Annotated in this window: 104 protein-coding genes, 4 tRNA genes and 2 pseudogenes (2 of these 110 cut by a window edge); 50 read left to right on the forward strand and 60 right to left on the reverse strand. The window is 45.0% G+C overall.

Annotated features, from left to right (window positions below; genetic code table 11):
* A protein-coding gene (locus RTN07_RS04945; protein WP_309592823.1) for a nicotinate phosphoribosyltransferase crosses the window boundary here: on the forward strand, positions 1-239 show its 3' portion. 1168 nt of this gene lie to the left of the window's left edge; only the last 239 of its 1407 coding nucleotides appear in the window; its start codon lies off the left edge, out of view; its stop codon occupies positions 237-239.
* A 57-nt stretch (positions 240-296) separates the two neighbouring features.
* Here the strand turns inward: RTN07_RS04945 and coaE are convergent, their stop codons facing one another.
* The 4 genes from coaE to pilB are packed head-to-tail and all read right to left on the reverse strand — an operon-like array spanning position 297 to position 4817.
* On the reverse strand, positions 297-953 hold the full coding sequence (gene coaE, locus RTN07_RS04950) for a dephospho-CoA kinase (protein WP_312176276.1): 657 nt from the start codon (positions 951-953) through the stop codon (positions 297-299).
* Positions 950-1825 (reverse strand): prepilin peptidase, encoded by an 876-nt coding sequence (locus RTN07_RS04955; protein ID WP_312176278.1) that lies wholly within the window; start codon positions 1823-1825, stop codon positions 950-952. The genes coaE and RTN07_RS04955 overlap by 4 nt, the downstream gene beginning before the upstream one ends.
* Before the next feature lie 5 nt (positions 1826-1830).
* Positions 1831-3054, reverse strand: coding sequence for a type II secretion system F family protein (locus tag RTN07_RS04960; protein ID WP_050324877.1), 1224 nt, complete (start codon positions 3052-3054; stop codon positions 1831-1833).
* A gap of 56 nt (positions 3055-3110) precedes the next feature.
* Entirely contained in the window at positions 3111-4817 is a 1707-nt protein-coding gene (pilB, locus tag RTN07_RS04965; RefSeq protein WP_312176280.1) for a type IV-A pilus assembly ATPase PilB, read from the reverse strand.
* A gap of 392 nt (positions 4818-5209) precedes the next feature.
* On the opposite strand from pilB, the gene tpiA reads away from it, so the two are divergent.
* The 14 genes from tpiA to pnp all read left to right on the forward strand — a co-directional run bounded on the left by tpiA (position 5210) and on the right by pnp (position 18530).
* Complete coding sequence (tpiA, locus tag RTN07_RS04970; protein ID WP_312176283.1) at positions 5210-6034, forward strand: triose-phosphate isomerase; 825 nt, start codon at positions 5210-5212, stop codon at positions 6032-6034.
* A 90-nt stretch (positions 6035-6124) separates the two neighbouring features.
* Positions 6125-6430, forward strand: coding sequence for a preprotein translocase subunit SecG (secG, locus tag RTN07_RS04975; RefSeq protein WP_203172423.1), 306 nt, complete (start codon positions 6125-6127; stop codon positions 6428-6430).
* Positions 6431-6539: 109 nt separating this feature from the next.
* Positions 6540-6624, forward strand: a tRNA-Leu gene (locus RTN07_RS04980).
* A 69-nt stretch (positions 6625-6693) separates the two neighbouring features.
* Positions 6694-6770: transfer RNA gene (locus RTN07_RS04985), tRNA-Met, on the forward strand.
* A 225-nt stretch (positions 6771-6995) separates the two neighbouring features.
* Complete coding sequence (rimP, locus tag RTN07_RS04990; RefSeq protein ID WP_282841714.1) at positions 6996-7505, forward strand: ribosome maturation factor RimP; 510 nt, start codon at positions 6996-6998, stop codon at positions 7503-7505.
* 117 nt (positions 7506-7622) lie between these two features.
* Complete coding sequence (nusA, locus tag RTN07_RS04995; protein ID WP_007115082.1) at positions 7623-9104, forward strand: transcription termination factor NusA; 1482 nt, start codon at positions 7623-7625, stop codon at positions 9102-9104.
* Between the two features lie 13 nt (positions 9105-9117).
* Positions 9118-11847, forward strand: a complete 2730-nt coding sequence (gene infB / locus RTN07_RS05000; RefSeq protein ID WP_076775868.1) for a translation initiation factor IF-2 — start codon at positions 9118-9120, stop codon at positions 11845-11847.
* 105 nt (positions 11848-11952) lie between these two features.
* Positions 11953-12342 (forward strand): ribosome-binding factor A, encoded by a 390-nt coding sequence (locus tag RTN07_RS05005; RefSeq protein WP_007115084.1) that lies wholly within the window; start codon positions 11953-11955, stop codon positions 12340-12342.
* Positions 12343-12400: 58 nt separating this feature from the next.
* On the forward strand, positions 12401-13417 hold the full coding sequence (locus RTN07_RS05010; protein ID WP_312176287.1) for an Lnb N-terminal periplasmic domain-containing protein: 1017 nt from the start codon (positions 12401-12403) through the stop codon (positions 13415-13417).
* Between the two features lie 20 nt (positions 13418-13437).
* A complete protein-coding gene (gene truB, locus RTN07_RS05015; RefSeq protein ID WP_312176289.1) occupies positions 13438-14397 on the forward strand; it encodes a tRNA pseudouridine(55) synthase TruB in 960 nt (319 codons plus the stop codon).
* 370 nt (positions 14398-14767) lie between these two features.
* Positions 14768-15292 (forward strand): type 1 glutamine amidotransferase domain-containing protein, encoded by a 525-nt coding sequence (locus RTN07_RS05020; protein WP_312176291.1) that lies wholly within the window; start codon positions 14768-14770, stop codon positions 15290-15292.
* 47 nt (positions 15293-15339) lie between these two features.
* Positions 15340-15525, forward strand: coding sequence for a hypothetical protein (locus RTN07_RS05025; protein WP_076775876.1), 186 nt, complete (start codon positions 15340-15342; stop codon positions 15523-15525).
* A 208-nt stretch (positions 15526-15733) separates the two neighbouring features.
* A complete protein-coding gene (gene rpsO / locus RTN07_RS05030) occupies positions 15734-16003 on the forward strand; it encodes a 30S ribosomal protein S15 (RefSeq protein ID WP_095356547.1) in 270 nt (89 codons plus the stop codon).
* Positions 16004-16400: 397 nt separating this feature from the next.
* Positions 16401-18530, forward strand: a complete 2130-nt coding sequence (gene pnp / locus RTN07_RS05035) for a polyribonucleotide nucleotidyltransferase (RefSeq protein WP_201665460.1) — start codon at positions 16401-16403, stop codon at positions 18528-18530.
* Between the two features lie 253 nt (positions 18531-18783).
* Here pnp and RTN07_RS05040 read toward each other — a convergent pair whose 3' ends face one another.
* The 4 genes from RTN07_RS05040 to RTN07_RS05055 form a co-directional block, all read right to left on the reverse strand.
* Complete coding sequence (locus RTN07_RS05040; RefSeq protein ID WP_312176295.1) at positions 18784-19284, reverse strand: hypothetical protein; 501 nt, start codon at positions 19282-19284, stop codon at positions 18784-18786.
* Between the two features lie 43 nt (positions 19285-19327).
* Complete coding sequence (locus tag RTN07_RS05045; RefSeq protein WP_312176297.1) at positions 19328-20572, reverse strand: hypothetical protein; 1245 nt, start codon at positions 20570-20572, stop codon at positions 19328-19330.
* A 255-nt stretch (positions 20573-20827) separates the two neighbouring features.
* Positions 20828-21079, reverse strand: a complete 252-nt coding sequence (locus RTN07_RS05050; RefSeq protein WP_065253813.1) for a YheV family putative metal-binding protein — start codon at positions 21077-21079, stop codon at positions 20828-20830.
* Between the two features lie 39 nt (positions 21080-21118).
* Entirely contained in the window at positions 21119-23338 is a 2220-nt protein-coding gene (locus RTN07_RS05055) for a M3 family metallopeptidase (protein ID WP_312176301.1), read from the reverse strand.
* Between the two features lie 240 nt (positions 23339-23578).
* Between RTN07_RS05055 and RTN07_RS05060 the strand changes: the two genes are divergently transcribed.
* Together RTN07_RS05060 and RTN07_RS05065 are read left to right on the forward strand one after the other, a co-directional pair.
* Complete coding sequence (locus RTN07_RS05060; RefSeq protein ID WP_312176303.1) at positions 23579-24409, forward strand: endonuclease/exonuclease/phosphatase family protein; 831 nt, start codon at positions 23579-23581, stop codon at positions 24407-24409.
* A 174-nt stretch (positions 24410-24583) separates the two neighbouring features.
* Positions 24584-24856, forward strand: a complete 273-nt coding sequence (locus RTN07_RS05065; protein ID WP_138018393.1) for a hypothetical protein — start codon at positions 24584-24586, stop codon at positions 24854-24856.
* A 181-nt stretch (positions 24857-25037) separates the two neighbouring features.
* On the opposite strand, the gene rnr is transcribed toward RTN07_RS05065, so the two are convergent.
* On the reverse strand, positions 25038-27413 hold the full coding sequence (gene rnr / locus RTN07_RS05070) for a ribonuclease R (RefSeq protein WP_312176306.1): 2376 nt from the start codon (positions 27411-27413) through the stop codon (positions 25038-25040).
* A 395-nt stretch (positions 27414-27808) separates the two neighbouring features.
* Here rnr and rlmH point away from each other — a divergent pair, with 395 nt between their 5' ends.
* Complete coding sequence (rlmH, locus tag RTN07_RS05075; protein WP_312176308.1) at positions 27809-28315, forward strand: 23S rRNA (pseudouridine(1915)-N(3))-methyltransferase RlmH; 507 nt, start codon at positions 27809-27811, stop codon at positions 28313-28315.
* A gap of 157 nt (positions 28316-28472) precedes the next feature.
* Entirely contained in the window at positions 28473-29297 is an 825-nt protein-coding gene (locus tag RTN07_RS05080) for a DODA-type extradiol aromatic ring-opening family dioxygenase (RefSeq protein ID WP_312176309.1), read from the forward strand.
* Positions 29298-29300: 3 nt separating this feature from the next.
* Here the strand turns inward: RTN07_RS05080 and RTN07_RS05085 are convergent, their stop codons facing one another.
* Complete coding sequence (locus RTN07_RS05085) at positions 29301-30542, reverse strand: multidrug effflux MFS transporter (protein WP_128680778.1); 1242 nt, start codon at positions 30540-30542, stop codon at positions 29301-29303.
* 198 nt (positions 30543-30740) lie between these two features.
* On the reverse strand, positions 30741-31574 hold the full coding sequence (asd, locus tag RTN07_RS05090; protein WP_144918469.1) for an archaetidylserine decarboxylase: 834 nt from the start codon (positions 31572-31574) through the stop codon (positions 30741-30743).
* Between the two features lie 151 nt (positions 31575-31725).
* On the opposite strand from asd, the gene dtd reads away from it, so the two are divergent.
* The 3 genes from dtd (at position 31726) to phoR (ending at position 34465) form a co-directional block, all read left to right on the forward strand.
* Complete coding sequence (gene dtd / locus RTN07_RS05095; RefSeq protein WP_312176314.1) at positions 31726-32178, forward strand: D-aminoacyl-tRNA deacylase; 453 nt, start codon at positions 31726-31728, stop codon at positions 32176-32178.
* Positions 32179-32368: 190 nt separating this feature from the next.
* The gene (gene phoB / locus RTN07_RS05100; protein ID WP_007115106.1) at positions 32369-33067 is read left to right on the forward strand and encodes a phosphate regulon transcriptional regulator PhoB; all 699 of its coding nucleotides are present in this window, start codon (positions 32369-32371) and stop codon (positions 33065-33067) included.
* Between the two features lie 90 nt (positions 33068-33157).
* The gene (phoR, locus tag RTN07_RS05105; RefSeq protein ID WP_186303420.1) at positions 33158-34465 is read left to right on the forward strand and encodes a phosphate regulon sensor histidine kinase PhoR; all 1308 of its coding nucleotides are present in this window, start codon (positions 33158-33160) and stop codon (positions 34463-34465) included.
* On the opposite strand, the gene RTN07_RS05110 is transcribed toward phoR, so the two are convergent.
* From RTN07_RS05110 to RTN07_RS05125, 4 genes are all read right to left on the reverse strand, one after another.
* The gene (locus RTN07_RS05110) at positions 34440-35789 is read right to left on the reverse strand and encodes a D-amino acid dehydrogenase (protein ID WP_312176319.1); all 1350 of its coding nucleotides are present in this window, start codon (positions 35787-35789) and stop codon (positions 34440-34442) included. The two genes, phoR and RTN07_RS05110, sit on opposite strands and share 26 nt — an antisense overlap.
* Before the next feature lie 155 nt (positions 35790-35944).
* Positions 35945-36376 carry a large conductance mechanosensitive channel protein MscL gene (gene mscL, locus RTN07_RS05115; protein WP_036595296.1) on the reverse strand — a complete coding sequence of 144 codons (432 nt, stop codon included), beginning with the start codon at positions 36374-36376 and terminating at the stop codon, positions 35945-35947.
* Between the two features lie 194 nt (positions 36377-36570).
* Complete coding sequence (typA, locus tag RTN07_RS05120) at positions 36571-38409, reverse strand: translational GTPase TypA (protein WP_007115110.1); 1839 nt, start codon at positions 38407-38409, stop codon at positions 36571-36573.
* A 166-nt stretch (positions 38410-38575) separates the two neighbouring features.
* On the reverse strand, positions 38576-39733 hold the full coding sequence (locus RTN07_RS05125) for an OmpA family protein (protein ID WP_312176322.1): 1158 nt from the start codon (positions 39731-39733) through the stop codon (positions 38576-38578).
* Between the two features lie 678 nt (positions 39734-40411).
* Between RTN07_RS05125 and RTN07_RS05130 the strand changes: the two genes are divergently transcribed.
* On the forward strand, positions 40412-40975 hold the full coding sequence (locus tag RTN07_RS05130; protein WP_050324852.1) for a GspH/FimT family pseudopilin: 564 nt from the start codon (positions 40412-40414) through the stop codon (positions 40973-40975).
* Positions 40976-40978: 3 nt separating this feature from the next.
* Here RTN07_RS05130 and pdxJ read toward each other — a convergent pair whose 3' ends face one another.
* The 8 genes from pdxJ to RTN07_RS05170 all read right to left on the reverse strand — a co-directional run bounded on the left by pdxJ (position 40979) and on the right by RTN07_RS05170 (position 48356).
* A complete protein-coding gene (gene pdxJ, locus RTN07_RS05135) occupies positions 40979-41728 on the reverse strand; it encodes a pyridoxine 5'-phosphate synthase (RefSeq protein WP_312176325.1) in 750 nt (249 codons plus the stop codon).
* 39 nt (positions 41729-41767) lie between these two features.
* On the reverse strand, positions 41768-42523 hold the full coding sequence (recO, locus tag RTN07_RS05140; RefSeq protein ID WP_282841696.1) for a DNA repair protein RecO: 756 nt from the start codon (positions 42521-42523) through the stop codon (positions 41768-41770).
* 22 nt (positions 42524-42545) lie between these two features.
* Positions 42546-43595 carry a GTPase Era gene (era, locus tag RTN07_RS05145; RefSeq protein WP_312176329.1) on the reverse strand — a complete coding sequence of 350 codons (1050 nt, stop codon included), beginning with the start codon at positions 43593-43595 and terminating at the stop codon, positions 42546-42548.
* Between the two features lie 115 nt (positions 43596-43710).
* Positions 43711-44496 carry a ribonuclease III gene (gene rnc, locus RTN07_RS05150; RefSeq protein ID WP_065253827.1) on the reverse strand — a complete coding sequence of 262 codons (786 nt, stop codon included), beginning with the start codon at positions 44494-44496 and terminating at the stop codon, positions 43711-43713.
* Between the two features lie 86 nt (positions 44497-44582).
* Positions 44583-44975, reverse strand: coding sequence for a DUF4845 domain-containing protein (locus tag RTN07_RS05155; protein ID WP_312115318.1), 393 nt, complete (start codon positions 44973-44975; stop codon positions 44583-44585).
* 107 nt (positions 44976-45082) lie between these two features.
* Positions 45083-45988, reverse strand: a complete 906-nt coding sequence (lepB, locus tag RTN07_RS05160; RefSeq protein ID WP_312176331.1) for a signal peptidase I — start codon at positions 45986-45988, stop codon at positions 45083-45085.
* 8 nt (positions 45989-45996) lie between these two features.
* On the reverse strand, positions 45997-47802 hold the full coding sequence (gene lepA / locus RTN07_RS05165; protein ID WP_076774812.1) for a translation elongation factor 4: 1806 nt from the start codon (positions 47800-47802) through the stop codon (positions 45997-45999).
* Between the two features lie 188 nt (positions 47803-47990).
* Positions 47991-48356, reverse strand: a complete 366-nt coding sequence (locus RTN07_RS05170) for a zinc ribbon domain-containing protein YjdM (RefSeq protein WP_138018381.1) — start codon at positions 48354-48356, stop codon at positions 47991-47993.
* A 255-nt stretch (positions 48357-48611) separates the two neighbouring features.
* Between RTN07_RS05170 and ygfZ the strand changes: the two genes are divergently transcribed.
* Positions 48612-49340, forward strand: coding sequence for a CAF17-like 4Fe-4S cluster assembly/insertion protein YgfZ (gene ygfZ / locus RTN07_RS05175; protein ID WP_076774809.1), 729 nt, complete (start codon positions 48612-48614; stop codon positions 49338-49340).
* Between the two features lie 167 nt (positions 49341-49507).
* Here the strand turns inward: ygfZ and RTN07_RS05180 are convergent, their stop codons facing one another.
* Entirely contained in the window at positions 49508-50860 is a 1353-nt protein-coding gene (locus tag RTN07_RS05180; protein WP_312176334.1) for a BaiN/RdsA family NAD(P)/FAD-dependent oxidoreductase, read from the reverse strand.
* A 380-nt stretch (positions 50861-51240) separates the two neighbouring features.
* On the opposite strand from RTN07_RS05180, the gene acs reads away from it, so the two are divergent.
* The gene (gene acs, locus RTN07_RS05185) at positions 51241-53190 is read left to right on the forward strand and encodes an acetate--CoA ligase (RefSeq protein ID WP_076774805.1); all 1950 of its coding nucleotides are present in this window, start codon (positions 51241-51243) and stop codon (positions 53188-53190) included.
* A gap of 238 nt (positions 53191-53428) precedes the next feature.
* Here the strand turns inward: acs and RTN07_RS05190 are convergent.
* A pseudogene (locus tag RTN07_RS05190) lies at positions 53429-54416 on the reverse strand (IS5 family transposase).
* A gap of 119 nt (positions 54417-54535) precedes the next feature.
* On the opposite strand from RTN07_RS05190, the gene RTN07_RS05195 reads away from it, so the two are divergent.
* Complete coding sequence (locus RTN07_RS05195; protein ID WP_309595134.1) at positions 54536-56911, forward strand: FdhF/YdeP family oxidoreductase; 2376 nt, start codon at positions 54536-54538, stop codon at positions 56909-56911.
* Positions 56912-57211: 300 nt separating this feature from the next.
* Here the strand turns inward: RTN07_RS05195 and RTN07_RS05200 are convergent, their stop codons facing one another.
* Positions 57212-57460, reverse strand: a complete 249-nt coding sequence (locus RTN07_RS05200; protein WP_268162266.1) for a hypothetical protein — start codon at positions 57458-57460, stop codon at positions 57212-57214.
* A gap of 267 nt (positions 57461-57727) precedes the next feature.
* Between RTN07_RS05200 and RTN07_RS05205 the strand changes: the two genes are divergently transcribed.
* The 3 genes from RTN07_RS05205 (at position 57728) to RTN07_RS05215 (ending at position 61692) form a co-directional block, all read left to right on the forward strand.
* A complete protein-coding gene (locus tag RTN07_RS05205; protein WP_076774839.1) occupies positions 57728-58837 on the forward strand; it encodes an S-(hydroxymethyl)glutathione dehydrogenase/class III alcohol dehydrogenase in 1110 nt (369 codons plus the stop codon).
* A gap of 42 nt (positions 58838-58879) precedes the next feature.
* Positions 58880-59764, forward strand: coding sequence for an S-formylglutathione hydrolase (gene fghA, locus RTN07_RS05210; RefSeq protein ID WP_312176340.1), 885 nt, complete (start codon positions 58880-58882; stop codon positions 59762-59764).
* Between the two features lie 140 nt (positions 59765-59904).
* Complete coding sequence (locus RTN07_RS05215; protein WP_312176342.1) at positions 59905-61692, forward strand: FMN-binding glutamate synthase family protein; 1788 nt, start codon at positions 59905-59907, stop codon at positions 61690-61692.
* A gap of 56 nt (positions 61693-61748) precedes the next feature.
* Here RTN07_RS05215 and glmS read toward each other — a convergent pair whose 3' ends face one another.
* The 8 genes from glmS to RTN07_RS05255 form a co-directional block, all read right to left on the reverse strand.
* Entirely contained in the window at positions 61749-63587 is a 1839-nt protein-coding gene (gene glmS, locus RTN07_RS05220) for a glutamine--fructose-6-phosphate transaminase (isomerizing) (protein ID WP_312176345.1), read from the reverse strand.
* Positions 63588-63769: 182 nt separating this feature from the next.
* Positions 63770-65128, reverse strand: a complete 1359-nt coding sequence (glmU, locus tag RTN07_RS05225) for a bifunctional UDP-N-acetylglucosamine diphosphorylase/glucosamine-1-phosphate N-acetyltransferase GlmU (protein ID WP_312176348.1) — start codon at positions 65126-65128, stop codon at positions 63770-63772.
* A 46-nt stretch (positions 65129-65174) separates the two neighbouring features.
* Complete coding sequence (locus tag RTN07_RS05230) at positions 65175-65753, reverse strand: phosphatidylglycerophosphatase A family protein (protein WP_007115132.1); 579 nt, start codon at positions 65751-65753, stop codon at positions 65175-65177.
* 14 nt (positions 65754-65767) lie between these two features.
* The gene (thiL, locus tag RTN07_RS05235) at positions 65768-66733 is read right to left on the reverse strand and encodes a thiamine-phosphate kinase (RefSeq protein ID WP_312176351.1); all 966 of its coding nucleotides are present in this window, start codon (positions 66731-66733) and stop codon (positions 65768-65770) included.
* A gap of 54 nt (positions 66734-66787) precedes the next feature.
* Positions 66788-67348 (reverse strand): transcription antitermination factor NusB, encoded by a 561-nt coding sequence (nusB, locus tag RTN07_RS05240; RefSeq protein ID WP_312176353.1) that lies wholly within the window; start codon positions 67346-67348, stop codon positions 66788-66790.
* A 9-nt stretch (positions 67349-67357) separates the two neighbouring features.
* The gene (gene ribH / locus RTN07_RS05245; protein ID WP_007115135.1) at positions 67358-67873 is read right to left on the reverse strand and encodes a 6,7-dimethyl-8-ribityllumazine synthase; all 516 of its coding nucleotides are present in this window, start codon (positions 67871-67873) and stop codon (positions 67358-67360) included.
* Between the two features lie 159 nt (positions 67874-68032).
* A complete protein-coding gene (gltX, locus tag RTN07_RS05250; protein WP_312176356.1) occupies positions 68033-69529 on the reverse strand; it encodes a glutamate--tRNA ligase in 1497 nt (498 codons plus the stop codon).
* Positions 69530-69706: 177 nt separating this feature from the next.
* Positions 69707-70333, reverse strand: coding sequence for a DedA family protein (locus tag RTN07_RS05255; protein WP_060994646.1), 627 nt, complete (start codon positions 70331-70333; stop codon positions 69707-69709).
* Positions 70334-70537: 204 nt separating this feature from the next.
* On the opposite strand from RTN07_RS05255, the gene RTN07_RS05260 reads away from it, so the two are divergent.
* The 5 genes from RTN07_RS05260 to RTN07_RS05280 all read left to right on the forward strand — a co-directional run bounded on the left by RTN07_RS05260 (position 70538) and on the right by RTN07_RS05280 (position 73635).
* Positions 70538-70613: transfer RNA gene (locus tag RTN07_RS05260), tRNA-Ala, on the forward strand.
* A gap of 35 nt (positions 70614-70648) precedes the next feature.
* Positions 70649-70724 (forward strand) — tRNA-Glu (locus tag RTN07_RS05265).
* A gap of 367 nt (positions 70725-71091) precedes the next feature.
* Positions 71092-71811, forward strand: a complete 720-nt coding sequence (locus RTN07_RS05270) for a metal-dependent hydrolase (RefSeq protein WP_309594988.1) — start codon at positions 71092-71094, stop codon at positions 71809-71811.
* Between the two features lies 1 nt (position 71812).
* Entirely contained in the window at positions 71813-72361 is a 549-nt protein-coding gene (locus RTN07_RS05275) for a YchJ family protein (RefSeq protein ID WP_309596955.1), read from the forward strand.
* A gap of 131 nt (positions 72362-72492) precedes the next feature.
* Positions 72493-73635, forward strand: coding sequence for an aminotransferase class V-fold PLP-dependent enzyme (locus RTN07_RS05280; RefSeq protein WP_312176363.1), 1143 nt, complete (start codon positions 72493-72495; stop codon positions 73633-73635).
* 106 nt (positions 73636-73741) lie between these two features.
* Here the strand turns inward: RTN07_RS05280 and RTN07_RS05285 are convergent, their stop codons facing one another.
* The 5 genes from RTN07_RS05285 to RTN07_RS05305 all read right to left on the reverse strand — a co-directional run bounded on the left by RTN07_RS05285 (position 73742) and on the right by RTN07_RS05305 (position 77734).
* Complete coding sequence (locus RTN07_RS05285; RefSeq protein WP_312176366.1) at positions 73742-74644, reverse strand: histone deacetylase family protein; 903 nt, start codon at positions 74642-74644, stop codon at positions 73742-73744.
* Between the two features lies 1 nt (position 74645).
* Positions 74646-75530, reverse strand: a complete 885-nt coding sequence (locus RTN07_RS05290) for a class II glutamine amidotransferase (protein WP_312176369.1) — start codon at positions 75528-75530, stop codon at positions 74646-74648.
* Between the two features lie 18 nt (positions 75531-75548).
* On the reverse strand, positions 75549-75812 hold the full coding sequence (locus RTN07_RS05295; protein WP_076774774.1) for a hypothetical protein: 264 nt from the start codon (positions 75810-75812) through the stop codon (positions 75549-75551).
* Positions 75813-75958: 146 nt separating this feature from the next.
* On the reverse strand, positions 75959-76726 hold the full coding sequence (locus RTN07_RS05300; RefSeq protein ID WP_062333511.1) for a DUF3800 domain-containing protein: 768 nt from the start codon (positions 76724-76726) through the stop codon (positions 75959-75961).
* 9 nt (positions 76727-76735) lie between these two features.
* On the reverse strand, positions 76736-77734 hold the full coding sequence (locus tag RTN07_RS05305; RefSeq protein ID WP_309596951.1) for a homoserine kinase: 999 nt from the start codon (positions 77732-77734) through the stop codon (positions 76736-76738).
* A 92-nt stretch (positions 77735-77826) separates the two neighbouring features.
* Between RTN07_RS05305 and hisF the strand changes: the two genes are divergently transcribed.
* From hisF to RTN07_RS05325, 4 genes are all read left to right on the forward strand, one after another.
* The gene (hisF, locus tag RTN07_RS05310; RefSeq protein ID WP_007115145.1) at positions 77827-78585 is read left to right on the forward strand and encodes an imidazole glycerol phosphate synthase subunit HisF; all 759 of its coding nucleotides are present in this window, start codon (positions 77827-77829) and stop codon (positions 78583-78585) included.
* A gap of 129 nt (positions 78586-78714) precedes the next feature.
* Positions 78715-79614: a prolipoprotein diacylglyceryl transferase gene (lgt, locus tag RTN07_RS05315; RefSeq protein ID WP_312176443.1), complete on the forward strand. Its 900-nt coding sequence runs from the start codon at positions 78715-78717 to the stop codon at positions 79612-79614.
* Positions 79615-79645: 31 nt separating this feature from the next.
* A complete protein-coding gene (locus RTN07_RS05320; RefSeq protein ID WP_076774771.1) occupies positions 79646-80506 on the forward strand; it encodes a thymidylate synthase in 861 nt (286 codons plus the stop codon).
* A 43-nt stretch (positions 80507-80549) separates the two neighbouring features.
* The gene (locus RTN07_RS05325; protein WP_312176374.1) at positions 80550-81077 is read left to right on the forward strand and encodes a dihydrofolate reductase; all 528 of its coding nucleotides are present in this window, start codon (positions 80550-80552) and stop codon (positions 81075-81077) included.
* A 93-nt stretch (positions 81078-81170) separates the two neighbouring features.
* Here RTN07_RS05325 and RTN07_RS05330 read toward each other — a convergent pair whose 3' ends face one another.
* The 4 genes from RTN07_RS05330 to RTN07_RS05345 form a co-directional block, all read right to left on the reverse strand.
* A complete protein-coding gene (locus RTN07_RS05330; RefSeq protein ID WP_312176376.1) occupies positions 81171-81659 on the reverse strand; it encodes a hypothetical protein in 489 nt (162 codons plus the stop codon).
* Between the two features lie 146 nt (positions 81660-81805).
* Positions 81806-83380 carry an apolipoprotein N-acyltransferase gene (gene lnt, locus RTN07_RS05335; protein ID WP_312176378.1) on the reverse strand — a complete coding sequence of 525 codons (1575 nt, stop codon included), beginning with the start codon at positions 83378-83380 and terminating at the stop codon, positions 81806-81808.
* 52 nt (positions 83381-83432) lie between these two features.
* Positions 83433-84332, reverse strand: a complete 900-nt coding sequence (locus RTN07_RS05340; RefSeq protein ID WP_312176380.1) for a CBS domain-containing protein — start codon at positions 84330-84332, stop codon at positions 83433-83435.
* Positions 84333-84488: 156 nt separating this feature from the next.
* Positions 84489-84962 carry a YcgN family cysteine cluster protein gene (locus RTN07_RS05345; RefSeq protein WP_159676779.1) on the reverse strand — a complete coding sequence of 158 codons (474 nt, stop codon included), beginning with the start codon at positions 84960-84962 and terminating at the stop codon, positions 84489-84491.
* A 205-nt stretch (positions 84963-85167) separates the two neighbouring features.
* Here RTN07_RS05345 and RTN07_RS05350 point away from each other — a divergent pair, with 205 nt between their 5' ends.
* Positions 85168-85908 (forward strand): dienelactone hydrolase family protein, encoded by a 741-nt coding sequence (locus RTN07_RS05350; RefSeq protein ID WP_312176383.1) that lies wholly within the window; start codon positions 85168-85170, stop codon positions 85906-85908.
* A 170-nt stretch (positions 85909-86078) separates the two neighbouring features.
* Positions 86079-87365, forward strand: a complete 1287-nt coding sequence (mutY, locus tag RTN07_RS05355) for an A/G-specific adenine glycosylase (protein WP_312176384.1) — start codon at positions 86079-86081, stop codon at positions 87363-87365.
* Here the strand turns inward: mutY and RTN07_RS05360 are convergent.
* The 4 genes from RTN07_RS05360 to RTN07_RS05375 all read right to left on the reverse strand — a co-directional run bounded on the left by RTN07_RS05360 (position 87348) and on the right by RTN07_RS05375 (position 91468).
* Positions 87348-88136, reverse strand: a complete 789-nt coding sequence (locus RTN07_RS05360) for a uroporphyrinogen-III synthase (protein ID WP_312176387.1) — start codon at positions 88134-88136, stop codon at positions 87348-87350. The two genes, mutY and RTN07_RS05360, sit on opposite strands and share 18 nt — an antisense overlap.
* Before the next feature lie 21 nt (positions 88137-88157).
* Complete coding sequence (gene hemC, locus RTN07_RS05365) at positions 88158-89117, reverse strand: hydroxymethylbilane synthase (protein ID WP_312176389.1); 960 nt, start codon at positions 89115-89117, stop codon at positions 88158-88160.
* A 168-nt stretch (positions 89118-89285) separates the two neighbouring features.
* Positions 89286-90023: a LytR/AlgR family response regulator transcription factor gene (locus tag RTN07_RS05370; RefSeq protein ID WP_007115157.1), complete on the reverse strand. Its 738-nt coding sequence runs from the start codon at positions 90021-90023 to the stop codon at positions 89286-89288.
* A 266-nt stretch (positions 90024-90289) separates the two neighbouring features.
* A complete protein-coding gene (locus RTN07_RS05375) occupies positions 90290-91468 on the reverse strand; it encodes a histidine kinase (protein WP_312176392.1) in 1179 nt (392 codons plus the stop codon).
* Between the two features lie 81 nt (positions 91469-91549).
* On the opposite strand from RTN07_RS05375, the gene argH reads away from it, so the two are divergent.
* The 3 genes from argH to RTN07_RS05390 are packed head-to-tail and all read left to right on the forward strand — an operon-like array spanning position 91550 to position 93581.
* Positions 91550-92926 (forward strand): argininosuccinate lyase, encoded by a 1377-nt coding sequence (gene argH, locus RTN07_RS05380; protein ID WP_177343765.1) that lies wholly within the window; start codon positions 91550-91552, stop codon positions 92924-92926.
* A 1-nt stretch (position 92927) separates the two neighbouring features.
* The gene (locus tag RTN07_RS05385) at positions 92928-93272 is read left to right on the forward strand and encodes a gamma-glutamylcyclotransferase family protein (RefSeq protein WP_076774745.1); all 345 of its coding nucleotides are present in this window, start codon (positions 92928-92930) and stop codon (positions 93270-93272) included.
* Between the two features lie 21 nt (positions 93273-93293).
* On the forward strand, positions 93294-93581 hold the full coding sequence (locus RTN07_RS05390) for an oxidative damage protection protein (RefSeq protein WP_007115982.1): 288 nt from the start codon (positions 93294-93296) through the stop codon (positions 93579-93581).
* Between the two features lie 126 nt (positions 93582-93707).
* On the opposite strand, the gene rplS is transcribed toward RTN07_RS05390, so the two are convergent.
* The 5 genes from rplS to nhaD all read right to left on the reverse strand — a co-directional run bounded on the left by rplS (position 93708) and on the right by nhaD (position 97667).
* Positions 93708-94088 (reverse strand): 50S ribosomal protein L19, encoded by a 381-nt coding sequence (gene rplS, locus RTN07_RS05395; RefSeq protein ID WP_007115984.1) that lies wholly within the window; start codon positions 94086-94088, stop codon positions 93708-93710.
* 124 nt (positions 94089-94212) lie between these two features.
* Complete coding sequence (trmD, locus tag RTN07_RS05400; RefSeq protein ID WP_312176395.1) at positions 94213-94983, reverse strand: tRNA (guanosine(37)-N1)-methyltransferase TrmD; 771 nt, start codon at positions 94981-94983, stop codon at positions 94213-94215.
* Between the two features lie 49 nt (positions 94984-95032).
* Positions 95033-95590, reverse strand: coding sequence for a ribosome maturation factor RimM (rimM, locus tag RTN07_RS05405; RefSeq protein WP_007115986.1), 558 nt, complete (start codon positions 95588-95590; stop codon positions 95033-95035).
* 34 nt (positions 95591-95624) lie between these two features.
* Positions 95625-95882: a 30S ribosomal protein S16 gene (gene rpsP / locus RTN07_RS05410; RefSeq protein WP_007115987.1), complete on the reverse strand. Its 258-nt coding sequence runs from the start codon at positions 95880-95882 to the stop codon at positions 95625-95627.
* 321 nt (positions 95883-96203) lie between these two features.
* Positions 96204-97667 (reverse strand): sodium:proton antiporter NhaD, encoded by a 1464-nt coding sequence (gene nhaD, locus RTN07_RS05415; protein WP_312176399.1) that lies wholly within the window; start codon positions 97665-97667, stop codon positions 96204-96206.
* A gap of 146 nt (positions 97668-97813) precedes the next feature.
* Here nhaD and hisA point away from each other — a divergent pair, with 146 nt between their 5' ends.
* Positions 97814-98563 carry a 1-(5-phosphoribosyl)-5-[(5-phosphoribosylamino)methylideneamino]imidazole-4-carboxamide isomerase gene (gene hisA / locus RTN07_RS05420; RefSeq protein ID WP_095356674.1) on the forward strand — a complete coding sequence of 250 codons (750 nt, stop codon included), beginning with the start codon at positions 97814-97816 and terminating at the stop codon, positions 98561-98563.
* A 28-nt stretch (positions 98564-98591) separates the two neighbouring features.
* Here hisA and RTN07_RS05425 read toward each other — a convergent pair whose 3' ends face one another.
* From RTN07_RS05425 to RTN07_RS05445, 5 genes are all read right to left on the reverse strand, one after another.
* Entirely contained in the window at positions 98592-99209 is a 618-nt protein-coding gene (locus tag RTN07_RS05425) for an alpha-ketoglutarate-dependent dioxygenase AlkB family protein (protein ID WP_065253860.1), read from the reverse strand.
* A 1-nt stretch (position 99210) separates the two neighbouring features.
* Complete coding sequence (locus RTN07_RS05430; protein ID WP_065253861.1) at positions 99211-100095, reverse strand: alpha/beta fold hydrolase; 885 nt, start codon at positions 100093-100095, stop codon at positions 99211-99213.
* 171 nt (positions 100096-100266) lie between these two features.
* Entirely contained in the window at positions 100267-102132 is a 1866-nt protein-coding gene (locus RTN07_RS05435) for an ABC transporter ATP-binding protein (RefSeq protein WP_312176405.1), read from the reverse strand.
* A 394-nt stretch (positions 102133-102526) separates the two neighbouring features.
* Positions 102527-103333 carry a DODA-type extradiol aromatic ring-opening family dioxygenase gene (locus tag RTN07_RS05440; RefSeq protein WP_312176406.1) on the reverse strand — a complete coding sequence of 269 codons (807 nt, stop codon included), beginning with the start codon at positions 103331-103333 and terminating at the stop codon, positions 102527-102529.
* 119 nt (positions 103334-103452) lie between these two features.
* The gene (locus RTN07_RS05445; RefSeq protein ID WP_312176408.1) at positions 103453-104559 is read right to left on the reverse strand and encodes an RNA-guided endonuclease InsQ/TnpB family protein; all 1107 of its coding nucleotides are present in this window, start codon (positions 104557-104559) and stop codon (positions 103453-103455) included.
* Between the two features lie 95 nt (positions 104560-104654).
* On the opposite strand from RTN07_RS05445, the pseudogene RTN07_RS05450 reads away from it, so the two are divergent.
* The 5 genes and pseudogenes from RTN07_RS05450 to RTN07_RS05470 form a co-directional block, all read left to right on the forward strand.
* Positions 104655-104879, forward strand: a pseudogene (locus RTN07_RS05450) (LysR substrate-binding domain-containing protein); the annotation flags it as partial.
* 521 nt (positions 104880-105400) lie between these two features.
* Positions 105401-107551 (forward strand): circularly permuted type 2 ATP-grasp protein, encoded by a 2151-nt coding sequence (locus RTN07_RS05455; protein ID WP_312176410.1) that lies wholly within the window; start codon positions 105401-105403, stop codon positions 107549-107551.
* A 60-nt stretch (positions 107552-107611) separates the two neighbouring features.
* Positions 107612-108463: a transglutaminase family protein gene (locus RTN07_RS05460; protein ID WP_100274208.1), complete on the forward strand. Its 852-nt coding sequence runs from the start codon at positions 107612-107614 to the stop codon at positions 108461-108463.
* Positions 108464-108538: 75 nt separating this feature from the next.
* Positions 108539-109276 (forward strand): proteasome-type protease, encoded by a 738-nt coding sequence (locus RTN07_RS05465; protein WP_282841646.1) that lies wholly within the window; start codon positions 108539-108541, stop codon positions 109274-109276.
* A gap of 302 nt (positions 109277-109578) precedes the next feature.
* Complete coding sequence (locus RTN07_RS05470) at positions 109579-110235, forward strand: trimeric intracellular cation channel family protein (protein ID WP_159676789.1); 657 nt, start codon at positions 109579-109581, stop codon at positions 110233-110235.
* Between the two features lie 376 nt (positions 110236-110611).
* Here RTN07_RS05470 and RTN07_RS05475 read toward each other — a convergent pair whose 3' ends face one another.
* Positions 110612-111988 (reverse strand): MATE family efflux transporter, encoded by a 1377-nt coding sequence (locus RTN07_RS05475; protein ID WP_095356664.1) that lies wholly within the window; start codon positions 111986-111988, stop codon positions 110612-110614.
* Between the two features lie 431 nt (positions 111989-112419).
* Between RTN07_RS05475 and fumC the strand changes: the two genes are divergently transcribed.
* Positions 112420-113847: a class II fumarate hydratase gene (gene fumC / locus RTN07_RS05480; protein ID WP_284035029.1), complete on the forward strand. Its 1428-nt coding sequence runs from the start codon at positions 112420-112422 to the stop codon at positions 113845-113847.
* Positions 113848-113962: 115 nt separating this feature from the next.
* Here the strand turns inward: fumC and urtE are convergent, their stop codons facing one another.
* On the reverse strand, positions 113963-114661 hold the full coding sequence (urtE, locus tag RTN07_RS05485) for an urea ABC transporter ATP-binding subunit UrtE (RefSeq protein ID WP_312176415.1): 699 nt from the start codon (positions 114659-114661) through the stop codon (positions 113963-113965).
* Between the two features lie 9 nt (positions 114662-114670).
* Positions 114671-115343 carry the 3' portion of an urea ABC transporter ATP-binding protein UrtD gene (gene urtD / locus RTN07_RS05490; protein ID WP_100274212.1) on the reverse strand. It continues 146 nt past the right edge of the window, so 673 of the gene's 819 nt are visible here — the last part of the coding sequence; its start codon lies off the right edge, out of view; it ends in the stop codon at positions 114671-114673.

The following is a 115343-nucleotide window of genomic DNA, read 5'->3' on the forward strand; positions in this document are numbered from 1 at the left end:
GCAGCGCACGGGTGGACGGTTTTTGGCGAGACGTGTATAAAGACCCAATTACCAGTGTGAGCAAACGCAGCAAACGCGGGCGTTTAGCCTTGGTCAAACGTCAGGGTAGTTATATGACGCTGCGTGAAGATGAGCTTGCTGAGCAAAATAATTTGTTGCAGGATGTATTTTTGAACGGTGATTTACTAGTTGATGATACGCTAACCGCGATTCGTCAACGCTCATCGGTAAAATCATAATTTAACTTGTCGCAATCTTAACAGCCGTCTTAATCAGACGGCTTTTTATCGTTAAAGCTAATTAACCCCTGCCATTGCCAAATATTTTTGGTGCAACTGTTCAAGTTTTAAATACAAATCGTCTAAGCTACCATTGTTGTCGACAATGTCATCAGCTTGCCTGAGCCTGTCATGACGCGACAGTTGATTTGCCATGATATTTTGAATACGTTCAGGTGTTTGACCATCGCGTTGACTGGCGCGCTCAATCTGCAAGGATTCATGACTATCAACCACCAAGACTCGCTCACACAGATTGGCTAATCCCGCTTCGGAGGCTTCTAACAGTAAGGGTGCTACCAAAATTACATAGGGCGACTGGGCAGTTGCTAGTAATTCTTTGGCACGGCTGCGAATGGCAGGATGGGTGATTTGTTCCAAATCCATTAACGCTTGCGCGCTACCAAATACATGCTCTCGCATGGCACGGCGATTAAGTTCACCTGCCTCATCAATCACCCAATCACCAAATTTGGCGACAATTTTTTTTAGCGTTGGCGTACCTTTGGCAACGACTTCACGTGCCAATACATCTGCATCAATAGTGACAATTCCATGCTCAGCAAACCAACGGCTCACTTGTGATTTACCACTACCGATGCCACCTGTAAGCCCCACTACCAACATAGCAATCCCTCCCTGATTCACGGATAATTGACCCATAAATGACGTCATGACATTTTACCTAGATACCACGACATTATTGATTGCCCATACAAAAGTGCTATCATGCCGGCAATCGCGATATAAGGTCCAAAAGCAAAAGGTTTGCTTTCACCTGAGCGCTTCATCAATATCACACCCACAACCGAGCCGACAAACGCCGATAAAAGCACAACTAAGGGTAGCATCAAAGGCCCTAGCCAAGCCCCCAAAGCCGCTAATAATTTAAAATCGCCATGCCCCATCCCGTGCTTGCCCGTAATCAGCAAAAACAGTTGGTAGACAATCCACAGGCATAAAAACCCAAACACATAGCCAAAAATAGCCGCTGTGGGGCTAACAAATAAGCCAAAGGCATTGACAAATAAGCCCAGTCCCGCTAACGGCAATGTCAATCGGTCAGGTAACAATTGGGTATCAAAATCAATGCCTGTTAAAGCAACTAATGTCCATGTGAGTGCTAATCCTGCCAGCGCTTGCCAAGTAACACCAAATTTCATCACCACCAACACAGACAAAATAGCGGTGATGATTTCCACAAGCGGATAGCGATAACTAATGGCGTGATGACACTGACTACATTTTCCTTTTAACAGTAGCCAACTAACAACAGGCATATTTTCAAACCAACGTATTGAATGCCCACAATGCGGGCAACGAGAAGCAGGACGGCTTAAGGTCATCGATTCATGATTGTCAATAACGCTTTCTGGATGAAGCAATAGCTGGCATTCGTTCTTCCACTGCTGCTCCATCATCAAAGGCGTGCGATAAATCACCACATTTAAAAAACTACCCACACACAAGCCCAAGATTGATACCATAATCAACGTCAGCCATTGCGACTGTTGTAGTAACAAAATAAAATCTGAAAAAATCCCCATCGTATCTAGCCCACCACCGAGCCCATTTGGAAGATTGGTAGATACATGGCAATCACCAGACCCCCTACCAGTACCCCCAAAACCGCCATAATCATCGGTTCCATCAGGCTTGTTAACCCATCTACGGCGTTATCTACTTCGTTTTCATAATAAGTCGCCACTTTATCAAGCATCTCCTCTAGACTACCTGATTCCTCACCAATACCGACCATTTGGATAGCCATACTCGGAAAAAGATTGGTAGAACGCATCGAAAACTGCAGCTGTTGACCCGTCGCAACATCGCCTTTAATTTTTTGCGTGGCATTATAAAATACCACATTATTGGTTGCTCCAGCGGTTGAATCTAACGCATCAATCAGCGGCACACCTGCGGCAAAAGTGGTAGATAAAGTGCGGGAAAAACGGGCAACCACCGCTTGATAAGCAATATTGCCAAAGATTGGCAATTTTAAGGTAAGTCGGTCTAAAAAATCATTAAAGGGCTTGCTACGTTTTTTAGCTTCAGAAAAGCCAACAACAGCGCCTGCAATGCTAAATAGCAATAACCACCACCATTTTTGCATCCACTCGGACATACTGACTACCATCCGGGTAAACGCGGGTAACTCTGCACCAAATGAATTGAATAAATCAGCAAACACCGGTACCACTTTGACCAGCAAAATAATGGTAACGATAATCGCAACCACGATAACCGCAATCGGGTATTTCAAGGCTTTTTTAATTTTTGCTTTTAGTAGCTCACTTTTTTCCTTATACGTCGCGACACGCTCAAGCATGGTTTCCAGCGCACCTGATTGCTCACCTGCCTCTACTAATGAACAAAACAGGTCATCAAAATATCTGGGATGTTTGCGCAGCGCTGCAGCAAAGGTGCTTCCTGATTCCACTTCTGACTTGACACTAAGCACCAACTCTTTCATTGAGGGGTTATCGAGCGCATCTGCAACGATCTCAAACGACTGAGTAAGGGGGACGCCCGCTTTCATCATCGTAGCCAACTGCCGCACAAAGATAGCAATATCGATTGCCTTGATGCTTTTTTTCATTTGAAAAATAGGCTTAGGTTTTTTCTTAATCGTCTTGACTTGGATGCCCTGCTTACGTAGTTGCGCCTTTGCCAGCTCAATATTGCGGCTAGTGGTTTCGCCTTTAACTTTCTCGCCACGGCGATTCACCCCATCATAGACAAAGTCTAATAACATTTCTGTTTGGACTTTTGCCATACCCTTAACCCCTTACTATCTCAACTAATCTTCAATAAAGACGGATAAAAAACGCACTATTCGCTAGTAACACGATACATCTCTTGGATACTGGTCGTGCCTTTTAGAACCTTTAAAATACCTGAGCGCCTTAAATCCCTAAACCCTTGCTTTAAAGCAGCGCCTTTAATCTCAATAGCGTTGCCGTCTTCCATAATAATTCGGGCAATCTCTGGTGTTACCTTCATCACTTCATAAATACCAACACGTCCTTTATAGCCATCACGGCATTCAGCGCAGCCAACGGGCTCATAAATGACATTGCTGGGATCTGCCAAATCTTCTTCAGTAAAGCCCATTTCAAGCAAGCTATTTTTTGGTACATCTGTCGGTTTTTTGCAGGATTTACATAGGCGACGTGCTAAGCGCTGTGCGATTACCAAATTGACTGAGGTGGCAATGTTGAAAGATGCCACACCCATATTCCGCAGACGCGTTAAGGTTTCTGGCGCTGAGTTGGTATGCAAGGTTGACAGTACCATATGCCCTGTTTGGGCAGCTTTGACAGCAATTTCCGCCGTTTCCAAGTCACGAATCTCACCGACCATCACAATATCAGGGTCTTGACGCAAGAATGATTTGAGCGCACTGGCAAAGGTCAAGCCAACTTTATTGTTCACATTGACCTGATTAATGCCTTCAAGGTTAATTTCAACGGGATCTTCTGCGGTGGAGATATTGGTCTCAACTGTGTTTAAGATATTAAGCCCCGTATACAAGGAGACGGTTTTACCCGAACCAGTAGGGCCGGTAATCAATAACATCCCTTGCGGTTTTGCCAGCGCATCCATAAATAGCTGCTTTTGGTCCGGCTCATAGCCAAGTGCATCAATACCTAGCATCGCTGATGATGGATCTAAAATACGCAATACGATTTTTTCACCAAATAAGGTTGGCAGTGAGTTGACACGAAAATCAATCGCCTTATCCTTGGAAATTTTTAATTTGATACGACCATCTTGCGGCACGCGGCGTTCAGAGATGTCCATTTGTGACATGACTTTCAGGCGGGCAGCAATTTTACCCGCTAGCTGCGTCGGTGGATTTGCCATTTTTTGTAACACCCCATCAATACGAAAACGCACGCGATAAGATTTTTCATAGGGTTCAAAGTGTAAGTCTGAGGCGCCCATGGTAATGGCTTTGATGAGCATCCCATTAACGAACTTGACGACAGGCGCTTCATCATTGACATCTAAATGACTGGTGGCACTACTGTCGTCATCGGCGCGGGTTTCATCAAACTCCACCGCTTCCATATCATCAAAATCAGCTAAATTAGTGGTAGTAAAGATTTTTTCGATGAGTGATTTGATTTTGTGGTGCTCGGCGACCACTGTTTCTACAGTAAACCTTGTACCGAAACGCAGCGCGTCTAAAGCATCTACCCGCGTCGGGTCGCTCATGGCAACAAATAAGCGGCTACCTCGTTGGAAAATCGGCAGAATATTAAATTCGCGGATAATTTTTTCATCAACCGCTTCTTTTGGAATATAGTTGACATTGATGGCATCCAAATCAATGAGGGGATCGCCAAATTCTCGCGAAATCACCCATGCTACCGCGTCAGGTTGCGCAAGCTTATTGTCAACCACATAGGCGATTAAATTTGTTTTTTGTTGCTGCGATTCTGCCAATACTTTTTGCATTGACGCTTCGTTAATTAGTCCTTCATGCACTAATCGCGATGCAATGCCACCAAAACTAGGAAGTGATGCCGCCATCGTTTTTCTCGTTTACTCAATATTGATTCAAATGGGCTAATGTTTGCTAGTGTAAACTATTCATTTATATATTAACAAATCATTCTCGACAAATCCGTGAATTCAACGATAAATAATTTGTTATCGAATTTTATCTCTATCCATCAACCTTCATAAAACTGTTTTATACTTTATGCCTTCTTTAAACCCCTCACTTGCGTGACCCAATAATTTATTCGGCAAATCGCGGCAATTGCTTATATAATACCTACCATTTTACGCCTAATATTTTTAAATCGTGATAGTTTTAAATCGCGATATGTTAAATAGCGTTACTTATATTTTAATGTTATCTTGACATTTATACTTTGCAAATTCATAGATAACCATTTACCTCAATTGACAGGGACATTATGAAAGCATCTGATTATGTAGCAAATTGGCAGAATTCTTGGGTGATTGCTAATTGGAAAATGAATCCTAGCACACAGCTGACTGTCACAGCCCTCATGACCGATTTACAGCAGCAGCTACCCGCAGATGCACTGCAAAGCTGTAACGTGGTTATTGCGCCAAGTTTTATTCATTTAGCGACTACACAACAAGCCATCCAACATGGGTCATTGAACATTGGGTTAGCTGCGCAAAACTTATGTGCACAACACGCCGATACAGGCGCGTTTACTGGGGAGGTTTCGGGTGCTCAGCTCAAAGACGCTCAAGTAAATTACGTTTTAGTCGGACATTCAGAACGCCGTCAATATTTTAATGAAGATGACACTTGTTTAATCCAAAAAATTCGCCATGCCTTTGCACATGATTTAACCGTTGTTTTTTGTATCGGTGAAACACAAGACCAGTACGAGCAAAATCAGACCCAAGATGTGCTATCAGCACAACTAACGGTAGTTAAACAACTAGCCGCCGAATTTGCTAATACCCAATTGGGTAACTTAGCATCGCGATTGATTATTGCTTATGAACCCGTTTGGGCGATTGGTACAGGTAAAATCCCAACCATACAAGAAGTACAAAACATTCATGCCTTTATCAACACCACCTTAACGGACATCGATGCCTCTTTAGCGACCACACCGATATTGTATGGCGGCAGCGTGAAAGCGGATAATGCTGCAGAAATCGCCCAATGCCCAAATGTAAATGGGGTGTTGGTAGGCGGGGCGTCACTTGACGCGACTGGCTTTACACAAATTATTCAAGCATTTGCCCAAATTTAAGGTAAAATATCACCCATTTAAAATTTTTACTTTTGCCGCTGACAGCGTTCTTGTTGGGCATCAGTGCTATCAAGTTTTGTAGAGATAAGTATGTATAATGCAATTTTAGTGGTTCATATCATTGTCGCGATTTCAATGATTGGTCTGATTTTGGTTCAACATGGCAAAGGTGCCGATGCGGGCGCTTCATTTGGTGCAGGGGGTTCGGCAACCGTATTTGGTGCGTCTGGCTCTGCCAATTTTTTGACGCGCTTGACGGCGGTTTTAACAGCAATTTTCTTTATCACCAGTATGACACTGGCAGTATTTGCTAAACAGCAATCGGTATCTAGTCGTACCCTTGATACCAGTCTAACGACTAATACTGCGCCTGCAAGCCCTACACCTGCCAAATAAGTTATTAAAAAAAATGTTGCGTTATTGGTAGTTTTGACCTAGAATACAGCGTCTATTTTAGAGTGTTGTTATTTAAAAAAACAGCTTGGTTAAAGTAGTTTGGTTTTTTGCGATTGTGGTGGAATTGGTAGACACGCTACCTTGAGGTGGTAGTGCCGCAAGGTGTGAGGGTTCGAGTCCCTCCATTCGCACCAACTAAAATTAATTTTAAATAACTATTGACAAGATTAATATCTCACTCTATAATACGCTCTCTAAATTGTTGCGGGGTGGAGCAGTCTGGTAGCTCGTCGGGCTCATAACCCGAAGGTCGTTGGTTCAAATCCAGCCCCCGCTACCACTTTTCTAGTAGCATTGCTTTGGTATCATTACTAGAAAAATCAATTTAGACACACTTTTATTGATTTAAAAGCCCACCAATTAGTTTGTGGGTTTTTTTGTATCTGTTGGTTTCGAAAAAACTTAAGTTTTGCTAAATTAGCGGTTGCGTTTTAGTAATGTGCCAATTTTTAAAATCAGCTTTTAAAATCAACAAAGATGTTAATAATCAACTCTAAAGGATATCATGAAACTATCAACGAAAGTTGCTGAACTGACCCAAATCATTGAGCCAGCAGTAACTGCCTGTGATGTGAGCTTGTGGGGTATTGAGTTTGTACCACAAGGTCGACGCTCTCTTCTTCGTATTTATATTGAAGCCCTACCTGAAGACCGTGCCGAAGGCAAACAAGTCACCATTGAAGACTGTGCTGCGGTCACCCACCAAGTCGGTGGTGTGTTAGACTTACACGACCCGATTGCAGGCGAGTATCTACTTGAGGTGTCTTCACCCGGTTTGGACCGCGCGTTTTTTTCTGCTGAGCAGCTGCATGACTATGTGGGGCAAACCCTCAGCTTACGATTGATTCATGCGATTGGACAAGGTAGTGATAAGCGCCGTAAAGTAACAGGCGAATTGGTCAATATTGACGAGCGCCAGTTGACGGTCAAAACCGAACAGAATCAAGCCAATGACCAACTTTTAACCATCGAGCTTGATAATATTGATAAAGCCAATTTGGTCTACCAATTTTAGCTTTTAAATTTGGGGTTAACGCCTTTTTTACGCTATGTCTTCTAGCTAACTTTTTTCTAGCTAAAAGCAAGATTTTAAAGAATAAAGTCTAGAATGACTTAAATTATAGGTGATTACATGAATCGAGAAATTTTAACGGTCGTTGAAACCGTCAGTAATGAAAAAGGCTTAAATCCTGAAGATATTTTTGAAGCGATTGAGCAAGCCTTGGTGGTATCGACCAAAAAGAAAGTTTATAGTGAGCAGCCTGAAGTTGCCGTGCGCGTGCATATCAATCGCAAAACAGGTGACTATGACACTTACCGTTATTGGACAGTAGTGGCAGATGAAGATCATGAAATGCCTGCCTGTCAGCTAGCGATTAGTGATTTGGATGAAAACGAGTGGAAAATCGGCGACGTCAAAGAAGAACAAATCGAGTCCATTGAATTTGGTCGTATTGCTGCTACCCAAGCCAAACAAGTCATCATTCAAAAAATCCGTGAAGCTGAACGTTCACTGGTGGCAGATGCGTTTGAACATCGTATCGGCGAGATGATTACGGGTGAAGTCAAAAAACCGGCGCGCGATGGTTATATCATTGATTTGGGCGATAATGTCGAAGGCTATCTACCCCGCGATAAAATGTTGCCGCGTGAGCAGTTACGCATTAAAGGTCGTATCAATGCGATTTTAGAGCAAGTCAATCGTGATAACCGTGGTGCTCAGCTCGTATTGTCTCGTACCTCACCACAAATGCTGACAGCACTGATGCAAAAAGAAGTACCAGAGATTGCTGAGCAAATCATTGAAATTCGTGATGTTGCGCGTCAGCCTGGCTTACGTGCTAAGATTTCAGTCAAAACCAATGACCATCGTATCGACCCTGTCGGTGCTTGTATTGGTATGCGCGGCACCCGTATTCAAGCCGTTCAACAAGAGCTTGAGGGCGAGCGTATCGACGTAGTGGTATGGTCGGATGATGCAGTGCAATACATTATCAGCGCATTGGAACCTGCGGATGTTGATCGTATTATTCTTGATGAAGATACCAAAACTGCAGATATCATCTTTGCCACTAACGATCAGTTAGCCCGTGCGATTGGCTCACAAGGTCAAAACGTGCGCCTTGCATCAGAATTAACAGGCTATCGTCTTAACATGATGCTCGAAGACGAGTACAATGCTCAACAAGAATCAGAAACCAAAGTGTATCGCGACCTATTCTACACACGTCTTGAAGTCGATGAAGATTTGGCACAAGCCTTGGTGGATATAGGATTTACCTCACTTGAAGAAGTTGCGTATGTCCCTGCTGAGACTTTCTATGACATCGATGGGCTAGATGATGACGCTATCGACGCAATCCAAGAACGTGCCAAAGAGGCGGTGATCGCCGATGAATTGGTCAAACAACAAAATATTAAAGAGCCAAGCCAAGAGCTTCTAAACCTTGAAGGCATGACTCAAGCATGGGCCTACAAGCTTGCCGAACGTGATGTCATCACCGTCGACGACCTTGCCGAACAAGCCATCTTTGATATCCAAGATATCGAAGGTCTTGATGAAAAGACCGCTGGTGAGCTCATTATGAAAGCCCGTGAATCATGGTTTAATTAAAAAAGGTGTATGAATGGCAGATAAAACCGTAAAAGAACTTGCAGCAATGACCAAAAAGACCGTTGAAGCAATTAATAATCAACTGGTCAAGGCAGGGCTGTCTGCGCGCGGTGACAATGACATCGTCACCGATAGCGAACAACAAAAACTGGTCAGCTTTTTACAACAAAGTCATGGTCAAAATGACAAACCTCGCATTAGCTTAAAAAGCAAAACCACTTCTACTGCGCGGGTGACAGGCACTTCTGGTAAAGCCAAAAGTGTCAATGTTGAAGTACGCAAAAAAATGGTATTTGATAAACCAAATCCCAATAAAATCGCTGAAGAACTAGCGTTGCGTGAAGCAGCGGCCAAAGAAGCTGAAGAAAAAGCGCGTTTGGCAAAAGAAAAAGCCGCCCAAGAACAAGCTGAAAAAGACAAAGCCAAACAAGCCGCTGAAGCGCGTCAACAAGCCACCCTTGCAGCAATGCGTGCTAACCTAGGTGGCGGTAGTCAAGCTGCCAAAGAGCACACAACCACCAGTGTGGTAGTGAAAAAAGGCAACAAAACCGCGGCAATCGAAGTCAAAAAAGCTGACAAAAAACCTGCGCCGAAAAAAGAATCGGATAGTGAACGCAAAGCGCGTGAAGCAGAAGAAGAACGCTTACGTCAAATCGAATCAGAAAATCGCCGTAAAGCCGCTGAAGAAGCTCAGCAGCGTACCCTTGAGCAAATGCGCCAAATGGCGAGTAAATATAGCGAAACCGATACTGAAACTACGATGGTTGTCAAAAAAGATGAACCATTGGCAGAAGGTTTGGTGGGCGCAGCGCTTGAAGACTCATTTGAACAAGAACGCCGTGAAATTAAACGCGGCACCGCAAGCACTGCCAACAAAAACCGTCGTCGTCGCCGTGACGATGAAGGTGAGCAAGAGATTAAGAACCGTAGTCGCGGCTTAAAATCATCGCAAGCCAATAGACACAAATTTGAAAAACCGGTTGAGAAAATCGTGCATAACGTTGAAATCGGTGAGACCATCGTGGTGTCTGAACTTGCCCAAAAAATGGCAATCAAAGTACGCGAAGTCGTCAAAATGTTAATGAAAATGGGCGAGTTGGTCCGTGAAAACGAATCCATCGACCAAGAAACCGCTGCCCTACTTGTTGAAGAAATGGGTCATAACCCAGTGCTTGTCAGCTCAACGCAAGTTGAAGATTCACTACGTGAAGCGGTTGGCGAGAAAAGTAGCAACGTCCAAGCGCGTCCGCCTGTGGTTACCATCATGGGTCACGTTGACCATGGTAAAACGTCCCTGCTGGATAAAATCCGTTCAAGTAAAGTGGCATCGGGCGAAGCAGGTGGTATTACTCAGCATATCGGTGCTTATCATGTGCAGACTGACCAAGGCGTTATTACTTTCTTAGACACCCCAGGTCACGCCGCATTTACCGCGATGCGTTCTCGTGGTGCCAAAGCGACGGATATCGTGGTGTTAGTGGTCGCAGCCGATGATGGTATGATGCCACAGACCGCTGAGGCGATTGACCATGCGCGTGCCGCAGGTACCCCGATTATCGTGGCTATCAACAAGATGGATAAAGACAGTGCCGATCCAGACCGCGTGCTCAACGAACTGACCACCAAAGAAGTCGTTCCTGAAGAATGGGGCGGTGACACACCGGTAGTCAAAGTCTCTGCGTTAACAGGTCAAGGTATTGATGAACTGCTTGAAGTGATTAACCTACAAGCAGAAGTGATGGAACTTGAAGTCGCTACTGACGGTGCAGCCCAAGGTGTGGTGATTGAATCACGTCTTGAAAAAGGTCGCGGTGCCGTGGTCAGTTTGCTGGTTAAACAAGGTACTTTAAATCAAGGTGACTTGGTACTTGCTGGCGAATATTATGGTCGTGTCCGTGCTATGACCAATGAAAACGGTCAAAAAATTACCTCAGCGGGTCCTTCTATCCCTGTTGAAATCCTAGGTCTGCCTGATACGCCAGCGGCTGGTAGCGAGTTTATGGTGGTCTCAGATGAGAAACGTGCGCGCGAAGTTGCAGAATATCGCGCAGATCGTGAGCGTGAAAAAGTGCTTGAACGTCAAGCCAAATCACGCTTAGAAAACTTGTTTGACCAAATGAGCGATGCCAAACTACCTTCCGTTAATTTGATTCTTAAAACTGACGTTCGAGGTTCACTAGAAGCCTTGTTAACCGCGCTTGATGAATTATCTACCGATGAAGTTAAAGTTAAAGTCATCTCATCGGGTGTCGGTCCAATCACCGAATCGGATGTGGTACTCGCCGAATCAAGTGAAGCGGTATTATTAGGCTTCAACGTTCGTGCTGATAGCGCCGCCAAACGCAAAGCGGATGAAGCAGGCCTAGATATTCGCTACTATAGTGTTATCTATGGGTTGATTGATGATGTGAAAGCAGCAATGAGCGGTTTACTTGCGCCAGAACATCGTGAGCAAATCTTGGGTATCGCTGAAGTACGTGAAGTCTTCCACTCTAGTCGCTTTGGTTATGCAGCCGGTTGTATGGTGACAGAAGGTAATATCATCCGTAACAAGCCAATTCGGGTATTGCGTGATGACCAAGTTATTTTCACGGGTCAATTACAATCATTACGTCGCTTCAAAGAGGATGTTAATGAGGTGCGCGCTGGTATGGAGTGTGGTCTAGCGGTGAAAGGTTATGAAGTAAAAGAAGGCGATAAGATTGAAGTCTTCGAAATTCATGAAGTCAAACGTACCTTATAAGTTAAGCTGACAACCTAATACTGCCAGCTTGCTATTAGCAACCTTTCCAGGGGTCTAATTAATCTAGGTTAATTAGACCTTTTTTTACTATAAAAAGGATTACCAATGAATCAACGTTTACAACGTCTTGCCGATCAAATTCAGCGCGACCTAGCGGTTTTGATTCGTGACGAGATTAACGACCCACGCTTGACTGGGTTTGTGACCATTTCTAGTGTCAAAATCAGCCCGGACTTGGGTTATGCTGATATTTATGTCACCATCATGGAAAAGTCGATGGATGATGCCATGGCAAAAGATTATCATACCGAGAGCTTAGAAGTGCTCAACAAAGCATCAGGTTTTTTGCGTACTGAGCTCAGTCATTTGCTAAAAACCCGCACTACCCCACGTCTGCGCTTTCACTATGATGAAGTGACAGCTAACGCTAACTATATGATGAACCTCATTTCTAAAGCGGTACAAAGCAGCGAAGGTCAGCCATCAGACGACTGATGCGTTGCAGGCTATAATAAGCTTATTTGTCACTTTGAGTCATTAACAGGGATGTTGAATGCAGTTACTTTGGGGTACCATTAAGTTTATCGTCATTATTCTCTCAAGCCTGTGGGTCGGGTTTTTTGTATGGACGCATCAGCCCTTAGGCAGATATGTCAGTCTGGCACTGATTAGCATATGGGTATTTTTCACCCTTACTGTTTTGGTCAGTATCATCAAACCGACCCTGTTTTCATCCTCACTTTCTCATCAGTCTTTATTATTGATTTTTTTTGCGGTGGTGGCGCTTGCCATTGCCAGTTTTTTTTCGATGTCAGCTAGCAATGAGCGGGATTGGAACCCTGAAGTTGCCCAAATGTTAGACTATCGGCTTGACAGTGATGGCAACACACTCACCATTAGCAACGTTAGAAATTTTGATTGGCAAGATAAAACCCATTTTCAGCCGCGCTGGGAAACTAGACAATACGACTTGGCAAAGCTGCAAACTGTCGATTTTATTGCCTCCTATTGGATGGGCGATGCCATTGCCCATACGCTAGTGAGTTTTGGGTTTAGTGATGGAAAGCAGCTTGCGTTATCTATCGAGATTCGCAAAGAAGTCAATGAACAATTTAGTACGCTGGGTGGATTTTTTCGCAAGTTTGAATTGGTGATTATCGCTGCGGATGAAAAAGATATTATTTACACCCGTAGTAATATCCGTCATGAAGATGTTTATATTTATCCCATCAATATGCCAAAAGACCATATTCAAGCGTTGCTGCTTGCGTATCTAGCGAAAGCCAAGTCCTTAAAAACGCAGCCGGCATGGTATAATTCATTGGTAAATAACTGTACCACGGCAATTTATGAGCTGATTGATGATATCCAACCTTTGCCATTTGATTATCGTATCCTGTTATCAGGCTATATTCCCAGTTATCTGTATGACCAGCAATTGATTGATAACCGCTATAGCTTGCAACAGTGGCAACAACGCGCACACATTAACCCTAAGTCAAAGCCATATTCTGTCAACCATCCTATTAGCGCAGCAGATTACTCGCAGCTGATTCGAACCGACTTTTAATGAATTGATAAATCCACAACATGATGACCCAACCAAAAACAGCCAAATCCATCGTCTCTGGTGTCTTACTGATTGATAAACCGCAAGGGATGACTTCCCAGCAAGTGGTATCAAAAGTCAAATACTTGCTCAAATCTGATGTGCACGACAGTAAAAAAGCGGGTCATACCGGTACCCTTGACCCAATGGCAACAGGGTTGCTGCCGATTTGTTTGGGAGAAGCGACCAAGTTTAGCCATTATCAACTCGATGCGGTCAAATCTTATCAAGCCATTATCAAACTCGGCGAGCAAACTGATACCGGGGATGCTGAGGGTGAGATAATTGCCACTAGCCCTGTACCGCATGTGACACAAGCAATGTTACAAAGCGTCATTAAGCAATTTTTGGGTGAGATAATGCAGGTGCCGCCCATGTACTCCGCGCTCAAAAAAGACGGCAAAAAACTGTATGAACTAGCTCGTGAAGGTATTGAAGTGGAGCGAGCAGCACGTCCTCTCACTATTTATGAGCTGTCACTTACTCCCCTATCCGATCAACAATTGCAATTAACCGTTACTTGCTCCAAAGGAACCTATGTGCGCGTGCTGGCTGAAGATATTGCCAAAGCGCTGGGCACGCTAGGCCATCTAACAGCACTTAGACGGATACGCACGGGTGATTTTGAAATTGCCGATGCCATCCCATTAGCCGATTTTGCAGCGCTCGATGTTGCAGCGCGGTTTGATAAGCTATTAGCGGTGGATGCCTGCGTTCACTCACTACCAAGCTTAGTATTAGACGATAGACAATCAAAGCGCATTCAACAGGGTCAACGCTTAAATGTCAAGACGACCATGTTAACTCAGCAGATGAACTTAACCGCCAATCAAACGTTTCGCTTGTTTGACGACCAGCAGCAATTTTTGGGTACAGGACTACTTGAACCCAATGGTCGTTTACAACCAATGAAGCTGGTTAATTTAACCCCGCCACAGTAAGTCAAAAAATCTATCCATCTTGCTAATTTTTTGCTGTATTCACATAATTTACTCAATGAGCGCTGTGATGTCACAAAGCGAGTACGTTTTTTATGCATTGATACAAAACGTGACGCTTTGCTAGCAGTTTTTAACCTGCGATTTCTTTATTCTTAGTGGTATTGATTCACTTGTTTTTTTGCTTAGCAAGCTTTGCTAATAAAGGACCATACAGCGGTTTATTTAGAGAACTTTATATAATTAATAAATTAAAAATCAAATAGAAAAATCGAATAATAATCTCAAAATAAAGCGCTAACCTTACAGATGAATCGATAACAACAACAATTTTTTTCTTTAACTCAAATAATGAAATAATAGGATAATTACCATGGCTAAGATTGCTATTTTACTTGATACCGACTTTGAACAAGTTGAATATACCCAAACCAATGACCTCCTTAAAGCTAAAGGTCACCAAACCACTTTAATCACCACACAACCACAAAAACAAGTACGCGCGCTTAATCATACTGACCCTGCTGACACCTTTACCGCTGATTTATTAATTAGTGAAGCCAACGCAGCCGATTATGATGCCATTGTATTACCAGGGGGTGGTGCCAATGCCGATGTGTTGCGGGCGAATACCGATGCCCAAGCGATGGTAAAAGCATTTATGAGTGCGGGTAAACCTGTCGCAGCGATTTGTCATGCACCGTGGATTTTTGCAGATACCGAAATTGCCCGTGGTAAAAAATTAACTGCTTATAAAACCATTGCCACTGACCTAAAAAATGCCGGTGCGCAATTTGAAGACAAATCGGTGGTGATAGATGGTAATTTGATTACCAGTCGTCAACCTGAAGATATTCCAGATTTTGCTGAAGCGATTGACCAAGCATTGACTAAATAAGCTTTGATTTTGATATAACAATAACGTAAGAAAAAAAGGAGATTGCCATGCAACCAACCACCATGACAGATTTTGAAAAAATGGAAAAGAAAGCGCCCGAAGCGACGTTTGTTGCTGACACAACGCCTAATGATGCGGACGAAGTGACTTCTGATAAGCTCACCACCGCGCCACAAGAGCAGCTTGACCGTCTGCATAGCGAAACACCCAAACAGCCTACGGGCAATCAGTAAGTTGAAAGCTTAAATCTATTAAAAGCCTTAATAAAGTCAACACCCTAATGCAAATTAGGGTTTTTTTATTGGTCAATATTTGGTAAAATAATGCTCCTTTTTGAAGGTTAACTACTGAGAAGCGTGGTTATCCTGATTTTTTTACACTAGTCGACTCGACTGATAGCCGATTAGGCTTCTCATTTTATGCTAAAAAAGCTAGGAAAACATTATGTTGACTAACCAAGACCGCGCAGATGTAATCGCAAAATTCAAACGCTCTGAAAATGACACAGGTTCTCCAGAAGTTCAAGTGGCGTTATTAACGGCGCGTATTAATGACTTACAAGCACACTTTAAAGCACACAAAGCTGACCATCACAGCCGTCGTGGTTTGATTCGTATGGTTAACTCACGCCGTACGTTACTTGATTACTTAAAACGTAAAGATGCAGACCGTTATACTGCATTGATCAACGAATTAGGCTTACGTCGCTAATTTATCAGCACGTTATTCGCTTTATTCAATCAGCGGCTGCTTTTGGGTAGCCGCTTTTTTATGGGTTCAATATTTTTAGCGAATTTTGTTTTCACTTTTACCCTCGCTGTTAGCTTAGTCATTCCCCATCGTTTGCTATTAGGGGTTAAAGCGCAGTTAAAAGGTGGTGATTCGCCACAAAACTAGGTAAAATAGACAACGCATTGTGCCTGCACAATCGCAGTTTACACTTACTTTTTTTAAAGTATTTTTTAATTTAGGCTGATTTAAGGCTGCTATCAAGCGAATTGGTAGATTGCTTCTAACGTTTGTATTTTTTGAAAAGAACACAAACGTTAGGGGCTATTACTAAAACTTAAATCGCCCTATTTCATCACACAAAGGATAAAACCGCATTATGTTTAATATCATTACTAAAGAATTCCAATATGGTAATCAACAAGTTACGTTAGAAACAGGTCGCATTGCACGCCAAGCTAATTCAGTGGTCGTCCACATGGGCGGCGTCTCTGTGCTAGTGGCTGTTGTGGTAAAAGACGAGGCGCAAGCGGGTCAAAACTTTTTCCCATTGACCGTCAACTACCAAGAAAAAATGTACGCTGCTGGTAAAATCCCAGGTGGCTATGGCAAACGCGAAGGTCGCCCATCTGAGATGGAAACCTTGACTTCACGCCTCATTGATCGCCCGATTCGTCCATTATTCCCAGAAGGTTACTTCAACGAAATCCAAGTGACCGCCACGGTGATTTCGTCAGACAAAAAACAAGATGCTGATATCGCAGCGATGATTGGTACTTCAGCGGCATTGGCAATTTCATCAGCGCCATTTAATGGTCCGATTGGTGCGGCACGTGTCGGTTTTATCAACGATGAATATGTGCTAAACCCAAATCACGAAGCACTAAAACAAAGCTCGCTCGATTTGGTGGTCGCAGGCACGTCGTCTGCGGTATTGATGGTAGAATCTGAAGCCAAAGAATTATCAGAAGACCAAATGCTTGGCGCGGTACTATACGGTCACGCCCAGCAACAAGTCGTGATTGATGCCATCAATGAATTTGCCAAAGAAGTTGGCGTACAAAAAACCCAATTCGTTGCCCCTGCCGTCAACGAAGCCTTAGAAACTGCCCTACAAAATCAATTTGCTGCAGCGATTTCAGAAGCGTATACCATCAGCGAAAAAGCCAGCCGTTATACTCGCCTTGATGAAATCAAAAATCAAGCGATTGAAGCGTTAGCCGGTGACGCAGAAGCCGAAGGCTACGCCGACAACGTGGCACAAATCAAAGAGCTATTTGAAACCCTAAAATACCGTACGGTCCGTGACAATATTTTGTCTGGCAAACCCCGTATCGATGGTCGTGACTTACAAACTGTCCGTGCTTTAGACATCCAAGTTGGCGTACTGCCTTACACGCATGGTTCAGCGCTATTTACGCGCGGTGAGACACAAGCGCTCGTTACCACCACGCTTGGCAACAGCCGTGATGTGAACATGATTGACACCCTTGCGGGCACCAAACAAGACCACTTCATGCTGCATTATAACTTCCCAAGTTACTCAGTGGGCGAAACGGGTCGTGACAGCGGTCCAAAACGCCGTGAAATCGGTCATGGTCGCCTAGCACGCCGCGGTGTACAAGCCATGCTGCCAGATAGTGACCGTTTCCCATACGTGATTCGTATCGTATCTGACATCACCGAATCCAATGGTTCATCATCAATGGCATCTGTCTGTGGCGCATCACTGGCATTAATGGATGCCGGCGTACCACTAAAAGCGCCGGTTGCTGGTATCGCAATGGGTCTGGTTAAAGAAGGCGAGCGTTTTGCCGTGCTGTCTGACATCTTGGGTGATGAAGACCACCTAGGCGATATGGACTTTAAAGTCGCGGGTTCTGCCAATGGCGTGACTGCCCTACAAATGGATATCAAAATCGAAGGTATTACACCAGAGATTATGGAAAAAGCCCTGCATCAAGCGCATGCGGGTCGTATCCATATTTTAAATGCGATGAATGAAGTGATTTCAACCAGCCGTAAAGAAATCAACGCCCATGCACCAAACTTTGCGGTGATTGATATCGACCCTGAAAAAATCCGTGACGTGATTGGTAAAGGTGGTGCAACCATTCGCCAATTGACTGAAGAAACAGGCGCGGTGATTGATATTGATGACAATGGTACTATTCGTATCTTTGGTGAAAACAAAGCCGCGACCAAAGCCGCGATTGCTAAAATCGAGGCGATTACGGCAGAGGTAGAAGTCGGCAAGACTTATACAGGTAAAGTGGCTCGTATTGTTGAGTTTGGTGCGTTTGTCAATGTATTACCTAACACTGACGGTCTTGTGCATATCTCACAAATCTCTGATGCGCGTATCGAGAATGTGAATGATGTGCTAAAAGAAGGGCAAACGGTGAATGTACTGGTTCAAGACATCGACAACCGTGGACGTATTAAACTCACCATGAAAGGTGTGGATCAAACCATCGCACCGACAGAAGAAGCACCAGCGGCTGAATAATTTTATTAAAGTTTAGTTGCTAAAAATTAAAAACCGCTTTATTCTAAGGTAAAGCGGTTTTTTTTGGGATAAATTTTGGCAAACGCTATGAAAACACCATTACAGTAATTAGAAAAAATGCCCGATAATAAGAAATAAGAAGGTTTTGACCGCGTTGGCAATTTACTACTTGCAATACGCCGATGGCGACAATGAATCGCTGAGTAGCCCTCGATAAAACCTCAACCATTGAAAACTATTTAAACTAATAGCGTTAGCGATAAACCACCAAATTCAAATTACTCACGGGCTGAAGGTATTTTTCCATTAATGGCAAAATATCTTCATCAAAAATTTTGTCTTTTGGCAAAATGAGTTCATCACTTGCCAATATTGCCACACGGCGAATACCTTGATACCGTCCCCAATCAAACACAACTTTCTCTAACTTTTGTAACGCTGACACGATATACTCAACATGCGGCGGATTTTCGGCAAATTCTGTGATTGCCATATCCACGATGAACTGTGGCTTTGACAACGCCCCACCGACTGCCATACCCGCCAAATCACGCTGCGGCGTAAACTGTAACACATCACCGAGTAACAGCTGCGAACGCTCACAGGCTTGCTTGTAAACGGTATAATGCTCAGGATATAGCGATTGGTATTTAAGTAAGGCGCGATGACGAAAAATACCTGACACCGGGACGGGCATGATGAGCGCTTGATAGCGGTCTTGAAACAAGGTTTTTTTATCGACTTGGGTCAGCACTACTTAACCTGCCAGTTATTTGTTGGTTGTTATTTGTGGGTGGTTATTTGTTGGCGGCTTTTTGCTGCTCAAGCTGTGCAACTTGCTGTTCTAGCAGCTGGATACGCTCTTCTTTTTTACTACTCAGCTCATTCATCATACGCAGCTGATCTTGCATCATGGTTTCTTGCTCTTTTAGCTGCGCGCTCTGCTCTGACAATCGACTCAGCTCTTCTTTGGCAATCGCCGGATCTTCAGGCAGTGTCGGCGTAAGAATTTCTTCTGGCGTGATTGCAGGTAGCGCTGTGGTCGCATGGGCTGAGCTAGTGGTTGCCTCCGCTGCGACGGTTGACGCGGCAGGTAAGCTAGCGCTAGCTTGTGGTTTTACTATAGGCGCTGTAGTTTTGGGTATTGCGTGTGCTTGGGTCTGCGTCTGTGTCTGTTTCTGTGATTGCGCGGTGGATTTGTTGGGCTCGCTTGACTGCCCCATAAAAAACCATGCCAAAGCAGCCAGTGCCAACCCTGCACCCACTAGCAACCCAAGTTGATTGCGTTTTTTTAACGTCCGTTTAGCTAGTGGTTGACTTGGCGGTCTTAAAAATGGGTTTGCTGTCTGGGCGATAATCGGTTTAATTTCGGGTTTTGTTTTGGTTAATAGAACGGGTGGCGTCGTCTCGATAGTTTCGATAGTTTCGATAGTCTCAATAGCCTCGATAATTTTTTTATCACTACTTTCATCACTAATTTGTGGTGCGATGGGCTGTGCTTGCGCGCTATGGGGGTCTGATTCTAGGCTTAGTTTTAGGTCTGGGTCTGGCTTAGCTGCTAGCGGTAGGTTATCAATATCAAATATCGGCGTGTTATCGGTTGTCTGTGACGGTACCGGCTGTGATACTGTCGCTGTATTGGCAGTGTCTTCGATAGTCACAGTGGTGTTGGGTTCAACATCACTGGGTAGCTCATCCAAATCAAAATCATCAAAACTCAGCTTTTTGGGCGCGAGGGTATCAGCCGCTTTTGTGTTATCTGCCGTATAGTCCGTTTTACCATGAAGTAATTCATCTTCTAACTGGTTCAAATCAATGCTATCTAGCGAAAACGCATTTTTGATTGCTGTCGTTTCTGGGGATGTGTTTGGAGATGTGTCTGGGGATTTAGTCGCTTGCATCGGCGCCTGAATTGTATCAAGCTGCAACGGATTATCTGACACGCCTATCATTGGATTTTCAGCCAGCTGTGATGATGGATTGGCATCTTTGCTAGTCGGGGCTGTAGAGTCATTGTCTTTTTTTAGGCTAAATAATTTCATGTTGGATCACTATCCCTATCCATGTCGGGCGGGTCAGATGTCTGTACGATTTCATGCTAGCGATGTATATGCCAAGCTGGCATGAAAATGATGGTGTACATTCGTTTGCTTGTTACTATAACAAACCGCAATCAAAAATAACAACTTTTGAGATAAAAACCTACTTTGAACGCCATACGTTGACCACCCTAATTGTATGACGGGCACTTAAATAGTTAACCTTGTCAAAATTTACCCAAACCGCTTAAACTTGGCTTATTTAAACCTGACAATACCCGCGCCATCGTCGCCATAATGAGCAGTTTCCTGATGATTGGATTGCTGAATGTCAACAATCTCATCGGGTGTTGGGCGACGCTCGGTATAGCCACATGCCGTACACTCGATATACTCATCATACTCGGGCTGATATAGCTGAATTTGAACAACTTTATCCAGTGCTTTACAGCTTGGACAAGCCACCCCTGCCAAAAATTGACGTTTGGGGCGATTGGATTGATATCTCATAGTTTCTTCTTTTTACTAGCCTGTATTTTGACAACCGTGTTACCAAGCTTGGGTATTGGCGTTATCGGTGTCATCGCTCAGCAGTTCATCATAGCTGCTGGTTAAAAATCCCGAGTGGCGTAACAGCGCATCAATACGGGCTTCACGACCGCGAAATGCCTCAAAGTTGGCTTTTGCAGATTGGCTACCGCCTTTGGCTAAAATGTTATCGCGGAAAGATTTGCCAGCGTTTTTATCAAAAATACTGGTCTCTTCAAACTTGCTAAATGCATCGGCTGACAACAGTTCTGCCCATTTGTAAGAATAATACCCTGCCGCATAGCCACCTGCGAAAATATGGCTAAAACCATTGGCAAAACGGTTATAACTGGCGGTCGGCATAATCGACACATCGGCACGCACGCTATCGAGTAACGCCAATAACTGGGGATAGTCGGGTGCTGGGGTTTTGGCATGCAATAACAAATCAAATAGCGCAAACTCTAGCTGGCGCAGGGTTTGCATGCCGCTTTGGAAATTTTTGGCAGCGAGCATACTTTGTAGCATGCTCTCTGGCAACGTTTCACCGGTATCGACATGACGGCTGATTAATGCAATCCCTTCAGGGTGCCATGCCCAGTTTTCCATAAACTGACTGGGTAGCTCAACTGCATCCCACTCGACGCCATTCACGCCTGCCACATCGCCCACATTCACTTCAGTAAGCAGATGATGCAGCCCATGTCCAAACTCATGAAAGAGCGTTAATACTTCATCATGGGTTAATAAGCTAGGTTTGCCGCGCTGTGCACCCGTTGGCGCAGGGCTAAAGTTTGCCACCATAAAACAAACGGGTAACTGCTGATAACCGCTATCATCGTGTTGATAACGCGCTTGAAAGCCACTCATCCATGCGCCACCGCGTTTGCCAGGACGGGCATATAAATCAAAATAAAAACCACCAATAAGCTGCTGGTGTTCATTAAAAACTTGATAAAAACGCACGTCATCATGCCAGCGCTGCGTGTTTGCAGTTTTATCTTCAATCTGAATGCCATACAGTTTTTGCACAATCTCAAATAAGCCTGCGATGACTGTCGGCACTGGGAAGTACGGACGCACTTGTTCTTGCGATAGATTAAATTGACGTTGTTTGACTTTTTCTGCCAGATACGCCGTATCCCAAGGTCGCACCTCATCGCCCTCATCACCGATGCCAAACGCCATACCTTCAACCTGCAGTTGTTTTAAATCCTGCATGGCAAAGGGTCGAGCCTTGTCTGCCAAATCCCGTAAAAACTGCTCTACAGTGTCCACATTGTCCGCCATTTTGGTGGCAAGCGATAACTCAGCAAAATTGTCATAGCCCAATAATTGGGCTTTTTGTGCGCGTTTTGCCAAGATATCCGCCATGATATCGGCATTGTTAAATTCTGGCTGCGCTGACAATTCAGAGGCGCGAGTGACATACGCACGATATAAGATTTCGCGTAACTCGCGGTCATCGGCATAGGTCATTACCGCAAGATAGACTGGGATATCAAGTGTCGCCACATAAGGCGTTGCCAATACTTGCTCCGGGAATTTTTCTGTGTATCGCCTGCCCGCATCTGCAAGCATGGCAAGCGCAGATTCAGGCAATCCTGCCAGTTGCGATTCGCTTAACGGTAAAAAATAGCTTTGGGTGGCATCGAGCACATTATCGGAGAATTTAGCCGATAGCGTAGATAACTCACTGGCAAGCGTGGCAAATTGCTGTTTTTGCGCCTCACCCAAACCCACACCGGATAACTCAAAACTTTGTAGCGCCAAGGTCAATGAGCGTTGTCTTGCAGGCTCTAACCGCGCAAAAAATGACTGATCGCTCACCACACGCTGATAGCGTTGATATAGCGGGAGATGTTGACCAACCGCCGTGCCGTAGGCAGAAAGCGCGGGTAATAAGGCATGATGCAGTTCACGGATTGGCTCATCACTGACCACGCTATTTAAGTGCGATAGCAAGCCCCAACTGCGGTCTAATGCCAAATTCACATGGTCAAAGGCGATAATATCATTGAGCGCTTGCTGGCTGCTAAGTTGTGCATCGTTAACTTGGCTATTAGCTTGCCCAGCTTTGTTATCGAGGTCATCGAGCCCAGCTTCATCATCGAGCATAGTTAAAAACGCATGTCCATTCGCCAACGCCTCATCGATTGCCGTTTTGAGTCGCTCAAGCGCTAATTGATTAAATTCAACAAGGTGTAAATTTTTTGTCGGATTTTCTACATCGTTGGTCATACTGTTTTCCAATTTTTTATCGCTCGTTGATGATTGAAAGTAAAAGTCGTCATTGCCCAAAATTTTAGCATAAAAACCGCAACGCTTGGCAAAGCTACCCCTTTTTGCTACACAGCTTTGCAAAATACATTTGCGACATAAATGTCGACAACCATTATATTGTGACAATTTTTTGTCAAAACAAGCCAGCGGTACAATTTCACGTTAAAATAATGCCATGTTTATCACTGTGATTTTATTATGCGCTCACTAACACCTAAAAAAATAACACCTAACCCAGTAGCATCAAACGAAGTAGCAGGCGCCCAACCACCAAAAAACAGCCTAATCATCACCAGTTATAACATCCATAAAGGCATGTCACCCCTCAATCGTTTTGTCAAAATGGAAGGCATCGCCGCTGCCCTTAACCAAGTGCAATCTGATATTATCTGTTTACAGGAAGTCCAAGGTCAAAATCTCAAACGGGTGGTGAAATACAATGAATTTCCCGACCAGTCCCAACATGAATGGTTTGGCGAGTATCTACAGCTTGAAAACAGCTATGGCAAAAACGTCGAATATAACCACGGTCATCATGGCAATGCGGTGCTAAGTCGCCATCCGCTCGACCCCAAACACAATGTCAATATCACAGTGAGCCGCCTTGAGCAGCGTGGTGTATTGCACTGCGAAATCCAGCCCAAAGGCTGGCATACGCCCATTATCGTGCTTTGCGCGCATCTAAACTTAAGGGAAAATGACCGTGAAAAACAATATGAGGTGATAAGCCAGTATATCAATAACGAAATCGACCAATCCACGCCGCTGATATTGGCAGGCGATTTCAATGACTGGAAAAAGTTATCCTGTCAAAAGCTTGGCTGTGACCTTAATTTACAAGAAGCCGTGCTGACCCACCATGGCAAATTACTGCCCACCTTCCCTGCCAAGCTTCCGGTATTAAGCCTTGACCGTATCTATGTCCGTAACCTACAAGTACACCGTGCTTGGGTGCATAAGGGACAACCTTGGTCAAATCTCTCTGACCATTTGCCGGTTAGTGCCGAAGTCAGTCTGCTGCCAAACTAAAGATTAACAGATTAAATTTGCATGATTTTTGCAGCAAGGTAGCCTAGCAATTTTTATAGACATGACTGTCAATTTTTGTCCTAGCGAAACCCGATTTGACGTTTTAAGCCACAGACTTTAGACGTCAGGCTTTACACGTCGGTTAGCCAAATTGACGCTACACTGGAAATCCTCATGCAACCAAAATTACTCATTATTTTTGCAATATTAGGCATCACCGCACTCGCCATTTTCAACCTAATATCATCACATCGTACCCAGCAAGTCATTGCATCCAATCAAGCCAATAGTAGTGCCGCCTCTGCGCCTTTAGCCATAGCATCAAACGATACGTCAACGATTGGCGAGCAGCCTAAACAAGTGCTTGATAAGGCAACAACAGATTTGAATCAAACCGTTCAGACCTCATCCAACAACTTGGCAAGCACAGAGAAAACCACGCAATAATAACTTGGCGTAATTGATTGTAGCACCGCCAAGCAAGACTGGTTAAAAGGGCATCAAGTGGCTAAGATTAAGTGGCTATTATTAAATAGCCACTATTAAGTAGGCAAAGACGTTTTTTGTTCTAGCAGGTATATGTATGAACGATAAAAAAAGGGCAAATTATATTGCCCTTTTTTTTTCATTAGCGAGATTTGTTGCGCGCGTTACTTTTATTGTTAGCGCTTTTTGCTTTCCTAGCACTCTCATTTGGCTTAGATTGAGATTTAGGATTAGATAGCGCGTTGGGATTGGATTGAGCGTTAGGATTGGATGCCGCTTGCGATTGACCGCGATTTTTGCCTTTACCGCGATTATTAAATGACGATTTTTCCAGCTGTGCCACCAAATCAAAATCAATCTGCTGGGTCTCCATATTGACGGCAGCGACTTTGACACGGATTTTATCACCGAGTCCAAACACCAGTCCTGATTTTTCACCGAATAACTGCTGCGCCTTGTCATCATAAACAAAGTAATCTTCGCCCAAATGCGAGATATGAATCAAGCCATCAATGAATAAATCGGTGAGAGTCACGAACAAGCCAAAATTGGTCACTGTGGTAACCACCGCATCAAACGCTTCACCGATATGGTCTTTCATATAATGGGCTTTGAGCCACTGCTCAACAAAACGGCTGGCTTCATCGGCACGGCGCTCTGTCATTGAGGTCTGTTCACCTGCATCTTCTAGAGACCAATCTGGCAGCGGCGCTTTTTTGCCTGTCACTTTCGCTTTGATGGCACGGTGTAGCATCAAGTCGGGATAACGGCGAATCGGTGAGGTAAAGTGGCTGTATTCCTCATACGCAAGCCCAAAGTGTCCAATATTAGTCGGTGCATAGTTAGCTTGCTGCATGGAGCGCAGTAGTACACTATGGATACTAATCGCATCAGGGCGCTCGCGTGTCGCTTCAATGATACGCTGATAATCTGCCTGTGTCGGGTTTTCTTCAGGAAATGACAAACCAAAATGCTTCACAAAGTCACTGACGCGAGCGGCTTTTTCCGCCTCTGGGGTATCATGATTGCGATACAAGACCGGCAATTCATGCTTGAGCGAAAACTCAGCCGCGCAGGTATTGGCAAGTAGCATCATCTCTTCGATGAGCTTATGCGAGTCACCACGCGTCCGTGCCACAATGGCGCTGATTTTGCCTGCTTCATCAAACTTGATATAAGTCTCTTGGGTTTCAAATTCCATCGCATGGCGCTGTTCGCGTTTGACCAATAGCACTTTGTACAAATCATAAAGCACATCAATCGATTTTTTGACCGCTTTATTACCGGTGATAGTGACAGGCACTTCGGCTTTGGGCGTTTCCCCTTGCGCTTGGGCAAAATAATCATTGACTTGGTTATAAGTCAATCGCGCTTGAGAGTGCATCACGCTTGGATAAAACTCATAGCTGGTCACGTTGCCGCTACGCGATAGTATGATGTCGGCTACCATACACAAGCGGTCAACACTTGGGTTTAACGAGCAAAGCCCGTTGGAGAGTTTTTCAGGGAGCATCGGCACCACAAAATGCGGAAAATACACCGATGTACCACGTTCATAGGCTTCTTGGTCAAGTACTGAGTTGGCAGTCACATAATGACTGACATCGGCAATCGCGACCACCAAGCGATAGCCACCGCCGCGACGTTTTTCGGCATAGACGGCATCATCAAAGTCGCGCGAGTCTTCGCCATCAATGGTGACTAGCGGCAACGCACGTAAGTCGATACGGTCTTGATAGTCTTTTTCTGTCGGCTCTTTGTAGGCATCGACTTGCTGCATGACTTTTGGGCTAAACTCATGGGGAATATCGTAATTTAGCAGCGTGGTTTTGATAATCAATTCACGCTCGTTATCATCGACCAAGCTTTCAGTAATTTTCCCCGTCGCGTATTCATGCTGGGTGGGATAGTCGATGATATCGACTTTGACGGGATCACCCATTTTGAGTTGTAACGCTTCGACGTTTTCTTCCGTCACCGTAATCGGTTGATGATTGTTTGGGCTAATGAGTTCTACAAAGTAACCATCGTCATCTTTTGCAAGTTTACCGATATATTGTAGCTGTGCATGGGACACCACCGACAGCACACGACCCATCATACGACCACGGTTGTCGGTGCTAGTAGCGATGGCTTTTACTTTATCGCCATGAAATACCCAGCGCATTTCAGTTTCATTCAAAAACAAATCAGGCATATCCTCAAGCACGACAAAGCCAAAGCCTTTGGCATGGGCAGCGACCACGCCAGCCACAGCATCGTTCTCAGTCAATGGGCGATAAATGTAAGGATTGCCACCGTCGGCATCACGGCTTAATTGTCCATCACGCAGCATGGCTTTTAAGCGGTTGCCCAGTGCGTCGTACTCGTCGTCATCTAAATCAAAAATCGTCGCAAGCTCATGTTGGGTAGCTTGTCCGCGCTCAAGTAGGGTTTGCAAAATCAGTACACGGCTTGGAATCGGGTTGTCATAGTTGGCTGCTTCAACAGCGGCATTGGGATCTTGCCAATTTTTCATATTGTTGTCGTCTTTTCTTATCATTTAAAATTTGTCATTTAAACTTTGTCATGCAAATTATTTTATCACCTTCGTTAAATGCTAGGGGAAGTATTATCCATCACAGCGATAAAATCATGTTAAAATTTTGTTGCTTAGCTTAGCTTTAGTTCAGGCTTTAGCTCAGCTTAGGTTGATTTAGGATTTATCGCATTGTATATGGGTGCGTTGCAAGCGTTTTCAAATGGTTGGTTTTTAAATGGTTTATTTTAAGTTTTAAGTAAGCTTTAATATAGATGACTTCGATAGCGAAAATATAGTTGGCTTCGATAATGAGTGTTTAATGGCTAACGGTGAATCACCACAGTGACATAGACAGCGACATAGATTGGTCAAAAGATAACAAAGGGGAACCCATGAAAGCAAGAATTTTAGCCGTTGGACAAAAAATGCCAGCTTGGGTGCAGACGGGATTTGACGACTATTATAAACGTATTCAGCCCATGCTCAGCACCGAAATCGTTGAAATCCCCGCCTGCAAACGTACCAAAAACCCCTCGTCTGCCGAACTTGAAAAATATGCCATCACCGAAGGCGGGTTAATTCTGCAAGCGCACCAAGCCAAAAATTCAGCAGGCAAACGCGAACAGCTGATTTGCCTAGACGTCCGCGGTAAGAATCTATCAACCGAAGAGTTAGCGGGTAAAGTTGGCGAAGCCATGCAGCTGGGTGATGACATGGCGTTTGTGATTGGGGGTGCTGATGGCATTTCAAAAGAGGTATTAGCCCATGCGACATTCAAATGGTCGCTGTCCAATCTTACCCTGCCGCATCCGCTCGTGCGTGTGCTACTGATGGAGCAGCTGTACCGCGCTATGACCATTATCCATCATCATCCGTATCACCGCGGTGATTATTTTTAAGTTTTTCCAGCTAACCTGTTATGTATGATTATGTATGAAATCGCTGACATGGCTTGTTTTTGCGAATTTTTCCCTTATTTAACCTATTAATCCTTTTTAGTTAATCCTTATTAATTCATTAGCATTTCTATTTATCACTGCAACTTTAAGAAAATTGATGGAAAAAACCGAAAAACAACCAATCAGCCTGCAGCCATTTTTACCCAAAACACCGTACCCACTTTATACCTTGCCCAGTTTGTTTATCTCACATGGGGCGCCGACGATTGCTATCGAAAATAACCGTACTACCCAAGCGCTGAATAAATTTGGGCAAAATCTGCCAAAACCACGCTTAATTATCATCATCTCTGCGCATTGGCAAAGCCAGCATCTAGAAATCAATGGCAATGCAGCGCCCGCTACTTGGCATGATTTTAGCGGCTTTCAAAAAGCGCTGTATACAATCGATTATCCTGTCAAGGGCGATAGCGTGATTGCTGAGCAGCTGGCACAGCAGTTGCAGGCTTTAGGCGTTAGCACGTCGGTCAATCGACTGCGTCCGTTTGATCATGGGGTATGGTCGCCACTGGTGCATTTATATCCGCAGGCAGATGTGCCGATTGTGCAGCTTTCGCTGCCGCAGCATTTTGATAGTTATGCGTGTTTTCAGCTGGGGGCTTTATTGGCGCCACTACGGGCAGAGCAAGTATTAATCATCGGCTCGGGCAGTGTCACCCATAATTTGGCGCAGGTACAGTTTGATAGTAGTGAGGTGGATGCTGAGGCACGTGAATTTAAATATTGGTTGATTCATCAACTCAAACAACATATGCCAACGGCTTTAGATTGGCGGGCGCATCCATTTGCCCATCACAATCACCCCACCCCTGAACATTTATTGCCGTTATTTTTTGCGGCAGGCGCAGGCTCAAAGATGAGTATCGTGCATGAAAGTTTTGCCCATTTTAGTTTGGGTATGGATGTGTATCGGTTTGACTAACCCTTAGTCCACATCCGCCACATCGAGATTTTTGTCGATTTGAAATACCAAAAATGCGCCGATAGTCATGAGCATAAACATGGTAATACCTAGCTTGGCAACGGGATTAAAGGGCAGGATATTTAATACTAAGCCGCCAAAAATACCGACGACAAAGTTGAGTGAGCCTTGCAAGGCACTCGCCATGCCCGCGCGGCGTTTTTGAAATGCCAAAGCAATGGCACCTGAATTGGGCTGGGTGAGCCCTAACCCTGCAATACAACAAAAAATGCTGGCGAGCACCAACGGCAGCCAAGCTTGCGTGCCAAAGACTAAACCTAGCAGCATCAAACATGCCGCCGCGATTACTTGCATCACCGCCCCAAATCTCAGCAAGCTGACTAGACGATAACGGTTCACCAGCCATTGGTTGACCTGTGTCAACCCAATAAAACCTGCCGCATTCATGCCAAAAATCCAGCTAAAATGCTGCGGCGTCACCCCATATCCTTCCATAATTAGCTCAGGTGCCGCGCTGATATACACAAACATCGAACCCATCAGCAGCCCTGCGCCAATCGCAGGATAATTAAACTGGGTATCTTTGAGCAAATCCCAGTATTGACTGAGCACGTCATTCATCGGACGGTTGTTGCGAAACTCATCGGTCAAGGTTTCATGCAAAAACAGCCGGGTCAGCACGATATTTAAAATACCAAACCCCGCCAAAAACCAAAAAATCACCCGCCAACTAGCGACTTTTAACAACAACGACCCTAGGCTTGGTGCCAAAATCGGTGCAATCCCCATCACTAAGACCATCAGCGAAAATGCCTTTGCCATTTGCTTGGGATGCAAGCGGTCACGAATCATCGCCCGCGACACCACCGTTCCCACACACGCGCCCAACGCCTGTAGCGTTCGTGAGACAAACAACACGTATTCATTGGTGGTGGTGGCGCACATCACCGAAGCAATCACATACAGTACCATGCCCACATACAAGGGCTTAATGCGCCCAATCCGATCCGAAATCGGACCATAAAACAACTGCCCGACCACCAATCCCACAAAATAGGCAGGCACCGAATTAGACATAAAAGCCGTTGCCACGCCAAAATCTTGTGCCATACTGGGCAAAGCCGGCAAATACATATCAATCGACAGCGGACCGATGGCAATAATCAACCCCAAAATCATAATCCAAACGGTTGGATAGTCTAAGTCGTGCGATGGTTGGGGGTGCGGTGTTGGCGGTAGGTTCATAGTGATCAATTTAAATAAAAAAGCGTGTCTAAATAAAAAAGCAGGCAAAAATCATAAGTCGGCTATTATAAACAAATTTTCCTAAAATATTTTTCGTTATCGTTTAGTTTATGTGAGCAATCAACCATGCAGATTGGCTAAAACACAGCATAAAAAAGGCAGCCTTTGCTACCTTTTTTTAGCGAATACCTTGACAGCTTACTGCAAAAAAGTACCGAGACGTTGCCCCATTGTCACTGGCACTGAATTATAAAGACCTGCGCCCCAAGCCATGCCCGCTGATTTTGGTAATATCACAATCGCCGTTGAGCCCAAATAAAACCGCCCAAGTTCATCGCCTTTTTTCAACGTCATGTGATGGGTTTGACGCTGCACGCGATCGCTACGTTTGATTTTACCTGTGGCCACTGTTTCAATCCCTGCTACAATCATCGCCCCGACTAGCACAACGCAAGCTTTACCAAATTCGGTATTAAACACACACACGCAGCGCTCGTTACGGGCAAACAAATCGGTAATGTTTTCAGCGGTCTCGTTATTCACCGAGAATAACTGTCCTGGCACATAGATGGTTTCTACCAAGGTACCGTCAAACGGCATGTGCACGCGGTGATAATTGGTCGGTGCCAAATACACGGTGACAAAACTTCCCTCTTGCATGGCTTTGCCAAGTTCATAATCGGCGAGCAATTGCCCGACTTCATATGATTTGCCTTTGGCTTGCAGGATTTGGTCTTTATCGATTTGCCCCAATTGCGATATCATGCCATCTGCAGGACAGATCAGCGCATCTGGGTCATCATCAATCTTGCGCGCGCCGTCTTTGAGTTCACGGGTAAAAAAATCATTAAAACTGTCATACTGAGAAAAACTACCGCGCGCATATTCCTCTAGCTTGATGCCATACACCGAAGCGAAGGTACGAATAAAGGTTTTTTTCACCATCGGATGACGGCTTTGGGCAAGACGACCTGCGATTTCACTGATTTTTTGTTGTGGGACAAGCGATTGTAACGTCGTAAACAAGGTCATAAGTTACTCGAGATTGGCATTTTAAAGTTGGCTTATTATAATCAAAATCCCCCTTAGAATCACGGTATATTAAACACTGGGCTACGAATTAAGCGACAAGCTAGCTGTTAAGTTAAGCCGCTTACGCTCAAACCAACGGATAGGAAAAATCATGAAAGCAGTACTACAACGGGTGAAATTTGCCAAAGTAGCAGTTAACCAAGCGCCTCATTCACAACAAATCGTCGGCGAGATTGCACACGGCGTACTTGTCTACCTTGGACTTGGGCATGATGATACGCTCGCGATGGGGCAAAAAATGATTGATAAAATCCTCACCTATCGCGTATTTGAAAATGAGCTAGGCAAAATGGATAAAAACGTGCAACAGGTTAATGGCGGTTTACTGTTAGTGTCGCAGTTTACCCTCCTTGCCAATACCCAATCGGGTAGACGCCCTGATTTTAAGCCCGCGATGGCGCCCGACACTGCCAAAGCTTTGTTTGCGCAAATAGTAGCGTATGCCAAGACGCAATATGCAGCCGTGCAAACAGGCGAATTTGGCGCAGATATGCAAGTCAGCAGTTGCAATGATGGTCCGATAAATTTTATTTTTGAACTATGATGCGACCTGTATTAAGTACCAAAAATTGAGTCAAACGCCGAATTTTTTACAACACCACAAATAAAAGCCATAAAAGCTTATCATTGTCATTTTTTTGTCATATTCTGAAGTTGTAATATGGGCATTGTAATATTGTTGTCATAAAATTATTTTGACAAACAGTTGCCTATTTTTATCGCTTGAGAAATTTATGAAAAATGAAACTATTTTGGTAGTGGAAGATGAGCCTGCCATTCGAGAAATGATCGTGACCACACTAGAGATGGCAGGATTTGATTGTTTGCAAGCCTCAGAAGTCTCTCAAGCCCATCATTTGGTGGTCGATCATCGCCCTAACCTCATCTTATTAGATTGGATGCTACCCAATGGGCTATCAGGCATTGATTTATGCCGCCGCCTAAAGAAAGATGAAATGCTCTCTGAAATTCCTATCATCATGCTCACCGCCAAAGGTGAAGAAGACAACAAAGTTCAAGGACTTGACGCTGGGGCAGATGACTATATCACTAAGCCGTTTTCCACCCGTGAATTGGTTTCCCGTATCAAAGCGGTATTGCGCCGTAGTAGCGCATTGTCAGGCGAAAAACCCATTGATGTGGGCGGCTTGTCGCTAGACCCTGCCAGTCAGCGCGTGAGTGCCAATAACAAAGCGGTAGATATCGGACCGACAGAGTATCGGCTACTTGCCTTCTTTATGAGTCATCCCGAGCGGGCTTATACCCGTACCCAGCTACTCGATCAAGTTTGGGGTGGCAATGTGTATGTCGAAGATCGTACCATTGACGTGCATATCCGCCGCCTGCGTAAAGTGCTTGAGCCATTTGGGTTTGCGGACTATATCCAAACTGTACGTGGCACAGGCTATCGCTTTTCTAATAAAATCGACTAACAATAGTCTGATTAATCGCATTGAAATTTTTGCCAACTTATCCCAACTTCGCTATAGTAAGCTTTCTCAATGGACGCTAGAAAAATTAATATGTGGTCGAGCATTTTACCCGTGGTGACAGTTGGGGTTGCGGGGCTGTTGATTGGCGGGCTATTAGGGTTTTGGGGTTGGGGACTGGCGATAGGGCTTTGCCTGTATCAGCTATATTTTTTATGGTCGATACAACGCTTTAAAGCATGGTACAACAAAAACCCCGATGAGCCGCCGCCTGCATTTGAGTCCAACCTTAGTGTCGTTGCCAGCAATATCTACCAAGTCAATCGCCAAGAGAAATTGGCGCATCAGCAAACCGTTTCGCTGGTGCAAAAAGTGCGTGACTCGCTGAGCGCATTGCAAGACTCGATTATTCTGATTGATAAAAACGACTGTATCGAATGGTGGAACAACTCTGCCGAGCGGCTTTTTCAATTTAAAGCGCCCGACCAAGGTCGCAATGTGTTGACCATTATTCGCAACCCGCTTTTTCATCAATATTATCACCACATTGAAGACTATCCAGATGGTGTGCGTATCCATAACCCGTCTAATATCGAGCGCTATGTGCAGTGCAAGATTACCAAATTTGGGCAAGAAAAATTACTGCTGATTTATGATGTCACCCGTTTTCAGCACTTAGAACAGATGCGAAAAGACTTTGTGGCAAATGTTTCGCATGAACTTCGCACGCCGCTTACCGTCATCATGGGGTATGTGGAGACTTTGAGTGAACAGCCTGAGTTAGATCCGCGTATTGCTCGCGCGTTTACTCAGATGATGCAGCAAAGTCAGCGCATGAATAACATCATCAATGACTTACTATTATTATCTAGGTTGGAAAATGATGAAAAGCCCGCTGAGCCCAAAGACATTGATATTCCCAAAATGCTGATGCAATTATTTGACGATGCGCAGATGTACAACAAGTCATACGACCATATGATTCATTTGCATATCGACAGCACGTTACATATTTTGGGTTATGAAGATTATCTGCGAAGTGCGCTCAGTAACTTGATTACCAATGCCATGAAATATACCCCCAAAGGTGGTGAGATTAGTATTAGCTGGCATGAGTATGACGCGGGGGTATGTTTTAGCGTGACCGACAATGGCATTGGTATCGAGCAGCGCCATATTCAGCGCTTAACCGAGCGTTTTTATCGCGTGGACACGGGTCGAAGCCGTGAGACAGGGGGTACCGGTTTGGGGTTAGCAATTGTCAAACATGTCTTGTATCAGCACCATGCCACTCTTGATATCACCTCCACAGTTGGCAAAGGCTCGACCTTTACTGTGACCTTTCCAAAATCTGCCAGCATCCCAACCCAATCCCTTAATCCTGCAAGCCCACAAAGTTAAAATTTACTTGTGGCTGACGTCCTTGCATGATATCAGCAATCGCTTTTGCTGAGCCGTTCGAGTGCGTCCAGCCCAAAGTGCCATGTCCGGTGTTGAGATACAAATTATCAATACGTCCTTGGCGATTGACCGCGCGACCGATAATTGGCACATTTGACGGTGTCATCGGTCGCAGCCCTGTCCAATAATTTGGCTGAGTCAAATCTACCGCATCCCCAAACACTTCTGTCACTCGCCGCGTAATCGCTTGGCAACGAACGGGATTTAGTTCAAGGTTAAACCCGTTAAATTCAGCCGTTCCTGCTACTCGCAAGCGATCGCCTAAGCGCGAGTACACCAGCTTAAACTCATCATCAATCAAGCTCACATAAGGTGTCTCATCGGGTCGCAACACAGCATAAGTGGCTGAATAGCCTTTGGCAGGATAGATGGGTAGATTGATACCCAAATCTTTGACTAAGGCAGGACTATAACTTCCTAACGCCAGTACATAAGCATCGGCGGACAGTATCTGTGACTGCGCTGGCAAAGCGGTATTGTCTCTACTATCAACGGAGATTACTTCCACACCATCAATGTGTTGGTTATGATAAATAAGTCGTTTGATAGCAGTATTAAATAAAAATGTTACCCCTTGCTGTTGACAAAGTGCTGCCAAGCGATGAGTGAATTTTTGGGCATCCCCTGATTCATCAAGTGCGGTATAAGTCGCCCCAACCAATTCTTTGCCAATACCAGTTAACGCAGGCTCTAATTGTATCGCTTTATCCACACTAATCACTTGCCGATCACAACCCAATTGCTGCATCCGCTTAGTGGGTGCTATCGCTGCTTGAAACTCAGCATGATCGGTATAAAAATGCATAATACCGCGTGTCAGACAGTCATAATCAATGCCCGTTTGCGCCCTGACTTCGCCGAGTACTTGCCGAGAGTATAATCCTAAATTGACCATCTGCACCAGATTAGCATCGGCACTTTTCGCATTGCACTGCTGCAAAAATTGCCAACCCCATCGCCACAGCGCCATATCAGGGGCTGTATCTTGCGCGGTACTGCCCGGCAAACCCAACAACCGACGCCAGCGAAACAACAGTGGCGCATCTTCTCGAAATAACCATTTTAGCGCTTTATAGGGTGTATCAGGGTTTGCCCAAGGCATAGCATGTGACACAGATATTTGCCCACCATTGGCAAACGATGTTGACAATGCAGCGCTACTTTCACGCTCGATTACCGTTACCTCAAACCCTGCTTGTCGAAGCTGCCAAGCAGTAGTGACACCCACCACCCCTGCACCAAGCACGATTACCTGCTTTGTCATAACTTGCCTTACTGTCATTAGCTGATGAATATGTATAGATAAAAAAGGTAGATTGACTAGCAATCAATAAAAAGCCCCCAGTTATCATGGAGGCTTTTTTTCATTTATAAATAACATGGGCTGAAATTTTAATCTATCAGCGTGAGTACAAACCGTTATTTGCTTAATTTACTGCTGATTTCACGGAGCAATAGTACTTCTTCTGAAGGTTCTGGTGCAGCCGCTTCTTGTGCTTCGCTTTGACGGCGTAGGCGGTTCATGGCTTTCACCAACATAAAAATGATAAATGCCAAAATAATAAAGTTGATTAAGATGGTGACAAAATTACCATATGCAAATACAGGCACACCCGCTTTTTTGAGCGCATCATACGTCATAGCGGTGCCTGCAGGTACATCACCTAACACCACAAACATATTGGTAAAGTCGATTCTGCCGCCCATAATCGCAGAGATAATCGGCATAATAATATCTTCTACCAACGACGTGGTGATTTTACCAAATGCGCCGCCGATGATGACACCCACTGCCAAATCCATCACGTTGCCTTTGAGGGCAAACTCTTTAAATTCTGACATCATACTCATATAACTTCTCCTACTTTCAAACTAATTGCTACAATCGTTGACTAAAAAACCCTTATTATCATAAGGAATTGTGTAAAATTTTAAACCTTTGCTTTGCCAGTGTGTAGATTAAATTAAAAAAGCTTGTAACAGGTACAAGCTTTTTGTAAATAAGTGTTAGGATTTTTCGCAAGTCTTATATCGTAGACTCGCTATTATTTACGACCGTTACGTTTACGCTCATTTTCAGTCAAGTATTTTTTGCGTAGACGAATTGATTTTGGTGTCACTTCAACCAGCTCATCATCTTCAATAAATTCAAGCGCTTGTTCAAGGGTGAAAATGATTGGCGGCGTTAAAATAATCGCATCATCGGTACCACTGGCGCGCACGTTCGTCAACTGTTTTGCTTTAGTTGGATTGACTACCATGTCATCGCTACGTGAGTTTTGACCGACAATCATACCTTCATAGACTTCAGTTTGCGGTGATACAAACATACGACCACGTTCTTGAAGGTTAAATAGCGCATAGCCCAATACAGTACCATTCACCATAGAAATCAATACCCCATTTTGGCGTTTTGCCACATCACCTGTTTTGACAGGACCATAATGTGAGAAACTTGAAGTCATGATACCGGTACCTGAGGTAATGGTTAAGAACTCAGAGCGAAAACCAATCAAACCACGTGATGGTACTACCGCTTCAATACGGATACGACCTTTGCCGTCAACTTCCATATTGGTCAATTCGCCTTTACGGTAGCCCATTTGCTCCATTACCGCGCCTTGATGCTGTTCTTCAACATCAAAAATCACATTTTCAAATGGCTCTTGTTTCTCACCCTCGATTTCACGAACAATTACTTCTGGACGTGACACACCCAGTTCAAAACCTTCACGGCGCATATTCTCAATTAATACAGACAAGTGAAGTTCCCCACGGCCTGATACTTTAAATTTATCAGGACTGTCGGTATCTTCCACGCGAAGTGCCACGTTATGAATTAACTCACGTTCTAGGCGTTCACGAATATTGCGCGACGTCACGAATTTACCTTCTTTACCCGCAAATGGTGAGTTGTTGACTTGGAAAGTCATCGATACTGTTGGTTCATCGACACTTAGCGCTGGTAAGGCTTCTACGTTTTGTGGATCACAAATAGTATCAGAAATATTCAACGCATCGATACCCGTAATACATACGATATCACCGGCCTGCGCCATAGGTACTTCGATACGGTCAAGACCATGGTAACCCATGATTTGTAGGATACGGCCGTTACGTTTATTACCTTCTTTATCAACAATTGTTACAGGCGTATTGGTTTTAACTGACCCACGCTGAATACGACCGATACCAATCAAACCTTTGAAGTTATCATAATCAAGGCTTGAAATCTGCATACGGAATGGACCGTCCGTATCCACCTGTGGTGGCTCAACAACATTAACGATGGTTTCAAACAATGGCTGCATATCTTCTGCAAGCTCGTCAGGCGCTAACCCTGCAATACCATTCATGGCAGAGGTATAAACGATGGGAAAATCTAGCTGCTCATCTGTCGCACCCAAATTATCAAACAAATCAAACACCTGATCCATGACCCAGTCTGGACGTGCGCTTGGTTTGTCAATTTTATTAATCACCACGATTGGCTTTAAGCCCCGGGCAAATGCTTTTGAGGTCACAAAACGGGTTTGTGGCATAGGACCATCAACGGCATCAACTAATAACAACACACAGTCAACCATCGACATCACACGTTCAACTTCACCACCGAAGTCGGCGTGACCGGGGGTGTCGACGATGTTAATACGGTATTCAACGCCGTCTTTAGGATTGGTCCATTTGATCGCCGTATTTTTGGCTAAAATGGTAATACCACGCTCTTGCTCTAATGCGTTAGAGTCCATGACGCGTTCAACTTCTGCGGCACGCTCACCAAAAGTACCTGATTGTTGTAACAGTTTATCGACTAGAGTAGTTTTACCATGGTCAACGTGGGCAATAATCGCAATATTGCGAAGATTTTTGATTGAATCTGACATAAAAAAATAGCTCTTGAAAATTCGGCTAGGAAGGGAAATTAAAACACGCGGTAGTATAACATCTTATCGTTAAAAATAGATTAAATTTATCTAAGTTGAGTTTATAGCTGATAATAAAAATAAAAAAAGCTACCAACGAGGGTAGCTTTTTTTATTTAATAACTAATTATTGTACGTTCATGTCTTTAGTTTGAACGGTTGTGCTAGATTTGTTACCAGTGATGATAGCATATACACGGCGGTTCATTGCACGGCCTTCAGCAGTGTTGTTGTCTGCGATTGGGCGGTCATAACCGTAACCCACTGTGCTAATACGTTGTGGAGCAACACCAAATTGGTTAACTAACATGGATTTAACCGCATTTGCACGTGCTTCAGACAAACGTTGGTTGTAACGCGCAGATGGACCAGTTTTTGAAGCATGACCTTCAATTGAAGCTGTTGAATTTGGATATTCATTCATTTTTTCAGCAACTTTTTGGATTTCTGGTTTGTACTGATCTTTGATGACAGTTTTGTCATTGTCAAAGAATACACGTAATTCCATACGTAATGCGTCATCCATTGATATTTCACGTGGGCAACCATCAGCATCTACAACAACGTTTAATGGGGTGCCTGGGCATTTGTCAACGCTATTTGGTACGCCATCTTGGTCGTCGTCACCATCAGTCACAATGATTGGTTCAACAGGGATAGGCTCAACTACTGGCGCTGCTGGTGCCAAGTGACCACCTAGAACCACGTTAAGACCTGCTAACGCTAGACCTTCCCACCAATCATTATCGAAGTTATAGATCGCACGACCTTCACCACGTAAGCTTAATGCGTCATTGATTCGGTAGTAAGCACCAAGACCTAAGTTACCGATAGTGTCTTTAGAAGTTGCTTTGCTGCCATCATCAAATGCCATTGAGGTTTTTGATTGACCTGCACCGATTAACACATATGGCTTGAATGGGCTGTTAGTATAGCCACTAAAGGTTTCAGTACCGATAGTAAAGTTACCTGAGTATGATTTTTGTTCAAACTTATGTCCGTTAACTTTATCGCCGTTGCCATTTAATGCGTCAGAATCAGTTTCACCGTACTCTAATTCAAGTGCGATAGTAGGTGTCAATTCGATACCAATACCTGCACCAGTGTACAAGTCGTTATCTTGGTGAGTACCTGCGAATTGTTCGCCTTGTTTGTCTTCAGTTTTGCTGATACCGTCTACATAATGATAACCTAGTAGTAAAGGTGTAACAGTAACGCCTGCGTTAGCGGCTACTGGCATAACAGCTGCAGCAACAACTGCTAGAGCGATTTTATTTAGCTTCATAGAAGTCCTCCAAAGGATTGGCTCATTTTAAATTAAAATAACCTGATAGTTAATTCACAAAATAATACATCAAAAAACATGTACTTTATGAACTTGTTAAATATAGCTTAACGCCTAAAAATTGTGTTTACAACTCTTTTTTTTACATTGCTACACAATATTACACGAACATCACAATATGTTATATTTTTATTTTTTAGTAGCCAAGCTAATCGCTTACGCTCGATACTAAGAATTCAACAACCATCATGATTCGACATTACACATCAAAACTATATACTTATCTTGAGAAGGATTTTAATACAGTCTATTTAAATTTACCATATCTTAAATTCATACTTTCACTAAATGATACATTCTAGTGACATTCACTTACTAAATGAATGAGACATTTACGTTTCAGGCACAACAGTTTTTTCTCAATAATGTTTTAGAACCAGTAACAATAGGTATTTGAACATTTAAACCCATCTGTGCCTATGAAATCCTTACTATCTAGAATAGACATTCCATTACCTGATAACATCAGTCGTTTAGTCGCTTTCATTCACTTTCTAGCCACCAGCCTTACCTTATAGTTCAATATTTGTTTGTTAATTCTTTTGAACTCTATATAATAATGAACTAAAGTCCTTTATTGTGTTATCCCATCATCACTTAACCGGTAGCTTTAATAGCATGAATGATTCGAAAGCCAACGTATTCTCAATAAAAAGACAGGGGTTTACTTTAATTGAAACAGTCGTCGTTTTGACTGTTTTATCTATCATCGTAGCGATGGCTTCGATTACTATTACCAACAGCTTAAAGCAAATGGAAGCAAAAAGCACCGCTTCAAGCTTAATGAATTTTTTAAGCAGTGCAAAACAAGAGGCGTTGATTTATCAAAACCCTGTGATAGCCTGTGTCGCCAATGATAACTTGGCTTGCGTGACAACTGGCGGTCATCAGCTGATTAGCTTTATCGATAAAAATAACAATAACAGCTATGAGGCAGCGGTAGATAAACTCAATCATCAGCTTACGTTAGATTTGTCCTGGGGGGTGCTGACGGCAAATATCTCGCTGAATAACAACTATATTATTTTTAAGCCAGAAAACGCTAGACCCATTGGTTATATGGGTAATATTCAATACTGCCCTTTAGATGGTAAGGTCGATAATCGACTAAAGGTAAGTTTTAGTAAAACAGGCATTATTAAATATAAGCCCTACTCAGTTGAACAATTTAATTGCCCCTAATAGCTAGGCTTTTGCTGTAAATGCTTTTCTCATTGCGCTCACCGCTTCGCTAAGTCCCATAAACACACTGTCTGCAATAATGGCATGACCGATGTTTAGTTCATGGATGCCACCCATATTAGCAATGGGTGCAACGTTGTCACGGGTAAGACCGTGCCCTGCATTGACCAGTAAACTTGCTTTTGACTCGTGGGCATGAGTCACGGCTGTTTTGATACGGTTGATTTCATGGTTAATTTTAACTTGGTCATGTTGCAAACAATAGTCAGCATAGGCGCCCGTGTGTAGTTCAATGGCATCTGCCCCGAGCGCAATGCTTTTATCAATTTGCGCCAACTCTGGATCAATGAATAGTGATACTTGAGTGCCGACCTGATGTAACTGTTGAATCGCACTGGCTATTTTGTGCTGATTGCCAATCACATCAAGCCCGCCTTCGGTGGTCAGTTCTTGGCGTTTTTCAGGGACAAAGCACACCCAAGCTGGCTTAACATCACAGGCTATCGCTACCATCTCGTCAGTGACTGCCATTTCAAGGTTCATACGAGTGGTTATGACTTTGGCAAGCCGATAAACATCATCATCTTGAATGTGACGACGATCTTCACGCAAATGCAGCGTAATACCATCCGCCCCCGCCTGCTCACAAATTAACGCACCTGCCACAGGATCGGGATACGCCACGCCACGCGCTTGACGCAAGGTTGCAATATGGTCGATATTGACACCAAGTAAGGGTTGATTGCTGGTCATGACATTCCCTATTTTGTCTATGATTGATACTGAGTAAGCTTATTGATATTGGGTAAGCTGCTGCCAAAGTTCTCGGCTTTGCAAGGTTTGATAATTGAGTAAATTATCCATCAAATGGCGGTGCATCGCACTGATGCTATTGACCAATTGTTTGGCTAAATCAAAATCTTGTTGCATCATTTGGTTAAAGCTAGCTTCATCTTGCAAACATTGATACCAAGTTAGCAGCTGCTCACCTGTTAATGCTATGTCGGTTTTATCCAAGGGTAAAACTGGCATAAATCCCTGCTGTAGTTGGTATTGATAATGCTGCGATAGGATTATTAAATCCCCTAACGCATCTTTAGCAAAATCGAACCCATAGCCTAATTGTTCAAACAATACATTTTCAAAGCGTCTTAAATACCACTTTAAACGGGTCATATCATATGGCGATTGCGCTGGGTCGACAAACAGCGTTGCCATGTTTGCAACGCACTGCTGGTATGCTTGCCATATCTCAGCAAACGGCTCTTCAACAGGCAATAGTTTTTGCAAAATTTCATTGAGATACATGCCTGCATACAGGCTTTGTCCGGTGAGGATAATGTGATTTTGCAAAATCTGGCTTTGACTAAAGGTTTTTAGGCTATTTTTACCATTGCCAAAAAATTGTATGGGGATAAATAGCGGTAAGTTTTTTTTACCGATACCATGTACTACGCCCCATTCTTCACTAAACAGGTAAACCAAACTACGGCTTTCACCATACGGTTTTTGGTGCAGAATATAACCTGTTAGCAGTTGATTGCGCATAGTAGCTTATTTGCCTTATTTTTCAGTAGCCCAAACTCGTTAGCGCACGCTCATCATCTGACCAGCCTTTTTTGACTTTCACCCACAGTGTTAGCATCACTTTTTTATCAAACATTTTTTCCATATCTTGGCGCGCTTCGATGCTGATTTGTTTGATTTTTTCGCCTTTATCACCGATGACAATCACCTTTTGACCTTGACGCTCGACAAAAATCGTGGCATCGATAAAGGTCACGGCTTTACGCCATTTGCCTGTTTTTGGGTCTTGATGCGCGGGCTCATCCTTGAAGGTATCAATTTGCACCGTTAAATCGTAAGGAATCTCATCGCCCGATGCCCGCATCACTTTTTCACGAATGATTTCACTGGCTAAAAAGCGTTCTGAACGGTCAGTGACTTGTTCTGCATCATAGATGGGCGCTGCAATCGGTAAATGCTTACCGATGACTCGTACTAGCTCATCTAAGTTATGCGCACGTAATGCAGATACGGGCACGATATCACTAAATACTTGGGTGTCATGCAGTTTTTGTAGTAGCGCGAACAGCTGAGACTCGTCCTTAATGGTGTCGCTTTTATTAATCACTGCAATCACAGGTACACCCAAATTTTGCACTTTGGCAAACACCAGCTCATCATCTTCCACCCATTTTAGGCTATCAATCACAAACAATACCGCATCAACGTCTGCCAAAGCCGAAGTTGCTGCCTTATTCATGCGCTCATTGATAGCGCGCACTTCGCGGCTATGGATACCTGGGGTGTCAACAAAAATTGCTTGTAATTGCTCGTTGGTCAAAATTCCCATAATGCGATGGCGGGTGGTTTGGGGTTTTCGCGAGGTAATCGACAATTTTTGACCCAACACATGATTCATTAACGTTGATTTACCCACGTTTGGACGTCCGACAATGGCTACATACCCCGTGCGAAAATCCACTGCGCGCACGGGCGCTGCTTCACTTTGCCCACTGAAGAATTGACTGATAACATCCTGGTTGTTGTCCGCTGATGGATTGTCGACAGCTGGGTCAGTGGTGGTTTGTTGGGTAGCGTCTGCTTGGTTAGACATAAAGTGGGATCTCAACATTGGTTTAAAGGGTACAAATTATTGTAGAATAGTTTTGAGCAAATTTCAGTAAGCATTTCAGCAAATTTGGGTGTTGACGGTATGGCAGGTCGGCAAATTAGCGCAGCGGGGGTAACAAATCACTGATTTTAGCCAGCATGGCTTCGGCGCAGCGCTGCTCGGCAATACGGCGACTTTCCCCTTGTGCTGTGACTAAAGCTTGGGTCGGTGCTATGGGTTTGGCGGTTTTATTGTCAAAAACAATGTCGACTTGGCAGCTGACCACAAAAATTTGATTGGGGGCATTGCCAATGGTTTCGGTCACTTCATAGCGGGGCAGCGCAAGTTGGTGTGCTTGCAACAGCTCTTGTAAACGGCTTTTGGCATCTTTTAGCACTTTTTGTTCTTTCACTTTTTCGAACAAATCTTCAAACCACGCCAGCACACAAGCCTTAACCGTATCAAAATTTTGACTATCAAGATAGATGGCGCCAATCAAGGCTTCAACGCTATCTGCCAAGATTGAGGCGCGTTGACGACCGCCACCTTTACGCTCGCCCACCCCTAAAATCAAATAATCTGACAAATTGAGCTGCTTTGCGATAATCACCAAGGTTTCTTCGCGCACAAGCGATGCACGTAAGCGACTGAGCCGACCTTCATTATAGTCGGGATAGCGCAAAAACAAGGCCTCTGCGATGATCACACCGAGCAAGGCATCTCCCAAGAACTCTAATCGCTCATAATTGTGTTCGCTATCAAATGAGCGATGCATGAGTGCCATAATGGGTAAATTCACATTATCAAACTGATAACCCATTTGATAAAACAGCGCGGTTAATTGACGCACTTGTGGCGGTAGTTTTTTGAGATTAAAGGTGGGGATAGTGATTGGTAAATTCATCTGCTTCAAATTGTTAGAAAAGTATTCGCCAGTGAAATCATCACATGGCTATCACTTACTTAAGATTGGGGCTACAAGTTCAATAACTATTGCTTGGCGACTTTGGCATCTTCTGCGCTAATGGTATCTTCAAAGCGATTGACGATATCGACGTTACCAAAAAAGTTGTTTGCTTCATCGTATTTTAGTTTTACTGACATCGCACCTGGCGTATTATCCACCACTTCCACGACGTCCTCTGCCTTTTGGCTGAGACCGTTGATATGCCATTGGGAATTGACATTACCTAAAAACTCTTTGACACTTTCTTTATTGTCATTGGACTTTTTGAGTTCAAAAGCCAACGATTTTTTAAGTTGGTAGTGACCGACTTGGGCAGGGATAATAGCTAAACCGATTTTGGCACACACGACGATGAGTACAATCATAATCACGATACCCGTAACGCTGGCGCCGCGCTGATGACTTGGTAGGTTCATGCCGTATTCTCCTTTTATCATCGCTCAAGATAGGTTAATGTAAGCTTTAGTTAATTAAATATTCTCAACAACAAAGGCTTTGATATCCAATTTTTTAAAGCAAGCGGTTAGTGTATTGCGCCATTGCGATTAAAAGTGGGTAAACTTAATCCACTGGCTTTGTGCGTCCACACATACACGGCTTTACCCGCTAGGTTCTCATCAGGTACAAACCCCCAAAAACGACCATCAGCACTGCGATCACGGTTATCGCCCATCACAAAATAGTGTCCTTTAGGCACTGTTAGTTGCCATTGTTGACCTTGGCTCGCCATCAATTGAGGTGAGGCTTGCTGCAAAAAGCTGGCATATTGAAACCAATTTTTGTCACCCAAATAGCGCACCAAATGTTGATGATTACTGCTGGGCGATTCTTGCACATACTGGGCTGTTTGTTCTTCTTGATTGCCCAGTTGCGCTGCTTGCTCAGCTGTCACAACCTCACCTGTCTCGGTTTTACCTGGCGGATATAGCTGCGCTGTCATCTTAGGGTCAGGGGTAAAGTTTGCTGGCGTGGTCGCAATCGCTTTGCCATTGACGCTTAACTGCCCGTTGTTAAAACTCACCGTATCACCACCCACGCCAATCACTCGCTTGATATAATAAATTTTTGGGTTCTCAGGATAGCGAAATACCACCACATCACCATGCTGTGGCGCGCCCAAATCAAGCACCTTGGTATTGACCAGTGGCAAGCGGATACCATACGCGTATTTATTGACCGCAATAAAGTCACCCGTATACAGGGTTGGCACCATCGACGATGAGGGAATATTAAATGGCTCAATCAAAAACGAGCGCACTACAAGCACAATCGCTAAAATCGGAAAAAAATCATACGCCCATCGCACCGGCGCAGTCGATTTTTCCAATCCTTTGCTTTGCTTTTGCTTTAGTACCAATTTATCCAGTAGCCAAATAGCGCCCAAAATCAAGGTCGCAGGGACAAGAATCAAATTAAAATCAAAATCCATACTTGCCTCTACGACTGATTATCCACTTTTAATACCGCCAAAAACGCTTCTTGTGGAATCTCAACACGTCCCACTTGCTTCATGCGTTTTTTACCTTCTTTTTGCTTTGACAGTAGTTTTTTCTTACGTGACACGTCACCACCATAACATTTGGCAAGTACGTCTTTACGCATGGCTTTGACGGTACTACGGGCAATGATTTGGCTACCAATCGCCGCTTGAATTGCCACATCAAACATTTGGCGTGGAATCAATTCTTTCATTTTTTCAACCAGCTGATTACCGCGATAGCGCGCTTGCTCAGCATGACAAATCATCGCCAATGCATCAACTTTTTCGCCATTAATCAGCACATCTACCCGCACCAGTTTATCTGTTTCAAAGCGCTCAAAGCCGTAATCAAGTGACGCAAAGCCACGTGACACCGATTTTAGACGGTCAAAAAAGTCCATGACCACTTCGCCCATCGGAATATCAAAGGTCAACTGCACTTGCTGTCCCATGAACTTCATGTCAACTTGGATACCACGACGCTCGATACATAATGTCATCACGTTACCCAAATAATCGGGGGGCACCAGAATGTGACAGCGCGCAATCGGCTCACGAAACTCATCAATCAGACCTGGGTCAGGCATTTTTGATGGGTTATCGATTTGGATAATCTCACCACTCCGTTTTTTGATTTCGTAGATAACTGTCGGAGCCGTGGTAATCAAATCTAAATCGTATTCACGCTCAAGACGTTCTTGGATGATTTCCATATGGAGCATCCCCAAGAAACCACAGCGAAAACCAAACCCAAGGGCATCAGAGGTATCTGGCTCAAAAAACAATGCAGCGTCATTGACTTGCAGTTTTTGTAGCGCTTCACGAAACGCCTCAAAGTCACTCGAATCAACAGGGAACATACCGGCATAGACTTGCGGCTTGACCTTTTTAAACCCTGGTATGCTATCTACATCTGGAGTTTTGGCAAGGGTAATAGTATCGCCCACAGGCGCGCCGCCAATGTCTTTGATACCGGCAATCACAAAACCTACTTCGCCGGCTTCTAAGATATTGGTCTCAAACGATTTTGGGGTAAATACCCCAATTGACGTGACAATATGCGTGCCTTTGGTCGATTTGATATGGATTTTATCGTCTTTTTTGAGTGTGCCTTGACGTACACGTACCAGTGACACAACCCCAAGATAATTGTCAAACCATGAGTCAATAATTAACGCTTGCAAAGGGGCATCACGGTCGCCTTCAGGGGCGGGAATACGCTCAACAATCGCTTGTAGCAAATCATCCACGCCCACCCCTGTCTTGGCAGAAACGCGCGGTGCATCCATCGCTTCAATCCCGATAATGTCTTCGATTTCTTGAATCACACGTTCAGGATCCACTTGCGGTAAGTCAATCTTGTTGAGTACCGGTAATACTTCAAGCCCCTGCTCAATCGCGGTATAACAGTTGGCAACCGACTGGGCTTCTACGCCTTGCGCGGCATCAACCACCAGCAAAGCGCCTTCACAAGCCGCCAGTGAACGCGATACTTCATACGAAAAATCGACGTGCCCTGGTGTATCAATAAAGTTAAATTGGTATTTGTCACCGTTTGGGTGGTTATAATACAGCGTGACAGATTGGGCTTTAATGGTAATACCGCGCTCGCGCTCAATATCCATCGAGTCAAGTACTTGCGCCTGCATTTCACGTGCTTGTAGACCCCCACACATTTGGATAATGCGGTCGGCAAGCGTGGATTTACCGTGGTCAATATGGGCAATAATAGAAAAATTACGAATATGAGATAAGGCGGTCACAATTACCTACTAACAAAAAAGTATATGATTAAATTTGTAGAAAAATAGCCTTATTGTAACGTATTTTTCTACAATCACCTACTGAATTTATTGTGACAGCTCTTGGGAGGTCATAAAAAAAATAAGCTTTGGGTATCAATGTCTGTTGCAAACCCAAAGCCCCAAACAAAGCCCAAACCCTCCCAAAACTAGGCTTTTTTGACGACGCTGGATTTGAGTTTCATCGCGCCAAAACCGTCAATTTTACAATCAATATCATGATCATCGGGCGCATCATGGAGCAGGCGAATGGATTTAACTTTAGTACCCACTTTAATGGGGGTGCTTGCGCCTTTGACTTTTAAGTCTTTAATAACCGTCACACTATCCCCATCTTGTAACACATTGCCGACGGCATCTTTAATAACTTGTTCGCTGGCTGTTTCGGTTTCGCCCGCTTGCCATGCCTGCTGTTCTGCTTCAAAGCCACACATCGGGCAAATCAATAAATCGCCATCTTGGTATGTATAATTTTCTTTACACTTGGGGCATGGGGGGCAGGCAGGTAAACTCATAGCACGCGCTCAATCAGCTGAGAAAAATTTTAATAGTCTTAAGGTAGTGTAGTGTACGCGATAAGTCACCCCAATAATAGTGATCAGCCAGCACAGAAGACCCTCTGACAAATGACCTAGTAAATTAGGACTTAAAACAGAGCTTAGTCAAGCAGCATTTAGTCAAGCATAACCCAATAAAGCATGATTGCAGTCCGAGCTCAATTGTGCAAAACTTTGATTATAATTTTTTTAGCAAATAAAAAGAGAGCCACCATGACAGATTTCGTCGTCTTTGATATAACCGGCACCGATGCCCAAAAATTCTTGCAAGGACAATTAACCTGCAACGTCACCAAACTGAGCGACCAATTCCAAGCGACCGCGATTAGTAATCTCAAAGGGCGCGTTGCACTGGGTATTTGGATTAGAAAAATAGCGGATGACGCTTACCAAATCGTCATCAGCCAAGACTGTGCCGATGAGTTTGCCAACCATATCAAAAAATATGCGGCGTTCTCAAAACTCACCCTATCAAACCCACGTGATATTTTTGCGGTTGTTGACAATGGGGTACCTAGTTTTAGCGAATCAGAGAATGGCTCTGACACCGACGCTAACCGCAAAGCATGGCAAAAAGCGAGTATTGCTACAGGCAATTACTGGATTGTCAAAACCACCGCAGGCTTGTGGCAACCCCAAGAGTTGCGTCTACACCAACACGGCGGGGTTGACTACGATAAAGGCTGTTATTTAGGTCAAGAAATCATTGCACGGTTATATTTTAAGGCCAGCCCAAAAGCTTGGCTCCACCGCGTAGCAGGTACCGGTGATAGACCTAACGCAGGTGAAAAAATTGGCAACGTGGACGTGGTCAATAGCATTGCTACTGACACAGGTTTTGAAGCCTTGGTGGTGGCACGTCCCGATGATATTGCCGCCAGTAACCTGACCATTCTTGAGTTACCTCAAGCACTGCAACAACCAGTTGCGCGCCAACATTAAACACCCACCAAACTTGATTAACGTAAATGTGTTAAAAGAAAGAGGTTAAACTAAAAAAGGCATTTCACTGATGCCTTTTTTAACCATTTTTTTAGGTTTATCAATACTTAACCCACTTCAAACCTAAACCATTTTATAGCTAAACCTCTTTCATTTTATATTTATAGCTAAACCAATTCGCCAGCCACAAACCCACTTGCCCAAGCCCATTGGAAATTGTAGCCACCTAGCCAACCAGTAACATCGAGCACCTCGCCGATAAAATACAAATTCGGTTGTAACTGACTTTGCATGGTTTTTGAAGAGACTTTATCAGTAGCAACGCCACCGCGTGTGACTTCAGCTGTACGATAGCCTTCAGTGCCTGATGGCGTCAAACGCCAAGCATTGAGCTGCGCGCCAAGCTGCGCTAACTTCTCGTCTTTGATATTGGCAAGCTCAGTCTCAGCCATGTCTTGCCACAATAAATTTTGCAAAGTAGCCATCACTTTTTTAGGTAGCGCCGCCACGCCTATCTGGTCGTTTAGCACGGTTCTGATCAGCTGTTTTGGATGCTGTTTTTTTTGTTCGGCTAAAAATACTGCCATATCAAGGTTTGGGAATAAATTGATAAAAATCGGCTCGCCCACCTGCCAATAATTCGATAGCTGTAACATCGCAGGCCCGGATAAACCGCGATGGGTAAATAGCACGGGCAACCTAAAACTGATGCGCTCGTTGAAGGCAATGACCTCAAAACTAACCCCCGATAACGATTTAATCGCATCGCCAATCTTATCGGTAAAGGTAAAGGGTACTAGTCCTGCCGATGTTGGCACAATGGTATGCCCAAATTGCTGCGCTACTTGGTAACCAAATCCTGTCGCACCCATGGTCGGAATTGACAGCCCGCCTGTGGCGACTACCAATGAGTGACAAGTTAAGGTTTGCTCGCTACTTTTTTGATTGGCTGCTTGATTAGCCTGTTGATGAGGCTGTTGACTAGCTGGTTGATTGACAGTTAAGACAAACCCCGTATTGTCGGGTAACGCTTGGATTTGCTGGATGGCGGTTTTTAGTTGAATAGTCACTTGATTGGCACGGCATTCGGTCAACAGCATTTGTAAAATATCATTGGCAGAGGTATCACAAAACAGTTGCCCATGCTCACGCTCATGATAGGGAATCTGATACTGGCTAACCATGCCAATAAAATCCCAATTTAAATAGCGTGACAACGCTGATTTGCAAAAGTGCGGATTGCTACTTAAATAATGCTTGGGCTCAATGTCATAGTTGGTAAAATTACAGCGCCCACCGCCACTCATAAGGATTTTCTTGCCCGCTTTATTGGCATGATCTACCACTAGTACCCGCCGTCCGCGCTTGCCCGCTGTCAATGCACAAAAGAGCCCTGATGCCCCTGCCCCGATGATGATGACATCATACGCAAACGTGGACGGTGCGTTTGTTGACCCAGCGTGATTTTGAGCCGTATCAATCTTTGGTGAAGTATTTGATGAAGTATGTTGTTGCTGCATGATGACCGCTATTTATCAAGTAAAAGACCAAATGAGAATCCGCTTACAATAAAGATATTTGTCCAAGATCTGAAAAAATATCCTTAAAAATATCCTGAGTAACATTGCAAAATTTGTGATTTTTTGCCAAACTAAGGAAAAGGCACTCTAGAATCAAGGATTAGATTGTATTGCATTTTCATAGTGAGCAGACGTTTATTGACGGCGCGTTTCATCGCTGTGTTGATAGCCCGTGTTACTGTCAGCTTGTCAATGTTAGCTTATCAACGTGAAAATGTTGTTTTTTAAGTTAAGCCCGCTACCTATTTGAGCCGTTTGTCAGTCCGTAGCCATTTAAACTATTACCCAACCAACCTACGAGTCATAACAAGGAATGTTTTATGAAGAGCTACCCTCATAGCGCTGAATTTGCCGCTAAAGCCAACACCACTCCCGAAAAATACGCCGAGACCTATCAAGAATCTGTCGAAAATAACGAAGCGTTTTGGGCAAAACGCGCTGAATGGATTGATTGGATAAAAAAACCCACCAAAATCAAAAACGTCAATTATGACCTAAACAATTTTAGCATTAAATGGTTTGAAGATGGTGAGCTTAATCTATCGGTCAACTGCCTTGACCGTCATGTCGCTGAAAACCCTTACAAACCTGCGATTATTTGGGAAGGCGATCACCCATCACTTCACAAAATCATCTCATACAAAGAGCTACATTCAGAAGTATGCCGCCTTGGTAGCGCACTGCGTCGTAAAGGCGTCAAAAAAGGCGACCGCGTCACCATTTATTTACCGATGATTCCTGAAGCGGCGGTTGCGATGCTGGCTTGTGCGCGGATTGGCGCGGTTCACTCATTGGTATTTGGCGGGTTTTCAGCAGACAGTCTAGCCAGCCGTATCATCGATAGCCAATCAAAAATTGTCATCACCGCTGATGAATCTGTGCGTGGTGGTAAACATACACCGCTTAAACAAAATGTGGATCGTGCGCTAGACCAGGACGGTACCGAATGTGTTGAAAAGGTCATTGTGGTGTACCGTACCGGTGAATCCATCCCAATGAGCGGACGCCGCGATATTTGGTATCACAACTTAATCGACAATGCCTCTGAAGACTGTCCACCAGAGCCAATGAATGCCGAAGACCCGTTATTTTTGCTTTACACTTCAGGCTCAACTGGCAAGCCTAAAGGCGTGTTACATACCACCGGTGGTTATTTGACCTATGCGCTATCCACCTTCCGTGACGTGTTTGATATCAAAGACAATGACGTATTTTGGTGTACCGCGGATGTGGGCTGGGTCACAGGTCACACCTATGTGGTGTATGGACCGCTTGCCAACGGCACAACGACCGTGATGTTTGAAGGGGTGCCACAGTACCCAGATTGGGCGCGTATCGGTCATATCGTTGATAAGCATGACGTTACCATCTTGTATACTGCGCCAACCGCCATTCGCGCGATGATGAAAGAAGGCGATGATTACGTCCGTAAATCAAACCGTTCCAGCTTACGTCTATTGGGCTCGGTGGGTGAACCTATCAATCCTGAAGCCTGGAACTGGTACTATAACGTGGTGGGCGAAGGTCGTTGTCCGATTGTCGATACTTGGTGGCAAACTGAAACAGGGGGCATTTTGATGACGCCAATCCCCAATACGGTTGATCTCAAACCAGGCTCCGCGATGAATCCGCTGTATGGCGTCAAGCCAGCAATTGTCGATGCCGAAGGTGCTGAATTAACGGGTGCTGCCGAAGGCAACTTAATCATCAAAGACAGCTGGCCAGGTCAAATGCGTACCATTTGGGGAGACCATAAACGCTTTTTAGAAACTTACTTTAGCACCTATCCAGGCGCTTACTTCACAGGTGATGGTGCCCTGCGCGATGAAGACGGTCATTATTGGATCACAGGTCGTGTGGATGATGTCTTAAACGTCTCTGGTCACCGCCTAGGTACGGCCGAGATTGAAAGTGCGTTAGTATCGCATCCTTCCGTCGCTGAAGCGGCTATTGTCGGTATGCCGCATGAGCTTAAAGGTCAAGGCGTTGCCGCTTACGTCATCTTAAAATCGGGCGAAGAGCCAAGCGAGATGCTCAAAGGTGAAATCAACCGTCATGTCCGTGGTGAGATTGGTCCAATCGCCAACTTAGACTCGCTATATTTGGTCGAAGCCTTACCAAAAACGCGCTCCGGTAAAATCATGCGCCGTATTCTGCGTAAACTTGCCGCGCATGAATTTGAAGGTTTAGGCGATACTTCAACCTTGGCAGAACCAGAGGTGGTTGATAACCTCATCAATGTGGTTAAAGCTGATAAACAGCCTGCTTAATGGCTTACCAAAATTGAAAAAACGTCTGTAGTTACAGGCATTTTTTCATGGTTTTTTAATTGTTAGAGACCTTTGCACAAACCAGCGACTATCTCTCGACACCAATTTCAAACTCAACTAAAAACTGGAATTGGTGTTAAAAAAGCGAAAAAAGTCACCGAATTGGCATAAAAGTCTCCTAAATTGCAGTAAATTAACGTCTATTGGCTAGTTTTGCCAACCAACAGACACAATAATCCTAAGATAGTCCGTATTTTCGCTTCAAACCTAGGGCAGTTTTTAAATTATGCACAATGCTAGCAAGCAATGTACGGGTATGAAATTGCATTAAGCCAAGATGACGAGCCTTGCTCATCCCATAATTTAAAATGACCGAATACCCGTTCTACCGTATTTCTGGTTTGGCTCTTTTGGGTATTGGTACGTTTCTGTTGTTCGGTAAGTGGTGTATTACGCCATGCCCTATCATGGATATGATTGTTGATAGGCGGTTCATGCTCGGCAAGATAGTTGTCATGGGCTTGGCTTTTATACGCACTGTCGGCGTAAACGGCAGATTCATCACCTGTTAAAAGCGTGGTAAAACATTGTGAATCATGGACATTGGCTGGGGTAGTTTGAATCTTTTTGACAAAGCTGTCTTCATCACAATTAAGATGGATTTTAAAGCCGTAGGTGGTTTTTACTTTGCCTGTGCTGTCTTTTTTACTGACGTAGGCAGCTTCGTTATCTCGGGTATTGTCGGTATGTTTGCCTTTTTTAGCTCGTTTGTTTTTGGCTTCAACGATACTGGCATCAATGATGCTAACACTGCCTGCTTTGATGATGATATTTTGCTCGGCTAGTTGCTCATTGATTTGGTTGAATAAGGGTTTTATGAGTCCAAGTTCACCTAAGTGTTTGTGGTATCGCCAGATGGTGCTGTGGTCGGGTACGTTATCGGTAAGCGATAGACCAACAAAGCGACGAAATAGTAAATCTCTTGCCAGTTGTTTTTCCATGGCTGGGTCGGATAGGTTATAGAGTTTTTGTAGTAGTAAGATTTTAAACATGATGACAGGGTGAAAGGCACTTTCGCCACGATCACTGCTATGAACGTGGCGTAAGGTTTGCTCGATAGTTTGCCAGTTGATTAGGTTATGTAGTTCATCTAATTCTTTGATGGCTTTGTGAGCGTTAATGAGACTGTCTGCTAGGGAGAGTTGCCCTGTTTGTTTCCATGCCATATTGGTATCTTTTGCTATCTTTTTGACTTTACTGTATTATATCACTTTTACAAACTTTTGTTTATTTGTTCGTGCAAAGGTTTCTAATTTATCTCTCCTCAAATATTTTGGAAAACGCCATGCGATTAATGCAACCCTTCCATACGTTGACGAATCAAATTTTTGACTATGTCAATCTTCCTCATGGTTTGACTCATACCACCGATTTGAACCAAACCGATAATAAACTTGATGCGCTTATTAGGCCAGCTGGGGGTTGGGGTGCGTTGATAGCCGTGCAAGGTAATATGCGAAAGCAGCAGGCATTGACCCGTGCGCCAATCACATTATTAGACCTAAATCAGCCATTTGGCACTAAGTGCCCAAGTTGTGCATTTCCAAACGGCAAAAAAAAGCCCATTAATTTTTGTGAAAATGGGGCTAAAGCAACGGCATTTGAAACCACCAAAAAAACCGTGACGGCTGATTTTTTTGCCAAATATACCGTCACTGAACTGCTCGCGCAAAGTGATTATTTCTTGGAAAACCAAGGACGCTTGACTGAGCCTATGCAGTACAATGCGGCGACTGATAAGTACGAACCCATCGAATGGGAAGCTGCTTATCAGTTGATTGCCAGTCATCTCAATCGATTGGATGACCCGAATGAAGCTGTCTTTTATACCTCTGGTCGAGCCAGTAATGAAGCGTCGTTTTTGTATCAGTTATTTACCAAATGCTATGGCACGAACAATATGCCAGATTGCTCCAATATGTGCCATGAAGCAAGCAGTGTGGGGTTAAAAGATAGTATCGGCTTAGGTAAAGCAACCATCGTAATGGATGACTTTGAGCATTGTGACAGCGTGTGGAGTTTTGGGCATAATCCAGGTACCAATCACCCACGTATGCTAGAAACATTGGCAAATGTCGCTGAGCGTGGTGGCAAAATCATTGTGATTAATCCGCTTAAAGAGCGGGGACTTACCCGTTTTCAAGATCCAAAACGCCCAAGCCAAATGCTGACAAATGGTAGCACGCCACTTAGTCACTATTTTTTCCAGCTAAACATTGGCTCAGACTATGCGTTAATGACGGGCATACTCAAGCATTTAGATAATTGGGATCGCGAGGCACGGGATAACGGTAAAGCCGCTATTTTTGATCATGACTTTATTCAAGCCCAGACCGTAGGCTTTGATGAAATGATTGCAGGGGTAAGGGCGACCGATTGGCAAACCATTTATCATATTACAGGGTTAGACGCGCAGCAAATTGAGCAACTAGCCCAGCTTTATCGAGAGAGTAAACGTCCTATTTTAACATGGTGTATGGGCATCACCCAGCATCGTCATGGTACGGACAATGTGCATATGTTGGCAAATTTAGCCTTGGTTATGGGGCATATTGGCAAGACAGGGACGGGACTTGCGCCGATTCGTGGGCATAGTAATGTTCAAGGTAACCGTACCATGGGTGTATGGGACAAGCCTTCAGATAAGCTACTTGATCAAATCGACAAAGTTTTTGGCATTAAGTCCCCTAGAGCGCATGGCTATAACGTTGTAGAGACCCTTGAAGCCATGCAACAAGGCAAGGTTAAAGTATTTATGAGCCTAGCGGGCAATTTTGCAGTGGCAACCCCCGATAAAGCACGTACAGAAGCGGGTATTCGCGGCTGTGAGTTAACGGTACAGATACAGACCAAGCTCAATCGTAGCCACTTGATTCATGGTAAAGAAGCCATTATTTTACCTTGTTTAGGACGAACAGAAATTGATAAGCAAGGCGACAATAACCAATACATTAGTATTGAAGATTCCATGTGTAATGTGGTGTTGTCACAAGGAGCGCGTCAGCCTGTTTCACATAAATTGCGCGCTGAAACTGAGATTATCGCAAGTATCGCTGCGGCTACACTTAGGCATAGCCCGATTCGTTGGGCTTGGTATGTAGAAGATTACGACCGAATTCGTAATGACATTGCTAAAGCCATTGAAGGCTTTGATAACTTTAACCAAAAAGTCTATACCAAACAAGGCTTTCATCTACCGCATCCTGCCAACCGTTATGAATGGCAGACCCAATCTGGTAAAGCCACCTTTTTCTTTACACCGTTAACCGAGATTTATGCAGATAAATTGACGGCTCAGCCCGATGATTTATTAACACTAACCAGTATCCGTTCTCATGACCAATTCAATACCACCATTTATGGGTTGGATGACCGCTATCGCAACGTTTTTGACACGCGGCAAGTAATTTTTATGAATGCTGATGATGCTGATAGATTGGATTTAAAAGCAGGTGATAAGGTGACTATCCAAAGTGAATACGGCGATGGTATTGAGCGAAAAGTCACAGGCTTTCAAGTCATTTTGTATGATATCCCTAAAGGCAATCTAGCCATGTACTACCCTGAAGCCAATCCACTGATTGCGATGACAGATTTTGATAAAAAATCAGGCATGCCTGCCTTTAAAACCGTGTCGGTTAGACTGAGAAAATGTGCTTAATGATCATAGGGTTGCTTAAAAAACCCTATGGATGATTGTTGAATGTAAAAGTATCATTAAATAAAAAAGTGATGATTGAAAAAACAGGCTGAAAAGTTGATAAAATAGTGACAAGTGATTTACACTAGCCATCAAATGCCCAGCCTGTTCTAGTCTATCAGGTTGCCCCAGCTTATCTAAGCGCTTGTATTAAGCGGTTGTATAAAGAAAAATGGCGTAAAAAGCGGTAAAAAGCCCTATTGATCAATCAGTCGTAATTGAGTCTTTTGAATTTTGCCAACCGCGGTTTTGGGCAATTGTTCAATAAATGCATAATGACGTGGGCCTGCCTGTGGTGCCGCCTGTGTATTGAATAAAGGCAACATCATCCAGTGATTTATTTGGCGGTTGATAAGGTAAATTTTGAGCAGCTGCTAATACCTGACTTAAGCGTAACGGCTGATAGTTGTTGTCAATTTGGTAAGGTGCTACCAGTTTTTTGACATATTTGACGCCAAGATTGACAAACTTGCCTTTAACGCCTAGCAAATCACCCAACGTGATAATCACTACTCTTTTAACGGGCGTTTTATCGATGACTTTTTGTAAGGTATGGGCAAAATTTTCTTGTTAAATATTTTTAAAAATCCAATTCAAATTTTTAATTTTAATGATGATTTAATTAAACCCAATTGCTTACAATTTTGAGCTTAATCATGCGATAATGGGTTATGTTATAATGCCGACCAAAGGCATTTTTAATAAAACCAATATAACAAGGATAAACCGATGACTGATATGACTGCGGCCACAGCGCCATTAGATTTTACCAAACCTATCAAATCGCGTGCTGCGGTAGCTTTTGCTGCGGGAGAACCATTACAAATCGTCGAAATCGACGTCGAGCCACCGCGTAAAGGTGAAGTACTCGTCAAAATTACCCATACGGGCGTTTGCCACACGGACGCATTCACCTTGAGTGGCGATGACCCTGAAGGGGTTTTCCCAGCGGTTTTGGGTCATGAAGGCGCAGGTATTGTGATGGCAGTCGGTGAAGGGGTAACCAGTGTACAACCTGGTGATCATGTCATTCCACTATATACGGCTGAATGTGGTGAATGTTTATTTTGTAAAAGTGACAAAACCAATCTATGCGTCGCAGTGCGTGCCACCCAAGGTAAAGGCGTGATGCCTGATGGTACTACCCGTTTTAGCTATCAAGGTCAACCAATTTATCATTACATGGGCTGCTCGACGTTTAGTGAATATACTGTCGTTGCTGACGTATCGCTTGCTAAAATCAATCCTGAAGCCAATCCTGAGCAAGTCTGTCTATTAGGTTGTGGCGTCACCACAGGACTAGGTGCGGTAAAAAATACCGCTAAAGTACAAGAAGGCGACAGCGTGGCGGTATTTGGGCTTGGTGGTATTGGGCTTGCTGTGATTCAAGGTGCCAAACTTGCCAAAGCAGGACGCATTATTGCGGTTGATACCAACCCCGACAAATTTGAGCTAGCCCGTGAGTTTGGCGCGACCGATTTTGTCAATCCAAAAGATTATGACCAACCCATTCAACAAGTGATTGTTGAGATGACAGGTTGGGGTGTGGATCACAGTTTTGAATGTATTGGTAACGTCAATGTCATGCGCTCGGCACTTGAATGCGCGCATCGTGGCTGGGGTCAAAGCGTGATTATTGGTGTCGCGGCTGCAGGTCAAGAGATTTCCACTCGTCCGTTCCAACTAGTGACAGGTCGCCGCTGGTTAGGCTCTGCATTTGGTGGGGTGAAAGGTCGCTCGCAGCTGCCAGGTATGGTGGAGCAAGCCATGCACGGTGATATCCAACTGGCACCTTTTGTCACCCATACTATGGGTCTTGAAGATGTCAATACCGCATTTGATTTGATGCATAAAGGTGAGTCCATTCGTTCAGTGTTGCATTACTAAACCATTACCAAACTTGGCATTATAAAGAATGGGAAATTCACCATGAAAAAAATTGAATCGCGTAAATTGCACGGTGGAGACCTACAAGTGTGGCAGCATACCAGTGCGACCACACACACGGAGATGAAATTTGCCATCTATTTGCCACCCAAAGCCATCGTCAATGAAGAAACCAAAACTACTGAAATCACAGCTCAAAAATGTGCGGTGCTGTATTGGCTATCAGGGCTGACTTGTACTGAGCAAAACTTTATTCAAAAATCTGGGTTTGCTGAGTATGCCAGTCGTCACAACGTGATTGTGGTGGCACCCGACACCAGTCCTAGGGGTGTCGATTTGAGCGGTAACGATGTGCCTGATGACAGCGCTTATGATTTGGGGCAAGGGGCAGGCTTTTATGTCAATGCCACCCAAGCGCCTTGGGCAACGCATTTTCAGATGTATGATTATATCGTCGATGAGTTGCCTAATCTCATCGAACAGCACTTCCCTGCCAGTGACCAGCGCAGTATTTTTGGTCATAGTATGGGTGGGCATGGCGCGCTGATGATTGCCCTACGCAATCCCCAGCGCTATGCCAGCGTATCGGCCTTTTCCCCCATCGTCGCACCGTCACAAGTGCCTTGGGGACAAAAAGCCTTTAGCGCTTACTTAGGCGATGACCAAAGCACCTGGGCAAACTACGATAGCTTAGCGTGGATGAAACAGTCTGCGCATAGCAAAAAATTACCGCTATTGATTGACCAAGGTAGTGGGGATGAGTTTTTGGCTGAGCAGCTCAAACCTGAGCTTTTTGCGCAAGCTGCCAAGGATGCCAATTATCCGATGACGCTGCGTATGCACGACGGTTATGACCATAGCTACTATTTTATCAGTAGTTTTATCGCTGACCATTTTGCTCACCACGCCGCTGCCCTTCAAGCTTAATCACACAATCACTTGTCACACCACCTTGCTGACAAGTGATTGACCATTTTGCCATCGCATTACCCCCTCCATCATTTAAAATAACCACAAATTTGCGATGATTATTTTGTCCGCGATCCTATCTGATAAGGAAGATTGTCATGGTTGACAAGCGCACTGATATCACGGTAACCCCTACCCATAAAGAGCCCTATTTGCAAGGCGTTGTGTTTCGCTACAGCGTGTTTGTCATTGCCTTTGCTATCCTTGCGTTGGGGATTGTGCTACTTAAATGGTGGCTGATAGTGATTGGTCTGGTGGGCTTTGTGGTGGGCATTTATGATTTGATACAAGTCCACCATGCCGTCTTGCGTAACTACCCAATTTCGGGACATATTCGTTATCTATTGGAAGAGTTTCGACCTGAACTGCGCCAGTATTTGATTGAAGATGACCAAGCCGCCGTGCCGTTTTCGCGCCAGCAGCGTGCGCTTGCTTATCAACGTGCCAAAAACGTCAGTGATACCAATGCCTTTGGTACCTTAGAAAATCTATACCAGTCTGGCAAAGAATGGTTTTTACAATCCACCCTTAGCTACCCCCTCAAAGAAACCAATTTTCGTATTATGGTGGGCGGTGAACGATGCCTGCAGCCCTACTCGATGTCGGTGTTTAATATCTCTGCCATGAGTTTTGGCAGTCTTTCAGCCGCGGCAATCGAAGCGCTCAATCAGGGCGCAAAACTCGGTGGATTTGCTCATGATACAGGTGAAGGTGCGATTAGTCCGTACCATAAAAAACACGGCGGCGATTTGATTTGGGAGCTGGGTACCGGGTATTTTGGATGCCGTAATCACGATGGCACGTTTAGCGCCGAAAAATTCGCTGAACGCTCGCGCATTGAGCAAGTCAAAATGATTGAAATCAAGCTGTCGCAAGGGGCAAAGCCTGGTAAAGGCGGGGTGTTGCCCAAAGAAAAAATCACCCCGGAAATTGCCGAAACCCGTGATGTGCCGATGGATGTAGACTGCGTTTCTCCAGCGAGCCACTCAGCCTTTACTACCCCGCGTGAGATGGTGCAGTTTTGGCAACAGCTGCGTGAACTATCAGGGGGCAAGCCGGTTGGTTTTAAGCTGTGTGTCGGACAGCCTTGGCAGTTTATGGCGATTGTCAAAGCCATGATTGAAGCAGATAATTACCCTGATTTTATCGTGGTTGATGGTGCAGAAGGCGGTACAGGTGCTGCGCCTGTTGAGTTTATGGATAATGTTGGCATGCCACTACTCGATGGCTTTTTGCTTGTGCACAACACGCTAGTGGGTGCGGGGGTGCGTGACAAAATCAAAATCGGTGTCAGTGGTAAAATCATCTCTGCCTTTGATATCGCTCGCATGCTAGCGCTAGGTGCAGATTGGTGTAACTCCGCGCGTGGCTTTATGTTTGCGGTGGGCTGTATCCAATCACGCGCGTGCCATACCAACAAATGCCCAACTGGGGTTGCTACCCAAGACCCGTATCGTCAACGGGCATTACATATTCCTGATAAGGCACAGCGGGTCTATAATTTTCATAAAAACACGCTTAAATCATTGGCAGCGATTGTCGGTGCGGTAGGTTTAAAACACCCAAAAGATTTACAAGCGTATCATATCGCCAGACGCCTGGAAAATGGGCAGATTAAGCTATTATCCAAGTTTTATTATTTTACCGAACCTGGCGTGTTACTGGATTTATCGGCGCGCTCAGATGTTTTTAACCAAATGTGGGTCATGGCAAATCCTGATAGCTTTTTGGCAAATAACGAGGCGTTAATTGCTTACAATCACGATGTGCGTCACGCCCATGAGCACAACGAAAAGCGCTTTAATGAAGGCAATTACCCTGAGCGTATCGACAGCTTCGATGAAACCGCAAATAGCTATTATACCTACGATGATGACCCTTCTTAATACTTTTTCCACAAAAAAACCGCTAATGATTAGCGGTTTTTTTGTGTCAGCTTAGTTTATTCCACCGTGACGCTCTTGGCCAAATTACGGGGTTTATCAACGTCTGTACCTTTGGCAAGCGCAACATGGTAAGACAACAATTGTACGGGAATGGTGTGTACTATGGGCGATAACACGCCAATATGACGTGGGGTGCGAATTACGTGTACGCCCTCACTATCGGAAAAATCACTGTCAAGATCGGTAAATACAAACAACTCACCACCACGCGCCGAGACTTCTTGCATATTGGCTTTGACTTTATCAAGTAGGCTGTCATTTGGCGCTATCACCACCACAGGCATATTTTCATCAACCAATGCCAGTGGACCGTGTTTTAACTCGCCAGCGGGATAGGCTTCTGCATGAATATAGGTGATTTCTTTGAGCTTTAATGCGCCTTCTAATGCAATCGGGTAATGAATACCACGTCCCAAAAACAGCGCGCTTGGCTTATCAGCAAATTTGCTTGACCAGCTGCTAATCTGTGGCTCAAGATTGAGCGCATATTGAATATCATTGGGCAAGCTGCGCAGCGCATTGGTGTATTCGACCAGTTTAGTGTCATCCACAGAGCCACGCACACGACCGAGTGTCACCGCCAAACCAAATAAAGCCACTAACTGGGTAGTAAATGCTTTGGTTGAGGCGACCCCAATCTCCGCACCGGCTCGGGTGTAGACTACTAGCTCACTGGCGCGAGGCAAGGCGGATTCCATTACGTTACAGATGGATAGACTATGTTTGTGACCCAAGGCTTGTGCGTATTTTAGCGCCTCCATGGTATCTAGCGTTTCCCCTGATTGCGAGATGGTGATAATCAATTGTTTTGGATTGGCAATCACTTCACGATAACGGTATTCACTGGCGATTTCGACATCGGTGGCAATTTTGGCAATACTTTCCAACCAATATTTGGCGGTCGATGCCGCATAATAGGACGTGCCACAGGCAAGAATCTTAATACTGTCGATATCATTGAAAACGGCTTCAGCATTTTCACCAAAGTTTTCAGCGATAAACCCGGCATCCAAAAATATTTCGGCGGTATCTGACACTGCTTTTGGCTGCTCATAGATTTCTTTTTGCATAAAGTGGCTATAAGCGCCTAGTTCAAGAGACGCTAAGGACACTTGCGAAGTGGTGGCTTTGCGGGTCGCTGGATTGCCTTGTTTGTCAATCATTTGTGCCACGCCATCTGCCGTCAACTGGGCAATATCACCATCTTCAAGATACATGATTTGACGGGTAAAGGCGACAACTGCTGAGACATCCGATGCGATAAAGGTTTCATGCTCACCTAAGCCGATGAGTAATGGACAGCCCATACGCGCCACCACCATGTTTTGTGGCATATCGTTGGCAATCACCGCAATCGCATACGCACCATGAAATTGTTGGGTCGCCGCTTTTACTGCATTGAATAAATCACCGCCGTTTTGTACATAGTGCTGGTGCACTGCATGGGCGATGACCTCGGTGTCGGTTTGTGACTCAAAATGATAGCCATTTTGCTGAAGGCGGGCACGCTCGGCTTCAAAATTTTCGATGATGCCGTTATGTACCACCGAAATCAAATCACCCGAGATATGCGGATGCGCGTTTGGCTCAGTGACGCCGCCGTGGGTCGCCCAGCGTGTGTGACCGATGCCCGTGTGACCATACACGCCGCGCTCTTTGGCAGCGGCTTCCATTAAGGCAACACGCCCCACTCGGCGCACGCGTTTGAGTCCTTCATCGGTTTGCACTGCAATACCCGATGAGTCATAACCCCGATATTCTAGGCGTTTTAAGCCATCGGTTAAAAAATCTACCACATTGTCTTGCGCACGAATGGCGCCAACGATACCGCACATAAATGTTCCTTAGTATCCAGTTTTTGGTGTGAGCAATCAAATTTGACTGCTGTGAAAAACAATCCCCCCGTTTACACAGTCGTTAGATTGTTTTATTGTTGCTTAATCAAACGGCTTTATCGTATAAAGCAAGTCTATCGTATTAAGCAAGAATTTGTTAAATTTAGGCAAAAATTCAAATATCAAGATTTTTTTTCAGGACGTTGCCAACCCTCAATGGTGACTTGTTTACCACGGGCGATAGACAGTTTTTCGGCAGGGCAGGCTTTACTGATTGCACTACCAGCGCCAATGGTGGCACGGTCACCAATGGTTACAGGGGCAATTAGCACCGCATTTGAGCCAATTCTGACCTCGTCACCGATTTCGGTTTTAAACTTATTGACGCCATCATAATTGGCAGTGATGGTGCCCGCGCCGATATTGGTCTTTTGTCCAATGGTGGCGTCGCCCAAATACGCCAAATGATTGGCTTTAGCGCCGCTTGCCATTTGGGTGTTTTTAAGCTCCACAAAGTTACCGATATGCACCTCTTTGTCAGTGACCGCATTGGGGCGCAGACGGGCAAATGGACCGATTTGGTTGTCTGCGCCTACTACCGCATTGTCAAATAGACTGTAAGGTTGCACCACAGTGCCACTGGCGATTTTGCTGTTTTTGATGATACAACCTGCGCCGATTTTGACGTTATCACCTAGCTCACAGTCACCTTCAATGATGACATTAATATCAATTTGCACGTCTCTACCAACTTTGAGCGAACCGCGTAAATCAAAACGGCTTGGGTCAATCAAATGTACCCCTTGTTGCATCAGCGCTTGGGCTTGATGCGTTTGCCAAGTACGCTCTAGATTTGCCAACTGCAGACGGTCATTCACGCCTTCGATTTCAAACTGATGGGTCGGCGATACAGTGGCGATTTCGATACCATCGTCTACCGCCATTTTGACGATATCGGTCAGGTAATATTCACCTTGGGCATTGTTATTGGTCAAGTTATTGAGATATCGATGCAAAATATCATTGGCGACACAGTACACACCGCTATTGATTTCAGTGATTTTTCTTTGCTCATCGTTGGCATCTTTTTCTTCGACAATGGCGATTACTTGGTCGTTGTCACGCACAATACGACCCAAGCCAAACGGGTTGGCTAAGTTTAGGGTCAGCATGGCAAAACGGCTGTCTGTATTTGCCAACTTCTCTAAGGTATCGACGCCAATGAGTGGCACATCCCCTGATAAAATCAAGCTTTTCCCATCCGTAGGCAACACTGGTAAAGTCATTTGCACCGCGTGACCCGTGCCCAATTGCTCAGCTTGCTCGACCCAATCAATTTGTTCATCGGCAAAGGCATCTTTGACTTGCTGACCTTCAAAACCATAGATAATGATATTTTTTTGGCTACCCAATTTTTTGGCAGTGGCAAGTACGTGATGTAGCAAAGGCTTGCCTGCCAGCGGTTGTAGGACTTTTGGCTTGCTCGATTTCATGCGAGTGCCTTTGCCCGCTGCCATGATGATGGTGGTTAAGTTGGTCATGGGAATTCCTTATTCTTTTTTAAACTAATTTTAATGATACAACAGGTTAAACATAAGTAACGAGCACACTCACAAAGACTATTAGCACAACCCCTGCCATCAGCCCCGCCAAAATGTCATCAATCAAAATACCAAAACCGCCGCTCACATTTTTATCCACCCATTTAATCGGAAAGGGTTTTAAAATATCAAAAAAACGAAACGCGACAAATGCAGCAAAATATAATAACAGTAAACTTAACTGATGACCTTGCAATAAGGCATCATCATAGAAATGCAGCCATAAAATTGGCAGGAGTGACACCCACATGCCGACCCATTCATCCCACACGATATGCGGGTCATCGTGTACACCCATCAAATCAGACGTTTTACCGCAGATATAACTACCGACTAGAGCGCCCATCACCGTAACCGCCAAAAAACCCCAAAACCCCAGCGCTAACATCGGAATGGCAACCACCAGTCCCCCGACCGTGCCCCACGTCCCAGCAGCACGCTTTGGCAATCCTGAGCCTAAGCCGATACCGAGCCAATAAATCAGCTTTTCCCAAACGCTCGCGGTTGGCGGACAAGGCGGGCAAACATTGGCTTTACGGACGTCGGGTTTATGCAGTTGAGTCATAGGAAGTTCTTTGGCTAAAAATGCTGATAGCCAGTGATTGAAAATTCAATGGGTTGGTTATTATAAGTCAGCCTCAAGCCGTTTTCTGTGACAATTTTGCCAATGGCAAAAATTTTATCCGAAAACTGTTGATTAAATTTGACAAAATTTTGCTCACTCATGGTAAAGCACAGCTGATAATCATCGCCGCCATTGAGCTGATGTTGCCACTTATCAGCATTTGGCAAAGCTTGTAATCGTGGATGCGTTGGAATATTGGCTAAATCAACCACCGCGCCCACCTGTGATGCGGTTAGGATATGACCCAAATCCTGCCCTAGCCCGTCTGAAATATCAATCATGCTATGGGCAAATCCACGTAATTTTTGCCCGAGCTCAACTTGCGGAACAGGTAAATCGAGTGCCGGCTGTAAAGCGATTGGTTGTAAATCGATATTGTGCTGCTCAGATTTTTCAGCGTTTAAAATCTGCTGTAACGCAAAACTTGCTGAGCCAATTTCACCGCTCACACAGATGATATCACCGACTTTTGCGCCCCCTCTGGTAATAGCTTGCCCAGTTGGCACAACGCCCAGTGCAGTGACAGAGATGGTTAAGGTGTTTGATTGGGTGGTATCACCACCGATAAGCTCGACATCAAATCGGTTGCAAATGTCCGCGATGCCTTGGGCGAATGGTTTGAGCCAGTCATCATGTGCAAGCTTAGCAGGCAAGCTAATGCCTAGCAATATCGCATAGGGTGTCGCCCCCATCGCTGCCAAATCGGATAAATTGACCGCGACAGATTTATAGCCGATGGCATAAGCGGATGTTGATAAGGGAAAATGTCGACCTGCAACCAGCGTGTCAATACAGCTCACCAGTTCGCAATCGCTTGGCATACTGCTTATCGCGCAATCATCCCCAATACCCACTTGGGTCAAAGGATTTTTGCGTGTGCAGTGTTGAAAATGTTGATAAATCAAAGAAAATTCGGACATCTTAGCCATCCGTATCAAGCATAAAAGGGCGTAGCGAGTACGCCCTTTACGGTATTATTTTTCTTCTTCAGTGGTCGCTTGCGATGGCGGCTGCGGCGCATCCTCTGTTTTGGCTTTTTTAGCATCCGCCTCTACTTCAGGCATACGCACGTCTTTGGCGATTTTATCCATCACCACATGAATCATTTTATAGCCATCTGATGAGCCAAAATGGGTATTGAGCTGAATCGCTTCATCAATCACTACTTTGTAAGGCACTTCCAAGTGCTGCTTCATCTCATACGCACCGACAAGCAATACCGCTTGCTCAACTTTATCTAGACGTGTCCAAGGGCGATCAAGTAGGCTGTCGATATAGGCGATTAAGTCATCGCTTTGCTCAATGATTTTGCTCAGTAGCTCGTGATAATAGCCCAAATGCACCGTGTGCATGGCATTCTCACTGCGGGTATGCGCTTCGATTTCGTGCGATGGGTTGCCAGTGAGTAACCATTCATATAACCCTTGCACCACAAAACGGCGTGCTTTACGAATCGCGGTCAGGCTGGTTTTATAATTGACGGCATTGTCTTGACCCGCCTGCTGTGGTGTGGTTTGGGTTGAATTATCAGTCATATCGCTACCTTATTCACCAGCCATTTGTGCGTCAATTTGACCCAACACGTTAATCATCTCAAGCGCGACCATGGCTGCTTCTGAGCCTTTGTTTCCTGCTTTGGTACCCGAGCGCTCAATGGCTTGTTCGATACTGTCTGTGGTCAAAATCGCATTAATAACAGGCACATCATAATCCAACCCAATCGCGCCTAAGCCTTTGGCAGATTCACCAGCGACAAAATCAAAGTGCGGCGTGCTACCACGAATCACCGCGCCTAAACCGATGATAGCGTCAAATTTATCGGTTTGTGCCATACGAGCAACCGCCAATGGAATTTCCCAAGCACCCGGTACACGCACCACAGTAATATTGCTACCGGCGATACCATGACGCAGTAAGGTATCAATCGCGCCGCTGACCAAACTTTCTACCACAAAGCTGTTAAAACGTCCTACCACCATACCGATTTTGGCGTGGGCATTGGTGTGTAGTTCACCGCTGATATGCTGTACTTGGGCGAGTTCGTTTTGAAGATTTGCCATGATGATTACCTTTAAATTGTAAAAATTAGAATCTGAATTTTGCTAGGTATGATACCATTTTTGTTAGGTTTATTCATGTTATTTAGCATGAACCTAGGTTACTCTTGTTAAAATAAAAAACCCGCCACAGCGACGGACTTTTATACAAAATAATTAAGCTTATTGGGTCAAAAAGCTTGGTAATGCTTTATGACGTTTTTCCAATTCTTTCGCTTTTTTCTTGCTGACACCGCCCAACACCTCAATGGCATGACGCAGGCGCTGCAATGTCATATCTGCCCCAATCAAATACATTGAATTCATCACAGGCGTGCTTGACTTGCTACCTGCGATGGCAATAAAAAATGGCGACATAAAATCACGCAACTTAATGCCCATCTCGCCTGCCAAACCAGACAATACCGCTTGGATATTCTCCTCCGTCCATACAGGCAGGGTTTCTAACTGCCATTGCGCAAGTTGTAGAATCTCCACGGTTTGCTCAGTGGATAGCACTTTATGCTCAAAGTCCACCTCACTAATCGTTGGCAAGTTTTGGAAATAAAAGCCCGACCAATTCACCGCATCCGACAACAAGTTAATACGTGGCTGAATGGCTTTGGCAATCGCGGTAAGTTTGTCGCTGTCATTTGCCCAATCGAGGATTTTGGTTTTTAAGGCTTCGGGTGACAGTGAGCGCAACCATTCGCCATTGAGCCAAGTGAGTTTTTCCACGTCAAAAATCGGACCGCCAAGCGACACCCGTTTGATGTCAAAACTGGCAATCATGTCATCCAACGTGAATTTTTCGGCTTCATTTGGCATCGAATAGCCCATCCGTCCCAAGTAGTTAAGCAAGGCTTCTGGCAACACACCTGCATCACGGTAATAAGTGATAGACGTTGGGTTTTTGCGTTTGGATAGTTTGGATTTGTCGGGGTTTCTAAGCAGTGGCATGTGACATAGCACTGGCATATCCCAACCAAAATATTTATACAATAATTGATGCTTTGGAGCAGAGTTAATCCACTCTTCGCCACGAATGACGTGGGTAATCTGCATCAAATGGTCATCGACCACGTTTGCCAAATGGTAGGTTGGTAGACCGTCGGTTTTGAGTAGCACTTGCATATCCACTTGTGCCCAAGGAATCTCGACCTCGCCACGTAGCATATCGTCAAATTTACATACACCCTCGTCTGGCACACGCATACGAATGACGAATGGCTTGCCTTCGGCGGCGAGCTTGTCCGATTGTTCACGCGTAAGGTTCGCATAGCGACCGTCATATTTTGGGGTCTCACCCCGCGCCATCTGTTCGGCTCGCATTTGGTCGAGTTCATCACTGGTGGCAAAACAGCGGAATGCATGACCTTTGTCCAACAGTTCTTCGGCGTATTGTTTGTAGATGTCTTTACGCTCGCTTTGGCGGTACGGTGCATGTGGACCGCCGACGTCTGGACCTTCTGCCCAGTCAAGACCGACCCAGCGCAGGGCGTCCAAAATCATTTGTTCAGATTGCGTGGTGGAGCGCGTTTGGTCGGTGTCTTCAATGCGCAGGATAAAATCGCCGCCATGCGCTTTGGCAAAGGCAAGGTTAAATAGCGCGATATAGGCGGTGCCAACGTGGGGAAAGCCAGTGGGGCTTGGGGCAATACGAGTACGGACTTTTGACATGGATTTCTCAATTTTACAAAAATTTCAAATTAGCGGCTATTATAGCCGACTATCGAAGTTTTATAAATTGAATCCTAGCGATGGATGATAGGTAGCTGATAAAATCTAAATTTGGAAGGCAACGCTAAATGCTAGATTGACTTTGGCATTTAGCGTTATTTTTGAAGACTACTTCAATTATTTATCCTTGCGATGGCGAATGATTTCGACAATCATTGGTACCACCGAAAACACAATAATCGCAATCATAATCCACGAAAAATGTTCTTTGACAAAGGGTAATTGACCAAAAAAATAGCCTAGCGTGGTAAAAGATACGACCCATAATACCGCGCCAACGATGTTATAGCGAGCAAACTGGGCATAATTCATGTTGCCCATCCCGCCGACAAACGGCGCAAACGTGCGTACAATGGGAATAAAACGGGCAATAATAATGGTGCGTCCGCCGTATCTTTCATAATAATCGTGGGTTTTTTGCAAATAGCTTTGCTTAAAAATCTTGGAATTGGGATTGGAAAATAACTTTTGCCCAAAGTGTTTGCCAATCTCAAAATTGACAAAATCGCCCAATACTGCCGCCACAATCAATAAACCAATTAGCACAAAGATATTCATATCGCCCACTGCGGCAATGGTGCCTGCGGCAAACAACATCGAATCCCCTGGCAAAAATGGCAACACCACCAGACCCGTCTCGCAAAACACAATGGCAAACAAAATCGCATAAATCCAATTACCATAGTTGTTGACCAGCTCTTGTAAATGATCACCGATATGCAAAATAAAATTTACCAACCACATGGGCTATCCTTATAATTTTAGACAAAACAACAAAATATAACTAATCTACAGTCGTTATATGAAGGCAATATTAAGCAGACAACATTATAGCAAGAATGGGTAAAAATTTTGTGTTTTTAGGCAAAAATCATCTTGACAGCAAAATCAGTTTTCAATAAAATACGCGCACTCTTAGGCAAAGCAGTCTAAATAATTCCCAAAAATGGGGCTATAGCTCAGTTGGTAGAGCACTTGCATGGCATGCAAGGGGTCAGCGGTTCGACTCCGCTTAGCTCCACCACTATTAAGTCTGCTTACAGCACCTCGTGCGATTGCGTCCCCATCGTCTAGAGGCCTAGGACATCGCCCTTTCACGGCGGTAACCGGGGTTCGAATCCCCGTGGGGACGCCACTTATTTTAAAAAAGCCATTGTCTGACGGACGATGGCTTTTTTTTGCTGTCTGTTTGTTGTAGGCTTTTGTGGTATGTAGTGTTGCCTTGCCACATCCTAGGTTAAATAGGTTGCATAGCTTACAATGTTTTGCTTTTCTCCATGCCGCATGCCCCACCCTACAAAATCAATTTTCCTTGCGCTCAGTTGACGCTTTGTCATCAAAATTAGCATATAATTGAGCGCGCACTTGCGTATGGGATAAATAATTTTTTGGCTATCTGCTTTGAGCTACATGATTTTAGCCACTAAATTTTACCACTTGAGATTTTACCACTTGAGTTTTGACTCGCTGATTTTAAGCTATTGGGAAACTGGGCGAAGACTATGGCAAATTTTAACACCCACATAAGCGTGGCTTTTGTCGCAAGTGGCGTCACTGGCTTGGTGATTTATAAGGCAGGGATGCTGACCGCGCCTGAATATTTGATGTGTGTGGTGGCTGGTACCATTGGTGGCTTGCTGCCCGATATTGATTTGGACCACTCGGTACCCGCGACCGTAGGATTTAATGTCGTATCGCTGCTGACGGCATTTTTTATTGTCATCTTGTGTGTCGGGCAGTTTTCGTTGGTTGCATTGGCAGGATTGTGGTTAGCATCTTATTTGCTGATGCGCTACGGTGTGTTTAATTTATATAGCAAATTGACGGTTCACCGCGGTATCGTGCACTCGATTCCCTATCTGGGGATTATGGCGATGACCCTCGTGTACGCTAGCTTTTATGGGTTTAAGCAAGGCGCTGTTATCAGTTGGTTTTTGGGGCTGTTTTTGATGTTTGGCGCCATTGTTCATCTGCTGTTAGATGAAATGTTTAGCGTCAACCTGTTAGGGCTGAGTGTCAAAAAATCTTTTGGTACCGCGTTTAAAGTGTTTAAATTCGATCAAATAGGCTGGTATTTGGGCTTATATGCCGTGTTGGCTGCCCTGATTGTGTTTGCCCCGCCATTTAAATTATTTTGGCAGACGCTACAAGACCCCATTAGTTGGCTTATTTTAAAGAAAAATATACTGCCTACCGCCATCAACCTACCGAACATTCATTAACATGATACATACGTCACCTTGCCCGTGCGGCTCTACACTGTCTTACGCTGATTGCTGTGCGCCCCTGCATGCGGGGCAAAAAATCGCTGATACCGCAGCACAGCTAATGCGCGCTCGGTACGCAGCATTTGTGCTTCAACATATCGAGTATATCGTTGCCACCACCGCGCCTTTTCAGCAGCCGCTGCTCGATACCCAAGCAATTAGCGACTGGGCAAAGCAGACTGACTGGGCAGGACTTGAAGTCATCAACCATCTAGCAAAACTTGGCAAACGCCATGCACAAGTTGAGTTTAAAGCCTACTTTTACTTGCCTAATGCATCAGTTGGGCATTCAGCGGGTTTGGACTTAGCTGCTTTAGACAACAAAGGTTTAGACAGCAAAGGCGTCCATCATGAGCTATCCACCTTTGTGAATATTCCCACCCATGGCACCAGCCGTTGGTATTTTTTGGATCCGACAGTGGTCATGCCTGTCACCCAAAAGCAGCCTTGCCCCTGTGGCAGTGGTGAGAAATACAAACGCTGCTGTGGACAGTTTTTGGCTTAATCGCTGCGCCATTGATAACAAAAACTTTAACAACCGCTCTACAATTTTTTTGGTTTTTAAAAGGGCTTTTTTGCTAGACTAATTTTATTTGCGATTTTGCGATAAAGACAACGATATTAAAGGAGAGTCCCATGCCTGCCCTACGCCAAGATATTGATCCAGACGGTTTATTAGAATATTCTGTGGTCTACACCGACCGCTCGCTCAATCACATGTCCAAAAAATTCCAAACAGTGATGAATGATTTGTCCACAAGTTTAAAAAACGTGTATAACGCCGATGCGGTGGCAATCGTGCCGGGTACAGGGACTTACGGTATGGAAGCGGTTGCGCGCCAGCTTGCCACTGACCAAACAGTGCTCATCATCCGCAACGGCTTTTTTAGTTTTCGCTGGACGCAAATCCTTGAAAAAGGTCGTATCACGGATGACGTGACCGTCTTGACCGCACACATCGGTGACAACAGCGACTCAATGGGGCAACAACAGCAGTTTGAGCCAGTGGCAATCGAGACGGCTGTCGCTGAGATTCAATCTAAAAAACCTGCGGTGGTATTTGCCCCGCATGTCGAAACCGCGGCAGGCTTGATGCTGCCTGATGACTACATCAAACAACTTGCCGATGCAGTGCATAGTGTCGGTGGTTTACTAGTTATCGACTGTATCGCATCAGGCTGTATATGGCTTGATATGAAAGCGTTGGGCATTGATGTGCTCATCTCTGCGCCACAAAAAGGCTGGTCAAGCACGCCATGTGCGGGGCTAGTAATGATGAATGAGCAAGCGGTTGCCAAAGTGGAAGCCACCGAATCGACCAGTTTTGGGCTTGATCTCAAACAGTGGCTCACTATCATGCGCGCTTATGAAAATGGCGGTCATGCGTATCATGCGACGATGCCAACCGATGGGCTGACCAAATTTCGCGATACCGTCAAAGAAGCCGAAGCGATTGGACTTGATAAACTCAAAAGCGCCCAATTTGAATTGGGTCAAAAAGTGCTCTCTGTCCTCAATCAACATAATATTATCAGCGTCGCAGCTGCAGGCTACCAAGCGCCCGGTGTGATTGTGGTCTATACTGACCGTGATGATATGCACAAAGGTGCAGCATTTGCAGCCCAAGGCTTACAAATTGCAGGCGGCGTCCCACTGAAAGTTGGCGAACCCGACAGCTTTAAAACATTCCGTTTGGGGCTATTTGGGTTAGATAAATTAACGGATGTGGACGGGACAGTCAGCCGTTTTAAGCAAGCGCTTGGGAAAGTATTAGCTTAATTATCAGCGTATGCATTAGCGCATTGACTAGCATAACAACGGTTTGTTTTAAAAGCTCTGTCAATTTAAAAGCTCTTTGTAACAGGGCTTTTTTATTGCTTTAAAATTACTCATATAGCGTTTTTGCGATGCGAAAGGTATTGCAATGGGCTTCCACCACATCGTCGATGTTTTCTGAGTAGCCGCCACCCATCACCACCGCCACTGGAATTCCATGGGCTTTGGCTTGGCTAAATACAAACGCATCACGCTTGGCACAGCCGTCACGGGTGAGCGCAAGTTTACCGAGCTTATCGGTGGCGAGCACATCCACAGCGGACTGGTAAAACAGCATATCGGGTTTCACTTTTGCAATAAGTCTAGGCAGCGTATCCATTAATATGGCTAAATACGCCTCATCGCCTGTCTCGTTTGGCAAATCAATATCCAAATCAGATGCTTGCTTGCGAAACGGATAGTTTTTTGCGCCATGCATACTAAAGGTAAATACTCGGGGTTCATTTGCCATCAAATGCGCTGTACCGTTGCCTTGGTGCACGTCCAAATCTACCGTCAGAATTTGGGTCGCCTGTCCACGTGCCAACAATAAATTACTCGCCACCGCCACATCGTTAAACACGCAAAATCCTTCCCCATGATCGGCAAACGCATGATGGGTACCGCCTGCGATATTGAGCGCGACACCGAATTGTTTGGCGAATAGGGCACATTCATAAGTGCCGTGGGCAATCACACGTTCCCGCTCAACGAGCCTTGGCGTCATCTCAAAGCCGATGGCACGCGCGTCTTTGGCGGGCAATGTTTGGTGTTTTAGATGCTGCCAGTACGTTTGTGTATGGGTGGTGAGAATTTCGTCTTCGCTCAATCGCTGCGGGGCAAAAAAATTGGCTGGGGTGAATGTACCCTCCGCCAATAACCGCGCCGCAATCATCGGATATTTTTGCATAGGAAAACGATGGCGTTCGGGGACGTCATATTTGAAAATATCAGAATAAGCGACCTTTATCATATTATAAGCTCGCCCCCACTTTGCGGGCGATGGCAATGCCTTCTTCAATGGTTAAGCGGATCGGATTATCAGGGGTATCTTTAAATAAAATATCGCCATCCCGAAACATCAAACATTCATCCACATACAGCTGTTGCCAGTGTTCGTTGTAAGTCAAAGGAATGGTAGTAATCAAGGTGACTTTATCGGTCTGCGAGGTCACTTCACTAAAATCAATCGCCAACTCACTGTCAGCGAGTTTCGCCTCACCAAATGGCGCTTTACGGGTGATAAAAAATAGCAAACTCCCTGCATAGGCTAGCTGCCAATCACCATTGCTAATGAGACAATTAAACAAGCCCAACGCCGATAACTCACGACAAATCGTGGTCAAAAACTGGAATAATACGCTGTCACTGGGCGGCTCACTAAACTGTGATTTGAGTCGATTGAGCAGATAACAAAACGCCATCTCCGAATCGGTTGTACCTACGGGCTGATAGTGGGTGGGCACAGGGCTGAGCTGGTCAATAAAATCCATCTGTAATTGGCCATTATGCGCAAACGCCCATTCCTCGCCCCATACCTCACGGACAAATGGGTGGGTATTAGCCAAGCAATTTGTGCCTTGCGTGGCTTTGCGAATATGGCTAATCACATTCATCGCCTTAATCGGATAACTATTGACTAAATCCGCCACCGGTGAGCAGAAACTTGGCTTGTCATCGTGAAATTGACGCAGACCTGCTTTACGATTACCCTGCGATGGGTCGGGATTTTTTTCAAAAAACACAATACCAAACCCATCGGTATGGATATCGGTCTGCCCGCCCCGCTGACGAAACCCCGCAAAGCTAAAATGAATATCAGTGGGTGTGTTGCAATTCATACCCAGAAGTTGACACATGGTGATTAGGGTTCCTTTCTACTGCAATTTTGCTGAGTCGTTATTGTCTACTAAGTCGTCATCAGCTAGCTGCGAGGTGTCATCGATATTATCGAGCAAAGCTCTGGCTTGCTCAACATCTTCAGGGGCAACCCATAGCACACCGCCTGTATTTAATCCCATCAAATCAACGAGTTGGGTCTGTACGTTGATGCCGTTGTTTTGTAAATAGATGGCGTGGGTTTCTGCCAATAAGTTGGTCGGGTATTCGGCAAGTTTCTGCCAGTTGTTAGTATCATTCATCTTTACTATTCCGAGAATTATGTATATTTTGGTAAAATTAAATTGAAATCAATCATAAAAATGCTATTATTAATAGGTAGTCTGACCTAGGGCTAGACCCTACAGTAGGACTCATCGGGTTCGGCGAAAGCTGAACCCTTTTCTTTTTAACGTATAACTATGCCTAACGGATGACTTTTACTTGCTTGTTTTAATAAAACTGGCATTAGTCTATCAAGATAATTTCTACCACCTTTCTTTTTAACATATTGATTAGTAAAAAATTTCTGCCCCAAGAAATAAGCATTAACATCGGCTAATTGAATAAAATAAGAATGTGCAGAATCACGATGAATTGCATCTTCTATTACCCATTGTGTGGGCATCATACGATAGCCTGAGCCCAAGTTAAAGCTATTTGGGACAGGATTATATCTTCTCATTCGTCGGGTTAAATTTCTTAATTTTATCTCATCAGTTTTATCAACAAATAACAAAGCTGAATCAGTTGCATTGTTTGAACCAATAAAATTGTGATGATAAAGTGTATTTTCGATACGCTGAATAAGCGTTTGCCAAGCAAGGCTAAAAATATCACTATTTAAAGATTTATTCTTTTTGTTTACCACCACGTTCACAATTTGATAATTAAGTAAACTTGCTTGAAAATCAATAACATCTCGTAACAGCCTGAGCCGTAAAGACTTAGGAATTCTCTGAAAATCACCAGGTTTGTGAATAAAATGAGAACAGTGAATTTCTTCTCGTAATTTAAAACCATAGCTTGCTCTCAGTTCTTTTCTAAAGCCAATCACTGAATTTAACGTGGTTTGCCAATGACTTTCATGAACTACGATAGCACTTAAACAAAAATAATTCGATGGACTATTTACTAAGCCAGTATCACCGCTTTCATCCACATACACAAGAAACATTGAATATCCTTATTTCACGCTCGCCCAATGAAAGCTGGCTAGGCGTTTCATCAAATCAGGATTTTTCACCATAATATTATCGCCCGTGCGACCTTGCTGACGGTTATAATAAATCACATTCAAACGCAGCAGCCAAAACGTCACGCCCGCCATAGCAAGCATAATCGGCAATGCCTTTTTTTCATCATCGCTCAAAGCGCGTTTGCTCTCGTAGCCTTGTAAAAACGCTTGCATTTTGGCGTCATCAAAATTCACCGCTTCGCCCTGCCCTGATAAAGCATTGGCGTTACCCCAAGTGGTGCAAAAATCATTAATGGTGATCGCCACATCCATCACAAAATGTTCAACACTGACTTCAGTAAAATCAAGCAAACCTGTGAGTGTTGGCTGGGTTTCATCACTAAAATCCCACAGCGTGTTATCGGCAAACATATCTAGATGACATAAACCTGTTGGCAAATTTTTGCTCGCTACGGTTTCGTACGCTTGCCAAATATCATTCATCAGTTTGGCTTCATCGCTTGGCATAAACTTGGTTTCACGGTCACGCACCAGATGCCAAGGGTATAACTCAACGCCATAGTTTTGTGCAGGGGTCAAGGTTTGCAAGGTTTGATGAAGAACGGCTAAAGCCTCGCCCATTTGACGACACATATCAGGTGTGGTTGCTTTCGGGTGACCGCCCGAGAGTTTTGGTGACACTACAATGGCTTTGTTGTCAAAATACAGCAAAAACTCGCCGTTTTTGGCGGCTAGCGGTGCGGCTACGGGTAGCTGGTCTTTTAGGCGATTTAGGATAATCGCCATCTTTTGAATTTCATGCGGTTTGCGTTCTTCAAACAAGGTAAATACATAAGACGGCTCGCCGGTTTTGTCCGTGGTTGTTTCAATAAACCAATTACTGTTTTTGATACCCTGTGTGATAGGTATGGCTTTGGCAAAATCCACGCCAAATTGTTGGCAAAAATCACTAAATTGTTGGTCAGTCAACTGGGTATATACAGACATAAGGCATCCTTGAAGCGCAGCACACCGATAAAACTGCGGTAATGGCAAAGTAAATTTGATAAACTTACGGCTATTATAGAAGGAAATCGAATATGTTAGCAAAACGAATTATCCCTTGCCTTGATGTTGACAATGGCCGGGTGGTCAAAGGTGTGCAATTTGTCGACATCAAAGACGCGGGCGACCCTGTTGAAGTGGCGCAACGCTACAACGAACAAGGCGCGGATGAAATCACTTTTTTGGACATCACCGCTACCCATCATGGACGCGACACCACCTATCACACGGTTGAACGCATGGCAGAAACCGTATTTGTACCGCTGACCGTGGGCGGCGGGGTGCGTAAAGTCGATGACATTCGTCACTTGCTAAACGCGGGCGCGGATAAAGTATCGATTAATTCAGCGGCAATTTTTAACCCTGAATTTGTCGGTGAAGCGGCAGCGCGTTTTGGCAGTCAGTGTATCGTGGTAGCGATTGATGCCAAAAAAGTGGCTGACAATCAATGGGAAATCTTTACCCATGGGGGACGCAAAGCGACTGGTATTGATGCGGTGGCATGGGCGGTCAAAATGGCAGGGTTTGGGGCGGGTGAACTGCTTGTGACCTCGATGGATTCAGATGGTACCAAAAACGGCTATGATATCGCCTTGATGAAGCGCATTACAGATAGTGTGAATGTGCCAGTGATTGCGTCGGGTGGTGTCGGTAATTTGCAACACTTGGCAGATGGGGTGCTGCAAGGCGGTGTTGATGCGGTACTAGCGGCGAGTATTTTCCATTTTGGCGAATATACCGTGGGCGAAGCCAAGCAGTTTATGGCACAGCAAGGCATTGAAATGCGTTTGTAATGGCGTGCCTTGTGAGAACGATAGCCGTTGGTAATAACTAAAAGGACACAGCAAAAAATAGCCCAAACTAGCCAAAACTGCTATGATATTGGCATTTTCGATAATGACTAAATTGCCATGTTTCCACTAATTTTAACTCACCCGCAATGGGATCCTGTCGCTCTGCATTTGGGACCTGTCCAAGCCCACTGGTACGGGCTGATGTATTTACTGGCTTTTGCTGCCGCTTATGCGTTGGCTTGGTATCGCACTAAGTCGCGCCCAGACTGGAATGCCGACATGGTCGCTGACCTGGTATTTTACGGGGCGATGGGCGTGATTCTAGGCGGTCGTATCGGCTATGTGCTGTTTTATCAATTGAGCGAATTTTTAGCCAATCCGATGTATTTGTTCAAAATCAACCAAGGCGGTATGTCGTTTCATGGGGGATTTTTGGGTGTTGCCATCGCAATGCTATTTTTTGCCCGCAAATACCAAAAGAACATTTGGAATGTGCTAGATTTTATTATTCCCTGCGTGCCAACCGGACTGCTGTTTGGGCGTATTGGCAATTTTATCAATGGCGAATTATGGGGTCGGGTATCTGACGGTGGTTACAACTGGCTGATGCTGTTCCCGCAAGCGGTCAATGAAGACAATGAACTGCTCAAACAAACCCCTGCCCTGCAAAGCCTTGCGCAAACCTTTATGATTGATGGCAACAATTATTTGTTACTTCCCCGCCATCCGTCACAGTTGTATCAGGCTTTTACCGAAGGCGTGGTACTGTTTGTTTTGGTTTGGTGGTTTGCCAGTCGGCCGCGTCCGCGTATGGCGATTAGTGGCTTGTTTGTGATGGGCTACGGTATTGCACGTTTTATTACCGAATTCTTCCGCCAACCTGATGCTGACCAAGGCTTTATTTTATTAGGGTGGATGACAAAAGGGCAAATCTTAAGCCTACCGATGATTATCGGTGGTTTGGTTTTATTGATTTGGGCGTATAAAAACCAAATCTATGATTGGGGCAGTCAAAAGAATGTGGACTAACAAAGAAAACTAACCAAGGAACTCATCACCCATGATTACGTCAAAGAACGAACAAGCCTATTTGGATTTACTTAAACTGGTGCTAGCCAACGGCATACAAAAAGGCGACCGTACGGGTACGGGTACCATCAGCTATTTTGGCGCGCAGATGCGGTTTGATTTGAATGAGGGTTTTCCACTACTGACCACCAAAAAAATCCATACCAAAAGCGTGATTTATGAGCTGCTTTGGTTTTTAAAAGGTGATACCCATGTCCAATACTTGCAGGACAATGGTGTACGCATTTGGAATGAATGGGCAACCGCCGAGCAAACTGCCCGTTTTGGCAAGCCTGAAGGCGAACTTGGCGCGGTATACGGACACCAGTGGCGCAACTTCGGGGCAAGCAAAAAAGCGGACGGCAGCTACCAGTCAGACGGTTTTGACCAAATCAGTTGGGTAGTAAATGAAATCAAAAACAACCCAAACTCGCGCCGTCTGATTGTCTCTGGCTGGAATCCTTCGGAGGCCAACGAAGTCGCCTTACCCCCTTGTCATACCCTGTTTCAGTTTTTTGTCGCCGATGGCAAATTATCTTGTCAGTTGTACCAACGCTCAGCGGATTTGTTTTTGGGTGTACCTTTTAACATTGCCAGCTATGCCTTACTTACCCATATGATAGCCCATGTGACGGGGCTTGGCGTCGGTGAGTTTGTGTGGACGGGCGGTGATTGTCATATCTATAACAATCATGTACAGCAAGTGCATGAGCAGCTTAGCCGCGAGCCGTTTGCCCTACCCAAACTTTGGCTCAATCCTGACATTACTGACATTTTTGCGTTTGATTTTAACGATATAAAAATTGAAAACTATCAAAGCCATGCCACAATTAAGGCTGAAGTCTCTGTATAAGCTTGCAGCCCAATGCCAAAACTCACAGCAATAAGGATAAATCATGAGTTATTCTAATGTGGAAGTCGCCCAAATCGTGGCGATGAGCCAAAACCGCGCCATTGGCAAAGACAATCAATTGCCTTGGCATATCTCTGAGGACTTGAAACATTTTAAAAAACATACCAATGGCGGTATCGTGATTATGGGTCGCAAGACCTTTGAATCCATGGGCGCAAAACCCTTGCCCAACCGTACCAATTTTGTGATTACCACCAATTTGGACTACCAAGTAGATGATGATGCCGTCATTGTGATGCACAACCTAGATGAAGCACTGACCCAAGCCTCGTCGCTCGCCCATGGTAAAGGTTTGCAAACGATTTGGGTAATTGGTGGCGAAAAAGTCTTCCAACAAGCCCTACTGTTTAGTGATCGCTTAGAAATCACCCAGGTCGATACCGTGATTGACAATGCAGCGGCGTTTTATCCAGAGATTACCAGTGATTTTGTCAAAACATCAGAAAGTGAAAAATTCACGGATGAACAAAGCGGGTTGAGCTATCAGTTTGTCACTTACCAAAAAGCTTAAGTTTGACAATGGCGACTTAGCGCACAAAAAAAACCACGTTATCTAACGTGGTTTTTTTATGTAGCTGTGGTTTTTTATGTAGGTATCAATGTCTTATTTTGACTGTTCTTGCGATTTTACCGCTGAGGCAACAGGTGGTGCGATATTTGGGGTGTCACCTGTTTTGGCTTTAATCTCTGCTTTGGCTTCAGCCGTTGAGGCATTACGCGCTTCAATGGTCGATGTTTTTGCAGTAGCCGTTGGTGCAGAAGATGGCGTCATAGAAGCATTGTCTGGGCTAGCAACCGTGGCATTTGGACCTGTTGCGGTGTCTGCATTGGCAGTGGCGGTGGTGGTTTCACCCGCCGCAGGTGAGGTTGCCGCAGGCGTCGAACCCGCTGGTTTGGCAGCGGCAGCAGCAGATGCAGCGGCTTTGGCTTCCACTTCAGCATTGAGTTTTGCAACGTCAACGTGGTTACCAGCGGGGCGAACAATTGCTGAAATAAGGATTAATAAAACCACGCCTAGAAACGCTAAAACGCCAATTAAAGCGTAACTAAGTTCTTTTTTGACATTGTTTTCCACGACTTCATGATGAGCCATCGTAAACCTCACTGTAAATCATTGGGGCAAGAGTTGTTGAATCTAAATGAATTCAAGTCTAATTTTTAACTATTATACGGAACTTTGTAACCATTATATACTAAATTTTTGCAATTGGTGACAAAACCTTACTGCATCTAAGGTTTTTAACGTGTTTTACGAATCAGCCAACTAATCAGTAGCAATAGCGCTGATAGTGCCAAGATAGGATAACTACCCCAGCGCATAAATGGCGTATTACCAACGCGCGATTGGATCTCACCCCGTAGCACCGTGCGTTCAAATGCTGGCGCTTTGGCAACAATATTGCCTTTATCATTGATAATGGCGGTCACGCCAGTATTGGTCGCGCGCATAAACCAGCGACCGGTTTCAATCGAGCGCATTTGCACCATTTGTAGATGCTGTAATGGACCTGCCGATGTGCCAAACCAAGCATCATTGGATACCGTCAATAAAAAGTCGGTATTTTTGGCATTGCGGCGGGTGGTATCAGGATAGGCGACTTCATAACAAATCGCCACCCCGACTGGGTGGTTTTTGACTTGTAAGGGCGCTTGGTGCGCAGACCCACTGCGAAAACTCATGGTGCCGCCCATCAAGTTTGGTAATGCCCAATCTAACATACCTTCAAACGGAATATATTCGCCCACGGGTACCAAATTTTGCTTCTTGTATAAGCCTTTGGCATCGGCGCCCAAAGCAATCACACTGTTGTAAAATGGCTCGTACTTATCAACTTTTGGGTCGTATTCATTGACATCGACATACGGAATACCGGTGAGCCATGCGGTATTACTTTCGCGGGCTTGGGCAGCAATTTGGCTGATAAAGGGCATGGCGTCGGTTTGAAACATCGGAATTGACGACTCTGGCCATAAGATAATGTCCTGCCCCCACTCTGTTTTACTTAAACCTGCATAGATACCCAGCGTTTGGATTTGGTACTCTTGCAGCCATTTTAAGTCCTGCGGAATATTGCCTTGTACTAAGGAGACTTTCAGATTTGGTGTGCCTTTGGGGGTCGTCCATTGCGGGGCAATAAGCCACAGCGCCACGCTTGCCAGTAACATCACAGACGATGGAATTAAAAAACGGTATTTTTTTCGCGCCGCTTCCACCAGACTTGCTGAGACGAACACGGATACAAAGCTCAGCGCCAACACCCCAAAAATTGGGGCAAGGCTCGTCAGCCAAGGTTGCGCTGTATAAGCATAGCCCACGAATAGCCAAGGAAAACCTGTAAATAGCCAGGTTTTTAACCACTCTTGTACCACCCATAATGACGCAAAGCTTAGCGGCTGTTTTGCCACAAAGCGATTAAAAATGACTGCCAAGGCGCCATGAAACAATCCCATCCCCAAGCCAACAAAGCCAATCATCAGCAAAGCTAATAAGGTAGGGGTATCGCCGTAGGTATGAATCGAGGTAAACAACCAAAACGCGCCCACGCTCCACAATCCCATGCCATACATTTCACCGAGCCAAAACGCCCGCCAATTTGACATGGAGGGCAATAACAGCCAATACAGCACCAGTGGCGACAACAGTGCCACTATCCAAAAATTGTAAGGCGCTAACGCAAAGACAAATGCCGCACCCGCAAGCCAAGCCAGCACCAGTTTGGGTAACAGGGGCTGTTTGGTATTTGCAGATTTGGCACTATCGTGATGAGATTGTACAGAAAGTTGCTTTTTTAGGGACTGGGTAGTAAGACGCATTGGCGAGTATTGCCTTTAGGGTTAAACGGTTTTGCAAACATAAGTAATTGGACTAATCGTCGAGCTGATTATACCCTTTAACCAGTTCAATTTCTTGGATAAATCGACCATCTGCTGACAATACCGTCAAACGACAATCGTCAATAAAGACGGTTTGACCCAATACCTCATTGACTTCGCCAAGCTCTTGCATGACCAGTCCACCCATACTAGTGACATCCTCACTATCAAAATGGGTACCTAGCTGTTCATTACAGTCTGAGACTGAGGTGATGGATTGCACAATCCATGTGTCAAGCTGGTTGGGCACAGGCACTATATGATTGATATCGGTATCTTCTTCGATGTCGTCATGCTCATCGATGATATCACCGACAATTTCCTCGAGTAAGTCTTCCATCGTCACCACGCCTGATGCCACCCCAAACTCATCGATGACGATTGCCATATGAATTTGATTTTTTTGAAATAGACGCAGCAGGTTGTCAGAACGCGCAGTTTCACTGATATAAATTGGCTGACGTACAATTGCCTCAAGATTGAAATGGTCAATGTTTTGACCTTGCGCCTTGGCGACCAAAAACGGAATCAAATCTTTGGCAAGTAAGATACCCATCACTGTGTCTTTGTTATCATCGGTAAATACAGGATAACGCGAGTGGGCGGTTTCCATATAGAGCGACATGATGTCTTGCAAGTTTTGGTGCTGGGTGATGCCTGCAACGTGGCTGACAGGGGTCATGATTTCTCGTACTTGAATAGCGGGTAAATCTAGCACGCCCTCTAACATATCGACGGTGTCGGGCGCCAAAAATCGACGCGAATCATGTACCAATTTGACTAGTTCATCACGGGTTTCAGGGGCGGTGGATAGCCAGCGTTTCAGACCGCGTGACCAGCTACTGCCTTGTTGTTTGTTTGACAGGTGTGAACTCGAATTGTCGTCTGACATAGCCGACGAGACCCTCATATGACGAAAGATTTTTTTACCTTACCTTAACCCCATGATGATTGCAATGGTATTTTTCTTAATTTTATTGTATTTTTTGGCTGATTTTACTCACCCATCAGCTTGTTCAGTGCTAGCAAAGCCTCGAATAAACTAGCACTATTGGCGAATCCAATGGATTACCCGTTCTTCTTGCTCTAGCTCAGAGACTTCTGTTTCAGACTGACAGCGTCCCGCCACGCTAATATTTTTTTGGCGCATCATGGCTTGTGTCACGGCGGCATCTTGAGTAAGTAATAAATGCCAGCTTGGTAGTGATTGCCCGTAGTACAAGCGCTTGTAGGCACAGCTTGCCGGTAGCCAGTACATCTCGCCAATGTTATCGATGGTTAGGCTGATGCAATCGGGCACATAGTCGCGCCTTGTTGGGTAATGCTGGCAAGCCCCTGTGGCACAATCAAGCAGTCGACAGGCGACATCACTGTATTCAACTTCATCGGTGTCATCGTCTTTAAATTTAATCAAACAACACGCCCCACAGCCATCGCACAAGGCTTCCCATTCAGCTTGGGTCAATTGTTCTAACGAAAATCGCTCCCAAAATTGCGGGCGTAAGGTAACAGATTGGCTCATTATGTTTCCAACTTTCGGCTTGTATAAAACAGTGACAGTATTATAACGGAAAATACGATGATTTCAGTATACAGTAGTGCCTATATTAACCGTTGCACTGACTTGCCACGCTCTCATTAGCGTATGAATCCAGCGTTTTTATAACGCCAGTGTCTTATAACAATAGCAACCAATCATATCATTTACCATAACATAAGGATCCATGATGCCAATTCAAATTTTACAACTCGAATCTACCACCACCGATGGCGTGGAGCTCAAAAGCTATGTCTGTCTACCAGAATCAGCGAGCCACGACAATCCTGCCCCAGCGATTTTGGTGGCGCCTGAATGGTGGGGCGTGGTTGAGCACCCACAAAAAGTCACTGAGCGTTTAGCCGAAGCGGGTTTTGCTGCCGTCGCCATGGATGTGTATGGCGAAGGTAAACTGACCACAGATGCCGCCCAAGCCAATGAATGGATGAGCCAAATGCTCGCTGACCAAGACATGTTGATGGCGCGCTGTAAACTCATTATGGATGACTTTACCGACCTCGAAGCCGTTGACACAAACCGTCTTGGCGCAATTGGTTTTTGCTTTGGCGGTAAAATTGCCTTAGACATGGCGCGTGAAGGTTTCCCGCTTAAAGCAGTGGCGACTTTCCACGGCAACCCTACCCCAAAACAACCGGCACAAAAAGGCAAATTCATCGCCAAAGTATTGGTGGCACATGGTGAAGCCGATAGCATGGTGTCGATGGATGCCATTGAAGGGCTGAAAAAAGAGCTGGACAACGCCGATGTAGAGTACACAGTCGATGTGTACGAAGGCGCCAAACACGGCTTTACCAATCCTAATGCTGACAAACGCGCCGAAGAAAATGGCGTGGATTTGGGCTATGATGCAGATGCGGCAAAAGCCAGCTGGGATGAAATGATTGCGTTTATGCAAGACAATCTTGTATAACATACAGCTGTTACATCGTTAGCCCCAAAAGCAATATCCATCATGATATTGCTTTTTTTATGTCTACGTCTCAGTTTGAGTCCAGCTTTGTTAAGTCTGTTGTCAGTCACTATTGAATCCCAACTAGAAAGTCTTATATAGCTATCACGATAGTAACCCGATGGTGAATTTTGAACGCACATCCGAACACCAGCCACTCAACGATGCCAAGTCCTAATCAGCACTTAAGCCACAGTCATATCGAAGCGCATACCGAAGCACATACCGAAATAGAGCTTGATAGTTTTGCACCGCGTATTTTGACCTGGTTTGACCATAGCGGGCGTCATGATTTGCCGTGGCAGCAGCATCAGCTTGACACGCCAGACCCCTATCCTGTGTGGTTATCTGAAATCATGCTACAGCAGACCCAAGTGGCGACGGTGATTCCTTATTTTGAGCGCTTTATGGCAAGTTTTCCCACGGTGCAGGATTTGGCAAACGCATCTTGGGAGCAAGTCGCTGAGCATTGGGCAGGGCTGGGTTACTATGCGCGTGCGCGCAACCTGCATAAAGGTGCCAAGCAGCTGGTGGATATCATCGAGCAAACTGGCAAATTTCCGCAAACGGTTGCCCACTGGGAGCAGATTTCAGGGGTGGGTCAATCTACGGCAGGCGCGATTGTGGCGATGGGTGTCAGAGCTGACCAATATGGCGGTGACAGAGGGGTGATTTGCGATGGTAATGTCAAACGTGTGCTGACCCGTTGGGCTGGCATTGACGGCGATATCACCAAAACTGCCACAACCAAAGCGCTTTGGCAACTCGCCGAGCGCCTAACACCGAACCGTGATAGCGGGCACTATGCGCAAGCGATGATGGATATGGGGGCGACGCTGTGCACCAAAGCCAAACCTGCCTGCCTACTGTGTCCCGTGCAAGCCGACTGCGTGGCAAATGCCCAAGGCAAGCAAAGTTTTTATCCGGTAAAAAGTAAAAAATCGCCCAATCCGTCTAAGTTTTCGCTAGCGTTAAAGCTGGTTTGCGATGACAAAACCTTGTGGCTACAACGTCCTGACAATGGGATTTGGGGTGGGCTGTGGTGTCTACCATTGGCATTTGTCAAAAAACAATCGGGCGCAAAAAATACAGGCGCGCCACTACTGGCAACCTGGCAGCAAGAAGCGACGTTTGAAGCCGAATACAACACGGCTGAGCAGATTATTTTTGAGTTCTTACAAGCCGAGCAACTGCTAAATATCCAGCAGGTTAACGTAGATAGTACTGATACTGTCAAACATAGCCTTACCCATTTTCATTGGTTTTTGACCCCGCTCACCATGACGCTGACGATAGAGCAGGGTATGCGGCTGACGCAAACACTGCAACAAGCGCTGCAAACGCTGTCATGGGTAGATGATTCAGCGCAAAACAGCTTAGCCAAACCGAAAGCCATGCAGCTATTGGCGAGTGGTTAATGCGTGTAAAATCGTCGCAGGTAGTAAGTCGGGGATGATAGTTATGTTAAGATTGGCCTGCTGTAATAACATTTGCTGTGCAATACGCGACTGCAATACCAAATAATAACAACTGGCAGCCATTTCAGTGCCTAATGTTAGTTGTTGCCAGTTTTGCCAGGCGGTCAAACTTGAGATGAGTACAACGATGGGTTGGTTGTGGCTCTGCGTTTGCTGCCAAACCGCAAATGCTTGGGTAGTTGCGCTTGGTAAAACCCGTTGGTACAAGTTTAGCAAATGTACTTGCACACCTTTTGCCGCCAATGTATCCGCCAATAGTTCTCGCCCGCCGATGCCGCGCCATACCTGCAAGTAATCGCCTTTACCAAGCGATTGGATTACCGGCAAATTCAATAGCCCTTCATTGTTTTGCGCCCGTTTTTCACCGGGAAAAGTAACGGTAGGCGCTGGCAACTCTGTGAGTTGCTGCCAAGTCTGGTTAAAGTAATTCGCGGTTTTGTCACCCACCGCAACCCATGTAATCTTTTTGGACAATTCCGTTAGCTTGACCAAGGTGGCAAGCCTTGCTAAGCCATACTTTACTGCCGCTTCGCTGACTAGCACCACCACTTGATAACGGTCAATCGATTGTAAAACTGCCCGCTCTGCCACTGTCAAGGGCTTTTCTACCAACGTCAACAGCGGCAAGTCAATCACTGCAACGCCATGCTGGTGCAAAAATAGACTTAGCGTCTTGGCTCGCTGATCGGGTCTGGTATTGATAAATTGCATGGCTATGCGTATCGTTCAATATCAGCGGTCTTGATAAATCTGTGCCAAGATTTTGTCCGCACCTTGTGCAATGAGCGCTTCAGCTACCACCACGCCCACGGCTTCGGCAATTTGCTGCGACTCCCGTGCGTCATCAACTAACGCGTTATGATGCTCAGCTTTTAACAAGGTTTTACCATCTACACTGCCGACCCGACCCTGTAAATGAATTTGTCCATCTTGAATGGTAGCAAAGCCTGCAATCGGTACTTGGCAACCACCCTGCAAATGACGATTCATGGCGCGTTCTGCCATCACGCATAGACGGCTTGGCTCGTCATTGAGCGGTTCTAGTAGTGCCAGCACATCGGCATCATCACTTCGGCATTCAATGGCAAGCGCACCTTGTCCGACCGCTGGCAGGCTGATATGCGTATCAAGTTCATGGCGGATACGATCGGTAAGCCCCAAACGCGTCAAGCCACTGGTTGCCAAAATAATGGCATCATATTCACCTGCATCTAGCTTGGATAAGCGCGTGCCTACATTACCGCGTAGGCTAATAATTTCTAAGTCAGGACGATATTGCTGAATTTGGCATTGACGGCGTAAACTTGAGGTACCAAGTTTAGCCCCTTGTGGCAACGCATCTAGACTTTCATAGTGATTTGATATAAAGGCATCGGTTGGCTGCTCACGCTCACAATATGCGCCAAGCGTCAGACCTTCAGGGAGCACCATGGGTACGTCTTTGAGCGAATGCACGGCGATATCGGCACGTTTTTCATATAAGGCTTGCTCAAGCTCTTTGACAAATAAGCCTTTGCCGCCGATTTTTGCCAGCGGGGTATCTAGGATTTTGTCGCCTTTGGTGACCATCGGTACTAGATTGACGGTCAGGCTTGGGTACAGCGCTTGCAAACGCGCTTGGATGTGTTCGGCTTGCCACAATGCAAGCGGGCTTTGGCGAGTGGCGATATTTAAAGTCGTTAACGTAGTCATAGCAGTATCTTTTTTAGCATTCGATAAAAATGCCTAACTCTCTAAGCTAGGCATTTGTCAGATGGGTATCTGTCAGTGATTCAGCGAGTTAGGCAACAGTATAGCAAAATGTCAGGCTAATTACTCTTACGGCTCATTGAAGTAGACGCAAACATACGAAAGCCTACGCTACATTGATTGGATTTTATCCCGTAGTAATGGCAAATGACGGCGGCTGATGGCAAGCTTGTCAGGTAAACCTTTGAAACACACTTGGTACTGGCCTTGGTCAATCGCTTCAAGCATTTCTAGGTAGTTAAGATTGATTAATGCATTGCGATGGATACGAAAGAACGCATCACCAAATTCTTGTTCAAGCTCTTTGAGCGTTTCATCAATTAAAACCGTGCCACCTTTATGACGGATTTGCACGTATTTTTGGTCAGCCGTAAAGTAATAAATATCTTGCAGCGCAATCAGCTCCACACCACGATGGGTACGCGCCGCAATATGCTGACGATTGGACTGTGCTAGCGGATCTTCTAATCGACTGATTTCATTGAGCTGTGCATTACTAAGCGTTGATGCTCTCGCTAGCGCCTGTAACACTTCTTCTTTGTTGGCAGGCTTTAGCAAATAGCCAACCGCGTGTGCTTTGAATGCGGCAATCGCGTAATGGTCATACGCGGTCACAAAAATAATGGCGGGCGCATTATTAAGCTCATTGAGCTCTTGGGCGCAGCGGATACCATCCATTCCTGGCATCCGAATGTCTAACAAAATTACATCGGGTGCGAGTTCTTTGACTTTTGCAATGGCCTCCATACCTGTGGCTGCCAGGGCAATTACTTCATGTCCCTCTTCTCTTACGATACGTGCCAACCTCTCTCGGGCTAGTGGCTCATCGTCACAGATCACAATTCTCACTGTTTACTCCTTTGCTCCTTTGAGGTCAAAAACACATGCCTTTAACCCTACAAATCTTACTTACTTCAAAATCTTATGCCAAATCCAACACAACCTCTTTGTGAGCAATCAAACCCTTATAAAATAGCGCTTAACTGATTAGATAAACTAATAAACGCATTTTATTAAGTAGATGCTAATATATCATAGTTTGTTAAATAAAATGTAAAATGCCGCGTTAGATTGGTGACTTTTTTATGCCAATTCCGACTAACAACATAAATGGGCTAAAAAGCTGCGACATCTTTGAGGGGATAGCGAATTTGAGTGATTAGCAATTGACCAGATAATTCAAAGTGAATACTGGCTTCATGACCAAAGTACTGACGTAAAATTGCCAGTTGACTGTTAAACTGCAGTTTTTGGTGAATATCTTGACAAATCAGCTGATACGTCGTTGCCGGTAGCTCAATTTCGACATCAATTTTGGCAACATCGTTTTGCCAATCGATACTAATATTAATGTCAATCGGGTCGGTGCTGTTTTCAACAATCAGTACGATCAGTTTTTCAATCACCATTTGCAGCGACAGCGAGGTAATCACCATATCATAGAGCAAATCTTCATCGGGCAGATGCCAGGTTACCTTCAGCTTTTTATCAAAACGGTATTTTTCGATGCTCAAATAGCTTTCGCATAGCTCCATCTCATCAAGTAGCGCAATCTCACGCGTCTCATCAAAGCTCACCCGATACAGATTTGAGATATGACAAATCATTCTCTCGGCTTCATACGCATCGGTTTCTATCAGATATTGCATAGTATTGAGTAGATTAAAGAAAAAATGCGGGGTGATACGCGCCTTTAACTGCTCGTTTTGCTCGATGAGTTTCTGTTGGTTACGCAGTTCAGCGCGGCGAATATTTTGATACTGTATCTCAAAAAAAGTGAGCAGCACCGCTATCATCAAAAAGGCACATAAAGTATTCACCAGGGTTTCTAGTATCAGCGTATTTAAACTGACTTCATAGCCCAGTGTGAAAAATAACAGCAACCGACCTAGCAAACTCAGTACCGGCACGATAATAAACGAGGTCGATAGCAGATAGGCGGTGATTTGTTTTGAGCGCCAATTAAATTCTCTGAATTTTTTGGCAGAATTCGCCACAAAAACCATTTCACCCGTCACAACTAAGCTAGTAATCACCACTGTTTCAATGCTATGACGGATAATCAAACTGATATCATGGGTAAAAGTTAACAGCGTTACAATCGAAACCAGTGAATAAAACGCGATATAGCTTGCCCACAGTTTGATGGTCTGTTTTTCGCTCATATTGGGCAGGAAAAAGGTGCTGGTGAGCGGCTCTTTAATCCGCTTGAGTGAAATTTGTGAGGCATCCTCAGTTTTTGCTATACTAGCCCTAGATTTTGCAGAGGGAAATAACAGCTCCAGCAATCTCATTGTTTTTATTCCTTTCACACTTACACAAAAAATGGACGTATTATGAGCAATCAAATTTCCGCTGATTCTAGCACATCTAGTATGTGGGGTGGACGTTTTAGCGAAGCCACCGACAGTTTTGTCGCTGAATTTACCGCGTCTGTCGGATTTGACCAACGTTTTGCCAATCAAGACATTGCAGGCTCGATTGCTCATGCCACCATGCTGGCCAAAGCAGGTATTATCACCGAGGCGGAAAAAGACCAAATCGTTGGCGGTTTGACCCAAATCAAACAAGAAATCGCCGATGGCAAGTTTGTGTGGTCGGTGGCGCTTGAAGACGTGCACATGAATGTGGAGTCTCGTCTGACCGCTATTATTGGCGATGTCGGCAAAAAACTGCATACAGGGCGTAGCCGTAATGACCAAGTTGCAACCGATATCCGTTTATATCTGCGTGATCAAACCGATATTATTTTAGGATTACTAAAACGTCTACAAACGGGCTTACTGGATTTGGCAAGCGAGCATACCGATACTATCATGCCAGGCTTTACCCATCTGCAGACCGCGCAGCCTGTTAGTTTTGGTCATCATGTGATGGCATGGTTTGAGATGCTAATGCGGGATAGCGAGCGCTTGATTGATGGTCGAAAACGTATCAACCAAATGCCCCTAGGCGCCGCAGCACTGGCAGGTACGACTTATCCGATTGAGCGGGAATTTACCGCAGAGCTGCTAGGCTTTGAAGGGATTTGCCAAAATTCGCTGGATGCCGTATCCGACCGTGATTTTGCCATTGAATTTGCCAGTAGCGCAAGCCTGTTAATGATGCACTTGTCACGTATGAGTGAAGAAATCATCTTGTGGATGTCAGCGCAATTTGGGTTTGTGGTCGTCCCGGATCGTTTTTGCACGGGCTCATCGATTATGCCACAAAAGAAAAATCCCGATGTGCCAGAGCTGGTACGGGGTAAAGCGGCACGCGTGTTTGGCGATATGATTACCCTATTGACCTTGATGAAAAACCAACCGCTGGCTTACAACAAAGATAACCAAGAAGATAAAGAGCCGTTATTTGACGTGGTAGATACTGTGACAGGGTCCCTACTTGCCTTTGCTGATATGCTGCCAAACTTAATTCCAAACAAAGAAAATATGCGTGCTGCGACTATGAAAGGGTATGCGACCGCCACTGATTTGGCGGATTATCTAGTGCGTAAAGGCTTAGCCTTCCGCGACGCGCATGAAGTAGTGGGTAAAGCAGTAGCGTTAGGTGTGCAAAAAGGCGTAGATTTGAGTGAATTATCGCTTGATGAGCTTCAAGGCTTTAGCGACTTAATTGGTGAGGACGTGTTTGAATATCTGACCCTTGAAGGCTCACTCAATGCCCGTAACCACATTGGCGGTACAGCGCCTAATCAAGTCAAAATGGCGATTGAACGTGGGCGTCAGCGTATTGAACGATTAGGTCATTAATATGCCAAAACTGTTCTCGTATGGCACATTACAACAAGAAAATGTACAGCTTGCCACCTTTGGGCGTACACTGGTGGGTAGTAAAGACCAACTCATTGGCTACCAGTTGGGTGAAATCGAAATCACCGATGACGATGTGGTCGCCACAAGTGGCAAACGTTTTCATCCGATACTACTTAAAACCAATAACCCAACCGACAAAGTGGCAGGTGTGATTTTTGATATTACCGATGCTGAGCTTGCCCAAGCTGACAGCTACGAAGTCGATGCCTACGCACGAGTGGAAGGTCACTTTGACAGTGGCGCTACCGCGTGGATTTATGCCGATGCAAGCGACTTAGACTAGCAACTATTAACAGGATAACAAATGGAAACTTATAACCCCGCTGACCACATGGTCATGTGCCGTAAATACAAACAAAAGCTACCCAAAATGCCGAAACCGCCGTTTCCTAATAAGCTTGGCGAAGAATTGCAAAACACCGTGTCTGCCAAAGCGTGGAACGAATGGCTAGAGCACCAAACCATGCTCATCAATGAGAATCACTTAAGCATGATTGACCCAGAAGCCAAAAAATTTATTACCGAACAGCGCAATAAATTTTTGGATAATGAAGACTACGAACGCCCAAAAGGCTGGACAGCGCAAAAATAAATAAGCGCTAACAACAAAAAACCCCAAATAGATTTATTTGGGGTTTTTGCTTTTTTGGTGTTGATTAAACCATGACAATCAAAGTTTGACCCATTTAGGCAGATAATAAATAACGCAGTTAAAGCCTTAAGCTTGCGCTTCTTCTTTACGCACTGACAGTTTTTCACGGATACGTGCTGATTTACCAGAACGGTCACGTAGGTAGTAAAGTTTGGCGCGGCGTACATCACCACGACGTTTTACTTCAATTTTTGCAATTTGTGGTGAATGGGTTTGGAACGCACGTTCAACACCTACACCACTAGAGATTTTACGTACGGTAAACGCAGAGTTTAAGCCGCGGTTACGTTTAGCGATAACAACACCTTCAAATGCTTGTAGACGCTCACGGTCGCCTTCACGCACTTTTACTTGTACGACAACAGTGTCACCAGGACCAAAACTTGGTACGTCTTGCTTAAGCTGGCTATTTTCGATTTGTTGAACCAAAGGATGTTTGTTACTCATGAGATTTTCTCCTCTCACTGGGGACAGAGGCTAAGCTGACTAAGGTTAGTTGATGTCAGCAAATGCGCATACTCCCCGCTAATTTTATGTGCCTTGATAGCAATTGACACGATTAGGGCATCCGTCAAGTGGATGAATCTGGGTTGCTGTCTTTAGCAGATTGCGCTGCTTCTGTCAGCCATTTTTGTTGCTGTTTGGTTGGCACAAAGGCTTGCCACAAATCAGGACGTCTTAACTGGGTGCGTGTTGCCTGCTGAATAAATCGCCACTTGGCGATGTTGGCATGATGCCCTGACAACAGCACGTCAGGCACTTTCATCCCTTGATATTCAGTCGGTTTGGTATATTGTGGACAATCGAGCAAGCCATCCACGAAAGAGTCTTGCTGCGCCGATAAATCATCGCCCATCACATTGGGCAATCGGCGTATCACACTATCCATCAATACCATCGCGGGCAATTCACCGCCTGTCAGCACGTAATCACCAATTGAGCACTCGATATCGACAGACTGACTCACTAGTCTTTCATCGATGCCTTCATAACGACCGCATAATAAAATCAAGCCGTCATATTGGCAAAAATCAAGCACCCTGCTTTCGCTCAGTGTCTTGCCTTGTGGCGATAAGTACACCACAGGACAGGTTTTACCGCGCGCATTGGCTTGCGTTTTGGCGTAGTCGATGGCTTTTTGTAACGGTTCTGCCATCATTACCATACCAGGACCCCCACCAAACGGACGCTCATCGATACGACGATAATTGTCTGTGGTAAAGTCTCTTGGGTTAATCAGCAAGATTTCCGCTTGCTTGCGAGCCAGCGCCCGCCCAGTGATGCCAAAATCGGTGATACTAGCAAACATATCGGGTAAAATGGTTATCACCGCAAAAAACATACGCTATTCTCACTATAAACTGGCACTTTAATCTACTAAAACATCAGTGTTAGTAATCACTGCCCCAATCGACCATCAGGGTCTGCTCGGTCAAGTTTACCTCGCCAACGGTCTGTTTGTGCCAAGGAATCAATCGTTCTTCGCCATCCACACTATCAGCAGTCGGCTCGACTACCATAATGGCATGGGCCCCTGTTTCAAACAGCTCTTTTACACGTCCTAAAATGACATTTTCTGACTGGCTAATCACCGTCAAACCAATCAAATCTGACCAATAATATTCGTTTTCTGCAAGCTCGGACAGATTGTTTTTTTCTGCCCAAAGGCTCACGCTAAACATGGTTTCTGCGATATTGCGGTCGGGTACTTCGTTAAGTTGTACCACGTAGCCTTTACCTTGTTGTCGCCAGTTTTTTACCGTTAAGGTCTTTTGACCCATGGCAGTATTGATGACCCAAGGCTGCATATCAAATATCGCTTCACGGTCTTCAGTAAAGCTAAATACCCATAACCAACCATGAATGCCATAAGGCTTTTTTAGCTCGCCGATTTTAAACAGCGATGCGTTAGCCTCATTGGTATGCAAGTCTGTCGGTTGTTTTGCCATATTAAAGTCCGCTCTACTTAATTTTTATAAAAAATTAAGCAGTTGCTTGTGCTTTGCTAGCTGCTTTAAATAAAGCGGCAACACGGTCAGAAGGTTGTGCACCTTTGTTGATCCATGCTTGGTAAGCGTCAGCGTTGATACGTAATGGCACTTCTTGACCTTGCGCTAGTGGGTTAAAGAACCCGATGTTTTCGATGTAACGACCGTCACGGGCATTGCGTGAGTCGGTTACCACGATTTGATAAAATGGGCGTTTTTTCGCACCACCGCGTTGTAAACGGATAACTACCATAATGTTCTCTCTGTGAATGCAATCAATTGAATCTAGTTCAGTGGTTAGAGCCTAAAAGACCCAAACAATTGAAAAAACGGCATAAATACAGTTTTAGCAAAGTTTAGGTACACCAAAAAGGGCAATAGTTTAGCATATTTTTATCAAAATCAATAGCTTTTTGGGGTAAATTTTGACTTTTTATATTTAGCGCAAGTTTAATCACATTGAAGCGATGCCATCGCTCACCAGTCCATAAAACCAGTCCATAAAAAAGGCGCTTATTTGCGCCTTGTTTAATGATTGAATAGCCTATTATGTCAATAGCAGCCAATTATCGTTTCATCGTTTCATCGTTTCAATCAGCACATATACCCCTGCCCCGACCAGATAGCCAATCAGTGCAAGCCAAGTGATTTTTTTCATGTACCACATAAACGGGATTTTCTCCATGCCCATCGCTGCCACGCCCGCGGCCGAGCCGATAATCAAACAGCTACCGCCTGTCCCCGCACAATAAGCCAAAAACTCCCAAAACATGCCATCTTGACGAAACAGCTCAAGGCGCGCTGCCTCACCTGCCGCCGCTTGCGCGATACTGGCATCGGTGGTCAGCGGATACATATTCATTGCCCCTGCTACCAAAGGCACGTTGTCCACGATTGAGGATAACAAGCCAATCATGACATTGATGAGATACACATTGCCAAAAGTGGCATCCAGCCATTTTGCTACGTCACCGAGTATGCCCGCAGTGGCAAGTGCTGCCACCGCCAATAAAATACCGAGGAAAAATAAAATACTGGGAATATCAATGCGGCTTAGTACGCCTTCAACCCCGATACGCTCACGGATATAATCATCTTGGTGACGGTGCATGATTTCAGTGACCATCCACAGTATAGCCAAGCCAAACAACACACCGACATAAGGGGGCAAATGGGTAATGGTTTTAAAAATTGGCACAAATGCCAATGCTCCCAACCCCAGCAGTAACACTGTCATGCGCGTTTTTTGACTGATGCTGTCTTGAGCGTTTGATTTGATGGTAGCACGTAGGCTTTCGATACGCTGCTCTATAGGCATACTAGCCAATTCACTGTCAGATTCTTGTCCGCTTGGCAGTACAGGCGCGGTCACGGTTTGACCCTTTAGCTGCATCATCACCAAACCCATGGGGATTAACGTACATACGATACTTGGGATAAACACATTTGCCATAATGCCCGTTGCGGTAATCTGCCCACCAATCCATAGCATGGTGGTGGTGACATCGCCCACAGGTGACCAAGCGCCACCTGCATTGGCCGCAATCACAATAAGACCGGCAAAATACCATCGCATTTTTTGGTCATCGATGATTTTTGACACCAGTGATACCATTACAATGGTGGTGGTTAAGTTATCGAGTAACGATGAGAGAAAAAAGGTGATAATGGTAATAATGGCGAGTAGCTTACTGGCATTTTTGGTATGGATTTTATCGGTAATCACTCGAAAGCCATCATGCGCATCAATCAGCTCAACAATCGCCATCGCCCCCATCAAGAAGAACAAAATCTCGGCGATTTCTGCCAAATGCTCACGTAACTGCTCGCCGACAAAATGCAAGGAATCTTGATGATTTGCAAGGCTGGCGGTCACCGAATGGTTGGCAACAAGCGTATCGATACCAAAGGTCAGCAGTACCCATAACGCAATCGCAGTCAGTAGCGCGCTGGCAGCTTTGTTGACATGAATATTGTGCTCAAAGGCAATCGCCATATACCCTAATATAAAAATCCCTGCTATCACCACGTATAACATTATCGCTACCCCTGTTATGCTAATACCCACATGCAAAATATCTTAACCTTAGTTGGCATTATACGGTAAAATTATCGCCAAATTCTAGCGACACGCATTTTGACTAGCCTAGCTCAATTTGCGCCAACCGACAACAGGACAACCCCATGACGACGTTATCAACTACGCCAACTTTAATTATCCCTGCCATTGACCTCAAAGACGGCAAATGTGTCCGCCTCAAACAAGGGCGTATGGAAGACGATACCGTATTTAGTGATGACCCTGTCGCAATGGCAAGCCGCTGGGTAAAAGAAGGCGCTCGACGCCTGCATTTGGTGGATTTAAACGGTGCTTTCGATGGCGTGCCGGTGCATAAAGACGTCGTCACCGCGATTGCCAAAGCCTACCCAAATTTACCCATTCAACTCGGTGGCGGTATCCGTAGCCTTGATACCATCCGTCATTATTTAGAAGCGGGTTTGAGCTATATTATTATCGGTACCAAAGCAGTCGAACAACCTGAATTTGTTGAACAAGCGTGTCAAGAATTTGCCGGTCATATCATTGTAGGTATTGATGCCAAAGACGGCATGGTAGCGACACATGGCTGGGCAAATGTCACCGATGTCAAAGCGGTGGATTTGGCAAAACGCTTTGCCGATGCAGGCGTATCTTCTATCGTCTATACTGATATTGCACGTGATGGCATGATGCAAGGCGTCAATGTCGAGCAAACAGTCAACTTGGCAAAAGAAGGCGGTATTCCGGTGATTGCCTCAGGTGGGGTGACGGATTTACAAGACATCGAAAACCTAAAACCCTACAGTGATTATCTTGAAGGTATCATTACAGGCCGTGCCATTTACGAAGGCACACTCGATATTGCTGCGGCGCAGGCGCTTCTCGATAGCTAGCAGGCGCTTCTCGATAGCTAAATGATATCTAATTCGCTATATGACGGAAGGTCAGATTAATTCTACCTTCCGTTACTTTTTTGGTTTTAGGCAGGCTGTGTAACCAATGGCGCTGGGTTTGTCCGCGCATGACAATGAGCTGTCCATTTTGCAAGGGAATCTCGACTTTTTCCTTGGTGATGCGGTGCTTAAATACAAATTTACGGGTTGCCCCTAATGAGACAGACGCGATAATGGGTTCATTACCCAGTTCGCTTTCATTATCGGCATGGTAGCCCATGCCATCATCGCCTGTGGGGTAATAATTAAACAAACAGGCGTTAAAATTTGCGCTCATATGTTGCTCAGCCAGCAGCAATTCTATGTGCTGTTTTAATGCCAAAACATCTGCTGTCCAAGGCGTTGCCGTCTTGCGTTGTCCAGAATAGTGATAATCGTTTTCACTCATCCACACGATTTGGCGGTGGGTGACATGGGTTTTGCCAAAAATTGTGACAACGTCATGCTGCCAAGGTAACTGCGTTAAAAAATGCCGATAAAGCGCATTGGGCTCATAAGCGGGGTTGTCAAAAACCTGCCCAAAATCATTGACAATGCCATCGTAGGGCAATAAATTCTCGTTGGGATTGGCGGCAAATAAACTCATGTTAGCTTGTCAACTTTAGCTTTTGAAAAATGAGCTTGGCGCATAATTCTGGTGCTTCAAGTGGCAGTAAATGTCCATAGTCATTGAGCACCGTCATTTGCTCACTGGGCACGAACTTATCCCACATTTGGCGCACTTGTTGACTGATAAACATCGACGGCTTACCGATAATTAACTGCACAGGCACTTTGTTGTCGGCAATAAGCTGTTGTAATGGCTTCATAATCAGCGGTGTACCAAAATAATTGGCGAGCTCTTGCTTGGGTGAAAAACGTAGCGTGAGTTCAGCCTGCTCACCTGGCTCTAAACTATTTTTGGCATAGGTTAAAAGGTGTTCATCGGTGATACGTTTGTACGCTTTATGACGGCGAAGAAACTGATAATACGCATCCACACTGCCCCAGTTGGCTTGTTTGACTTGGGTGCTTTTAAAGGGTTCTCGGGTCATTTTCACCATGCGTGGCACTAAGCTATAAAGCTTGCCTTGCTGGTTGGTAAAGGTGACAGGCTCAAGCAAGTAAAGCGCGCTAAACAAATCTGGGCGTTTGGCAGCCGCCATGGTGGTGGCAGTTGCCCCTTGTGAATGCCCGATACCGATGACGGGCTTGCCGTCTCGCTCTGCTAGGGTCGCTTGCAAGAACTCAATCAAGACATCCGCATCTTGTTCCCGCGTCAGCGCGTTTTCGGTCGGTTTATCGTACCATTCACCCCGCATGGTTAGCGCGGTGATGTTAAGATGTTGCGCTAAGTCGCTCAAGAGTGGCTCATAGACGCCTAATGCAAAACCGTTACCGCCGTAAAAATGGGCATTCTGGCTGGCAGTGGGGTTTTTGATGTTATAGTATTTGGCGTTTTTGCCGTTTAGATTGATGCGTTGTTCTTCCATGCCAATTGTCCTAATTAATCACTTTTTTAGCCACTTTTTAGTGACTAAAAGGTGACTTGGTTACTTGATTATAAGACCCAGTGAAAAGTTATGGCCACCCCTTTTGTGACTTGGCATTCACCCTTGCCATTGGGCTATATCAAATCTAACGTAAGTTAGCCGTACCTTTATTTAATCATCTTCCCCAAGAAAACCGCCACTTTGTCTTGCCCACAATTTGGCATACACGCCATTTTGAGCTAAAAGCTGGGCATGGCTACCTTGCTCGACAATTTGTCCTCTATCCATCACCACCAATCTATCCATCGACGCAATTGTCGATAATCGGTGGGCAATCGCAATCACGGTCTTGCCTGCCATCATATCGTTAAGACTGTCAGTGATGGCGTATTCCACTTCGCTATCGAGTGCTGAGGTCGCTTCATCGAGCAGCAAAATCGGGGCATTTTTGAGCATCACTCGAGCGATGGCAATGCGCTGGCGTTGTCCGCCCGAGAGCTTGACCCCTCGTTCACCGACTTGGGTATCCAAGCCGACATTGCCTTTTGCGTCGCTTAAATGTTGGATAAACTCCCACGCATGCGCTTGTTTGGCGGCGCTGATGATTTGCTCATCGGTGGCATCTGGGCGACCATAGGCAATATTTTCTCGCACGGTGCGGTGTAGTAGTGAGGTATCTTGGGTGACCATGCCGATTTGTTGGCGTAAGCTTTCTTGGGTGACATCGCTGATGTTTTGATTATCAATCAAAATCGCGCCACCATCGACATCATAAAAACGCAGTAGCAAATTCACCAAGGTTGATTTACCTGCCCCAGAGCGTCCCACTAGACCGATTTTTTCACCTGCTTTAATTTCAAGGTTAAAATCATCGAGTAGTTTTTGCTTGGCATCGGTGTCATTGGTTTTATTGCCACTGCGACCATAATTAAAATCGACATGGCTAAAGTTGATTTCGCCTTGCGTGATGAGTAAATCCCTAGCATTCGGCTTATCTACCACGGTATGCGGTTTTGACAAGGTTTTCATGCCGTCCTGCACGGTACCGATATTCTCAAACAATGCTGCCGTTTGCCACATTATCCAATGGGTCAATCCATTAAGACGCATCGCCATCGCAGTCGCTGCCGCAATCGCTCCCACGCTCAAGCCGTTGTAATACCACAGATACAAACCGAGGGCTACCGTAGTACCGACCAACACCACATTAATCAAATGATTGACCAGCTCAAGGCGGGACACCCAGCGCATCTGCTCATGCACCGTACCCAAAAACTGGCTCATCGCATCTTTGGCATAAGTCAGCTCACGGCGAGAGTGGCTAAATAATTTTACTGTCGTGATATTGGCATACGCATCCGTAATCCGCCCTGTCATCAAAGCACGCGCATCGGCTTGGCGACTGGCAGAGTTTTTAAGCTTGGGGATAAAATACGCCACAGTGGCAAAGAACATCACCATCCACAACAAAAATGGAATAAGTAACCAACCATCAAGGTGAAATAAAATAATGCCACTACTGACAAAATACACCAATACATACACCAGCATATCAGCAATGGTCATAATGGTATCGCGCACCGCAAGCGCGGTTTGCATCACCTTGGCAGATACCCGCCCGGAAAACTCGTCTTGATAAAACTGCATGGATTGACCGAGCATTTGACGGTGAAAACGCCAGCGCATCTGCATCGGGAACACGCCTTGCAAGGTCTGAAAATGAATCAGCGAACTTAAGCCCACCAAAATCGGGCTGACCACCAACACAGCCGCCATCATTAGCAAACTATTGCCTTTTTCTGACCACAGATTAGCGGGCGTATAAGCACCCAGCCAGTTGACGATATCGCCAATCCACTTGTACAGTAGCGACTCATACACGCCTATCAAGCCCGTCAAGAACATGAAGGCAAAAATCCAACCGCGCAAGCCCTTGGTACACGCCCACAGAAACTTCAGAAAATTATCCGTCGGTAGGTTGTAATTGTCTTCTGGATAGACTTCCAGACGATTTTCAAAAAAACGAAATAAACCCATAATTGATTATCAGTAGTTTAAAATTATCTGTGTTATTTTAGCAGATATTGAGGATTGATAGCAGGGTTGCTGACGGCTAGCTACAATCCTTTACATACAAGTAAACAATTTTCAACTTAATCCCTAAGGGGTAGTTATCAAAACTTTTTTATCGCCATAAAAAAGCCATTATCCTAGAATAATGGCTTTTTTTGAGGCTTTTTTAGAGGCTTGTTTAGCCGCTACAATATTGGGTAAAAGTGCAAAAATAAAACAATACACATGACATTCTTATGAAGCCTTATAAAGCTTGCGCGATACATTTTTGCGCCAGATTTATTTTGCGATAGATTCATTTTTCGATAGATTGATGATAAGGCAAATTTACTGCGGTTAATTCGCCTTTTTTTATCCACTAATCAAACCGATAGATATCCATACCCAAATTGTAGTGAGCAAAGCTTTCATGCATCACCGACATCACATCCCCTGCCCCTCGCGCAAAAAATACAGGCAATAAATGCTCGGGCGTTGGGTGATTGTGGCGAGCCAAGCTATGCGTCTGCCAATCAAACATCGTTTTGTCATTGGCTTTTAGCTGATCTATTATCCAGTATTTAAAGGTTTTGGCTTGCGGCTCAATCTGTTGGCTGTTAAAACGCACATTGTATAAGTTATGGGTAATACTGCCCGATGCCACAATCAACACCCCTTGTTGCCGTAGCGGCGCAAACAACTGCCCAAGCTGATACAACTGACTAGGGCTAAACCCGTGTGGCAACGACACCTGCACGATTGGCACATCGGCATTGGGGTACATGTGTAGCAGCGGTGTCCAGACACCATGATCAAATGGTTGATTGTCGACCACTTTAACCGCCACTTGCATTTGCGCTAGCTGCTTGGCGATACTTTGCGCAGCTGCTGGATGACCGACTGCGGGGTACTGAATTTCAAATAACGCTTTAGGAAAGCCCCCAAAATCATGTAAAGTGCTGGGGGCTGGATTGGCGTTGATCAGCCACTCGCCACTTTCCCAGTGCGCCGACATGATAAGGATAAGCTTTGGCTTGGGTAAAGCAGCACCAAGCTGATGCAGCGCCTGAGTAGACGGCGTATCTTCAATCGCAATCGTCGGTGCGCCATGCGAGATAAATAAACTCGGCAGCGTTGGCTCGTCAATGCTTGCGCCTAATACATCAGTTAATGTTAAACCCTTCATGGCGACCTCCTATTGTTATCACCTAAAATTTTATTAACTAGGCACTGACAGTTTGTCCGCGATTATCAAAGGAAAAAGCACCCGCGCCTGCGACAGATAAGTTTGACTTCCTCCCCTCCCTAAAGTGAAGGGATTCCTACAGCTAGACGGTCAAGCCCGACCGCAAGAATGTTCTTAGCAGCATTGATATCTCTATCATGCCATGTGCCACACGAAGCACATATCCATTCTCTTATTCCAAGCGATTTTCTACCTTTCGGACTATTGGCGGTGATTTCACCGCAACACGAACATCGCTGGGTCGTGTATCTCTCATTCACGATTTCAAAACGGCAACCTGCGTTCTCGCATTTGTAGGTCAGTTGTCGCTTGAGTTCAAACCAGCCTGCATCGTAAACCGATTTGGCGAGTTTGCCTTTTTTACTATTAAATTGATTACTCTGAATATCACCTACCACGATTAGGGCATTGTCTCTGACTAATTGGGTGGTGAATTTGTGTATCAGGTCTTGCCTTGTGTTTTTGATTTTGGCATGGATAGCCTTGATACGTTTTTTGTTGTTTGAGCGTTGGGCTATAGCTAATTGTTTTGCATATTTTAGCGTTTGCTTAATGGTTAGCTTGTCACCGTTTGAGGCGGTAGCACTGTCTTTAAGCCCTAAGTCAATGCCTACGCTACCCGTTCCGCATGATTGTTTGGGATAGTCTTTGACTGTGATACAGGCATACCAACGGTTACGGCTGTCTTGGACGATTTCTAGTGTGTTAATTTGATATAGGCTAAGGTTGTAGCTGTCCCATAGGTCGATGATTAGTTTCTGCCCTTTGGCTAAAGATAGTTGTAAGGTGGATTTTAAGCCTTTTTTGCCTGTTTGATGCGTGGTAATGTGCTTAATAGCCGATTGTTTGAATGGTAGCCAACCCAAGCTTTTACGCTTTGATGTTGGGTTGTTGGTTCGCCATGATAACTTAGCTTTTTTGAATTGTTTTCTAGCTTTGGCATGGGTTTCATTGATTGCCTGAATAGTCTGACTATGCAAGTCTAGTAACTCACCGCTACCTTTGGTGTAGTCGTTTAGGTCATAAGCACTAAAGAATTTGCCAGTTTTTTGTAGGTGTCTGTAACTCAAGTCATTGACATAATTCCATACGAAATTGACCGCACCGCTTAGGCGGTTGAGTTTATCAGTATGTTTGTCTCGTATGCGTAGCTTGAGTGTTTTCATGCAAATTATTTTAGCAAAATTTATGCAAGCGTTATAGTGTATGAGTTGCCTTATATCCACCGCCTAAAGTCGGTGGTTTTACGGCAACGGCTGATAACACTGTGATGATGGCACAGATGGCGCTGACAGGCATGGGCGCTGCGATATTGCCCGAATGGCTGATTGAGGATGAAATTGCGCAAGGACGACTGGTCAAATTGTTTGAGCAGCCATTTAGCAGCGTAGCGATTTATGCGGTCTATATGAATCGGGCATTTTTAAATTTAAAAATACGCTTATTAATTGATTTTTTGGGGGAGAACTTAATAAAAAACGATTAGCCTGTTAACTGCTTTTACCCTTTAGCTCACGAGCCTTAGCGTCGATTGGGCAACGAAGCAGGCATTCGACTAGTTCAGGTTGTTTGAATGATAATCTTGTTTGAATTGTACAAGTTGGGTATTGACTATTGCTATTAGTATGCGCATTATCTGATGATGTATTGCAATAATTTTTAATAAAAATAATTTTTAATATAACAACTTAGTAGAAAAATATTCGTTTAATTTTTCACCAAAATATTTCTCTTGCATTAATTTGGTTCATGTCATGATTTTTATGCGCCTATGGCATAGGTTTTTTGTTTTACACTGCACCAACTTCAATAATCCGATTAATTTTGGTGCAAAATTGAGCGATTTTTAATCTATTTTTCAACTATTTATGCCTTTTGCTTTGTTTTTTTTGGCATGAAACTTGATGAATTATTTAATAAGTTATTTATAGAATAATCTGTCAAGAAAATGTCTGCCATCGTGAGGCAAAAACTATTCCATCTTTTGTCATGAATAAGGAGCCAATAATGCCAATTGCCAAAGCATTTGATGAACTGCAACTCGCCGATGGGCAATATAGACATTCGGCACAACAGGTGGGTGCTTGGCTTCAAGAAATGAATTCAGACACGTTAATTAGTTTGAATAACCAAGCATCGGATATTTTTTATCGCCGCGGCGTGACCTTCACTGTGTATAGCGATGCCAGCAACATTGAGCGCATGATACCCTTTGATATCATCCCGCGCATCATTGACATTCAAGAATGGCAAGTGATGGAAAAAGGCTGCCAACAACGTATTCGCGCGCTCAATCAATTTATCCATGATATTTATCACGAACAGACGATTGTCAAAGAAGGCATTGTGCCAAGCGAGTTTGTGTTTAAAAACAGTGGCTACGAGCCGTGGATGCTGGGTATTAACTTGGATAAACCCGTCTATGCCCATATTAGCGGCATTGATTTGATTCGCGACCAGCACGGACAATATTGTGTGCTCGAGGACAACTTGCGCACCCCTTCTGGCGTCTCTTATATGCTCGAGAGCCGCAACGTGTCGCAAACCCTACTAAGCAAACTCTACCAATCTCAGTCAGTGTTGCCGGTGGCGGACTATCCAAAACGGTTAAAGGCGTGTCTATCAAGCACCACCAACAAATATGACCCACAAATCGTGGTACTCACCCCAGGACGTTTTAACAGTGCCTATTATGAGCATGCGTTTTTGGCGCGTGAGATGAATGTGCCCTTGGTGCATGGCTATGATTTGATTGTAGAAAACAACCATGTCTACATCCAAGGGGTGCGCGGCAAGGTACAAGTGGATGTGATTTATCGCCGTATTGACGACCCATTTTTGGATCCGTTGGCGTTTTTACCCGATTCAATCTTGGGGGTGTCAGGGCTGATGAGTGCGTATCGCGCAGGCAATGTGGTGATAACCAACGCCCCAGGCACAGGGATTGCTGACGATAAAAGCCTTTATCCGTTTGTACCCAAGATGATTGAGTATTATTTGGGTGAAAAACCGATTCTACCCAATGTGCAAACCTATCAATGCAGTGATGCCGATGAGTTGGCATATGTGCTCGACCATATGCCAGAGTTGGTGATTAAAGAAACGCAGGGCTCAGGGGGATATGGGATGCTAATAGGACCGACGTCAAGCAAAGAGCAAATTGCCGCTTACCGCAAACGCTTACTAGACAACCCAGCAGGGTTTATCGCCCAACCGACCATTAGCTTGTCCACCAACCCAACCGCGGTTGCCAGTGGCATCGCACCGCGCCATATTGATTTGCGTCCTTTTGTGTTGTCACATGGCGATGGCACAGTGGATATTGTACCAGGCGGATTGACACGGGTGGCAATGACCGAAGGCTCATTGGTGGTCAACTCATCGCAAGGCGGTGGAGTAAAAGACACTTGGGTAGTCGATACCGTCAATGGCAAACTCAGCGGCAAACAAGGCAGCGCTCATTTGGGCGCCATTCAAACCAATCATGAACGAAAATCGCAATCGTCGACTTTATTGGCGTATGAAAATATCAATCATAATCGCTTAATTTTACTGTTATCAACAGCGAGCTACTTAGTGTGGCTAGGTCGATACAGTGAGCGCTTACGCTATTATGAACAAATCATTACACGGCTGTCAAATGACCAGTACAGCCAAATAGACGTCGATGCCATCGTGCACAATCTTGGCTTGCCGATTTCAGCCGATGCCGATGCCCTATATGACTATCTTGCCAACAAAAAGGTGCCCGAAACCATTGGTTTTATCGAGCAAAATGTCCAAGACGTCAAAGGCGTTATTGGCAAAGATACGGCGGAACTCTATAACCTCATCAAACGGTTAGCCAATACGGGAGCGTACCGTGCTGCCAGCCTACAGCTCTATGCCTGCAATGCGTCGATGCAACAAGAAAACCCGATTGTGGTCACATTTTGGCAACTCGGACAATGTTTTGAATCGCTGGACTGTCATATATTGATGAAAAAAGATTGCCGTGAGTGCGTGCAAAAACTTAAAGAGGTTGTTAATACCTTGCCAGAAAACACCCGCTGGCGTGAGCTGGATCGATTGGTCAATCAACTGTTAAAGTCTAATCAACCCAAAGATTTTCAGTCACTATCGGGCGCGTTTTCAAATATTTTACAGCAAGGTGTGTAAGCCAAATCTATTAGATGACTACCATCATTTTGACAAAAATAAGCAGTTAGTGAGAGTACAATGAGACTTATAATCAGCCACCAAACCAATTATTTTTATGAACAACTTGCCTTACGCAGTGTGCAATACATCCGCATGACGCCGATGACACTACCCCACCAAACTATCCATAACTGGCAAGTGATGCTGCCTAAAGTTGCACAAATGCAAACGGACGGCTTTGGCAACCAATGGCTCACCCTAAGCCGTCACGAACCGCACAACAACTTGCAAATTCAAGCCTTTGGGGAAGTAGAAATTAACGCTGATACCTTATTTATCCCTGACAATCAGCAAGTGCCGTATCAGATTTTTGCCGTACCCACCAAGCTGACCCAATGCTCCGAAGCCATGCGTGAATTTGCCCATGACGCGCTTGAGCAGTTTTTGCAAAGTGAGGACATCGATACGCAGTTAGCCATCCTCAAATCATTGGCAAAAGACTTGCTCGATAAAATGCCCTATACCAAAAGCGTGACCCATGTCGGCACCACAGCAGAGCAAGCGTTTGCGATGGCGGCTGGGGTGTGCCAAGACCATACCCATGTATTTTTGGCACTGCTACGGGATAAAGGCATTGCAGCGCGCTATGTATCGGGTTATATTTATGAAGCGACCCAAGCGCATATGGCAAGCCATGCCTGGGCAGAAGTCTGGCTTGCGGGTAATTGGTACACCTTTGATATCTCTAACCAACATTTTACCCCCAATTCTCATGTCTATATCGCCTTTGGGCGTGACTATGCCGATGCGGCGCCAGTGCGCGGGGTGAGAACAGGGGGCGGTGACGAGCGACTTTATAGTCAAGTCATGGTATCTACAAGCCCCCAGTACATACCACAGCTTAACGCGCAGTTTGCAGCGCAGCAGTAATTTGCCACTATTAATTCACCAATATTTGCTAAACCAATATTTGCTAAACCAGTATTTGCTAAAAAAGGAACAACCATGACCTATTGTGTGGGTATCCGACTCAAAGACGGGATGATTTTCGCCAGTGATACTCGCACCAATGCGGGCGTCGACCAAGTATCGATGTTTCGCAAAATGTATCAATACGGCATTGAAGGCGAGCGGTTTTTGGTACTACAAACCGCCGGCAACTTGGCGACGTCACAAGCGGTATTTACCAAGTTAGATAACGCCATCAAACTTGCGCAAGAGCGTAATTTGCATACCGTCCCTACCCTGTATGATGCCGCGCAATTGGTGGGTGAGTGCTTGCGAGAAACCACCATCCATGCCCAAACCATCGCACAAGAAACCGATACCAAGTTTAGAAGCAGTTTTATTTTGGGTGGGCAAATCAAGGGGCAATCCCCCGAAATTTATTTTATCTACCCTGAAGGCAATTGCATCAGAGCAACAACCGATACGCCTTTTTTCCAGTTAGGTGAAAGTAAATACGGCAAACCTATTTTAGACCGTTCCATGAATTATGATGCATCACTCAAATCAGCAATGCGAGCCATTCTGATTTCTTTTGATTCAACCATCCGCTCCAACCTATCCGTCGGTATGCCCATTGATGTGTTGGTCTATCACAATGACAGCCTACAGATGCCACAAGGGTATCGCATTGATGAAAACGATGAATACTTTGCCAGCATCCGCCAACACTGGTCAGATGGGCTGAGAAAAATTCTGAATGAACTTGAAGACTCACCGATGAGCTATTGGCAATAGCAACTGTCACACAGTTAAAAACAAACCCAAGTCAAACCATCTAGCAGGTTCTTCACTGTGTCCTCCCCTGTCCATTTATATCGTGCTTTTGGTTATACCGTGCTTTTGGTTATACCATTTTTGGCATATACCGTTCTTGCAATAATGCGCTACCGTCTATATCGACCTGTCTTAGGCAATTGCTTTGCTATAAGTTCAATTGTCTTGCCATAGATAATGCAAATACCTTGGGTTTTTGCTAGGCGGTAATTTCGGTGGGTATGGTATGATGTGATTTTTTATGATTGTTTGGTTTTTATGCTATGCAGCTAACTGATTTGGCACCTTGGGGTGAATCACTCAGAATCGCCGTAGAAGTCATCGGCACCATTGCTTTTGCCTTGTCAGGTATCTTGGCAGGCGTGCGCAAACGTATGGATATGTTTGGGGTAGCGGTGCTGGGATTTTTATCGGCGTATGGGGGTGGCACGCTGCGTGATATTTTGCTAGAGCGGCGGCCGTTTTTTTGGGTGTCTCAAGAGCTGATGTTATGGCTGGTGTTTGCGCTTTGTATTGTGGTAATGCTAGTCAATAGCCGCCGTCCGTTTCGTATTACACCTGCGGCGATTCAATTGGCAGATGCGTTAGGTTTGGGCTTGTTTGTCGCCTCTGGGGTACAAGCGTCACTGGCAAGCGGTATGCCGATGGCGGTGTCAGTCATCATGGGGATTATCACTGGGGTATTTGGCGGGGTGATGCGTGATATCGCCTGTGGTGAGATGCCCACCGCGTTTTTTGACCATCGTCCGTATGCCATGTGTGCGTTGGTTGGCGGCTGGGTGTATGCGATTTTGGCAGTTTACAGCTCGCTTGCCGCTTGGATGATTATGTTCATCAGTACCGTCACCACCACAGGACTGCGTATTGCCGCGCTGGCGTTTAATTATCATTTACCCGGTTGGAAAAAAAGCGCCTCTTAGCCAATAGATTGGGTAGCTAACAGATTAGTTAGCCATCAGACTTGGTAGCTATAAGATTTGTCAGTCATCGGATATGGCTTGACTGCGGCAATCCGTTAATGAATTCAAGGCACTATCAAGCGACTAAATCAAGCGGCTAAATCAAGCGAATAATACCGATGCTCGCATTTGATGACGTCAAGCTGGTAAGTCAGATACGCATGATTGCCTGTTGGTATGATTGTTTGTTGGGATGTCAAGCGCTGCAGCCGCAAGATAATGATACAGCAAAATCTCGCTATATCATTATCTAAGCTTAGCGTATGCGGCGGTTTTGGACAATAGTCGCTGTCGGTATCTAGATGGCTTACTTTTGCCAGATTGAAATAAATACTACTTACACCAATCGCTCGACCGCTTTTTTCTTCCAAACAAATTGGTAATACAAGCCTTGTAAAACGCTCATCACTATAAAGTTCGCCACATACGCCCACCAAATGCCTTGCAGTCCAAAATGACGACTGAGTAAAATCGCACTGGGAATCTCTACCAATAAGATAGTGCCGATACTGATAAACATAGGCTGCCACACCATCCCAGTAGCGCGCATCATGCCACTAAAAATCATGCCACTGCTAAAAAAAAGCAAACTCCATAACACAATGTGCAATAACTGCTGCGCTAATACAATCACGCCTTCCACCGTGATAAACATCGCCATCAAATAACGGGAAAAAAGATACGCCAAAACAATCAACCCACCCGTAATAATGAGATTGGTCAACATGGCAGTGCGAGTGACGCAGTTTAAGGCACTCGCTTTACCTGCGCCAATCGCTTGCGAGGCATAAATTGATGCCGCTATCGCAATCGACATGGCAGGAAATTGCACATAGCTCAACACTTGGTTGACTGCGCCATAAGCTGCGGTAGCATTGGTACCAAAGCCATTGACCAGCCCAATAATCACCAAGCCAGATATCGCGCCCGTGACCATCTGAAACGCGGTAGGCAACCCCAGCCGAATCACTTTACGCGCGATGTCGGGTTGGATGCGTATATATTTGAGTAATTGAGTATCAATTTGTAAGGGGTGATTTTTGGCACGGGTATAAAAAAACAAAAACAGCAATACCAACAGCTGTGACAATAAAGTCGCAATGGCAGGGGCTTGGATATCTAGCTTGGGTAACCCAAACCAACCTTGAATGAGCGCAGGCGTCACCACAATCCCAATCACAATAGAAATACCCACGGCAAACAAGGGCGTCACCGAATCGCCCACCCCGCGCAATAACGAAGTATAAGCGATAAATAAAAACAGTAGCGGACTTCCTGCTAACATCAATTTGGCATAACGGTTTGCCAAGCCTTGAATCTCAGCAGGGACGCCCATCTGCACAATAATCAATTGACTGAGCAAGCTGCCCGTAATCGCAATCATCACCCCTAATATCAAAATAATTGCAAAGCTATTGCCGGTAATTCGTTTGACCAAATCCAACTCTTTGGCACCCCAAGCCTGCCCTACCAAAATCGATGAGCCTGAAGCGATACCGATGATAAATGCCATCAAAAAAAACAGCACTGGGGCAAACACCGATACGGCGGCAATCGCTTGTACCCCTAGCATCTGCCCAACAAAAATGGTATTAATCGTCCCTGACAGCGATTGCAAGATGTTGGTCAGCAGTAAAGGCAACAAGAAAAACAAAAACGGTCGCCATAGCGTGCCGACCGAACTAAAATCTGGAAGTTGTTGTGATTTTTTCATACCGTCAAATTTACTTAATGATAATTGCTTCTTAATAATAATTGCTTAATGATGATAATGATAACGATGGCTATTTTAATTATTTTTTTATTACTGACCTGCTAGGTAAGTTTTATACAGTGTTAGATAGCAAAACAAAGCGTATCGACAGGCCAAAAATCTACTGACGCTGGCAAAATTTCGTTCATAGTAAACGATTGCTCAACAACATATCGCAATAAAATGTTAACTATCTTTCGTTATCACCCGTCATTTTACCGCTTACTTTAACAAAGATAACAAACGACACATATTCTCAAACTTTTCTGGTTGATAACTCTGTTAAACTTTACCTTGTACTTTGGGGCATATGTGCTTTGGTGCATAAGTGGCGATAACCAGCCGCTTTGATAATGACAGAATCAAAAAATTCACTAAAAAAGAGAACAATAATGACAACCGATAACCAAACCGATAACCAAACCGATATCCAGCAATTTCGCAGCGAAAAAGACACCATGGGCGCCGTTAATGTCCCTATAGATGCTTACTGGGGCGCGCAAACCGAGCGTAGCCGCAATAACTTTAAAATCGGTGGCGAAACCTTACCACAGCCGCTGATTGAAGCCATGGCACTGGTCAAAAAAGCCGCCGCCATCACCAATGCCAAATTAGGGCGTATCAGTGATGATAAACGTGACCTTATCGTGCAGGCCGCCGATGAAATCATCAACGGGGCACTGCGTGACCAATTTCCTTTGGTGGTTTGGCAGACAGGCTCTGGCACCCAGTCAAACATGAACATGAATGAAGTGCTTGCCAACCGCGCCAATGAACTTGCCGGTCAAAGCAAAGGTCGTTATCAGCCGATTCATCCCAATGACGATGTCAATCATGCTCAGTCTACCAATGACAGCTTTCCCACCGCGATTCGGGTAGCGGCGGCGCGTCAGATTGTCTATCTGCTTATCCCCGCGGTGCAAAAACTGCGGGACACCTTAGCAAGCAAATCTGAGCAGTTTGCTGGCATTGTAAAAATCGGACGCACCCATCTGCAAGATGCCACCCCTTTGACGCTAGGACAAGAGTTTAGCGGCTATGTCAGTCAGTTAGATCATGCGCTCATTCGTCTGGATGCCGCGCTACAAGGTCTGTATGAACTGCCTTTAGGCGGTACTGCAGTCGGTACAGGATTAAACGCTCACCCCGATTATGCCGAGCAGGTCGCGCAAACCTTAGCTGCGTTGACCGATGTGCCGTTTGTCACGGCGCCCAATAAATTTGAAGCGTTAGCGGCCAGAGACGCTGAGGTTTTTGCCTCAGGTGCCCTAAAAACTTTGGCAGCGAGCCTTAATAAAATTGCCAATGATGTGCGCTGGCTGGCTTCAGGTCCTAGATGTGGGATTGGTGAGCTTAAAATCCCTGAAAATGAGCCAGGCTCATCCATCATGCCAGGTAAAGTCAATCCGACCCAGTCTGAAGCCATGACGATGGTCGTCGCGCAAGTGATGGGTAACGATGTCACCATCAATATGGCGGGGGCTTCGGGTAATTTTGAACTCAATGTGTTTATGCCAGTCATCGGCTACAACCTACTACAATCGATTCGCTTACTTGCCGATACTTGTGACAGTTTCAATGACCATTGCGCGGTAGGCATCGAGCCTGTGACAGAAAAAATTGATTATTTCCTACACAACTCATTGATGTTAGTCACCGCACTCAATCGCCATGTCGGCTATGAAAATGCAGCAAAAATTGCCAAGACTGCTTATAAAGAAAATAAAACCTTAAAACAAGTTGCCGTTGAACTGGGTTTATTGACTGACGCCCAATTTGATGAATGGGTCAAACCTGAAGCCATGACTAGTCCAAAGTGATATAAGCGTTGATGGGGCATAATCCCATTGTTTGATAAATCAATTTTTATCAGTAAATTTTTAGCCAGATGACAGCCATCTGGCTAAAAGCTAACGCTCGCATCTTGGCTATTTACTAAATCGCCACTAGCTCTCTGATGCCTTTTTCTGCCATATCACCGCCCATGCCTTGGGCAATGACTTGTCCCCGTGCCATAACCGTATAATTGTCGGCAAGTTCTTCGGCAAAGTCATAAAACTGCTCGACCAAAATAATCGCCATATCGCCTTGGTCAGCCAAGCGACGAATCACCCGTCCGATATCTTTGATAATCGATGGCTGAATCCCTTCGGTCGGCTCGTCCAAAATTAGCACCCGTGGCTCAGAAGCCAGCGCCCTGGCTATCGCTAATTGTTGTTGCTGACCGCCTGACAAGTCACCGCCGCGGCGCTGGCTCATTTCATCGAGCACAGGAAAAATCTCGTACAAATGGTTTGGGACTTTTTTGGCTTTGCTGCCTTTAAACTTTGCCATGCCAATCAAGATATTTTCTTCTACGGTTAAGGTTGAGAAAATATCTCGCCCTTGTGGCACATATGCCATGCCTGCGCGCACGCGGTTTTCGGGCGATAATTTGCTGATGTCTTTGCCCTCCAGCAAAATTTGACCCGATTTAATCGGTAAAACCCCCATCAGGCACTTTAACAGTGTGGTTTTACCCACGCCATTGCGACCGAGTACCACAGAACACTCACCCACAGGCGCGGTCAAACTGACATCGCGCAGAATATGACTACCGCCATAATATTGATTGATTGTGTTTACTTCTAACATCGCTATCCCCTATCGCCCTAGATATTTTTCGATGACATCGTCGTTGGCTTGTACTTCAGCAAGCGTCCCTTCTGCCAAAATCGCCCCTTGCGCCAATACCGTCACTTGCTCGCTGATGGTGTCAATAAAGCTCATGTCATGTTCAACCACCACCAAGGTATGGTCTTTTTTGAGCTCCAAACATAGCTCGGCGGTGCGTTCGGTTTCGGCATCGGTCATGCCTGCCACTGGCTCATCGAGCAAAATCAGCTTGGGGCGCTGCATCAGTAGCATCCCAATCTCCAGCCATTGTTTTTGCCCGTGCGACAACAATCCTGCAGGTTTATTGACAAACTCACCCAAGCGAATCGTCGCTAAAGTCTGCTCAAGGGCATTTTGCGCATCTGGGTCAAGCTTGCTAAACAGGCTTTTTTTGACCCGCTTATCTTTGGGTGCGGCAAGCAGTAGGTTCTCCATGACGGTAAAATTTTCAAACACCGTGGGTTTTTGAAATTTTCGCCCAATGCCAGCTTCGGCAATTTGCTCGGTGGTCATGCTGGCAAGATTGTGGGTTTGTCCAAAATACACTGACCCTTCCGTGGGGCGAGTTTTACCGGTAATCACGTCCATCAGCGTGGTTTTGCCCGCACCGTTAGGTCCGATGATACAACGCAGCTCGCCTTCTTTGATGTACAAAGATAAG

The sequence above is a fragment of the Moraxella sp. CTOTU46934 genome (genome assembly GCF_031979465.1).
Taxonomy (GTDB): Bacteria; Pseudomonadota; Gammaproteobacteria; order Pseudomonadales; family Moraxellaceae; genus Faucicola; species Faucicola tetraodonis.

Excerpts from the sequence above, each read along its gene's own strand:
- coaE (WP_312176276.1), bottom strand. The coding sequence starts at position 953 with ATGACGTCATTTATGGGTCAATTATCCGTGAATCAGGGAGGGATTGCT.
- RTN07_RS04955 (WP_312176278.1), bottom strand. The coding sequence starts at position 1,825 with ATGGGGATTTTTTCAGATTTTATTTTGTTACTACAACAGTCGCAATGG.
- RTN07_RS04960 (WP_050324877.1), bottom strand. The coding sequence starts at position 3,054 with ATGGCAAAAGTCCAAACAGAAATGTTATTAGACTTTGTCTATGATGGG.
- pilB (WP_312176280.1), bottom strand. The coding sequence starts at position 4,817 with ATGGCGGCATCACTTCCTAGTTTTGGTGGCATTGCATCGCGATTAGTG.
- tpiA (WP_312176283.1), top strand. The coding sequence starts at position 5,210 with ATGAAAGCATCTGATTATGTAGCAAATTGGCAGAATTCTTGGGTGATT.
- secG (WP_203172423.1), top strand. The coding sequence starts at position 6,125 with ATGTATAATGCAATTTTAGTGGTTCATATCATTGTCGCGATTTCAATG.
- rimP (WP_282841714.1), top strand. The coding sequence starts at position 6,996 with ATGAAACTATCAACGAAAGTTGCTGAACTGACCCAAATCATTGAGCCA.
- nusA (WP_007115082.1), top strand. The coding sequence starts at position 7,623 with ATGAATCGAGAAATTTTAACGGTCGTTGAAACCGTCAGTAATGAAAAA.
- infB (WP_076775868.1), top strand. The coding sequence starts at position 9,118 with ATGGCAGATAAAACCGTAAAAGAACTTGCAGCAATGACCAAAAAGACC.
- RTN07_RS05005 (WP_007115084.1), top strand. The coding sequence starts at position 11,953 with ATGAATCAACGTTTACAACGTCTTGCCGATCAAATTCAGCGCGACCTA.
- RTN07_RS05010 (WP_312176287.1), top strand. The coding sequence starts at position 12,401 with ATGCAGTTACTTTGGGGTACCATTAAGTTTATCGTCATTATTCTCTCA.
- truB (WP_312176289.1), top strand. The coding sequence starts at position 13,438 with ATGATGACCCAACCAAAAACAGCCAAATCCATCGTCTCTGGTGTCTTA.
- RTN07_RS05020 (WP_312176291.1), top strand. The coding sequence starts at position 14,768 with ATGGCTAAGATTGCTATTTTACTTGATACCGACTTTGAACAAGTTGAA.
- RTN07_RS05025 (WP_076775876.1), top strand. The coding sequence starts at position 15,340 with ATGCAACCAACCACCATGACAGATTTTGAAAAAATGGAAAAGAAAGCG.
- pnp (WP_201665460.1), top strand. The coding sequence starts at position 16,401 with ATGTTTAATATCATTACTAAAGAATTCCAATATGGTAATCAACAAGTT.
- RTN07_RS05045 (WP_312176297.1), bottom strand. The coding sequence starts at position 20,572 with ATGAAATTATTTAGCCTAAAAAAAGACAATGACTCTACAGCCCCGACT.
- RTN07_RS05050 (WP_065253813.1), bottom strand. The coding sequence starts at position 21,079 with ATGAGATATCAATCCAATCGCCCCAAACGTCAATTTTTGGCAGGGGTG.
- RTN07_RS05055 (WP_312176301.1), bottom strand. The coding sequence starts at position 23,338 with ATGACCAACGATGTAGAAAATCCGACAAAAAATTTACACCTTGTTGAA.
- RTN07_RS05060 (WP_312176303.1), top strand. The coding sequence starts at position 23,579 with ATGCGCTCACTAACACCTAAAAAAATAACACCTAACCCAGTAGCATCA.
- RTN07_RS05065 (WP_138018393.1), top strand. The coding sequence starts at position 24,584 with ATGCAACCAAAATTACTCATTATTTTTGCAATATTAGGCATCACCGCA.
- rnr (WP_312176306.1), bottom strand. The coding sequence starts at position 27,413 with ATGAAAAATTGGCAAGATCCCAATGCCGCTGTTGAAGCAGCCAACTAT.
- rlmH (WP_312176308.1), top strand. The coding sequence starts at position 27,809 with ATGAAAGCAAGAATTTTAGCCGTTGGACAAAAAATGCCAGCTTGGGTG.
- RTN07_RS05080 (WP_312176309.1), top strand. The coding sequence starts at position 28,473 with ATGGAAAAAACCGAAAAACAACCAATCAGCCTGCAGCCATTTTTACCC.
- RTN07_RS05085 (WP_128680778.1), bottom strand. The coding sequence starts at position 30,542 with ATGAACCTACCGCCAACACCGCACCCCCAACCATCGCACGACTTAGAC.
- asd (WP_144918469.1), bottom strand. The coding sequence starts at position 31,574 with ATGACCTTGTTTACGACGTTACAATCGCTTGTCCCACAACAAAAAATC.
- dtd (WP_312176314.1), top strand. The coding sequence starts at position 31,726 with ATGAAAGCAGTACTACAACGGGTGAAATTTGCCAAAGTAGCAGTTAAC.
- phoB (WP_007115106.1), top strand. The coding sequence starts at position 32,369 with ATGAAAAATGAAACTATTTTGGTAGTGGAAGATGAGCCTGCCATTCGA.
- phoR (WP_186303420.1), top strand. The coding sequence starts at position 33,158 with ATGTGGTCGAGCATTTTACCCGTGGTGACAGTTGGGGTTGCGGGGCTG.
- RTN07_RS05110 (WP_312176319.1), bottom strand. The coding sequence starts at position 35,789 with ATGACAAAGCAGGTAATCGTGCTTGGTGCAGGGGTGGTGGGTGTCACT.
- mscL (WP_036595296.1), bottom strand. The coding sequence starts at position 36,376 with ATGAGTATGATGTCAGAATTTAAAGAGTTTGCCCTCAAAGGCAACGTG.
- typA (WP_007115110.1), bottom strand. The coding sequence starts at position 38,409 with ATGTCAGATTCAATCAAAAATCTTCGCAATATTGCGATTATTGCCCAC.
- RTN07_RS05125 (WP_312176322.1), bottom strand. The coding sequence starts at position 39,733 with ATGAAGCTAAATAAAATCGCTCTAGCAGTTGTTGCTGCAGCTGTTATG.
- RTN07_RS05130 (WP_050324852.1), top strand. The coding sequence starts at position 40,412 with ATGAATGATTCGAAAGCCAACGTATTCTCAATAAAAAGACAGGGGTTT.
- pdxJ (WP_312176325.1), bottom strand. The coding sequence starts at position 41,728 with ATGACCAGCAATCAACCCTTACTTGGTGTCAATATCGACCATATTGCA.
- recO (WP_282841696.1), bottom strand. The coding sequence starts at position 42,523 with ATGCGCAATCAACTGCTAACAGGTTATATTCTGCACCAAAAACCGTAT.
- era (WP_312176329.1), bottom strand. The coding sequence starts at position 43,595 with ATGTCTAACCAAGCAGACGCTACCCAACAAACCACCACTGACCCAGCT.
- rnc (WP_065253827.1), bottom strand. The coding sequence starts at position 44,496 with ATGAATTTACCAATCACTATCCCCACCTTTAATCTCAAAAAACTACCG.
- RTN07_RS05155 (WP_312115318.1), bottom strand. The coding sequence starts at position 44,975 with ATGAACCTACCAAGTCATCAGCGCGGCGCCAGCGTTACGGGTATCGTG.
- lepB (WP_312176331.1), bottom strand. The coding sequence starts at position 45,988 with ATGGATTTTGATTTTAATTTGATTCTTGTCCCTGCGACCTTGATTTTG.
- RTN07_RS05170 (WP_138018381.1), bottom strand. The coding sequence starts at position 48,356 with ATGAGTTTACCTGCCTGCCCCCCATGCCCCAAGTGTAAAGAAAATTAT.
- ygfZ (WP_076774809.1), top strand. The coding sequence starts at position 48,612 with ATGACAGATTTCGTCGTCTTTGATATAACCGGCACCGATGCCCAAAAA.
- RTN07_RS05180 (WP_312176334.1), bottom strand. The coding sequence starts at position 50,860 with ATGCAGCAACAACATACTTCATCAAATACTTCACCAAAGATTGATACG.
- acs (WP_076774805.1), top strand. The coding sequence starts at position 51,241 with ATGAAGAGCTACCCTCATAGCGCTGAATTTGCCGCTAAAGCCAACACC.
- RTN07_RS05195 (WP_309595134.1), top strand. The coding sequence starts at position 54,536 with ATGCGATTAATGCAACCCTTCCATACGTTGACGAATCAAATTTTTGAC.
- fghA (WP_312176340.1), top strand. The coding sequence starts at position 58,880 with ATGAAAAAAATTGAATCGCGTAAATTGCACGGTGGAGACCTACAAGTG.
- RTN07_RS05215 (WP_312176342.1), top strand. The coding sequence starts at position 59,905 with ATGGTTGACAAGCGCACTGATATCACGGTAACCCCTACCCATAAAGAG.
- glmS (WP_312176345.1), bottom strand. The coding sequence starts at position 63,587 with ATGTGCGGTATCGTTGGCGCCATTCGTGCGCAAGACAATGTGGTAGAT.
- glmU (WP_312176348.1), bottom strand. The coding sequence starts at position 65,128 with ATGACCAACTTAACCACCATCATCATGGCAGCGGGCAAAGGCACTCGC.
- RTN07_RS05230 (WP_007115132.1), bottom strand. The coding sequence starts at position 65,753 with ATGACTCAACTGCATAAACCCGACGTCCGTAAAGCCAATGTTTGCCCG.
- thiL (WP_312176351.1), bottom strand. The coding sequence starts at position 66,733 with ATGTCCGAATTTTCTTTGATTTATCAACATTTTCAACACTGCACACGC.
- nusB (WP_312176353.1), bottom strand. The coding sequence starts at position 67,348 with ATGACTGATAATTCAACCCAAACCACACCACAGCAGGCGGGTCAAGAC.
- ribH (WP_007115135.1), bottom strand. The coding sequence starts at position 67,873 with ATGGCAAATCTTCAAAACGAACTCGCCCAAGTACAGCATATCAGCGGT.
- gltX (WP_312176356.1), bottom strand. The coding sequence starts at position 69,529 with ATGTCAAAAGTCCGTACTCGTATTGCCCCAAGCCCCACTGGCTTTCCC.
- RTN07_RS05255 (WP_060994646.1), bottom strand. The coding sequence starts at position 70,333 with ATGTGGTTGGTAAATTTTATTTTGCATATCGGTGATCATTTACAAGAG.
- RTN07_RS05270 (WP_309594988.1), top strand. The coding sequence starts at position 71,092 with ATGGCAAATTTTAACACCCACATAAGCGTGGCTTTTGTCGCAAGTGGC.
- RTN07_RS05275 (WP_309596955.1), top strand. The coding sequence starts at position 71,813 with ATGATACATACGTCACCTTGCCCGTGCGGCTCTACACTGTCTTACGCT.
- RTN07_RS05280 (WP_312176363.1), top strand. The coding sequence starts at position 72,493 with ATGCCTGCCCTACGCCAAGATATTGATCCAGACGGTTTATTAGAATAT.
- RTN07_RS05285 (WP_312176366.1), bottom strand. The coding sequence starts at position 74,644 with ATGATAAAGGTCGCTTATTCTGATATTTTCAAATATGACGTCCCCGAA.
- RTN07_RS05290 (WP_312176369.1), bottom strand. The coding sequence starts at position 75,530 with ATGTGTCAACTTCTGGGTATGAATTGCAACACACCCACTGATATTCAT.
- RTN07_RS05295 (WP_076774774.1), bottom strand. The coding sequence starts at position 75,812 with ATGAATGATACTAACAACTGGCAGAAACTTGCCGAATACCCGACCAAC.
- RTN07_RS05300 (WP_062333511.1), bottom strand. The coding sequence starts at position 76,726 with ATGTTTCTTGTGTATGTGGATGAAAGCGGTGATACTGGCTTAGTAAAT.
- RTN07_RS05305 (WP_309596951.1), bottom strand. The coding sequence starts at position 77,734 with ATGTCTGTATATACCCAGTTGACTGACCAACAATTTAGTGATTTTTGC.
- hisF (WP_007115145.1), top strand. The coding sequence starts at position 77,827 with ATGTTAGCAAAACGAATTATCCCTTGCCTTGATGTTGACAATGGCCGG.
- RTN07_RS05320 (WP_076774771.1), top strand. The coding sequence starts at position 79,646 with ATGATTACGTCAAAGAACGAACAAGCCTATTTGGATTTACTTAAACTG.
- RTN07_RS05325 (WP_312176374.1), top strand. The coding sequence starts at position 80,550 with ATGAGTTATTCTAATGTGGAAGTCGCCCAAATCGTGGCGATGAGCCAA.
- RTN07_RS05330 (WP_312176376.1), bottom strand. The coding sequence starts at position 81,659 with ATGGCTCATCATGAAGTCGTGGAAAACAATGTCAAAAAAGAACTTAGT.
- lnt (WP_312176378.1), bottom strand. The coding sequence starts at position 83,380 with ATGCGTCTTACTACCCAGTCCCTAAAAAAGCAACTTTCTGTACAATCT.
- RTN07_RS05340 (WP_312176380.1), bottom strand. The coding sequence starts at position 84,332 with ATGTCAGACGACAATTCGAGTTCACACCTGTCAAACAAACAACAAGGC.
- RTN07_RS05345 (WP_159676779.1), bottom strand. The coding sequence starts at position 84,962 with ATGAGCCAATCTGTTACCTTACGCCCGCAATTTTGGGAGCGATTTTCG.
- RTN07_RS05350 (WP_312176383.1), top strand. The coding sequence starts at position 85,168 with ATGCCAATTCAAATTTTACAACTCGAATCTACCACCACCGATGGCGTG.
- RTN07_RS05360 (WP_312176387.1), bottom strand. The coding sequence starts at position 88,136 with ATGCAATTTATCAATACCAGACCCGATCAGCGAGCCAAGACGCTAAGT.
- hemC (WP_312176389.1), bottom strand. The coding sequence starts at position 89,117 with ATGACTACGTTAACGACTTTAAATATCGCCACTCGCCAAAGCCCGCTT.
- RTN07_RS05375 (WP_312176392.1), bottom strand. The coding sequence starts at position 91,468 with ATGAGATTGCTGGAGCTGTTATTTCCCTCTGCAAAATCTAGGGCTAGT.
- argH (WP_177343765.1), top strand. The coding sequence starts at position 91,550 with ATGTGGGGTGGACGTTTTAGCGAAGCCACCGACAGTTTTGTCGCTGAA.
- RTN07_RS05385 (WP_076774745.1), top strand. The coding sequence starts at position 92,928 with ATGCCAAAACTGTTCTCGTATGGCACATTACAACAAGAAAATGTACAG.
- RTN07_RS05390 (WP_007115982.1), top strand. The coding sequence starts at position 93,294 with ATGGAAACTTATAACCCCGCTGACCACATGGTCATGTGCCGTAAATAC.
- rplS (WP_007115984.1), bottom strand. The coding sequence starts at position 94,088 with ATGAGTAACAAACATCCTTTGGTTCAACAAATCGAAAATAGCCAGCTT.
- trmD (WP_312176395.1), bottom strand. The coding sequence starts at position 94,983 with ATGTTTTTTGCGGTGATAACCATTTTACCCGATATGTTTGCTAGTATC.
- rimM (WP_007115986.1), bottom strand. The coding sequence starts at position 95,590 with ATGGCAAAACAACCGACAGACTTGCATACCAATGAGGCTAACGCATCG.
- rpsP (WP_007115987.1), bottom strand. The coding sequence starts at position 95,882 with ATGGTAGTTATCCGTTTACAACGCGGTGGTGCGAAAAAACGCCCATTT.
- nhaD (WP_312176399.1), bottom strand. The coding sequence starts at position 97,667 with ATGTTATACGTGGTGATAGCAGGGATTTTTATATTAGGGTATATGGCG.
- hisA (WP_095356674.1), top strand. The coding sequence starts at position 97,814 with ATGACGACGTTATCAACTACGCCAACTTTAATTATCCCTGCCATTGAC.
- RTN07_RS05425 (WP_065253860.1), bottom strand. The coding sequence starts at position 99,209 with ATGAGTTTATTTGCCGCCAATCCCAACGAGAATTTATTGCCCTACGAT.
- RTN07_RS05430 (WP_065253861.1), bottom strand. The coding sequence starts at position 100,095 with ATGGAAGAACAACGCATCAATCTAAACGGCAAAAACGCCAAATACTAT.
- RTN07_RS05435 (WP_312176405.1), bottom strand. The coding sequence starts at position 102,132 with ATGGGTTTATTTCGTTTTTTTGAAAATCGTCTGGAAGTCTATCCAGAA.
- RTN07_RS05440 (WP_312176406.1), bottom strand. The coding sequence starts at position 103,333 with ATGAAGGGTTTAACATTAACTGATGTATTAGGCGCAAGCATTGACGAG.
- RTN07_RS05445 (WP_312176408.1), bottom strand. The coding sequence starts at position 104,559 with ATGAAAACACTCAAGCTACGCATACGAGACAAACATACTGATAAACTC.
- RTN07_RS05455 (WP_312176410.1), top strand. The coding sequence starts at position 105,401 with ATGCCAATTGCCAAAGCATTTGATGAACTGCAACTCGCCGATGGGCAA.
- RTN07_RS05460 (WP_100274208.1), top strand. The coding sequence starts at position 107,612 with ATGAGACTTATAATCAGCCACCAAACCAATTATTTTTATGAACAACTT.
- RTN07_RS05465 (WP_282841646.1), top strand. The coding sequence starts at position 108,539 with ATGACCTATTGTGTGGGTATCCGACTCAAAGACGGGATGATTTTCGCC.
- RTN07_RS05470 (WP_159676789.1), top strand. The coding sequence starts at position 109,579 with ATGCAGCTAACTGATTTGGCACCTTGGGGTGAATCACTCAGAATCGCC.
- RTN07_RS05475 (WP_095356664.1), bottom strand. The coding sequence starts at position 111,988 with ATGAAAAAATCACAACAACTTCCAGATTTTAGTTCGGTCGGCACGCTA.
- fumC (WP_284035029.1), top strand. The coding sequence starts at position 112,420 with ATGACAACCGATAACCAAACCGATAACCAAACCGATATCCAGCAATTT.
- urtE (WP_312176415.1), bottom strand. The coding sequence starts at position 114,661 with ATGTTAGAAGTAAACACAATCAATCAATATTATGGCGGTAGTCATATT.